This window comes from Saccharopolyspora spinosa NRRL 18395 (assembly GCF_000194155.1).
Classification (GTDB): domain Bacteria; phylum Actinomycetota; class Actinomycetes; order Mycobacteriales; family Pseudonocardiaceae; genus Saccharopolyspora; species Saccharopolyspora spinosa.
In genome coordinates this window covers 712,458-824,506 of the sequence record NZ_GL877878.1, presented here as the reverse complement: position 1 = coordinate 824,506, position 112,049 = coordinate 712,458, and the positions used below count along the sequence as shown (strand labels likewise).

General features: G+C 67.5%; 115 protein-coding genes and 7 pseudogenes (1 of these 122 only partly in view). 61 read left to right on the top strand and 61 right to left on the bottom strand.

From position 1 onward, the window contains the following. Positions 1-411: the 3' portion of a DNA repair protein RecN gene (locus SSPN_RS54280; RefSeq protein ID WP_143539650.1), read on the top strand. It extends 372 nt beyond the left edge of the window; 411 of the gene's 783 nt are visible here — the last part of the coding sequence; its start codon lies off the left edge, out of view; the stop codon is at positions 409-411. Positions 412-608: 197 nt separating this feature from the next. Here SSPN_RS54280 and SSPN_RS59230 read toward each other — a convergent pair whose 3' ends face one another. The 4 genes from SSPN_RS59230 to SSPN_RS0104095 all read right to left on the bottom strand — a co-directional run bounded on the left by SSPN_RS59230 (position 609) and on the right by SSPN_RS0104095 (position 2,776). Then, positions 609-1,049 carry a lipase gene (locus SSPN_RS59230; protein ID WP_010692460.1) on the bottom strand — a complete coding sequence of 147 codons (441 nt, stop codon included), beginning with the start codon at positions 1,047-1,049 and terminating at the stop codon, positions 609-611. A gap of 26 nt (positions 1,050-1,075) precedes the next feature. Continuing rightward, positions 1,076-1,258, bottom strand: coding sequence for a hypothetical protein (locus tag SSPN_RS0104105; RefSeq protein WP_029534954.1), 183 nt, complete (start codon positions 1,256-1,258; stop codon positions 1,076-1,078). 94 nt (positions 1,259-1,352) lie between these two features. Next, a complete protein-coding gene (locus SSPN_RS0104100) occupies positions 1,353-2,006 on the bottom strand; it encodes a hypothetical protein (RefSeq protein WP_029534953.1) in 654 nt (217 codons plus the stop codon). Positions 2,007-2,158: 152 nt separating this feature from the next. Continuing rightward, positions 2,159-2,776, bottom strand: a complete 618-nt coding sequence (locus SSPN_RS0104095) for a hypothetical protein (RefSeq protein ID WP_010692456.1) — start codon at positions 2,774-2,776, stop codon at positions 2,159-2,161. 187 nt (positions 2,777-2,963) lie between these two features. On the opposite strand from SSPN_RS0104095, the pseudogene SSPN_RS61430 reads away from it, so the two are divergent. From SSPN_RS61430 to SSPN_RS0104085, 3 genes and pseudogenes are all read left to right on the top strand, one after another. Further along, positions 2,964-3,074, top strand: a pseudogene (locus SSPN_RS61430) (TetR family transcriptional regulator); the annotation flags it as partial. A 12-nt stretch (positions 3,075-3,086) separates the two neighbouring features. Further along, positions 3,087-3,515, top strand: coding sequence for a TetR/AcrR family transcriptional regulator (locus tag SSPN_RS0104090; RefSeq protein WP_237710661.1), 429 nt, complete (start codon positions 3,087-3,089; stop codon positions 3,513-3,515). A 171-nt stretch (positions 3,516-3,686) separates the two neighbouring features. Continuing rightward, positions 3,687-4,700 (top strand): glycoside hydrolase family 43 protein, encoded by a 1,014-nt coding sequence (locus tag SSPN_RS0104085; protein WP_158309522.1) that lies wholly within the window; start codon positions 3,687-3,689, stop codon positions 4,698-4,700. Positions 4,701-5,096: 396 nt separating this feature from the next. On the opposite strand, the gene SSPN_RS0104080 is transcribed toward SSPN_RS0104085, so the two are convergent. Then, entirely contained in the window at positions 5,097-6,029 is a 933-nt protein-coding gene (locus tag SSPN_RS0104080; protein WP_010692453.1) for an AraC family transcriptional regulator, read from the bottom strand. Between the two features lie 81 nt (positions 6,030-6,110). On the opposite strand from SSPN_RS0104080, the gene SSPN_RS0104075 reads away from it, so the two are divergent. Continuing rightward, positions 6,111-6,968: an NAD(P)H-binding protein gene (locus tag SSPN_RS0104075; RefSeq protein ID WP_010692452.1), complete on the top strand. Its 858-nt coding sequence runs from the start codon at positions 6,111-6,113 to the stop codon at positions 6,966-6,968. Then, positions 6,965-7,393: a pyridoxamine 5'-phosphate oxidase family protein gene (locus tag SSPN_RS0104070; RefSeq protein WP_010692450.1), complete on the top strand. Its 429-nt coding sequence runs from the start codon at positions 6,965-6,967 to the stop codon at positions 7,391-7,393. Before SSPN_RS0104075 ends, SSPN_RS0104070 begins: the two co-directional genes overlap by 4 nt. A 205-nt stretch (positions 7,394-7,598) precedes the next feature. Here the strand turns inward: SSPN_RS0104070 and SSPN_RS42390 are convergent, their stop codons facing one another. The 4 genes from SSPN_RS42390 to SSPN_RS42385 all read right to left on the bottom strand — a co-directional run bounded on the left by SSPN_RS42390 (position 7,599) and on the right by SSPN_RS42385 (position 11,978). Continuing rightward, a complete protein-coding gene (locus SSPN_RS42390) occupies positions 7,599-8,105 on the bottom strand; it encodes an IS110 family transposase (protein ID WP_010692449.1) in 507 nt (168 codons plus the stop codon). Between the two features lie 280 nt (positions 8,106-8,385). Beyond that, complete coding sequence (locus SSPN_RS0104060; RefSeq protein WP_029534951.1) at positions 8,386-8,880, bottom strand: hypothetical protein; 495 nt, start codon at positions 8,878-8,880, stop codon at positions 8,386-8,388. 2 nt (positions 8,881-8,882) lie between these two features. After that, positions 8,883-10,268: a molybdopterin-dependent oxidoreductase gene (locus tag SSPN_RS0104055; protein WP_010692447.1), complete on the bottom strand. Its 1,386-nt coding sequence runs from the start codon at positions 10,266-10,268 to the stop codon at positions 8,883-8,885. Positions 10,269-10,607: 339 nt separating this feature from the next. Continuing rightward, positions 10,608-11,978 carry a glycosyltransferase 87 family protein gene (locus SSPN_RS42385; RefSeq protein WP_010692446.1) on the bottom strand — a complete coding sequence of 457 codons (1,371 nt, stop codon included), beginning with the start codon at positions 11,976-11,978 and terminating at the stop codon, positions 10,608-10,610. Positions 11,979-12,062: 84 nt separating this feature from the next. Between SSPN_RS42385 and SSPN_RS0104045 the strand changes: the two genes are divergently transcribed. The 3 genes from SSPN_RS0104045 (at position 12,063) to SSPN_RS0104035 (ending at position 14,609) form a co-directional block, all read left to right on the top strand. After that, complete coding sequence (locus SSPN_RS0104045; protein WP_010692445.1) at positions 12,063-13,142, top strand: NAD-dependent epimerase/dehydratase family protein; 1,080 nt, start codon at positions 12,063-12,065, stop codon at positions 13,140-13,142. Between the two features lie 112 nt (positions 13,143-13,254). Next, positions 13,255-13,953 carry a glycosyltransferase family 2 protein gene (locus SSPN_RS0104040; protein ID WP_029534949.1) on the top strand — a complete coding sequence of 233 codons (699 nt, stop codon included), beginning with the start codon at positions 13,255-13,257 and terminating at the stop codon, positions 13,951-13,953. Continuing rightward, positions 13,950-14,609 carry a TIGR04282 family arsenosugar biosynthesis glycosyltransferase gene (locus tag SSPN_RS0104035; protein WP_010692443.1) on the top strand — a complete coding sequence of 220 codons (660 nt, stop codon included), beginning with the start codon at positions 13,950-13,952 and terminating at the stop codon, positions 14,607-14,609. The genes SSPN_RS0104040 and SSPN_RS0104035 overlap by 4 nt, the downstream gene beginning before the upstream one ends. Positions 14,610-14,663: 54 nt before the next feature. On the opposite strand, the gene SSPN_RS42380 is transcribed toward SSPN_RS0104035, so the two are convergent. Continuing rightward, positions 14,664-15,083: a hypothetical protein gene (locus tag SSPN_RS42380; protein ID WP_010307322.1), complete on the bottom strand. Its 420-nt coding sequence runs from the start codon at positions 15,081-15,083 to the stop codon at positions 14,664-14,666. Positions 15,084-15,509: 426 nt separating this feature from the next. Between SSPN_RS42380 and SSPN_RS42375 the strand changes: the two genes are divergently transcribed. The 6 genes and pseudogenes from SSPN_RS42375 (at position 15,510) to SSPN_RS62445 (ending at position 19,549) form a co-directional block, all read left to right on the top strand. Continuing rightward, positions 15,510-16,082 carry a 2Fe-2S iron-sulfur cluster-binding protein gene (locus SSPN_RS42375; protein ID WP_010307320.1) on the top strand — a complete coding sequence of 191 codons (573 nt, stop codon included), beginning with the start codon at positions 15,510-15,512 and terminating at the stop codon, positions 16,080-16,082. Further along, complete coding sequence (locus SSPN_RS0104020; RefSeq protein ID WP_010307317.1) at positions 16,079-17,065, top strand: FAD binding domain-containing protein; 987 nt, start codon at positions 16,079-16,081, stop codon at positions 17,063-17,065. Before SSPN_RS42375 ends, SSPN_RS0104020 begins: the two co-directional genes overlap by 4 nt. Continuing rightward, positions 17,065-17,655 carry a hypothetical protein gene (locus SSPN_RS59220; RefSeq protein ID WP_237710447.1) on the top strand — a complete coding sequence of 197 codons (591 nt, stop codon included), beginning with the start codon at positions 17,065-17,067 and terminating at the stop codon, positions 17,653-17,655. The genes SSPN_RS0104020 and SSPN_RS59220 overlap by 1 nt, the downstream gene beginning before the upstream one ends. Further along, positions 17,610-19,289 carry a xanthine dehydrogenase family protein molybdopterin-binding subunit gene (locus tag SSPN_RS42370; RefSeq protein ID WP_237710446.1) on the top strand — a complete coding sequence of 560 codons (1,680 nt, stop codon included), beginning with the start codon at positions 17,610-17,612 and terminating at the stop codon, positions 19,287-19,289. Before SSPN_RS59220 ends, SSPN_RS42370 begins: the two co-directional genes overlap by 46 nt. Before the next feature lie 64 nt (positions 19,290-19,353). Continuing rightward, positions 19,354-19,398, top strand: a pseudogene (locus tag SSPN_RS62450) (hypothetical protein); the annotation flags it as partial. A 19-nt stretch (positions 19,399-19,417) separates the two neighbouring features. After that, positions 19,418-19,549: a hypothetical protein gene (locus SSPN_RS62445; RefSeq protein WP_394378960.1), complete on the top strand. Its 132-nt coding sequence runs from the start codon at positions 19,418-19,420 to the stop codon at positions 19,547-19,549. 289 nt (positions 19,550-19,838) lie between these two features. Here SSPN_RS62445 and SSPN_RS59210 read toward each other — a convergent pair whose 3' ends face one another. Then, a complete protein-coding gene (locus SSPN_RS59210) occupies positions 19,839-20,516 on the bottom strand; it encodes an RraA family protein (protein WP_044572544.1) in 678 nt (225 codons plus the stop codon). Between the two features lie 1,003 nt (positions 20,517-21,519). Here SSPN_RS59210 and SSPN_RS0104000 point away from each other — a divergent pair. Further along, entirely contained in the window at positions 21,520-22,725 is a 1,206-nt protein-coding gene (locus SSPN_RS0104000; protein WP_010307310.1) for a cation:proton antiporter, read from the top strand. Positions 22,726-22,783: 58 nt separating this feature from the next. Here SSPN_RS0104000 and SSPN_RS62440 read toward each other — a convergent pair. Beyond that, positions 22,784-22,972, bottom strand: a pseudogene (locus tag SSPN_RS62440) (class I SAM-dependent methyltransferase); the annotation flags it as partial. 704 nt (positions 22,973-23,676) lie between these two features. Between SSPN_RS62440 and SSPN_RS0103995 the strand changes: the two are divergent. Next, on the top strand, positions 23,677-25,164 hold the full coding sequence (locus SSPN_RS0103995) for an MFS transporter (protein WP_237710445.1): 1,488 nt from the start codon (positions 23,677-23,679) through the stop codon (positions 25,162-25,164). 208 nt (positions 25,165-25,372) lie between these two features. On the opposite strand, the gene SSPN_RS0103990 is transcribed toward SSPN_RS0103995, so the two are convergent. Both SSPN_RS0103990 and SSPN_RS50350 read right to left on the bottom strand, forming a co-directional pair. Beyond that, entirely contained in the window at positions 25,373-26,044 is a 672-nt protein-coding gene (locus tag SSPN_RS0103990; RefSeq protein WP_010307301.1) for a nitroreductase, read from the bottom strand. A 269-nt stretch (positions 26,045-26,313) separates the two neighbouring features. Next, positions 26,314-27,087 (bottom strand): transposase family protein, encoded by a 774-nt coding sequence (locus SSPN_RS50350; protein ID WP_237710444.1) that lies wholly within the window; start codon positions 27,085-27,087, stop codon positions 26,314-26,316. A 239-nt stretch (positions 27,088-27,326) separates the two neighbouring features. Between SSPN_RS50350 and SSPN_RS54265 the strand changes: the two genes are divergently transcribed. Further along, positions 27,327-27,884 (top strand): hypothetical protein, encoded by a 558-nt coding sequence (locus tag SSPN_RS54265; protein ID WP_143539651.1) that lies wholly within the window; start codon positions 27,327-27,329, stop codon positions 27,882-27,884. 58 nt (positions 27,885-27,942) lie between these two features. Then, positions 27,943-29,022, top strand: coding sequence for an integrase core domain-containing protein (locus SSPN_RS0103980; protein WP_202798790.1), 1,080 nt, complete (start codon positions 27,943-27,945; stop codon positions 29,020-29,022). Between the two features lie 327 nt (positions 29,023-29,349). Here the strand turns inward: SSPN_RS0103980 and SSPN_RS42365 are convergent. From SSPN_RS42365 to SSPN_RS42350, 4 genes and pseudogenes are all read right to left on the bottom strand, one after another. Next, positions 29,350-29,691 (bottom strand): annotated as a pseudogene (locus SSPN_RS42365) (transposase); the annotation flags it as partial. A gap of 88 nt (positions 29,692-29,779) precedes the next feature. Further along, positions 29,780-30,865, bottom strand: coding sequence for a reverse transcriptase domain-containing protein (locus tag SSPN_RS42360; RefSeq protein WP_237710443.1), 1,086 nt, complete (start codon positions 30,863-30,865; stop codon positions 29,780-29,782). A 1,456-nt stretch (positions 30,866-32,321) separates the two neighbouring features. Then, positions 32,322-33,287, bottom strand: a complete 966-nt coding sequence (locus SSPN_RS42355; RefSeq protein ID WP_010307271.1) for a C39 family peptidase — start codon at positions 33,285-33,287, stop codon at positions 32,322-32,324. Positions 33,288-33,805: 518 nt separating this feature from the next. Beyond that, positions 33,806-34,792, bottom strand: coding sequence for a LysR family transcriptional regulator (locus tag SSPN_RS42350; protein WP_272941722.1), 987 nt, complete (start codon positions 34,790-34,792; stop codon positions 33,806-33,808). Here SSPN_RS42350 and SSPN_RS0103950 point away from each other — a divergent pair. Further along, a complete protein-coding gene (locus SSPN_RS0103950; protein WP_202798789.1) occupies positions 34,780-35,790 on the top strand; it encodes a DMT family transporter in 1,011 nt (336 codons plus the stop codon). The two genes, SSPN_RS42350 and SSPN_RS0103950, sit on opposite strands and share 13 nt — an antisense overlap. On the opposite strand, the gene pepE is transcribed toward SSPN_RS0103950, so the two are convergent. From pepE to SSPN_RS0103925, 4 genes are all read right to left on the bottom strand, one after another. Continuing rightward, positions 35,705-36,424 (bottom strand): dipeptidase PepE, encoded by a 720-nt coding sequence (gene pepE, locus SSPN_RS0103945; RefSeq protein WP_010307258.1) that lies wholly within the window; start codon positions 36,422-36,424, stop codon positions 35,705-35,707. The two genes, SSPN_RS0103950 and pepE, sit on opposite strands and share 86 nt — an antisense overlap. 380 nt (positions 36,425-36,804) lie before the next feature. Next, the gene (locus SSPN_RS42345) at positions 36,805-37,548 is read right to left on the bottom strand and encodes an ESX secretion-associated protein EspG (protein ID WP_010307247.1); all 744 of its coding nucleotides are present in this window, start codon (positions 37,546-37,548) and stop codon (positions 36,805-36,807) included. Positions 37,549-37,653: 105 nt separating this feature from the next. Further along, complete coding sequence (locus tag SSPN_RS0103930) at positions 37,654-38,043, bottom strand: phage holin family protein (RefSeq protein ID WP_010307243.1); 390 nt, start codon at positions 38,041-38,043, stop codon at positions 37,654-37,656. A 116-nt stretch (positions 38,044-38,159) separates the two neighbouring features. Further along, entirely contained in the window at positions 38,160-39,125 is a 966-nt protein-coding gene (locus SSPN_RS0103925; RefSeq protein ID WP_010307237.1) for a Ppx/GppA phosphatase family protein, read from the bottom strand. Positions 39,126-39,375: 250 nt separating this feature from the next. Here SSPN_RS0103925 and SSPN_RS0103920 point away from each other — a divergent pair, with 250 nt between their 5' ends. The 5 genes from SSPN_RS0103920 to SSPN_RS0103900 all read left to right on the top strand — a co-directional run bounded on the left by SSPN_RS0103920 (position 39,376) and on the right by SSPN_RS0103900 (position 43,686). After that, positions 39,376-40,422: an LLM class F420-dependent oxidoreductase gene (locus SSPN_RS0103920; RefSeq protein ID WP_010307233.1), complete on the top strand. Its 1,047-nt coding sequence runs from the start codon at positions 39,376-39,378 to the stop codon at positions 40,420-40,422. Between the two features lie 141 nt (positions 40,423-40,563). Next, entirely contained in the window at positions 40,564-41,343 is a 780-nt protein-coding gene (locus SSPN_RS0103915) for a cupin domain-containing protein (protein WP_010307228.1), read from the top strand. 308 nt (positions 41,344-41,651) lie between these two features. Next, positions 41,652-41,831 (top strand): hypothetical protein, encoded by a 180-nt coding sequence (locus SSPN_RS59205; protein ID WP_010307224.1) that lies wholly within the window; start codon positions 41,652-41,654, stop codon positions 41,829-41,831. A gap of 283 nt (positions 41,832-42,114) precedes the next feature. Further along, complete coding sequence (locus tag SSPN_RS42340) at positions 42,115-42,588, top strand: hypothetical protein (RefSeq protein ID WP_010307222.1); 474 nt, start codon at positions 42,115-42,117, stop codon at positions 42,586-42,588. A 324-nt stretch (positions 42,589-42,912) separates the two neighbouring features. Continuing rightward, entirely contained in the window at positions 42,913-43,686 is a 774-nt protein-coding gene (locus SSPN_RS0103900) for an HAD-IIA family hydrolase (RefSeq protein ID WP_010307220.1), read from the top strand. 6 nt (positions 43,687-43,692) lie between these two features. Here SSPN_RS0103900 and SSPN_RS0103895 read toward each other — a convergent pair whose 3' ends face one another. Next, entirely contained in the window at positions 43,693-44,148 is a 456-nt protein-coding gene (locus SSPN_RS0103895; protein ID WP_010307217.1) for a nuclear transport factor 2 family protein, read from the bottom strand. Positions 44,149-44,237: 89 nt separating this feature from the next. On the opposite strand from SSPN_RS0103895, the gene SSPN_RS0103890 reads away from it, so the two are divergent. Then, positions 44,238-44,828: a TetR/AcrR family transcriptional regulator gene (locus tag SSPN_RS0103890; protein ID WP_010307216.1), complete on the top strand. Its 591-nt coding sequence runs from the start codon at positions 44,238-44,240 to the stop codon at positions 44,826-44,828. Positions 44,829-44,916: 88 nt separating this feature from the next. After that, positions 44,917-46,404 (top strand): amino acid permease, encoded by a 1,488-nt coding sequence (locus SSPN_RS0103885; protein ID WP_010307215.1) that lies wholly within the window; start codon positions 44,917-44,919, stop codon positions 46,402-46,404. A gap of 6 nt (positions 46,405-46,410) precedes the next feature. Here the strand turns inward: SSPN_RS0103885 and SSPN_RS0103880 are convergent, their stop codons facing one another. Next, complete coding sequence (locus tag SSPN_RS0103880; RefSeq protein WP_010307214.1) at positions 46,411-46,680, bottom strand: UBP-type zinc finger domain-containing protein; 270 nt, start codon at positions 46,678-46,680, stop codon at positions 46,411-46,413. A gap of 103 nt (positions 46,681-46,783) precedes the next feature. On the opposite strand from SSPN_RS0103880, the gene SSPN_RS0103875 reads away from it, so the two are divergent. After that, the gene (locus tag SSPN_RS0103875; RefSeq protein ID WP_010307212.1) at positions 46,784-48,349 is read left to right on the top strand and encodes a Na+/H+ antiporter; all 1,566 of its coding nucleotides are present in this window, start codon (positions 46,784-46,786) and stop codon (positions 48,347-48,349) included. Between the two features lie 70 nt (positions 48,350-48,419). Here the strand turns inward: SSPN_RS0103875 and SSPN_RS0103870 are convergent, their stop codons facing one another. After that, complete coding sequence (locus tag SSPN_RS0103870) at positions 48,420-49,163, bottom strand: IclR family transcriptional regulator (protein WP_010307210.1); 744 nt, start codon at positions 49,161-49,163, stop codon at positions 48,420-48,422. A gap of 219 nt (positions 49,164-49,382) precedes the next feature. On the opposite strand from SSPN_RS0103870, the gene SSPN_RS0103865 reads away from it, so the two are divergent. After that, positions 49,383-50,570: an NAD(P)/FAD-dependent oxidoreductase gene (locus SSPN_RS0103865; protein WP_010307208.1), complete on the top strand. Its 1,188-nt coding sequence runs from the start codon at positions 49,383-49,385 to the stop codon at positions 50,568-50,570. 10 nt (positions 50,571-50,580) lie between these two features. Here SSPN_RS0103865 and SSPN_RS0103860 read toward each other — a convergent pair whose 3' ends face one another. The 6 genes and pseudogenes from SSPN_RS0103860 to SSPN_RS0103840 all read right to left on the bottom strand — a co-directional run bounded on the left by SSPN_RS0103860 (position 50,581) and on the right by SSPN_RS0103840 (position 56,618). Beyond that, positions 50,581-51,408 (bottom strand): alpha/beta fold hydrolase, encoded by an 828-nt coding sequence (locus SSPN_RS0103860; protein ID WP_010307206.1) that lies wholly within the window; start codon positions 51,406-51,408, stop codon positions 50,581-50,583. 167 nt (positions 51,409-51,575) lie between these two features. Then, positions 51,576-52,205 carry a sarcosine oxidase subunit gamma gene (locus SSPN_RS0103855; RefSeq protein ID WP_010307204.1) on the bottom strand — a complete coding sequence of 210 codons (630 nt, stop codon included), beginning with the start codon at positions 52,203-52,205 and terminating at the stop codon, positions 51,576-51,578. Further along, positions 52,192-53,787 (bottom strand): glycine cleavage T C-terminal barrel domain-containing protein, encoded by a 1,596-nt coding sequence (locus SSPN_RS59200; protein ID WP_237710441.1) that lies wholly within the window; start codon positions 53,785-53,787, stop codon positions 52,192-52,194. Before SSPN_RS59200 ends, SSPN_RS0103855 begins: the two co-directional genes overlap by 14 nt. 152 nt (positions 53,788-53,939) lie before the next feature. Further along, positions 53,940-55,001 (bottom strand): annotated as a pseudogene (locus SSPN_RS59195) (2Fe-2S iron-sulfur cluster-binding protein); the annotation flags it as partial. After that, complete coding sequence (locus tag SSPN_RS0103845; RefSeq protein WP_029534948.1) at positions 54,998-55,264, bottom strand: sarcosine oxidase subunit delta; 267 nt, start codon at positions 55,262-55,264, stop codon at positions 54,998-55,000. The pseudogene SSPN_RS59195 and the gene SSPN_RS0103845, both read right to left, overlap by 4 nt. A gap of 130 nt (positions 55,265-55,394) precedes the next feature. Further along, complete coding sequence (locus tag SSPN_RS0103840; protein WP_010307200.1) at positions 55,395-56,618, bottom strand: sarcosine oxidase subunit beta family protein; 1,224 nt, start codon at positions 56,616-56,618, stop codon at positions 55,395-55,397. A gap of 86 nt (positions 56,619-56,704) precedes the next feature. On the opposite strand from SSPN_RS0103840, the gene SSPN_RS0103835 reads away from it, so the two are divergent. The 5 genes from SSPN_RS0103835 to SSPN_RS0103815 all read left to right on the top strand — a co-directional run bounded on the left by SSPN_RS0103835 (position 56,705) and on the right by SSPN_RS0103815 (position 64,148). Beyond that, the gene (locus SSPN_RS0103835; protein ID WP_010307199.1) at positions 56,705-57,361 is read left to right on the top strand and encodes a GntR family transcriptional regulator; all 657 of its coding nucleotides are present in this window, start codon (positions 56,705-56,707) and stop codon (positions 57,359-57,361) included. A 223-nt stretch (positions 57,362-57,584) separates the two neighbouring features. Next, positions 57,585-60,056: a GcvT family protein gene (locus tag SSPN_RS0103830; RefSeq protein WP_010307197.1), complete on the top strand. Its 2,472-nt coding sequence runs from the start codon at positions 57,585-57,587 to the stop codon at positions 60,054-60,056. A 321-nt stretch (positions 60,057-60,377) separates the two neighbouring features. After that, a complete protein-coding gene (locus tag SSPN_RS0103825) occupies positions 60,378-61,574 on the top strand; it encodes a glycine cleavage T C-terminal barrel domain-containing protein (protein WP_010307195.1) in 1,197 nt (398 codons plus the stop codon). Positions 61,575-61,611: 37 nt separating this feature from the next. Further along, the gene (locus tag SSPN_RS0103820) at positions 61,612-62,454 is read left to right on the top strand and encodes a methylenetetrahydrofolate reductase (RefSeq protein ID WP_029534947.1); all 843 of its coding nucleotides are present in this window, start codon (positions 61,612-61,614) and stop codon (positions 62,452-62,454) included. After that, positions 62,451-64,148, top strand: coding sequence for a formate--tetrahydrofolate ligase (locus SSPN_RS0103815; protein ID WP_010307192.1), 1,698 nt, complete (start codon positions 62,451-62,453; stop codon positions 64,146-64,148). Before SSPN_RS0103820 ends, SSPN_RS0103815 begins: the two co-directional genes overlap by 4 nt. Before the next feature lie 60 nt (positions 64,149-64,208). On the opposite strand, the gene SSPN_RS0103810 is transcribed toward SSPN_RS0103815, so the two are convergent. The 3 genes from SSPN_RS0103810 to SSPN_RS0103800 form a co-directional block, all read right to left on the bottom strand. Further along, complete coding sequence (locus SSPN_RS0103810) at positions 64,209-64,406, bottom strand: DUF397 domain-containing protein (RefSeq protein ID WP_049887572.1); 198 nt, start codon at positions 64,404-64,406, stop codon at positions 64,209-64,211. Positions 64,407-64,537: 131 nt separating this feature from the next. Continuing rightward, positions 64,538-64,750, bottom strand: coding sequence for a DUF397 domain-containing protein (locus tag SSPN_RS0103805; RefSeq protein WP_010307186.1), 213 nt, complete (start codon positions 64,748-64,750; stop codon positions 64,538-64,540). After that, entirely contained in the window at positions 64,747-65,604 is an 858-nt protein-coding gene (locus tag SSPN_RS0103800) for a helix-turn-helix domain-containing protein (RefSeq protein ID WP_044572538.1), read from the bottom strand. The genes SSPN_RS0103805 and SSPN_RS0103800 overlap by 4 nt, the downstream gene beginning before the upstream one ends. A gap of 438 nt (positions 65,605-66,042) precedes the next feature. Here SSPN_RS0103800 and SSPN_RS0103795 point away from each other — a divergent pair, with 438 nt between their 5' ends. Both SSPN_RS0103795 and SSPN_RS54250 read left to right on the top strand, forming a co-directional pair. Further along, positions 66,043-66,381: a hypothetical protein gene (locus SSPN_RS0103795; protein WP_010307182.1), complete on the top strand. Its 339-nt coding sequence runs from the start codon at positions 66,043-66,045 to the stop codon at positions 66,379-66,381. A 118-nt stretch (positions 66,382-66,499) separates the two neighbouring features. Beyond that, on the top strand, positions 66,500-66,814 hold the full coding sequence (locus tag SSPN_RS54250; RefSeq protein WP_143539740.1) for a hypothetical protein: 315 nt from the start codon (positions 66,500-66,502) through the stop codon (positions 66,812-66,814). 126 nt (positions 66,815-66,940) lie between these two features. Here the strand turns inward: SSPN_RS54250 and SSPN_RS0103790 are convergent, their stop codons facing one another. The 9 genes from SSPN_RS0103790 to SSPN_RS48615 all read right to left on the bottom strand — a co-directional run bounded on the left by SSPN_RS0103790 (position 66,941) and on the right by SSPN_RS48615 (position 73,550). Beyond that, positions 66,941-67,519, bottom strand: coding sequence for a DUF3558 domain-containing protein (locus tag SSPN_RS0103790; protein ID WP_010307180.1), 579 nt, complete (start codon positions 67,517-67,519; stop codon positions 66,941-66,943). Next, entirely contained in the window at positions 67,516-67,845 is a 330-nt protein-coding gene (locus SSPN_RS0103785) for a hypothetical protein (RefSeq protein ID WP_010307178.1), read from the bottom strand. The genes SSPN_RS0103790 and SSPN_RS0103785 overlap by 4 nt, the downstream gene beginning before the upstream one ends. 220 nt (positions 67,846-68,065) lie before the next feature. Beyond that, positions 68,066-69,346, bottom strand: a complete 1,281-nt coding sequence (locus SSPN_RS0103780) for a PPE domain-containing protein (protein ID WP_010307176.1) — start codon at positions 69,344-69,346, stop codon at positions 68,066-68,068. A gap of 20 nt (positions 69,347-69,366) precedes the next feature. After that, on the bottom strand, positions 69,367-69,942 hold the full coding sequence (locus SSPN_RS50335) for a DUF3558 domain-containing protein (RefSeq protein WP_083821591.1): 576 nt from the start codon (positions 69,940-69,942) through the stop codon (positions 69,367-69,369). Then, positions 69,939-70,181: a hypothetical protein gene (locus tag SSPN_RS42330; RefSeq protein ID WP_237710440.1), complete on the bottom strand. Its 243-nt coding sequence runs from the start codon at positions 70,179-70,181 to the stop codon at positions 69,939-69,941. The genes SSPN_RS50335 and SSPN_RS42330 overlap by 4 nt, the downstream gene beginning before the upstream one ends. 139 nt (positions 70,182-70,320) lie before the next feature. Beyond that, positions 70,321-70,902 carry a DUF3558 domain-containing protein gene (locus SSPN_RS50330; RefSeq protein WP_083821590.1) on the bottom strand — a complete coding sequence of 194 codons (582 nt, stop codon included), beginning with the start codon at positions 70,900-70,902 and terminating at the stop codon, positions 70,321-70,323. After that, on the bottom strand, positions 70,899-71,228 hold the full coding sequence (locus tag SSPN_RS0103760) for a hypothetical protein (RefSeq protein ID WP_010307168.1): 330 nt from the start codon (positions 71,226-71,228) through the stop codon (positions 70,899-70,901). Before SSPN_RS0103760 ends, SSPN_RS50330 begins: the two co-directional genes overlap by 4 nt. Before the next feature lie 85 nt (positions 71,229-71,313). Further along, positions 71,314-72,174 (bottom strand): ESX secretion-associated protein EspG, encoded by an 861-nt coding sequence (locus tag SSPN_RS42325; RefSeq protein ID WP_010307165.1) that lies wholly within the window; start codon positions 72,172-72,174, stop codon positions 71,314-71,316. Between the two features lie 179 nt (positions 72,175-72,353). Further along, entirely contained in the window at positions 72,354-73,550 is a 1,197-nt protein-coding gene (locus SSPN_RS48615; protein WP_101377434.1) for a hypothetical protein, read from the bottom strand. 427 nt (positions 73,551-73,977) lie between these two features. Here SSPN_RS48615 and SSPN_RS54245 point away from each other — a divergent pair, with 427 nt between their 5' ends. The 5 genes from SSPN_RS54245 (at position 73,978) to SSPN_RS0103725 (ending at position 76,296) form a co-directional block, all read left to right on the top strand. Further along, positions 73,978-74,262: a hypothetical protein gene (locus tag SSPN_RS54245; protein ID WP_010307160.1), complete on the top strand. Its 285-nt coding sequence runs from the start codon at positions 73,978-73,980 to the stop codon at positions 74,260-74,262. Beyond that, positions 74,219-74,458, top strand: coding sequence for an EndoU domain-containing protein (locus tag SSPN_RS62435; RefSeq protein ID WP_010307158.1), 240 nt, complete (start codon positions 74,219-74,221; stop codon positions 74,456-74,458). The genes SSPN_RS54245 and SSPN_RS62435 overlap by 44 nt, the downstream gene beginning before the upstream one ends. 26 nt (positions 74,459-74,484) lie before the next feature. Continuing rightward, positions 74,485-75,087 carry a hypothetical protein gene (locus SSPN_RS0103735; protein WP_010307155.1) on the top strand — a complete coding sequence of 201 codons (603 nt, stop codon included), beginning with the start codon at positions 74,485-74,487 and terminating at the stop codon, positions 75,085-75,087. A 321-nt stretch (positions 75,088-75,408) separates the two neighbouring features. Next, positions 75,409-75,744: a YnfA family protein gene (locus tag SSPN_RS0103730; protein WP_010307151.1), complete on the top strand. Its 336-nt coding sequence runs from the start codon at positions 75,409-75,411 to the stop codon at positions 75,742-75,744. 189 nt (positions 75,745-75,933) lie between these two features. Further along, entirely contained in the window at positions 75,934-76,296 is a 363-nt protein-coding gene (locus SSPN_RS0103725; protein WP_010307145.1) for a hypothetical protein, read from the top strand. Between the two features lie 54 nt (positions 76,297-76,350). Here SSPN_RS0103725 and SSPN_RS0103720 read toward each other — a convergent pair whose 3' ends face one another. Beyond that, positions 76,351-76,695 (bottom strand): ArsR/SmtB family transcription factor, encoded by a 345-nt coding sequence (locus tag SSPN_RS0103720; protein ID WP_010307142.1) that lies wholly within the window; start codon positions 76,693-76,695, stop codon positions 76,351-76,353. Positions 76,696-76,793: 98 nt separating this feature from the next. Between SSPN_RS0103720 and SSPN_RS0103715 the strand changes: the two genes are divergently transcribed. The 4 genes from SSPN_RS0103715 (at position 76,794) to SSPN_RS42310 (ending at position 81,289) form a co-directional block, all read left to right on the top strand. After that, a complete protein-coding gene (locus SSPN_RS0103715; protein ID WP_085982090.1) occupies positions 76,794-78,692 on the top strand; it encodes a heavy metal translocating P-type ATPase in 1,899 nt (632 codons plus the stop codon). A 23-nt stretch (positions 78,693-78,715) separates the two neighbouring features. Continuing rightward, positions 78,716-79,327, top strand: coding sequence for a hypothetical protein (locus SSPN_RS42315; protein WP_010307131.1), 612 nt, complete (start codon positions 78,716-78,718; stop codon positions 79,325-79,327). A gap of 7 nt (positions 79,328-79,334) precedes the next feature. Continuing rightward, positions 79,335-80,209 (top strand): IS5 family transposase gene (locus SSPN_RS50320; RefSeq protein WP_187764587.1). Its coding sequence is split into 2 segments (ribosomal slippage): positions 79,335-79,725 and positions 79,725-80,209, totalling 876 coding nucleotides; the frame shifts between segments, so codons are not numbered across the junction. A gap of 75 nt (positions 80,210-80,284) precedes the next feature. Beyond that, complete coding sequence (locus tag SSPN_RS42310) at positions 80,285-81,289, top strand: hypothetical protein (protein WP_010307114.1); 1,005 nt, start codon at positions 80,285-80,287, stop codon at positions 81,287-81,289. Here the strand turns inward: SSPN_RS42310 and SSPN_RS0103690 are convergent. Then, positions 81,284-83,365, bottom strand: coding sequence for a tetratricopeptide repeat protein (locus SSPN_RS0103690; protein ID WP_029534941.1), 2,082 nt, complete (start codon positions 83,363-83,365; stop codon positions 81,284-81,286). The two genes, SSPN_RS42310 and SSPN_RS0103690, sit on opposite strands and share 6 nt — an antisense overlap. A 103-nt stretch (positions 83,366-83,468) precedes the next feature. Between SSPN_RS0103690 and SSPN_RS0103685 the strand changes: the two genes are divergently transcribed. Next, a complete protein-coding gene (locus tag SSPN_RS0103685; RefSeq protein ID WP_010307109.1) occupies positions 83,469-84,329 on the top strand; it encodes an SAM-dependent methyltransferase in 861 nt (286 codons plus the stop codon). Position 84,330: 1 nt separating this feature from the next. Here SSPN_RS0103685 and SSPN_RS0103680 read toward each other — a convergent pair whose 3' ends face one another. From SSPN_RS0103680 to SSPN_RS56395, 4 genes are all read right to left on the bottom strand, one after another. Next, positions 84,331-84,996, bottom strand: a complete 666-nt coding sequence (locus SSPN_RS0103680; protein WP_010307105.1) for a DUF1349 domain-containing protein — start codon at positions 84,994-84,996, stop codon at positions 84,331-84,333. Next, complete coding sequence (locus tag SSPN_RS0103675) at positions 84,965-85,378, bottom strand: universal stress protein (RefSeq protein ID WP_010307100.1); 414 nt, start codon at positions 85,376-85,378, stop codon at positions 84,965-84,967. The genes SSPN_RS0103680 and SSPN_RS0103675 overlap by 32 nt, the downstream gene beginning before the upstream one ends. 100 nt (positions 85,379-85,478) lie before the next feature. Next, positions 85,479-88,007, bottom strand: a complete 2,529-nt coding sequence (locus SSPN_RS0103670) for a DEAD/DEAH box helicase (RefSeq protein ID WP_010307096.1) — start codon at positions 88,005-88,007, stop codon at positions 85,479-85,481. Between the two features lie 60 nt (positions 88,008-88,067). Then, positions 88,068-88,211 carry a hypothetical protein gene (locus SSPN_RS56395; RefSeq protein ID WP_010307092.1) on the bottom strand — a complete coding sequence of 48 codons (144 nt, stop codon included), beginning with the start codon at positions 88,209-88,211 and terminating at the stop codon, positions 88,068-88,070. Positions 88,212-88,247: 36 nt separating this feature from the next. Between SSPN_RS56395 and SSPN_RS0103660 the strand changes: the two genes are divergently transcribed. The 7 genes and pseudogenes from SSPN_RS0103660 (at position 88,248) to SSPN_RS0103630 (ending at position 94,717) form a co-directional block, all read left to right on the top strand. After that, entirely contained in the window at positions 88,248-88,448 is a 201-nt protein-coding gene (locus tag SSPN_RS0103660; protein WP_010307089.1) for a hypothetical protein, read from the top strand. Positions 88,449-88,515: 67 nt separating this feature from the next. Beyond that, complete coding sequence (locus SSPN_RS0103655; protein WP_010307086.1) at positions 88,516-88,776, top strand: type II toxin-antitoxin system Phd/YefM family antitoxin; 261 nt, start codon at positions 88,516-88,518, stop codon at positions 88,774-88,776. Beyond that, complete coding sequence (locus SSPN_RS0103650) at positions 88,773-89,033, top strand: type II toxin-antitoxin system RelE family toxin (RefSeq protein ID WP_010307083.1); 261 nt, start codon at positions 88,773-88,775, stop codon at positions 89,031-89,033. Before SSPN_RS0103655 ends, SSPN_RS0103650 begins: the two co-directional genes overlap by 4 nt. Before the next feature lie 138 nt (positions 89,034-89,171). Continuing rightward, positions 89,172-91,109, top strand: a complete 1,938-nt coding sequence (locus SSPN_RS0103645; protein ID WP_237710439.1) for a methylmalonyl-CoA mutase subunit beta — start codon at positions 89,172-89,174, stop codon at positions 91,107-91,109. After that, positions 91,106-93,347 (top strand): annotated as a pseudogene (scpA, locus tag SSPN_RS42305) (methylmalonyl-CoA mutase). The gene SSPN_RS0103645 and the pseudogene scpA overlap by 4 nt, the downstream one beginning before the upstream one ends. Positions 93,348-93,349: 2 nt before the next feature. After that, positions 93,350-94,336 carry a methylmalonyl Co-A mutase-associated GTPase MeaB gene (gene meaB / locus SSPN_RS0103635; RefSeq protein WP_010307060.1) on the top strand — a complete coding sequence of 329 codons (987 nt, stop codon included), beginning with the start codon at positions 93,350-93,352 and terminating at the stop codon, positions 94,334-94,336. Between the two features lie 24 nt (positions 94,337-94,360). Then, positions 94,361-94,717: a GntR family transcriptional regulator gene (locus tag SSPN_RS0103630; RefSeq protein WP_010307057.1), complete on the top strand. Its 357-nt coding sequence runs from the start codon at positions 94,361-94,363 to the stop codon at positions 94,715-94,717. 281 nt (positions 94,718-94,998) lie between these two features. On the opposite strand, the gene SSPN_RS42300 is transcribed toward SSPN_RS0103630, so the two are convergent. Then, positions 94,999-96,249 (bottom strand): helix-turn-helix transcriptional regulator, encoded by a 1,251-nt coding sequence (locus tag SSPN_RS42300; protein WP_010307054.1) that lies wholly within the window; start codon positions 96,247-96,249, stop codon positions 94,999-95,001. Positions 96,250-96,631: 382 nt separating this feature from the next. On the opposite strand from SSPN_RS42300, the gene SSPN_RS0103620 reads away from it, so the two are divergent. From SSPN_RS0103620 to SSPN_RS0103600, 3 genes are all read left to right on the top strand, one after another. Then, positions 96,632-96,832, top strand: coding sequence for a hypothetical protein (locus SSPN_RS0103620; RefSeq protein WP_010307050.1), 201 nt, complete (start codon positions 96,632-96,634; stop codon positions 96,830-96,832). An 824-nt stretch (positions 96,833-97,656) separates the two neighbouring features. Continuing rightward, complete coding sequence (locus SSPN_RS0103605) at positions 97,657-98,202, top strand: DUF3558 family protein (protein ID WP_029534939.1); 546 nt, start codon at positions 97,657-97,659, stop codon at positions 98,200-98,202. A gap of 1,000 nt (positions 98,203-99,202) precedes the next feature. After that, complete coding sequence (locus tag SSPN_RS0103600; protein ID WP_010307036.1) at positions 99,203-99,505, top strand: hypothetical protein; 303 nt, start codon at positions 99,203-99,205, stop codon at positions 99,503-99,505. Between the two features lie 249 nt (positions 99,506-99,754). Here the strand turns inward: SSPN_RS0103600 and SSPN_RS0103595 are convergent, their stop codons facing one another. Genes SSPN_RS0103595 through SSPN_RS0103585 form a run of 3 tightly spaced genes read right to left on the bottom strand, consistent with a single transcriptional unit; the run spans position 99,755 to position 100,589 of the window. Beyond that, positions 99,755-100,105 carry a hypothetical protein gene (locus SSPN_RS0103595; protein WP_010307032.1) on the bottom strand — a complete coding sequence of 117 codons (351 nt, stop codon included), beginning with the start codon at positions 100,103-100,105 and terminating at the stop codon, positions 99,755-99,757. After that, a complete protein-coding gene (locus SSPN_RS0103590) occupies positions 100,102-100,317 on the bottom strand; it encodes a hypothetical protein (RefSeq protein WP_010307027.1) in 216 nt (71 codons plus the stop codon). The genes SSPN_RS0103595 and SSPN_RS0103590 overlap by 4 nt, the downstream gene beginning before the upstream one ends. Further along, positions 100,314-100,589, bottom strand: a complete 276-nt coding sequence (locus SSPN_RS0103585; protein WP_010307023.1) for an HC3 family zinc finger protein — start codon at positions 100,587-100,589, stop codon at positions 100,314-100,316. The genes SSPN_RS0103590 and SSPN_RS0103585 overlap by 4 nt, the downstream gene beginning before the upstream one ends. A 167-nt stretch (positions 100,590-100,756) precedes the next feature. Here SSPN_RS0103585 and SSPN_RS0103580 point away from each other — a divergent pair, with 167 nt between their 5' ends. The 4 genes from SSPN_RS0103580 to SSPN_RS54235 are packed head-to-tail and all read left to right on the top strand — an operon-like array spanning position 100,757 to position 102,508. Then, complete coding sequence (locus SSPN_RS0103580; protein ID WP_010307018.1) at positions 100,757-100,963, top strand: hypothetical protein; 207 nt, start codon at positions 100,757-100,759, stop codon at positions 100,961-100,963. Beyond that, positions 100,963-101,481, top strand: coding sequence for a DUF6879 family protein (locus SSPN_RS0103575; RefSeq protein ID WP_010307014.1), 519 nt, complete (start codon positions 100,963-100,965; stop codon positions 101,479-101,481). Before SSPN_RS0103580 ends, SSPN_RS0103575 begins: the two co-directional genes overlap by 1 nt. Before the next feature lie 17 nt (positions 101,482-101,498). Beyond that, entirely contained in the window at positions 101,499-102,362 is an 864-nt protein-coding gene (locus SSPN_RS0103570; protein WP_010307008.1) for a helix-turn-helix domain-containing protein, read from the top strand. 2 nt (positions 102,363-102,364) lie between these two features. After that, entirely contained in the window at positions 102,365-102,508 is a 144-nt protein-coding gene (locus SSPN_RS54235) for a DUF397 domain-containing protein (RefSeq protein ID WP_237710438.1), read from the top strand. A 230-nt stretch (positions 102,509-102,738) separates the two neighbouring features. Here the strand turns inward: SSPN_RS54235 and SSPN_RS0103565 are convergent, their stop codons facing one another. From SSPN_RS0103565 to SSPN_RS42290, 7 genes and pseudogenes are all read right to left on the bottom strand, one after another. Further along, entirely contained in the window at positions 102,739-104,898 is a 2,160-nt protein-coding gene (locus SSPN_RS0103565) for a putative bifunctional diguanylate cyclase/phosphodiesterase (protein WP_237710437.1), read from the bottom strand. Positions 104,899-105,019: 121 nt separating this feature from the next. Beyond that, positions 105,020-105,148 (bottom strand): annotated as a pseudogene (locus SSPN_RS50310) (SAM-dependent methyltransferase); the annotation flags it as partial. A 160-nt stretch (positions 105,149-105,308) separates the two neighbouring features. Continuing rightward, positions 105,309-106,211: an oxidoreductase gene (locus SSPN_RS0103555; protein WP_010306999.1), complete on the bottom strand. Its 903-nt coding sequence runs from the start codon at positions 106,209-106,211 to the stop codon at positions 105,309-105,311. 105 nt (positions 106,212-106,316) lie between these two features. Beyond that, positions 106,317-107,024: a M50 family metallopeptidase gene (locus SSPN_RS0103550; protein WP_029534937.1), complete on the bottom strand. Its 708-nt coding sequence runs from the start codon at positions 107,022-107,024 to the stop codon at positions 106,317-106,319. A gap of 206 nt (positions 107,025-107,230) precedes the next feature. Beyond that, positions 107,231-108,553 carry a M20 family metallopeptidase gene (locus tag SSPN_RS0103545; protein ID WP_237710436.1) on the bottom strand — a complete coding sequence of 441 codons (1,323 nt, stop codon included), beginning with the start codon at positions 108,551-108,553 and terminating at the stop codon, positions 107,231-107,233. Between the two features lie 36 nt (positions 108,554-108,589). Beyond that, positions 108,590-109,357 (bottom strand): EI24 domain-containing protein, encoded by a 768-nt coding sequence (locus tag SSPN_RS0103540; protein ID WP_010306989.1) that lies wholly within the window; start codon positions 109,355-109,357, stop codon positions 108,590-108,592. An 80-nt stretch (positions 109,358-109,437) separates the two neighbouring features. Continuing rightward, positions 109,438-109,647: a hypothetical protein gene (locus SSPN_RS42290; protein ID WP_010306987.1), complete on the bottom strand. Its 210-nt coding sequence runs from the start codon at positions 109,645-109,647 to the stop codon at positions 109,438-109,440. Positions 109,648-109,854: 207 nt separating this feature from the next. Here SSPN_RS42290 and SSPN_RS0103530 point away from each other — a divergent pair, with 207 nt between their 5' ends. Further along, positions 109,855-110,892: an iron-siderophore ABC transporter substrate-binding protein gene (locus tag SSPN_RS0103530; protein WP_010306984.1), complete on the top strand. Its 1,038-nt coding sequence runs from the start codon at positions 109,855-109,857 to the stop codon at positions 110,890-110,892. 200 nt (positions 110,893-111,092) lie between these two features. On the opposite strand, the gene SSPN_RS42285 is transcribed toward SSPN_RS0103530, so the two are convergent. Next, positions 111,093-112,049: dihydrolipoamide acetyltransferase family protein (locus SSPN_RS42285; protein WP_010306981.1), on the bottom strand; the 957-nt coding region annotated here is incomplete at its 5' end.

Genomic DNA, 112,049 nt, shown 5'->3' with positions numbered 1-112,049 from the left:
GAAATCATCACTGATGCCATAAAGCAACGCGATCAACAAGTCAAGAATGCGCTCGATCGTTTCGCAGAGATCGATTCCGAATCAGCCGCTGCTCTGCGTGAACTCCTGGATGAACTGGACGAATTCCGTCGACATGGGCCCATCCTAAATGAGGATACTGTCTCGATGCTTCACAGTGCCGCAAGTCAGCTTGGACATCTTCCAGATTCGGCGAACACCCTATCAGAGGCCGCAAGCAAGATTGCAAACCTGGAGGACTCGGCCAACAGCCTAGATGACGCAGCCGACAAGGCTGCCGGGCTCAACGATATAGCAACCGCGCTGAATTCGGCCGCAGACAAAGCAAGCGACCTTAGTTACATTGCGAGCGATCTGAGAGATGCAGCCGCCAGGATGGAAGACTTCCGTTGATCTCCTTTCATCGGAACACTGGGCGGACAGGTGGTCGGACAAAACCGGGTTACGACCCACGAACAGATCACCGCGCACCCCTGTCCTGGTCGAGTATGCGCCCACCCGGTTTTGACCTGGGCGATCGTGACCTCCGATGATCGGCGATCGTGGCTGTTCGTCTGGTCCATCGGCTCTTAGCTCAGGTGCTGTCCTGGCTAGCCCTGTTCGCTCGATCGTCGGCGTCGAAGGACGCAGAGATACTCGCATTGCGACACGAGGTCGCTGTGCTGCGACGGGGCGATCAGCCCGTCGGCCAGCAGGTCGCGGGCGATCACCCAATCCACCTGACCGTCCGTGCCCACATTGAGCTTCATGCCCGTGGTCTGGGGTTCCTCAGCGGGGCCCGCGTCGCCCTGCAGCGGCGGAGGCTTCGGAGCGGACGGGGTGGCCTCCGGCCGGGTACCGGTGTCGGGGCCGACGAAATCGACGTTGATGTGCTGGCTGCTGAACCATTGCCACAGCCGGTAGCGCCAGGTCCAGTCGCCTTCGTAGCCCTGCGACAGGGAGTCGTCGACCACCATGACCTTGAGCGGCTGCTCGGTTCCGCCGACGCCGCAGGCGAGGTGTTTCAGCTTCTCGAGGAGCAGCGGCCACATGGAGTTGACGCGGTCGGACAGGAACGTCAGCGGGTTGCCCCAGGCCCCCAGCCGGGAAGCTGCCCGCCGAAGGCTCCTCCCTCAGCAGCCGCCGCGGACGGCTCCTTCGCCGTCGCGGGGGCGGTCAGTGACGCCGTCAGCGCCAGGCAGAGCACGACGGCCACCACATGGCGGACCGCGACCAGCGCCGACCCTGGCCTCTTCATCACAGCCGTGACATACGCATGCCTTTGGGTGTCCTTAAGTCACAGAGAAAGGTTCATGTAGTCAGAGCGGGGGTTTCCCGACCTTGCCGGGCGAGTGCTAGCCGATGGTGTCAAGGAACCGGTTGTGGCGTAGGCGGAGTGCGCGTTCGATGCTGGCCAGCCCGGCGCCGATGCCGATCACAGAGTTGAGCCACGCAGGAAGGGAGATGGGCGAGACAAAGGTCCCGAAGCTGGGCGCGACTGGCGGCAGTGTGAAGGCAACCTCGATGAGTTGCGGGATGAGCAGGAGCACCGAGATCACGAGCAGGATGACCGACGTGACACTGATTGCGCGGCTCAGCGCGGGGTGCGTGCGGGCGAGGTGAGCACGGCGCCCTTCGGCCGAGGTGTGCTCCGGAATCAGCGGATACTCCTGCCCTCCTGCTGTGACGTAGTGGCAGCGCTTCAGCCCGAACGGGGACTCTGCGACCTCGATCACGCCACCGGAGATGGGAAAAGCGGCGGGGAGCTTGGATTCGGCCTGATGACGGCCGCCGAGGTAGAGGTCGGCTGTGCCTTTGCCGTCGTTGGCGAAGAACCGCCGACGATGAGGTACGTCAACAACGTACACCGCCTGCCGCCCGTCATCGCGACCGAGTACGACTGAGTACAGCGATCGCGAGAACGGCTGCCACCAGCGGAACGGCTTCAATTCCCGCCCGGTACCGGGCTTCACCCGCTTCACCGCGCGACGTCGGCTCCACCCGTGCATAACAGTTTTTCTCCTTGTTCCCCCCGGCCTCGCCGGCGGAGATCGATTCGGTGAGAACGGAAAGCGTCAGGACAAGGGACGGTGGCCGACACTGATCACGGTGCGCCACCCGGCATCACGCGAGTCGTTGCCGGACGGCCGGTGCGCAAGGATCAGGATCCGAGCACCAGTGGCACAAGGAAGTAGATCTCGATGACCTCGTACACCGCGCCGATGACGAAGAGCGCGAGTGCCGGGAGCCAGAGCCAGCCAAGACGGCGCAGACCGCGCCTGTATCCCAGTCGGCGGGTGGAGGCGCCGACCGCCGCGGGCCGGAGCCAGGACCTGCCGAGCAGGTATGCGCCGAACATCACGAGCGCGTAGGCCTGGAACTCGATGAGCATGGTGAGCGAGTGCGGGATGAGCGTCAGCCTCGATGTCGCGTCGACGGGGGCGAGTATGACGCCGAGGTCGATCGTCTTGATCGCGAACACCGCGAGCCCCGCGAAGGGGGCCACGAGCGACGGGAGGGTGATCAGCAGCAGCGCGGTCGGGAACACGTTGACCAGGAAGATGACCGTGCCGAACACCCACCCCTTGCCGATCACCGCCTCGACGAGCGCCCCCTGGCCGCCCCCCAGGAACGAGGCGGTCCGCGCGGCATGCAGGTCCGGGAAGAGCACCCCCAGCGCCATACCGAGGAGCAGCACTCCGTAGACGAGGACGTTGATGAGCAGGTACGCCCGGAGGTCGGCGCGGATGATCTGGAACGGCCTGCGGAGGCGGTTCATGGGGTTTCACATCCCATTTCACGTGTCGGGCGGCCGTATGCCGGCCACGGCGCAACGTCTAGCACACTGTGCTATTACGATCGAAAGCGACAGTATCACAGTGTGCTAGTACAGTGTGTTAGAGGAGGCGCTGATAGTGGAGCGGGAGACGGGTACCAGCAGCCGGGACAGGGTCCTTCAGGCGGCCATGTCGATGTTCGGGGAGGATCCGGGTGCGCGACTCAGTGTGCGGGCGGTCGCGGCGCGGGCCGGGGTGAGCACCGGCTCGCTCCGGTATCACTTCCCGACGCAACGCGCACTGCAGGACGCCGTGCTCGCCGGCATCTACGACGTGATCACCCCCGGCGACAGGATCCACGACCGATCGGCACCGGCACGGGACCGGCTCATCGATTGCCTCAGGCAAGTGCTCACTTTCGCTGGCGTGGGCGAACAAGCACGAGCGGCTTGGAGCGAGATCTTCACGACCTTCATCGAGCCTGAACCGACCGACGAGAATCGCGCAGCGTATCTCGCTCTCGAGCGGGAAGCGCAACGCCGTGTCGAGTACTGGCTGACCGTCCTGAGCAACGAAGGCGCTCTCGCCGAGGGGGACAACAGCCGACGTGCCAGATTCCTCACGACCGTCCTCAACGGACTCTCGATCGCTAGAGCCCTCCCGTCCGAGGAATCGATCCTGACCACCGAAACCGAGACGCTGCACGCAGCCGTCGACCACGTCCTCAATTCCCGATTCTGACGCGATCCGGTTCGAGCACCCACCGGCCCCGGCGACAGCCACCTCTACGCGATCGTTGATGGCGAGGTCGTACCCGAGTACGAGACCAGAAGTTGCCGACGTCGCGACCGACAAGGCCCCTACACTGCGGGCAACGACGTAGATCCATTCCGTGCGAGGAGAAACATGCGTATGTCAGCAGTAGCTCGTCGCCATCGGCGCGCTCACAGCGCAGTCCCCGCACTTGCCGCGGTGTTGTTCACCGTGGTGGCAGTCGGCTCCGCGGACGCCGTCGCCCCAGCGGCCATCGCACCACGCAAGGTGACCGACTTCGACCATGCCGACCCCGCGGCCATCGAGTACGGCGGCAAGATCTACTCCTACGCCACCGACGGGTCCAACGACACCCGCCGGATCCGCGTCATCCGGGCGGACTCCCCGGCCGGCCCGTACACCCAGCTCGGCAAAGCACTCGACCAGGTGCCGTGGGCAAAAGATGACACGGCGGTGATGGGCCCGCACGTGGTGCACCGCGGCGGCGACCGGTTCCTGATGTACTTCACCACCAACCCCAGAAACGGTACGGAAAAGTGCGTCGGCGCGGCCGTGTCGACCACAGGACCCGCGGGACCGTTCACACCGCGGGCCAAGCCGTTGATTTGTGACGAGGCGCAGCACGGCGCGATCGCGCCGTCGTACTTCCACGACCCCCGCACCGGCAAGCACTACCTGCTGTACAAGACCAACGGTCCGAACGCGATCCGCCGCATCTACCTCCAGGGCCTGACGGCCGACGGGTTGTCGATCAGCGGCAACCGCACACTGCTCGGCGAGCGCGACTTCAACTACGAGAACCCGCAAGTCGTGTACCGGAAGGGCAGGTACTTCCTCTTCATGTCGCGCAACGACTTCCGCAGCGCCGACTACAAGACCACCGTGAACTGGGCGGACAACGTCACCGGCCCGTACCCGGCTGACCGCGCCCACAATCTCATCACCAAGGAGAACACCAGCATCGCCGGCCCCGCGAGCGCCGAGCTGGTGACGCTCGCCGACGGCCGGACCGTGGCGTTCTTCCACGGCTGGCGGCAGGACGGCGGCCCATGCGGCTCGCCGCGCTACCTCTACGTCGCCACGATCACCTGGGGCCGCGCAGGCGACCACCCGCGACTTGAGGAGCCCCGCCCCGGCGACGCGCACTGCTGAACAGACGCGGGACGACCCGCGTACCTAATTAGGCCGTGTTTCAGGTGTCCGATCGCGATAGCCGGGCCGGATGCGGTCCCGGACGCCGCTGCCGCAAAGCCAGGAGACAACGTAGCTGTTCAGCTACCTCTGAATGGATTTCATGCTGTCGCCGTTGCCAGTCTGACCGGCCGCGTCCCCCGCGTTGCGCCATCTCGCACCTCTTATGGTCAACATCGATCGATCACTCCAACCGGATTGGACCAAGACCATGTCGTGCGGAAGACGGATGATGCCAAGAGCTCAGGTGCCGAGTCCGACGGTGCCACGCCCAACTGGCAATTCGGGGGTGCGATGTGCGGTAAGTCGTTGCGGAGTAAGAAGTTTTTGGCCTCGCGAGGGTCGTGGAGTCCTTCATCACGGCTCCGCTGCCACGGTTAGCCGGAACGCCCGCGGGCTGGTACCCCGCACCCGTTTGAACGCGGCACTGAACCCGAAGGCGTCCGCGTAGCCCACGGTTTGGGCGACCTGGGCGACGCTCATCGATGGCTCGTCTACGAGCAGGTCGGCTGCCATTGCCATCCGCCAGCGGGTGAGGTAAGCCGCAGGTGGTTCGTCCATCAGCTCGGTGAAGCGTTTGGACAACGTCGCCCGGGATACTCCGGCCCGCTCAGCCAGCGACGACACCGTCCAGCCGGCGGCCGGGTCGCTGTGCAGCAGGCGTAGGGCACAACCCACCACCGGGTCACGCTGGGCGGCCCACCAGGCGGGTGGTGTCCCGCCCGGCCGGTCGAACCAGGTTCGCAAGGTGCACACCAGCACCCAGTCCAGCAGCCGGTCGAGCACAACTTGCTGGCCTGGGGCGTCCACGGCGATCTCGGCGGCGAGGTGGTCGACCACGGCGTCCCCGGTGCCGCCGGCGCCGACCCACAGCGCGGTGGGCAGGGCGTCGGTCAATCTGCGGCTGATCTCTCCGTGTACCGGGTACGCCCCGGTGATCAGTGTGGTGGCCCCGTCGACGCGCGGATCGTGCCAGCCCAGCCGGTGGCGGGTGCCGCCCAGTTCGGGGACCGCGCAGTCCTGCCCGCAGGCGATGGGCTCGATCCGCGTGTCCGGGGCGTCGACGACGGTGAACGTGCCCGGACCCCGCACGATGATCGTCTCGTAGGGGTGCAGCCGTAGGGGCTCCGCGTGCTCGGGCACGACCCAGCCCGATCCACCCAAGATGGTGCACAGCGTGAGTGGGGCGCCGTCGATGAACTGCAGTGCCCAGGGCGGTTTGAGCGTCGTGCTGCCGAACAGCGACCCCTGGGCCCGGACTCCGCGGAACAGATCACCGAACGCGTCCACCCCGTCAGACTAGACGAAGACACAGGTAATCCGGCCGTTTACCTATGGCATCGTCCAAGTCGTCACGGTTCACTCAGGTTCATGGATTCCGACACAGTGCTCATCCTCGGCGCTTCCGGGAAGACCGGGCGCCGCGTCGCCGCCCTGCTGCGGCTGCGCGGCGTGCCGGTCCGGGCGGCGTCACGGTCCAGCTCCACCCGATTCGACTGGGGTGATCCCTCGGGCTGGGACGCGGCCCTGAAGGGCGTGGCCGCTGTCTATGTCGTGGCTCCGACCACACCCGGTCCGGTGAGCGAGTTCGTGGCCCGCGCCAAGGCCGCCGGGGTGTCACGCCTGGTCCTGCTGTCCGGACGGGGCGCCGACAAATGGGGTGACTCCAGGTTCGGGCGGGACATGCTCGACGCCGAGGCCGCCGTCCGCGGCTCCACTCTGGAGTGGACCGTGTTGCGCCCAACAAACTTCTTCCAGAACTTCACCGACCCGCAGGCCCACTGCGACACCATCGCCGCGGGTGAGCTGGCGCTGCCCGTCGGCCCTCTTACCGAGGCGATGATCGACGTGGACAACGTCGCGGACGTCATAGCGACGGTCCTGACCGAACCCGGCCGCCACGCCGGCCAGGTCTACGAGCTGAGTGGCCCCCGCGCCCTGACCTACCGCGAGGCGGTCGAACTGATCTCGCTCGCGACCGATCGGCCGATCAGCTACTCCGAGATCGACGTCGATGACTACGCGGCGACCCTGATCAGGCAGGGACTGGACGAGCACTACGCCTACTGCGTCTCCGACATGTACGTGATCATCGCGCGCGGCACGCTGGCCACACCGACCGATGGCGTCCGGACCCTGCTTGGCCGAGAACCGCGTGCCTTCGAGGATTTCGTCGTGCGAGCCGCCGCAGGCGGTAGCTGGCTCGCTGAACAGAGGGGACCACAATGAGCACGCCTTCCGACGCGCTGACCGACGAGGACCGGCAGCTCCTGGCACGCCCCCTGCTCGGCTTTCTCACCGTTGCGGGCGGCCCGGACCCGGCCCAACCCCGGCCGGTGTGGTTCGAGGCCACCGAAAAGGACACCATCCAACTGTTCACCAGCCCCGACACCGTCAAGATCCGCCGCCTGCGCACCGACCCCCGCGCCTCGATCATCGTCGCCACCCCAGTCGGGGAACAAGAACGGTGGGTCTCGATCACCGGCCGGGTCACCCTACACACCGACGGCGCCAATGACCTGTTGCAGCGACTGTTCACCCGCTACTGGGGTGAGGCCACTGCGGAGCGGGCCGACGAACTCGCGGGCATGATGGCACAGGAATGGGTGCGGATCGTGATCCACCCGGAGCGGGTGCGACGAGTGGTGAACTGATCGACGAGTCCGCGAGACTCCCGCGCACGCCGGCGATGTCGGTCAGACGGCTGTCGGAGTCCTTGATCGCTTCTTCCATGCGTTGTTTGTTCGCTTTCAGCCGGCGATCCAGCGCGCGGATGTCAGTGATCAGCTCCCGGACCAGGTCCTTGCGGGCTCGTTCCACCGACGATTGCGGTCGGATTCCGGCCACAGCGGCGGCGGCCTAGTCGGTAATGAGGTCGGTGGACACACCGCCGGGAAGCAAGTCACGCAGCAGGGCGTGTAACTGGTTGACCGTGCGGGTGCGCTGCTGGGTCCGGTTGAGGCGACGCTCGTCCAACAGCCCCAGCACGGTCGAGGCTCCCTCGGAAGTCACCAGCATCGCATCGCCCTGCAGGGCGGCCACGCTGGCGGCTGCCGCGGCATCCAGAGCGTCGTTCTTGCGGCGACCGCCTCGGGAAAGCTCCCGGACCCTGGCGGTGGCCGTCGGCGGCACGTCCACCACGGTCTCGCCCCGTGCGATCAACCATTGCGTGAGGTGGCGGCCGGGTCCTCGCGCGTTCTCCACCGCCCACCGGCGCTCGGAGAACTGTCGCGCCCATGTCAGCAACCGGCGGTATTCCGGTAGCGCCGCATCGATCCGAACCGTCTCTAGTGGACGATGTGTCTGCGGCTCCAACGCTGTAGACGTGTGACTGAACTTATGCGGATCGACCCCGATGACGACCATCAACCGCGTTCCTTTCCATGCGAGATAAGGGAAACCGCGGTTGACATTCCGACTTTCAGCCTGTGACGCTCACACCTCTGTTGAGTCAGACTGCAGTCGGTGTCGGGTCAGGCCACACACCCCCGGCGAGCCAGCCCATCCGTGCGGCAGGAACCTCACGAGCGAGCCCAACCCGACACCTCCGGCAGACTACGGCCAGTGATCACCCAACCTGTCCAACCGGTAGCTACATACAAGTCGGAACCTCAGTCCGAGGTGAAGCACGTTCCTTGGCCGGTGGTCATGGTGGGGCGTCCTCGCCTGGCGCGGTGTGTTTCTGTTTGAGGCGGGTGGCGCGGCGGAGCTTGATGGCGAAGGCCAGTGCGGAGGCGCCGAAGAGCACTGCCGTGATGGCCAGCCATCGGCCGAGGTAGACGTTTTCTGGCAGCCGGGCGGCGCTGGGGTAGGGCTCGGAGAGATCGAGGATGAGGGGGAACCAGACGATCAGGAGCACACCGGAGAGGCAGGTGGGAACACGCAGGTAGTTGATCCACGGGACCCGTAGTGGGCGAGCTGGGTGATGCCGCAGAACGGCGCGGGCCGACAGGTCTGCCAGCGAGTACACCGGAAGCAGGATGAGGTCGTGGAGGATCGCTGCGCCAACGAACCAGATCGCTACGTCAAGCGGGCGGATGGCGAACAGCCGTACCAGGGCGTAGGCGGCGAGGGCGAACGAGCAGATCAGGACGAGAAGGTGCAAGGGACCGGAACCGTACCAGCGCAGGAAGCGTGTCATGATCATGCTCTGAAGGTGAGTCGGCGCACCCATTTGGTGTTGTTCACGCCGGGATTGGCGGGGACGATGATGCGGGCCGGGAAACCGTGGTCAACGGAGAGGTCTGCGCCGTTAACGTGCAGGGCCAGCAACGAGCGGGGGTCCGCAACCTGATTGCCCCGCAGCGCCACCGTACTAAAAGGGCCGGAGGATTGGACGGATTCCACCAGAACGCTTCCGGCGCGTGGCAGTCCGGACATGGCGGCGAGGTCGGCCAGCCGAAGTCCGCTCCAGTGCTGATTTCCGGTGGACCATCCTTCCACGCATGCGATGGGCAGGTCGGCGGCGTGCTGGCGCATGACCAGGAGCTGTTCGCGGGTGAAGGTCAGCGGCGGCCCGTGGCCATGAATTTCAAGTCGCCAGTTCGGGCCGATAAGCGCCGGGGTGACGCCGACAGAGGCCGCGGTCTTGTTGATTTGGAAGCCGTTTGGGCCGTCGCCTGGAAGAGCGGTGTTGCGTAGCCAGCCGCCGATGCTTTGTCCCGCGGTGACCATGAGCAGCAGCATTGATCCCGCTCCAACCAGTCCCAGCGCGCCGCGACGGGTCATTGTCGGCGCCGCTGGGCCGGTGGGCACCAGGTGGTCGGGGTCGGGTGGCTCGGAGCGGGTGTGGGCGAGGTCGGTGCGCAGTTCAGCGGCAAGGCGGCGGGAGCGCAGGGCCCGCGTCATCCGGCCGAATCGGAGGCAGACGTGGAGGACGAAGGCGGCGATGAACACCCAGGCGCCGTAGAAGTGCAGGGTGTAGAAGGAGCCCGGGAAGACGTAGTAGATCTGGATGTTGAGGATGCCTGTGACGAATTGGAAGATGGCCCCGCCGACCAACATCAGCAGAGACAGCCGTTCCAGGGCATGGGCGAGGCTGCGAGCCGGCAGCCACTCGAACAGTTTCGGGATCACCGACCACAGCTTGCCCAGCAGGACGGGCACGAGGACCACGCCGAGCGTGACGTGCACGCCCTGGGTAAGCCGGTAAAGCCAGTACGGACGTGTGGGCCAGTCAAAGAGGTAGAAACCCAGCACGCCCTTGTCCGGAGTCTGGTCGTTGACCGGGTCGAGTCCAGGGTTGTAGGCGGCGTAGGACAGCGCCCCGGTGACGAACAACAGCGGGATACCGATCAACAGAACCAGGCCGAATACCGAGGTCAGCCACGGTCCGCGGATCGGACTGCGCCAGAATCCTGGACGAAACGGGCCCGGAGGCGGGGGCATCTGCCCGATCCGCCGCGCCACGACCCGGGCACGAGCGGCAGCCCCTGTCGCGAGAACCGCCACGATGGCGGTCACGCGTACCGTGACGGCGCGAATGTGCGCGGCAGTTCGGGCCGCCGGAAGCCCGATCGCGGCGCCCACGCGCTTGAGGCTGCCTCGGTCGCGTCCGTTTTCCGAGCTCGGGCTTTTCGAGCCGCTGGATGACATCAGCTCCCCCGTCTCCCGGGTGCTTCACCGGGGGGATCCCCCAGAGCATGATCAGGGAGTGGCATGTGGACGCCTCGAATTTGGCACAGATCCCATCGGCTGTCCGTATCCGGCGCGCATCCAGGTGGCCCTCGCCAGCCGAAAGCGTGAGCTGGTGCTTGCCGCGGCCGGGTGTGTACGCGCAGTGCCCTTGCGCCATGTGATGCTCTGGCACACCGCGACGCGGCACTCCACCGATTGGCTTCTAGCGCGGCATCCGGCGGTGATCGTGGCTCACGTGTTCTCGGCAATGTCCGGCTCATGCACTCGGTTGCGGGCGCGGATGACCGCTGCGGCGCAGACCACGACGGCGGCCAGCCCGTATGCGAGGGCCTGGACGGTATGCCAGTGCAGCGCGTCCCCGATGTAGAGCGCTGTGCCCGCGGCGGTGACGGCAAGCCATTCACATCGGCCACCCATTCCCACCAGGGCGACGACCAGGAGTGCATACCAGTAGTAGGCGGGCGAGATCAGCAGTAGTGCGGTGCCGGTGACCAGTAGCGCTGCGTGCCATGGACGATGCGGGTCGCCTCTCCACAGGACGTAGAGGGCGCTGAGTGCGATGAGGACCGCGGCGGTCGGGCCGGCCCAGGTGTCCGGCAGGACCAGCCGCAGGAGCGCGAACCGGTGGACATCGCCTTGCTCATAGCCCTCCTCCTGCAGATAGCCCGGGAGATAACCCAGGACCGCGGCCCCGGAGGCGAACACGTAGGGCAGATATGCCAGCGCCACGACTGCCACAGCCGCCAGCAGCACGCGCGCCGCCTGCCGCAGCCGGTCGCGTATGGGGGGCCCGGGTGCCAGCACCCCGGACAGCGCCCCGGGAAGGGCAAGCACGGGCAGCAACTTGGTGACGATCGCGGCCCCGAGCAGCGCTCCGCGCCGTGCTCCCGAGGCGGTGCTGAGCGCAGCCACCGTCAGCAGCACCCCGAGCGTGTCCACGTGGGCGTCGTTGACCGCGGCCAATGACACCGCCGGACACCATGCCCACAGCGCCACACGCCGCGGATCACCACCCGCCCGCCGCTGATGCAACAGCAACCCTCCCGTGGTGGCGAGGGCGAGCGCCGCGGCAGAGAGCTGCCATGTCTTGTCACGCGCGCTTGCCGGGGAGACGCTGTGCACCAGCAGGAACCACGCCTCTGCCACGGGTGGGTAAATCGTGTGCACCGACGGTCTGTTGATGTGCGTGCACACCCCTGCCCCAGGGTGCAGGTCCCATCCCTGACAGCCAGTCGAAGCGGGAAAAAGCCACGGGTCGCGCAAACGAGCCAGCTGCGGCGCATCCGGCGGGTAAAGGTACGGAGAGATCCCAGCGGCCTGCACACGGCCGTCCCAGGCGTAGCGGTAGAAGTCGTCGCTAGTGCGCGGTGGAGCCGACAGTCCCGCTGCGCACAGCGCAAGGCCGCCCGCGAGGATCAGCGGCACCGCGATACGTACCGTCACGCGCCGCACCGCCCACGCGGCGGCCGCGAACAGCACCCACGCAGCGGCGTACCAATACAGCAGCGCACCTGGATGTCCGAGATCACCGCCGATGTGGACGGTCGCGACGACGACGGCCACCAGGGCCGCCAGCAGTGCCGTGGTGCCGAGCGTGCGCACTCCCACACCGCCACGGTGACAGCTACGAGCCGCGGCCACGATTTCGCGGCGCCGGGTGTCCGGATACCGCCTAGCCTCGGATGTGTGCTGGTGCTCGTCACAGGAGGAGCCGGGTTTATCGGCACGCACCTCGCCCGAATGCTCCTAGAAGCCGGGCACGGGGTGCGTGTGCTGGACGCGCTGCTGGACGCCGCGCACGGCGCGTCGGCCCCTGCCCCACCGACTGCCGGTGTGGAGTTCGTTCACGGCGATGTCCGGGATCCGGCGACGGTGGAAGCCGCGCTGCGCGGTGTGGACGCCGTCTGCCACCAGGCGGCCATGGTCGGTGCCGGCAAGGATTTCGGCGATGCCCCCGACTACGTGGAATGCAATGATCTGGGCAGTGCTGTCCTGCTCAGCGCGATGGCCCGCCAGAGGGTGCGTACCCTCGTTTTGGCCGGGTCGATGGTGGTCTACGGCGAGGGGCGCTATGCCTGCGCCCGGCATGGCACCGTCCGCCCCGGCCCCCGGCAGATCGAGGATCTGACCGCAGGGCGCTTCGAACCCGCCTGCCCACGCTGCGCGTCGGCGCTCACACCCGAACTGGTGTCTGAGGATGCACCGCCGGACCCGCGCACCGTCTACGCGGCGACGAAAATCGCCCAGGAGTACCTAGCCGCCTGTTGGGCACGGGACAGCGGCGGCCGCGTGATCGCCCTGCGCTACCACAACGTCTACGGCCCGGGCATGCCGTGTGACACCCCGTACGCCGGGGTGGCCTCGCTGTTCCGTTCAGCACTCGCCCGCGGCGAGCCCCCGCGTGTCTTCGAAGACGGCGGCCAGCGTCGGGACTTCATCCACGTCCAGGACATCGCCGCCGCCAACCTCGCCGCCCTCACGGGTCTGGACGGCCTACTCCCGCCCGGGACGCTGCGCGCCTACAACGTCGGCAGCGGCACCCCGCACACGGTCGGGGAGATGGCCACCGCACTGGCCTCGTCCGGCGGGCCACAGCCCACAATCACCGGCGAGTACCGTCTCGGCGACGTCCGCCACATCACCGCCTGCTCGGCGCGGCTGCGCGCGGAACTCGGCTGGCTACCGCAGGTGTCATTCGCCGAAGGCATGCGGGAATTCGCCGACGCCCCGCTGCGCGAAAGTACCGCCCGGATGCCAGCCGAATGACGCCGCCACTGCCTCGCACAAGGTAGCCATCGTCGCCGCAGATCACACCTAGGCCCCAACCTCGGGCTGATCCACAACACGAAATGTTGTTTGTCTGCTTAGCCTGTAGGACATGTCGGATAGTCCTTCGCCCTCTGCTGAGCTGGTGCTTCCGTGTTTGAACGAGGCGCCCGCCCTGCCCTGGGTGCTGGGGCAGATCCCTCCTGGCTGGCGTGCCGTGGTCGTAGACAACGGCTCCACCGATGGATCCGCCGAACTCGCCGCCTCGCTCGGCGCGCATGTCGTCGTTGAACCGCTGCGCGGGTTCGGTGCCGCCTGCGCGGCCGGGCTGCACGCCGCTACCGCACCCCTGGTCGGCTTCTGCGACTGCGACGCCTCCCTCGACCCCGGGCTGATGCCATTGCTGGCTGCACCCGTCCTCGAGGGCCGCGTGGATCTCATGCTGGGCCGCCGCAGACCCACGGGTCCCAGCTCCTGGCCAGTGCACGCCCGCCTCGCCAACCACGCGCTGGCTCGCCTGATCCGCCGCCGGACTGGCCTGCACCTGTCCGACCTCGGACCGATGCGGGTGGCCCGTCGGCAGGCCCTGCTCGCACTGACTTTGACCGACCGCAGATCGGGCTACCCCCTGCAGATGGTCGTCCACGCCGCCGACGCCGGATGGCGCGTGCACGAGATCGACGTCCCATACCACCCGCGCGCGGGGCGATCCAAGGTCACCGGCACTTTGCGTGGCACCTGGCACGCCGTCCGTGACATGCGCGCCGTGCTCGACGAGCCACCGCACCAGCACGCGGGAACCGCCCGATGATGACCGAAGCCAGGCCGCCGACCACGCTGCTGGTCATCGCCAAGCAGCCACGGCCCGGGTTCGTCAAGACTCGGCTGACCCCGCCGTTTACCCCCGACCAGGCCGCCGCGCTGGCCGAGGCCGCGCTTGTCGACACCCTGCAGGCCATACGCCGCTGCCCAGCCCACCGCCGGGTACTCGTGCTGGACGGCAAACCTGGACGCTGGCTGCCTTCCGGCATCGAGGTGATACCGCAGGCCGCCGGCGGCCTAGACGAACGCCTGGCCGAGGCCTTCAGCGCCGTCGCGGACGGCCCCGCGTTGGTAGTCGGCTCGGACACCCCGCAGCTGACCCCCCAATTGCTCGCCCCCGCGCTGGTATCCAGCGCGTGGCACGAATGCGACGCGTGGTTCGGCCCAGCGACCGACGGCGGATTTTGGGCGCTCGGCCTTGCTGCCCCCGACCCGACGCTCCTGCGCGGAGTCCCGATGTCCACACCGCACACAGGCGCCGCCCAGCGCCGCCGACTCACCACAGCTGGCCTGCACGTGCGCGACCTGCCACCACTGCGCGACGTCGACACAGCACCAGACGCCATCGCTGTAGCGGCGGCCGCCCCGCGATCACGCTTCGCCACCCTGCTAGAAAACTACTTACCCGCAACCAGGCCCCTTTGATCCGAGATCATGGCCAAGCAGCAGCGCCGGTTGCTGCGCAACAGCTTCCGCCGTTCATCCAAAAAGGACCCGCGTCGTGCTCTGCCGTCCGGGCGCGGATGGGATACCGTGCTCGCGGAGGATCTCCCAGACGGTGAAGGCGGCGACCGTGATGCCAAGTGCTGCGAGTTCACCGCGGATTCTGCGGTAGACCCACGAGCTGTTCTCGCGCGCCAGACGTAGCACCAGGGCGCGAATCGAGCGGATGATCGGCGGGCGCCCGCGACGCTTCGGCACGCAGGTCGCAGCGTGGCGCCACTTGAGCAGATCGCGGTGCCAGCTCAAGATCGTGTCCGGGCGTACGAGCAGCAGGAAGTGCCGCAGCTTCTCTCTCGGCAGGTGGTAGAGCAGGCCAGCGAGGACAGCGCCCGGTGTCGCTGAACGCGGGCTTGCCGATCTGGCGCTGTAGACCGAGCAGTTGCTAGCGCAGGGCAAGGATCTCGATTTCTTTGTCTCAGGGATCGCGGCTCATCCGGCTCCCCTCACCCCGTTGTCAGGATGTGCACCAAGCTGCAAGTGAGCGAGCAAGCGCGGGATCTGCGGAAGACCCTGCCAACCATCTCATCGCGCGAGGCAAGACTTCGCCGCCGCGGAACCACCGGGCAGTGACGATGTGAGCCGTAGCGCGTCGAGTGGCTGTCCGCGTCGCGCTGGCTGCTTGATGATCGACCCGCGTGCCGCCACTTTGTTCGAACCGGTCGCGCGGACCCGACCATTCAGCTGTGCCCTGTATCCCATGACCTAATTCCCTATTTTGACCGCTGACACCACCTCCAGCCTGTTGCTGGGCGACGGGCCCAGTGCCTCCGGCGACAAGCGATGTCATGGTCCGGCACGTTCAACGCGAGAAGGAGGACCGTCATGGGCGAGTCAGGCACCGACACGCACTGGTCGTCCGCAGTGGAGCGGACATCCCAGCTCTCGACGGTCACGTTGAACGTCAACGGCCGTGCGCAGCGCCTGGAGGTGGATCCGCGCACGTCGCTCCTAGACGCGCTGCGCGAGCATCTGCGCTTGTCGGGGACCAAGAAAGGGTGCGACCACGGGCAGTGCGGCGCCTGCACCGTGCTGATCAACGGTCTGCGCATCAACTCCTGCCTGACGCTTGCGGTCATGCACGACGGCGACGAGATCGTGACGATTGAAGGTCTGGGCTCACCCGAAGCCCTGCATCCCATCCAAGCCGCATTCGTCGAGTACGACGGCTTCCAATGCGGCTATTGCACGCCCGGCCAGATCTGTTCGGCTGTCGGGATGCTCGCCGAAGCGAAGGCGGGTTGGCCCAGCCACGTCACCGCCGACGTGGCGTCCCGGCAGATCGCGTTGACCGATGAGGAGATCCGTGAGCGCATGAGCGGCAATATCTGCCGGTGCGCCGCCTACCCGAACATCGTCGCCGCTCTCCGCGGCGTTGCCGAGGGAGGTCCGGTATGAGGCCGTTCACCTACGAGCGAGCGACCGACGCTCGGGCCGCGATCCTCGCAGGGGCCCGTCCAGGCGCGAAGTTCATCAGCGGCGGCACAAATCTGCTCGACCTGATGAAGCTCGATGTCGAACAACCGAGCCATCTGGTCGACATCAGCCGCCTGCCCTTGACGGACATCGAGGAGTTGCCCAACGGCGGACTGCGTATCGGTGCCCAGGCGTCGAATTCGGACGTTGCCGCCGACTATCGGGTGCGCGACAGATACCCGATTCTGTGCCAGGCATTGGTCGCTGGCGCTTCGGGGCAGTTGCGCAACAAGGCGTCCGTCGGCGGCAACCTCGTGCAACGCACTCGGTGTCCGTACTTCTACGACACGGCGGCAGGGTGCAACAAGCGGGATCCCGGCTCCGGCTGCTCGGCGATCGGTGGTTACAACCGCATACACGCGATCCTCGGCGCCAGCGACGCCTGCATCGCCACGCACCCTTCTGATATGGCCGTCGCGATGGCGGTGTTGGAGGCGCAGATCGAGCTGCTCGCCGACGACCGGTCCGAACGCTGCGTCGCCATCACCGACTTCCACCGCCTACCGGGCGATACGCCGCACATCGAGACCGTCCTGCGGCCGGGCGAAATGATCACCGGCGTTTCCCTGCCCCCACCTCCGCCGGGCCAGCAGCTTTACCGGAAGGTGCGTGACCGGGCGTCCTACGAGTTCGCGTTGGTGTCCGTGGCGACCATTGTCTCGGCCTGGCGGGGAACGATCAGCGGGGCTCGTGTCGCGTTCGGCGCCGTGGCGCACAAGCCTTGGCGATCCTTCGATGCGGAGGCCGCATTGATCGGCAATCCCGCCACGATGGCCACGTATCGCGCCGCCGCCGACGCGGCTATGCGGGAAGCCGTGGGCCGTGGCGACAACGACTTCAAGATCGAGCTCGCCAAACGCACGTTCTGCTGCACGCTGGCGCAGGCGATCGGGGCGGAGGCGTGATGATCGGGCGATCTCTCAACCGCGTCGATGGCCCGTTGAAGGTCACGGGCGGAGCGCCTTACGCCTATGAGCAGTGGGATGGTGGCCAACCGCTCTACGGCTTCATCGTCGGCGCGACGATAGGCAAAGGCCGCATCACGCGAATCGACCCCTCGCCGGCCGAGCGCGCGCCGGGCGTTCGGCTGGTGCTGACCCACCTCAACACCCCGGTTCAAGGCACCCGTGATGAGTCCATCCCCTTCGAGTACTGGCGTGCCTATCCGACGCTGAGCCGTCCCGAGGTCCGCCATTATGGCGAAGCCGTGGCGCTCGTCGTCGCCACGACATTCGAGCAGGCACGCGCTGCGGCCGCGCTCGTCGATGTTGAATACGCAGCAGAGGCTGGACATTTCGACTTCGCCGCCCATCAGGATCAGGAGTACGCGCCGAAACATCTGATCGTGGGTTTGCGCACCGACACCGCGGTGGGCGATTTCGGAGACGGATTCGACGCCGCGGCGATCAAAGTCGACCAGCCACGACGCCGTACGAGTTTTCCCAGGCGTTGGAACCACACGCATGTCTCGCGGTACCGCACGGCGAAGATCTGACGGTCTACGCCGCTACGCAGATCGTCGACGCGGCTCACGCCTCGATCGCTGCCACGCTCCGGCTCACCGGAGAACGGATCCACATCGTCACCCCGTACGTCGGCGGCGGATTCGGCTCCAAACTGCGCATTCACGCCGAAGCGATCCTCGCGGTCTTCGCCGCGCGCGCGTTGCGCCAGCCGGTCAAGGTCGCGCTGACCCGGCAGCAGATCTTCCACCTCGTCGGCTTGCGCCCCACATCGAGCCAGCGGGTTCGGCTGGGTGCCGGACCGGACGGACGGCTGGTCGCGCTCGGCCACGAGGTCACCATGCACACGAACCGGCACATCGAGTACGGCGAGCCGACCGCCACCTCGACTCGCAGCCTCTACGCCGCGCCCCACCGGTTTACGCGCACCCGGCTGGTGCCGCTGGATCTGCCGCAGGGTGAAGACGTCCGCGCGCCGGGCGACGCGCCGGGCCTGCTGGCGGTCGAGTCAGCGATGGACGAACTGGCCGACGCGGTCGGGATGGATCCGGTTGAGCTGCGGATCCGCAACGAGCCGGAGCGAGACCCGGAGCGCGGCGTGCCCTTCAGCGACCGTCAGCTGGTCGACTGCCTGCGCGAAGGAGCCCGCCGGTTCGGTTGGGAGCGCCGCCCCGACAAGCCAGCGACTCTTCGGGACGGGCCGTGGCTGGTCGGCTACGGTGTCTCCGCCGCCATCCGCGGGCATTTCCAGGGAGCGGCGACGGCGCGCGTCCGATTGGACGCGGACGGCACCGCCGTAGTCCAGTCGGACATGACCGACATCGGCACGGGCACCTATACGATCCTCAGCCAGGTCGCTGCTGAGGCGCTCGGACTGCCGGTCGAACGCGTCCGCGTGGAACTCGGGCGTTCCGAGCTTCCCGTCAGCGTGGGCTCCGGCGGCTCATGGGGCGCCGGCAACTCGAGCACCGCCGTATACCGCGCATGCGAATCCCTTCGCGAGAAGCTGCTGATCACGGCGACCGGCGACGCGCGCTCCTCACTGCATGGCCTGGATCCGGCAGGCGCGGTGTTCTCGGACGGCAGCGTGCACATCGGTGGCCGATCCGACGCGCTGAGTGAGATCATCGCGCGCACCCAGCCCGAAGGTGTCGAGGCAGAAGGCTCAACGGTCTGGATGATGGAGGAGCCGAATTACGCCGCCTACTCGATCCACACCTATGGGGCGCACTTCGTGGAAGTCGGCGTTGACGCCTACACCGCCGAGATCCGTCTCCGGCGGATGCTCGGCGTGTTCTCGGCGGGTCGCGTCCTCAACGCCAAGACGGCGCGCTCGCAGTTGATCGGCGGCATGATCTGGGGAGTGGGCGCAGCGTTGGAAGAAGAGGGCGTCGTCGACACGCGGACCGGCGCCTTCGTCACCCGGGATCTCGCGAACTACCTGGTGCCCGTCCACGCCGATATCCCCGAGATCGATGCCGTCGTGCTTGACGGGTTCGACGACAAAGCCAACGTCCTCGGCGCGAAAGGACTCGGTGAACTAGGCATCTGCGGAGCCGGCGCAGCGGTGGCCAACGCGGTGTTCAACGCCACCGGAATACGCGTGCGAGATTTTCCCATCACGCTCGACAAGCTGCTGCCCGAACTACCGCCAGCGGACATCTGAGGCTGCAACCTGCCGCAAAGCACGCATCGGAAGATTGCCATGCCTGTCGCGTACCGTCCGCCGCGTGGTGGACAAGCTCCCGCACGCGCCGACGGTCCGGGTCAAGCAACTCGCGTCGGTGCGGGGCGGTGCCGACTACGCCGACGCGCTCCAAGAGCTCTTCGAACTCGATCCGCGAACAACTTGCGGTAATCGGCGTGCCGCAGGCCGACAAGCCCGCTGTGGACGCCTCGGTGGGCCGCCTCCAGGTCCGCAGTTGACGGCCACGCTCCAGATTCGCTCTTGGACAGGCCTTCTGCACTTGCCCCAGCGGGCACCGCTTTCGCGACCAGCCAGCGGTTCTTCCGAACCTCGGACTGACAGGATTTGAACCTGCGCCCCTTCCCGTCCACAAGAGACAGTTACCGGCGATAGGCCACGGCTCGGACAGGGCGGGCGCGCCGTCGGCCCAGTCCTTCGCCGAGACCCCGATGCCCAGCGGACGCGCTCGACGGCAGGGCCCGGTGCCGGGCAACGTGACACCGTCGTGCGAAATCCGGTCGCGTCGCGTTACGGCTCAGCAACGAAGCGTCTTCCTGCCCGTAGTGCCGAAGGGTCCTCGTTGCGGATCTGAGCCCGGAAATCCTCGTCCTCGGCTTGGATGTGGTGCGCTTCGGCCAACACGCCCCGCACGCTGTCCGCCGGGATGACGACGGCGCCGGCGCGGTCCGCGTAGATGTAGTCACCGGGTGTGATGCACACGCCGCCGACTTCGACGGGGATGTTGGCCGCGCACGGCATCACGGTGTCGCCGCCCGCTCGGGTGGCCTCGCCCCTGCACCAGGTGGCGAAGCGGTACCGGGCCAGTTCATCGAAGTCGCGGAGCCGGCCATCGCAGAGCAGCCCGGCGAGCTTGTGGTTGTGCAGGCGGGACATTTTGGTGCCACCGCCGTGCGAGACGTCCGGGTAGCCGCCGCTGGAGAGCACAAGGACTGTTCCTGCAGGGGTATCTCCTACCGCTCGGTAGAACCAGCCGGCGAATCCCGCAGTCGCGGTATCGGTCACGTCGTCGCGGTAAGGTAGATAGGCGATGGTCACGGCGGGGCCGAACATCGGGCGCTGCGGGGTGGGACTGACCAGGCTCAGCACATGCGCGCGGTGCTGGTGAGCACGCCCCATGGCATCCACGATGGCAGCGCAATCCAGTCCGGTGACCATCCCTACCAGATCCGTGTTCTGTCCAGTCATCGTGGACTCTCCCTGGGGCGTATCCGTCAGCGGTAGTCCGGGTTGTCGAAACCGAAGTGACAGCCCGCAGCCCATTCGGAACAATGGTTGCCGTAGGTAGGCACGCCTCCAGCGTGCCGGAGCACGGCGGCGAGCAAGTGGGCCGAACGCCTCTGGCAGTTCTCGCGGACGGGGTATTAATTTAGCTCGGGATTTCACCGGGCGCGGCGCGCCTGCCCGGGGGCGAGCGGGAAGCCGGAGCTCAGGAGCGCACCACATGCAGATGCGGCCGCTCGACTTCGCAGCCCAGTCCACGCGAATCGGCAGCAAATGACTATGGCAACGGCGGAAGCTGGCAGCGGTACAGGATCCTCCGCTAAACGGCGGAGGGCTGGTCATGGCCAGGATCTTGCTGTTGTGGATCTTGGAGTTGAATGCCACGCGTGCAGGTGGAGTTCTTGGCCGATGAGCAGGTGGCCCGGTTCGGGCTGTTCGCTGAGGAACCGCCTTCGCAGGCGGAGCTGGAGCAGTTCATCGGGCGTGGGACGGCACACTGTTCTTTGACGACCTTTTGCACGTCAGCGGGGTCAGCCGGTGGGTGGCTGTACACGGTGGGCGATTGCAACGGACGTGCTGCCGCAGTGATCCTTGGCAGCGCTGGAGGCAGCCGGTGTGGTTTCACCGGTCACGTTCACCGATCCCGCAGGTGTGCGTAGTGGCTGACAGACCAGCCAGGGACGTTCGACGAGGGTGAGGTCCGGACGTCGCAATACGGCGTCGGAGATGCCCCGCATAGGGTATGGGTATCACTTGTACGAGCAAGCCTGTCGTCGTGGAGCGCGACGTGCTTCTGGGGCACGTTCACGGGTCCGAGCGTGCAGGGGCTCCTGCATTGCGCCACGATCGCGATCGTAGGCGTCGTGCTGCTGAACCAACTCGTGCACGCGGTGCCTACGTTTCTCGCAGCCAGCGAGGTATGGCTGCACCTGCTTGAGGTGGACCAGCGGTTGAGCGGGGGCTAGCGATGCCGAGCTTCGGGAATCTCCTGATCCTGACGATCATTGCCTTTCTGGCGCCGTTGTTTCTCGGGCTGGCACCGCGGCTGCGGATCCCGTCGGTGGTCCTGGAGATCGTGGCCGGCGTCATCGTGGGGCCATCCGTGCTGGGACTGGTGAGGATGGATCAGGCGGTGCAGATCGTCGCCTTGCTGGGACTGGCGTTTCTCCTGTTTCTCGCAGGGCTGGAAGTTGACCTCCATCGACTGCGCGGGCCGCTGCTGCGGGTGGCCTTGCTCGGCTACGTGGTGAGCTTGGCGATCGCCGTGACGGCTGGCTTCTCATTCGGCGCGGCAGGCTGGGTGCATGATCCGATGCTGATCGCGGTGGCCTTGTCCGCGACGTCGCTGGGTCTGGTCGTCCCCGTGCTCAAGGACGCTGGGCGTGCGGACCAGGCGATGGGGCAAATGACGATCACAGCGTCCTCCGTGGCCGACTTCGCCGCGGTGGTTCTGCTGTCACTGCTCTTTTCCACGTCCGGCGGCAGCACCGGAGGCCGGCTCGTGTCGCTGATCGTCTTCGTCGCCTTCGTGGCCGCCATTGGGATGGCGGTGGCTTTGGCAGGGCGGTCGATGCGTCTGGGAGATCTATTCCTGCGGTTGCAGGACACCACCGCGGAGATCCGGGTTCGTGCGGCGGTCGTGCTGCTCGTGGCCTTCGTCGTGCTCGCCGAGGGATTCGGCCTCGAGAGCATCCTGGGCGCGTTCCTGGCTGGTGCGGTCGTGGGCTTCGTCGATCGTGACTCGGCTACGCATCCGCATTTCCGGACGAAGCTGGAAGCGATCGGGTACGGGTTCCTGATTCCGGTGTTCTTCGTCGCCAGCGGTGTGCAGCTCGACCTCGGAGGATTGATCGCGACTCCGTCCGCGTTGCTGCGAGTGCCACTATTCCTCCTCGCGCTGCTGCTCGTGCGCGGCGCTCCAGCACTGCTCTACCAGCGCTCGCTTGGCACACGCTCCTCGGTCGCGGCCGGGCTGCTGCAGGCGACGTCGCTGCCGTTCTTGGTTGCCGCAACGCAGATCGGCGTCGCGCTCGGCCTGATGACTCCGGTGACTGCGGCGGCGCTGATCTGCGCGGGCCTCTTGTCGGTTCTCCTGTTCCCAGCGGCCGCCCTCGCCTTGCTTCGCAAGCCGGCCTCAAACGAGCGCCGCGGAGGCACTGCGGAAACCACGTAGCGCCGGCGAGGTGGCCGGATGATCGATCGGCAGGCCACGCCCCGGGGTCGACCCGCCACACGCGAGGGTCCAGTCCGGCGCCCAGGTGCAGCACGGTGGCTTGTTGATGCGCCGCAAGGAATTCCGCGGTCCAGGTGTCGAAGTACTTCGCGCGGGCCGCGACGCTGGCCCATGTTCTTCGGTGACACAGTGGCGTGTTCAGTCGGGTGAAGTCGTAGTCGACCTTCTGGAACGCCTGCGCGGCCATCGTGTCACCGAGATTCGTCGGCTCGGCCCGGGCGTCCACGGCCAGCCCGTACAGCATGATCAGCGAGGTTTCCATAGCGCCCGTAAACTGAACCTTGACCTGCGCCCTGGCATCTGCCCCTTTGTATCTCGCTGATCGTAACCCTCGGATGTCTTCTCCGGGCAGCGCATCGGCCAGTTCCGCCGCCCGCTGCTCGCGCAGATCGGTGAGTTCGTTTGCCGCATCCCGCAGCGTCCGCGGCGGCGGCTCGGCCACGGGTTCGAAAGCCCAGCGCACCCTGCGCCAAATAGCGTGCCGTCATTCCGATCTTTCCTGCAGCGAACTGCGCCCTGGCCTCGCTCGCCGTCATGAGTTCACCCTGGACGTCATAGTCGCGAGCGGCAAACGCCCTGGACAGAGGTCGGCGAATGATCTGCAGGAACGACCAACGTATCGACCGGTGCAATCGGACCTCGGCTAAATCGGCTTTCACCAGCGTACGGGCTGACTCGCGGGTGGGAACGCTGCCGAAGAGTTCCCTCTCACTCGGCGAGTACAGATACACAGTGCCCTTGCCGACGCCCGCCAAACGCGCGACATCGTCCACGGTCCCGTGCGGGCCTGGTCCAGCGTGTTTAGCGTGATGGGATGAGGAAGATGTCCGCGCTCGGCGTCGTGGGACCATCGGTATGTCACCGACGCGCGTGAACCTCCAGACCGCGACGTTGGCGCTGCTGGCGTTCGCGATGCTGATCGTCTCGCTCGACCAGTACATCGTGGTGGTGGCCCTTCCCGAGATCGGGCGCGAACTGGGGTACTCGCCGCAGTCGCTGCAGGCAGTGATCAGCGCGTATGCGGTGGCCTCTGCCGGGTTCCTGTTGCTGGGTGGTCGGGCCGCCGACCTTGTCGGGCGCCGCAGGGTCTTCCTGTTCGGGCTGGTGTTGTACGGCGGTGCTTCGCTGGCCGGGGGGCTGGCGCCGACGCCAGAGGTCTTGCTCGTTGCCAGGGCGGTGCAAGGTTTCGGGGGCGCGTTCGTCTATCCGGCCACTTTGGCTCTGGTCAACGTCACGTTCGCTGAAGGCCGCGAACGCAACCGCGCTCTGGCTGTGTGGGGCAGCGCAGGCGCCGCAGGCCTGGTAATCGGTGTTCTGCTCGGTGGCCTCTTGACCTATGCGCTCGGGTGGGAGGCAGTGTTCTTCGTCAACGTGCCTCTGGCCGGTACCGCCGTGCTCCTGACACTGTGGCTCATTCCGCCCGATTCGCACCGGGAGACCCACGGCAAGTTCGACTTGCCGGGAGCGCTCAGCGCCACCCTCGGCGTCACGCTGGTGGTGTTCGCACTCATCCAAGGTCCGAACTTCGGCTGGGGCTCGCCGGTCATCCTCATCAGCGCCGCCGCGGGGCTGGTCCTGCTCGGAGCGCTCGTGATCATCGAGCGGCGCAGTCGCTACCCGCTCGTGCCGCCGCGGCTGCTCACTAACCGCAGCCTCGACACCGCAGCCGCGATCGCGTTCCTGTTCATGGCGACCTTCGGCTCGGTGCTCTACTTCCTCTCCCTCTACCTTCAGGACGTCCACGGCTACGACGCCCTGGAAACAGGTGTCGGCTTCCTGCTCCCGACCGGGATCGTGGTCGCCGGTTCGGCCCTCGCCGGCCGGGTGACAACACGATTCGGCGTCCGGCCCACCCTGGTTGCGGCACTGTCGATCGGGGCAATCGGTGCCTTGGCCCTGGGACTGACGATGTCGCACGACAGCACCTACGTCACACTGATCCCCGGGCTGATCGCGCTGAGCATCGGCGATGGCATCGTGTTCACCACGATGTTCATCGCCGCAGGCACCGGTGTAGCCGACCGCGACCAAGGCATCGCGTCAGGTATTGCTTCCACCGGCGCCGGGATCGGCGCCGCCGTGGGACTCGCGGTTCTCGTCTTGGTTGCCAACGCCGGCACCGAGGGCCTTGGTGGAGAGGCGCTGCGGATCGCCAGGGCGGATGGCCTGAGCACGGCCGTGCTCGTCGTCGCAGAGCACGGCCGTGCTCGTCGTCGCAGCAGGAATCGCACTTACCGTACTCGTCACCCTGCCCCTCGCCGTCGGCCGCAGCTCACCCACCAAGATCCCCTGCCCACGTCGACTGGCCGCGCCCACATCGCAAAAGCCAGACGGAGGCTGATCACGAGTGCCGTCGAGTGCCCTTCTCAGCGGCACTAACGACACGCTGAGTTACTTGTCACTTCGCGGCCGCTTCGGGAGATTCGCGGCAGCATCGGGAGAACAGGGCTTATTACTTTGATTAGGCCCAGACACACCCACCAGGGCACACGCAATCAGGCAGGTTCTGATCCTGATGGACGAGCCCCAGGCGGCCCACAACGTGCCACAACCCGAACCCTCGGCATTTTGGACAGGTCGCAGCTAGCTAACTCTCGACGAACGTGACCGTCTCGTTGAGCGGCGCCCGGCCCGTACGGGCGTGACTCACCGTACCCGTGACGTCCTCGAACCCGATCGACATGCCACAGAAGAGGATGAGCCCGTCCGGGGGTGACAGGACCTCCGCGACCGTCTCGCGAACCTGCGACCACGCCATCTGCGGGCAACTGTGCAGCCCTTCGGCGCGCAGTAGCACCATGACGCTCTGCAGATACATACCGAGGTCGGCCCACTGGGGCCGGCCAAGGTCGCGGTCGATGTAGCAGAACAAGGCCGCGGGCGCGCCGAAACAGTTCCAGTTGGCAATGGCCGCCCGCTGGCGCGCCTCCCAGTCCTCGCGCTCAATGCCGAGTGCGCTGTAGCGCTCCCTGCCGAAGGCGGATCGGCGGTCGCCGTACGGGGACTTCAGCGCGGGCGGGTACATCTCGAACTCCCGCTCGTCCCAGGGGTCACCGTGGGCCACGCGCTCGACGGCGCGCGTCTTGAGCTCGACCAGCAGCGCGCCGGTCAGCACGTAGATGTTCCACGGCTGGATGTTCGATCCGGACGGCGACCAAGCCGCGGCCGACAGCACACGCTCCAGCACCTCCCTCGACACAGGCTCGTCGGTGAATCCGCGCACCGCCCGTCGGCTTGTTACCGCTTCATAGACATCCAAGATCGTTTACCTCCCCAGTCGGCTGGCTCCGGCCCGCGCTCCGCGCCGGCAACCGCAAACCCGAACGACTCCTGGACCTACTACCCTCGCAGGACATCGCGGATCAGGACCGTTGCCACAACTCAGGAGGCTGTTGCGGTTTTGGTTTGGGTGCGCATCGACCGAACACGATTCTTCCACGCCCGATTCAAGCCGTCATTTAAATGGCAACCGCCCGCATGCGTGAGATCTGCGAGCAGTAAGGACACTGTGAGCGTTATTCACGTGAGTTACCAGCCGAGTCGATAGAATTCGAGCGCCGTGACGATGCGGATGATGTTGGAGAGTTCAGCGAGCCGCCCTCGGTACCCGGTGGCAAGTATCTTCCAATTCTTTAAATGTGCGAGGCATCGCTCGACGGCAGATCGTAGCGATGAGATCGTTTTGTTGTTTTTCTTATCTGCCGCCGAGAGTTCGCCGCCTTTCGGCTTCTTGCGAGGCGTAATCGCGCGAGTTCCCTGATAGGCAGGGTCTCCGATGAATGAGGTCTCGACTAGAAGATCTTCCCAGCCGGACTCGGTGAACGCCTTTCGGTCGTGCATGGATCCGCATAGAGGCGTCGATATTCCCAGCAGACCTCCCTCCGTATCGGCGGCGACCTGGATGTTCAGCCCAGCACGGCGACGTTTGCCGGAGTAGTTGTCCTCGTGACCAGCACGGTTACCGGTCGGCACATCGGTGCCATCGACCAGGACGAGCCGGCCACGAATGGCCTCCTCGAGGTCTGGCACATGCAGACACAACGCCTCTCCGATCAGCGGCAGTATGCCTCGATAGACCCGCGATACGGTCGGCTGACTGACGCCGAACAGATCACCCACGGCCGCCTGGTTTAAATTCTGTCGGACATACACCAGGGTGAGCGTGACCGCGCGATACAGCCCCACCGTCGGAGGCCACACTTGTTCTTTACGGCACTGGACGATCTGCCAGATCCGGGCAACAAACTCCTCAATCTGGTCAGCAACAAGCCCCGTAGTAGACTGGTAACGCAACGGCTCCACCTGTAAGTCGTGTTCTGTGAGAAGAAAACGATCTTACTCGATTGGGGCCGTTGCCCTATTTTTAGGTGATCAAGTCGCTAGAATAGCGCTCTTAAGATGAGTGCTCAATATCACAGCGAACGATCGATCTTCAAAGCACAAAGATGCGACATTCGAGCTAAAAAAAACAGAACGAAGCCCTCAAATGGTCGCAGCGGGCTGCTAGCGTCCTCCTCGCGTGATCACCAAGGGAGGTATTCGTGCGTCCAATACGCAAGCGCGCGTTTGCTTTGACATGCGGGACTCTGGCACTAATTTCGCTTTGCGCGCCAGCAGCGGCAGCCTCTGGGAAACAAACTGAGCAACAATCGTTCTACATCATCCACGGCGTTCCAATTACGCCCAAGAACGAAAAAGCGCGACTCGATGGAAATCTAGTTGACATACAGTCGTTTGTTTCTCCTACCACCACCGAACCACCCCGTAGGACCACTAAGTCAGAAGAAGAGCTAGCTGAAATACGCCGCCCCGGGAAATACACGTATACGGCAGATTCCCGTCAGTATTCGAATGATATTGCAAAACCTTTTGCTGACGTCGATGACGATGTGACGAGCACCGAGTGCGAACAGGCATACCTCGGTGGATACACGGGAAATTACTGGTTCAAGAACCGGTACTCAGCCTGTCGTGGCGAATTCCTTATCATCGAACGTTATGTTTACGATTCGAATGGCAACAAGGTGATAGTTGGCCAGGGTACGGCGCGAACCACCTTGACGATCAATATGAATCGCGATGCTGTGGGGCTCGTTTAGTCATCGCTGCAGGTGAAAACAACAACTCGGCATTCACTGGGATCATTCCCGAGTGATCGTGTCGTTGCTGTACAAGGTGACCCGGAAGTTGCTGTCCGTCCCGGCCGTGCTCCTGCGTCGTGATACGGCCAAGGATGCCGAGCTGCTCGTCCTGCGGCACGAGAACTCGGTGCTGCGCCGACAGATCCAAGGGTCCGTCCGGTACGAGCCGGCAGACCGGCTCTGGTTTGCGGCGCTGTCCACACTCATACCGCGGCGCCGCTGGGCTCATGTCTTCCCCATCACCCCAGCAACCCTGCTCGGCTGGCACCGCAGGTTCGTCGCCGCCAAGTGGGACTACAGCGCCCAACGCAAGCGAACCGGCCGCCCGCCCACCGAGGCGACACTCAAAAAGCTCGTCGTCCGCCTGGCCCGGGAGAACCCGCGATGGGGCCACAGGAGAGTCCAAGGCGAACTGGCTCGGCTCGGACACCCGATCGCCGCCTCGACAGTGTGGAAGATCTTGCGCGCCGCTGGGGTCGACCCAGCCCCACGCCGATCCGGACCGACCTGGCGCGAATTCCTCACTGCCCAAGCCCACACCATCATCGCCTGCGACTTCCTCCACTTGGACACCGCGCTCGGCCAGGGGCTATACGCGCTGGCCTTCCTTGAGCACGGCACACGCCGCCTGCACATCGCCGGCGTCACCGCGCACCCGACCCGAGAGTGGACCGTGCAACAGGCGCGGAATCTCGCCGTCAACCTGGGCACGCGCGTCGAGTCGCTGCGCTTCCTCCTACGAGACCGCGACGACAAGTACTCCCCGTCCTTCGACACCGTCCTCAAGGCCGAGGACATAGAAGTGATCAAAAGCGCTCCACAGGCGCCGCGGATGAACGCGCACTGCGAGCGGATCATTAGAACCTTGCGCGACGAGATCCTCGACCAAATCCTCATCTTGAACGAGACCCACGCGCGAAAAGTCCTCGCCGAGTACCAGCGGCACTACAACGAGCACCGACCCCACAGGGCCCGCAACCAGCTACCACCGAACGCACACCAGCAGCCCGCCCCCATGCCCGACATCAACGCCCGCAAAGTCCTCCGCACGCGGGTCCTCGGCGGCATCATCAACGAATACCGATACGCCGCTTAACCTGCGGCGATGACTTTCCGAGCCCCACAGGTTCGCCTTCCTCACCGACCAACTCCTGCGCCGCGGCGTCCACAAAAGCGTTGTGGCACTGGAAAAAGACGTCCGCGAGTGGATCACAAACTGGAACGCCGACCCCAAACCCTTCGCCTGGACCAAGACCGCAGACGAGATCCTCAACTGCCTGCACAAATATATCTCACGAATTTCCGGCGCAGGACACTAGTAGGGCTTTGTTAGATCGTCATGGTGGTTTTTGGTGGCAGGTGGGGCATCGGCCTGTCCAGGTGGCCAGGAGTACCTGGAGTGTTTGGAGGATCTTGTAGAGGGTCAGGCCGCCCCAGATGCTTTTGGGCTTGTCAAACGGAGTTCGGTGAGGAAGAGGTGTGCTGCGGAGACGAGGGTGACGTGGCGGTGCCAGCCGGTGAAGGAACGGCCTTCGAAATGGGTGAGGCCGAAGCCGGTTTTGAGTTCGCGGTAGTCGTGTTCGATGCGCCAGCGGATCTTGGCCAGGCGCACCAACGTCTTGATGGGCGTGTCGGCGGGCAGGTTGGAGATCCAGTAGTCGGTGGGTTCGGGCTCGTGAGGTGGCCATTCGGCTACCAGCCAGCATTCCGGCAGGCTGCCGTCGGCATCTTTGGGGATGTCGCGGTTGGCGGGCCGCACCCGCACTAGTCGGGTCGCCCGGAGGAATCGCACCTCCGGGCTCCCACAGATCCCGGCGTGAATCTCTCGATTCACCGGGCTCCTACCATCTTGGTCACCAGACACGCGGAACCCAGGAAACCCAGGCCCAATGTGCAAGAAAGCGGGGTCGCTGCGCGACCATCCGCTGCCAACACTGTAGGGCCTTTTTCTTGCTCCGCAGTCGTTTGTATTTCTTCCGTAGCCAGCGCACCAAGTAGGCGTTGATGCGTGTCAACAATGGATACATCGCGGAGCGATAGAACACCCCGTAGTACTGCATCCAGCCTCGCACCTTGGGGTTGATCCGCCGCGCGAGCTCGGTGTCCGTCGACCCGGTGCAACGGTGCAGCCGCCAGGACCGCACCTCTGCGCTGAGCTTGGCCGTGGCCTGTTTGCTGATCGCGGTCAGGAACCCTGAGAAACTCTTTCCGTTCCTGTTTCGCGCCCGACGGGCCCGGAACTCAAAGCCCAGAAAGACAAACGACGTGTGCTCATACTGGCCGCGTCGTTTGCCGTCCTGGCAGTAAACAATCCGGGTCTTGTCGGGATGCAGCCGCAGGCCCACCTGATGCATGCGTTCGTCGATGGCGGCCAGCACCAGCCGGGCCTGAGCCTGGTTGGTGCAGTGCACAATCACATCGTCGGCGAAGCGCTCGAAGGGAATAGCCGGGAATTCCCGGACCATCCAGACATCGAATGCATAATGCATAAACAGGTTCGCCAACACGGGTGATATCGCAGCCTGGCTGGTGCAGTGCACAATCACATCGTCGGCGAAGCGCTCGAAGGGAATAGCCGGGAATTCCCGGACCATCCAGACATCGAATGCATAATGCATAAACAGGTTCGCCAACACGGGTGATATCGCCGATCCTTGTGGCGTCCCGCGATCTCGTTGAACCACCGCGCCATCCGGATGCTGGATCGGCGCAGCCAGCCACCGCTTGACATACAGCAGGACCCACGGCAGATCCGTGTGATGCTGCACCGCTTTCACGATCAGCTCCCACGGGACGGTGTCGAAGAATTTCTGGACGTCTAGGTCGATCGCCCAGTCATACTTCCAACATCGCTTGCGGCAGGTCCCCACCGCATCCCGCGGCGACCGACCCGGCCGATACCCGTATGAGTCCGGATGAAACACCGGCTCTACTAACACTCCTTCATCTCCTACGCAGCAACACATCAAGAAGCCCTGCCTACACCAGCTCCTCTCCGCGCTAAGGACACACACAAAGCCCTACTAGGGGTGGAAACCGAATGAATCCGAGCTGAACCCGCTCGGTTCATGCCTCCGTCGTCGTGGAACCCTCACCATGAACGTGGGAGGACACCTCCGCAAAGCATCTAACAGCTCAGCGGATTGTTCCCCCGCGCCTTGGGTGTCCCAAATGGAAGACGTATTTGAAAAGGAGACGATCATGGCACAAGCTCCGGCTATACACGTGGGTTCCGATACAAGGGCCAAGTCACAAGAAGAGGCTCTGAGAGACGCGAAATTCGCCATCGAGGAGACAGGCCTACAAGTCACCTTCACGTCCGGTCCTCACATCGGGGGTGCTGGTACGCTCGACGGATCAGGGGTTGCGGTGCTGGTCACCTGTCTATCCTTGGATTCAAGGACTTTCATTGAGGTCGTCGGCTCGAGCGACGATAGCAATGCAGCGGGACAGGCCCGCAATAGGGTTCGCACAATTACCATGGGACCGGCGAGCTAGTGCGACACAATTCTGCTGTAGCACTAGGCGATCTCGGGGATACCTGAGACCGCATAGCAGCCACGTTCAGAAAGCCTGGCGGCGGGCTCCGCGTTTTAGCAGAGCGTCCTTGATCCACAAGCAGAAACGCCGCGCCAGCGCCGGCCCTGCGGAGCCGCGGTTGCGCCGGCTCTCGACCGGCAGTCACACCACGCGGGCCACGGTGCTAGCCGACTATCGCTATGAGGACGTAGATGGAAACGCGATTCCTGGGGTCCCCCTAAAAGGCCCTAACGGGGCCACGACCTCTGCGGCTATCCAGTCCGCTGCGAGTGCACCACATTGTTTCTATCGAGAGGTATAGGCGCCTTACGTCTTACGATGCCCACTTTTAGCTTTGTAATACCTGCCTCAGTGCACATCCTTGACGCGCGAGCTGCACCGTGCCATATAAACCGCAACAGGATGTCCTCGCCGGACGGGCAGGCCAACAGGGCAAGGGGTCACGCTCGAACGGCCGTCGTAGCCGTCGAACCACCGCACGAAGTTGCGGCGCGCTTCTTCGGTTCCCGTGAACCGGGGGAACGACATCGTAATAAACGATGCCTCCGAGAATTCTGACCGCAACCTCAACAATCCGGCGGCGCAGCCTCCTGGAATGTGATCCGCGCCTCGAGGCGGGTGTCGAATTCGACGACCTCGCCGGCGTTGAGGACGAAGTCCTGGTCACCGAGTATCAGCCGCAGCCGCCTGGACTGGGCCGTGCCGCATGAGGTTCCGGTCAGCCCCGGCCAAACCGGCTGGGCTGTCAGCGGACGGTCGGCGATAGCTTGATCGCTGCCGGTGGGCCCGCGCACCGAGAAGTGAAGGCCCGCCGGATGGGCGGGCCTTCACTTCTTACGCGGTATGCGTTGTTCGTCAGGCGGCGTAGCCCTTGGGCTGGATCAGCGAGGCGATCTGGTCGAGGCTCAGCCAGTAGTCCTCGATTCCGCTGAACCGGGCGGGGTCGGAGATGTGCACCGTCTTGTCCGCCGCGTTGTAGCCGACGATCGCCACGTAGTGGTAGATCGTCTCGCTCGACGGGTAGCCGGGTGGCTGGTTGCCGGGCTTCGCGACGATGTTGGCAACCATCGCCTTGCCGGCGTCGATGTTGCGGACCGTGTCCGACCACAGCTGCTGGGTCATCTCCGGAATCAGCGGGCGGTCGCCCCAGTCGCGGGTGACGTAGTGGATGCCGGTTCCTTCCAGCTCCCTGTTGAGTCCGTCGACGACCTGGCCGATGTGGTCCGTGCCGTTCTCGGTGGTGCCGAGATCGGTCGCTATCGAACCCTGGTCCGGCAGCTTGTCGGTAATGCTGGACAGCGCGATCCGGGTCGCCGTGGGGCCGCACCAGTAGCTGGTCTGCTGCGCCTGGTAGTCGACTGGGACGGACTTGGAGACGGCCTGGGGAACGACCTCTGGAGCCCTCGGTGCCGCCGGGGCGGGAGGAGCCGCCGGGGCCGGAGAAGCTGCCGGGGCTAGTGGAGCCTCCGGGGCCGGTGGAGCCTCCGGAGCCGGAGGAACCGCCGGAGCCGGAGCCGCAGCAGGTGCCGCCGGAGCCGCAGGTGCTGCCTGATCGAGAGGCGCTGCCGGGGCCTGCACCGCGGCGTCGGCGGCGTTGACGTGGGCGGCACGGACGTGGGCGGGCGCTGGAACTGGAGCTGCGCCCGCTACCAGCGGATGGCCGACCGCCATGATCGCGCCACCGACGACGACCGCCGAAAGGACCTTGCCGGACACCTTGCAAGACGGAGCGCCACCGCCCGATTTCGGGTGGAACCTGTCAACGAGTGCGCGGATCGCGGCCTTCGGGGTGTGACCGCCCGCGTTGCGATGCTTGTGCACGTATGCCTTTCCATGTCGGGGAAGATCCGGTCGCCACCGCCGGGGGTGCGGTGTCCTCTCGCGGTCGAAACCTCGTGACCGGATCGCGATGCACTACAGCCGACCGTAACTAAGCGTTATGGATGCTTCAACACATCACCCGATCGGATCTGAGATTACTTTTTGATCAACTCCTCTCCGTAGCAACGCCGCTGATCAAGGGGAATCGCCGAACGGGAGCCGAGCAGGCCCCAGAGCAAGCGCGCCAGATCCGGGCACCGAGCCTTTCGCCGCTACGGATCCGGGCGGCATTTGCGCTGTTAGAGGGCGTGCACGCGACATGGGGACAATCAAGGCGCACCGGGCGAAACCGGCACCCCAGCAACGATCGGCGCAGCTGCCCCAGGCCATCCGGGCCCAGATCGATTTCGCGGTCACCCGTACGCAAAGATCGGCTAAAACGCGGCCGTGAGGCTCGGCACAAGTATCCCGAGCAGCTAATTGATGATATTCAGAGCCCCCTGCAGCCGATCTCGCCTTCAGATCGCGCAGGCTGTTTCTCGGAGCTCTCTCGTGAAGGCTCGGGCTTGGGGCGTTTCGTCGGCCTTCTTCGTCGCCGCCAGGATGTCTCTCGTTGCACCTGGTTCGCAAGGGAGCAGCGTTACGCCTGGTGGGGTTGGGGTCGCGACCATCTCCGGGATCAGGGCTACCGCCAGGCTCGCCGCCACCAGTCGCAGCTGAGTGGCACCGTCCGCCACGTGATAGCGGATGTCGATCTCGTGGTGGTCGTTCGTCCGCAGTAGTTGGACCAGGGCCTCGTAGGTGTCCGTGCCTGGTGGGCACGTGGCCCACAGCTGGTCTTGCAGGTCCGCCAGCTTCGCCGACTTCAGGTTGGCGTGCGGGTGGTCTGCTGGGACCGCTAGAAGCGCGCGCTCGTGCAGCACCCTTTTGACTTGGACTCCCTTCGGGATCGGCGTCGGGCAGTGGGTCCAGCTCTCCAGGACCACAACGTCAAGTTCTCCGTTGCACAGCGCGGGAAGCATCTGCACCGCTTCTCCGTCGTGCACCTCCGGGGCGAGCCTCGGGTGCCGGGTGGTCAGCGCCTTCAGCGCCTGTGGCACCAGGGAACGCAGGGCTGAGGCGACTGCTCCGATGCGCAGCGGGCCGGCGACCAGGCCGTCCAGGTCCGCGAGATCCGTTTCCGCTCGGGCTGCGGCCGCCACCATTTCCCGCGCGGACACCGCGAGCAGGCGGCCAGCGTGGGTCAGGCGGATACCTCTGCCGTTCGGCTCCACCAGGCGGCTGGCGACCTCCCGCTCCAGCTTTCGCAGGTGCTGCGACACCGCCGGGCCCGTTATGTGCAGCGACTCCGCTGCCGCGTGGACGGAGCCGTGCTCCGCGACCGCCGCGAACACCCGGAGCCGATCCCAGGAAAACACGTAAGCAAGACTAATGCTTTTTCGGTAAAAACAGTGAGTAGTGCCTTTCGATCGTCGCTGGCATCTTTGGCCTGGTGAGGACCGCATCGGCAGATCCCGCCCGCACTCGGCGGACCGGACCGGATCCCGCTGCCGCAGTGCTGGTGATCAGCGGCGCTGCTTGCCTGTCCGCGTCGGCCGTGTTCGTCAAGCTCGCCGACATCGATGCCGGGACGGCCGCGTTCCTGCGCTGCGCCATCGCATTGGTGCCGCTCGTGCCGATGCTGCTGTTCGAGGCACGCCGCAACCGGGCCCTGCCGTGGCGGTTGCAGGCCTGGTCCGCGCTCGCCGGCGTCTTCCTGGGCATCGACTACGTGATGTGGACCGTCAGCATCCTGGACGTCGGCGCCGCCATCTCGACCGTGCTGATCAACGTCCAGGTGCTGGCTTTCCCCTTGCTGGCACGCATTTTCAGCGGGACGCAGATTCCGCGCCGCTTCCTGCACCTGAGCCCGCTGATGCTCGGCGGGCTCGCGATGGCAGGCGGCGCGCTCAGCGGGAGCCAGCAGGCCGTCAACCCGGTGCGGGGCACCGTGCTGGGCATCGCCGCCGGGGTGGCGTACGCGGTCTACCTGTACCTGACCCGGCTGGCCGGGGAGCGTTCGCCGCACCACTTCGTCACCCCGGTGTGCGTGTCGACCGCGTCTGCGGCCGTCACCTCGGGCGCGATCGGGCTGCTGGTCACTGGCCTGCCGTTGGACATCCCCGCCGCTTCGTGGGGCTGGATCGCCGCATTGGCGCTGTTGGGGCAGGTCGTCGCGTGGCTGCTGATCGGCAGGGGCACCTCTCGGCTCGCGCCGAACGCCTCGGCCGCACTGCTGTTGTTGCAGCCCGTCATGGCCATCGGGCTCGGCATGCTGGTGCTGCGCGAGACCCCTACAGCCAGTCAGCTAACCGGTTGCGCGCTGGTGGTCGGGGCGATCTGGTTCGCCAACCGGACCCGCGCTCGGCTGCCGCGCGTCAGGAGTCGTAGTGCGGCTCGGTGTGCAAGAGGAACGTGGCGTCATCGCCGGGCTCGAGCTCCCGGGGTTCGGCACCTCGGGTGAACAGTCTCGCCCCGCTGCTGCCCCCGAGTTCGGCGTGCTCGCCTCGAACCCGCAGCCAGGCCCCTTCCCGGATGCCCAGCACCGGAACGTCGTTGTCCTCGAGGAATTCCTCGATCCGCTGCTCCCGGGTCTCGCCCATGTGCGTGCTGCCCGGGTCGGGGTCCTGGTAGTGCGGGTTGATCTGGAACGGCACGAGCCCGATCGCCTCGAACGACGGCGGCTCAACGATCGGCATGTCGTTGCTGGTGCGCAGGCTGGGACAGGCCATGTTGGTGCCCGCGCTCGCGCCCATGTACGGCGTGCCGCCGCGGACGGCTTCGCGCAACGCGGTGACCAGGGCGAGGCGGTGCAACGTGGAAAGCAGGCGGAAGGTGTTACCGCCGCCGATGAACACCGCTTGGGCCTCGCGCACCGCCACCACCGGGTCATCCGCTTGGTGGATGCCGTCGACGGTGATCCCGAGCGGCGCGACCGCGGACTGCACGGTGGCCGTGTAGCCGTCGTGGTCGCGCTTGGCGAACGGGACAAACAGCAGCCGCTCGCGCCCCGCCAGCAGTTCGGCCACCGCCGGCATGGCGTGTTCGAGGAAACCCGTGCCGTGCTTCATCGAACTCGACAGCAGCAGCAGTTCCACGTTTGCCCTCTTTCCCCGTCGCAGCTGGTCAGGCCCCAGGCTATCGCCCCAGAGCGCACCTCCTGTTCGCGTGCCGGGTGAACGACACGCCGATTGGCCTACTTTGCCAACACCTCGAAATCGCTGGTCACCGGCGAGAAGACCGAGGTGATCGCGATGCTGCGGATATCGTGCGCGGCCAGGTCGGCGGCCAACGCGGCAGCTCGTCGACGTCCAGCGCGCTGATCAGCCGCCCGTCGAACTCGGGCCCGCCGTGGCAGCGGTACTGGCGACCGCGAATCGCTTGCACCAGGTCGGCGGGCCAGCCCGCCATCGGGGCAGCGCCGCGGTCGCGGGCAGCCCGAGCCGCACAGCCGCCGGAGGGGAGTTCCGGGCGGGCCTCAGCGCGGCAGCGGTTGGGTGTGGTCGCTGGTGTTCACCCACAGGCTCTCGACGTACTCCTGGAGCGTCCGGCCGAGCAGGTAGGCACCGGCCGGGGCGACCACGGTGAAGGTGTCGTCCGGTGACTCCGGGATCAACGCGGCCCGCCCGGTCGGCGCGTGGTGCACCTCGATCTCGAACGGCCCGCTGCGCACCGCGCCGGCCGCCACGCGCAAGCCCACGGAAAGCTTGGCGGTCATCCCATCCGCCCGCCGCATCAGGTCCCCCACGGCCTGCGCGTCCTCCGGGGGAACCTGGCGGCGCTTGAGCTCGTAGGCGAGCCAGTCCACCTGGCGGTCCTCGCGCTTCGCGGCCTCGGCGCGCGCCTCGGCCAGCACCCGGGTGGGCACGGTGACCTCGCAGCCCCCGGCCGGTTCGCGGTCCGGCAGGCAGCCCACCAGCGCGGGCCACGGCGCATCGGGGCGAACCTGCTGCGTGGTCACCGACTCACCCCGCACCAGCACCCGCGCCGCGTGGTGGTTGCCGACCGCCACGACGGCCCGCAAATCCGCTTCGCCGGGGTTGCTGACCTGCGCGAATCCGAACACCGATGCGCGGGCCAGGTTCGCTGCCAGTTCGGCCCACCGCTCGCCCCGCGGCCCTGCGGAGGCCGCCTGCGGTTCCGCGATCAGGAACGCCGCGATCTCCGGCCCGACCTCGCTGTCACGCAGCAGGCCGTCGAACTCCCGAAGGCTGCATAGCATCGCCGACTCCGTGGTTCACCGAGATCCCCTGTGGACGGACTTGATCAGCAGGATATCCGGCGCGCCAGCCGTTTCGCGGCGTTTTGGGAGGGGACCACTCGAACGTCAGCGCTCCTCCACCCGCGGCCTGGCGCGGCGCACGATGCCCGCCAACGCGCTGCTGACGATCGTGACTATCAACGCGCCCCAGAACGCCGGCCAGAAGCCGTCGACGTGGAACGGCAGGCGGAGCTCCCCGGCCAGGTAGCTGGTCAGCCAGAACAGCAGCGCGTTGACCACCAGGCCGAACAGCCCGAGGGTCAGCAGGTAGAGCAGGCAGCCCAGCGTCTTGGCGATCGGCTTGAGCACCACGTTGACGATGCCGAAGATCACCGATACCGCCAGCAGCGTGAGGATCTTCGCCGTGGTGTCCTCGCCTTCCAGGGTGATCCCGGGCAGCGCGGTGGTGATCCACACCGCCACCATTGTGATCAGGATGTGCAGCAGAAGTGCCACTACGCGCCCCCTCCCTGCGGGTGTCCGCCACGAACATCGACGACGCTACCGGCGTCCAGTGGTGCTCCGCTCGCAGCGCGGTGCGATCTCCGGGTGATCCCGGGGTGATCTCAGGGTCAGCTGAAGAGCGTGGCCATCAGCTGGAGGGCGTCGCCGTCGGTGTCGTCGTGCGCTTCGGCGAACCGGAAGACCAGGCCTTCGCGCAGCCCCCACGGGCAGATCTCCAGCTCGTCCACGCCGATGGTGCGCAGGATCAGCTCGGCGACGATGGCGCCGGCCAGGATGCGGCGGGCGCGGCTGCGCGACACGCCTGGCAGCGCCGCCCGCTGCTTCTGGTCCAGCTCGGCAAGCTTCGGAATCCAGGGGCGGAGCTTCGCGCGGGACAGCCGGTCGGGGTGGCGGGCCACCTTGCCCGGCGAGCTCTCGGTGAGCACCGCGAGCTGGCGCAGCACCTTGGACAGCGCCACCGGGTGCCCGAGGTCGCGGTCGGCGAAGGTGCGCAGCGAGGACGGGATGGTGCCGCGGACCGCCGCGACGAGCTTGTCGACCTGCTTCGACCGCGGCGGGTCGTCCGGCAGGTACTGCCTGGTCAGCCGGGCCGCGCCGAACGGCAGCGAGACCACGTCGGAGGGCTCGCCGCCGATGCCGGTGGCCACGTCGATGGTGCCGCCGCCGATGTCCACTGTGGTCAGCGTCGGGCCGGAACGGCCGTGCCAGCGCCGGGCGGCGTGGTAGGTGACGGCTGCTTCGTCGCGCGGGCTGAGCACGCCGATCCGCTCCCCGGCCGCATCGCTGAGCCGCTGCCGCAGTTCCGCGCCGTTGGCCGCGTCCCGCACCGCCGAGGTGCCGTAAGCGACCAGCGCGTCGGGGCACTGATCCGCGGCCGCGCGCACGCAGTGCTGCACCGCCCGCACCGCGAGCTCGACGCCTGACTCGGTGACAAGTCCGTCCGCCCCGGTGTGCTCGGCGAGCCTGGTCCGGGCCTTCACGCTCCAGTCGGCGCGGGGCATGCGGGACCGGTCGAGGTCGACCACCTCGAGGCGCGCAGCGGTCGACCCGATGTCCAGCAGAGCCAATTTCATGCCGCGACCACCCGCGCACCGCGCGGCTCGTGGCGCAGCGCAGTGGACTCAATGGACGGCATGTCCCCATTGTCGGGGTCATTTCGGCCGAAAATCCAGCCACCCCAAGGTTTTCTTGAGATGTGCGTCACAACCCGCGGTCCTGGTAGGACCCCCGGCGACGTTTACCCGGCGGTAGCCTCGGGACAGCCTCGGCGGCGCGGCCGGCGCCCCGGCATCACCGCTGCCACAGACCGGAAAGGTTCGGCCCATGCGCATCGGGATGCCGCTGAACTACAGCGGCGGTTTCAAGGAGACCGTCGACGACCTGGCCACCTACGAGAAGGCCGGGCTGGACATCGTGTACGTCCCGGAGGCCTACTCGTTCGACGCGGTGAGCCAGATGGGCTTCATCGCCGCCCGCACCGAACGCCTGGAGATCGCCTCCGGCATCCTGCAGATCTACACCCGCACGCCGACGCTGACCGCGATGACCGCCGCGGGCATGGACTTCGTCTCCGACGGCCGCTTCACGCTCGGCATCGGCGCGTCCGGACCGCAGGTCATCGAGGGCTTCCACGGGTTGCCTTACCACGCGCCGCTGGGCCGCACCCGCGAGATCGTCGACATCTGCCGGCAGGTCTGGCGCCGCGAGAAGGTGCAGCACGAGGGCAAGCACTACAGCATCCCGCTGCCCGCCGACCAGGGCACGGGGCTGGGCAAGCCGCTGAAGCTCATCAACCACCCGGTGCGCGACCGGATCCCGATCATGATCGCCGCGATCGGCCCGAAGAACGTCGAGCTGGTCGCCGAGATCGCCGAGGCCTGGGAGCCGATCTTCTACCTGCCGGAGCGGGCGGCCGAGGTGTGGGGCGAGCCGCTGGCGGCTGGCAAGGCTAAGCGCGACGCGACGCTGCCGCCGCTGGACGTGGTCGCCCAGGCACCGCTGGCCATCGGCGAAGGCCTCGACGACCTGCTGGATTTCGCGCGGCCGCACCTGGCGCTCTACGTCGGCGGGATGGGTGCGAAGGGCAAGAACTTCTACAACAACCTGGCCCGCCGTTATGGCTTCGAGGCGGAGGCCGAGCTGATCCAGGACCTCTACCTCAGCGGCAAGAAGGACGAGGCCGCCGCGGCGGTTCCCCGCGAGCTGTTGGAGAAGACGTCGCTCGTCGGCCCGGTGGGCCACGTCAAGGAGCGGCTGGCGGCGCTGAAGGAGTCCGGGGTCACGACCCTCAACGTCACACCGCTGGCGGGCGACGCGGCCGGTCGCGCCAAGCTCATCGAGCAGGTCAGGCAGCTCGCCGCCGACGTGTGATCGACTCGAAGGCGCTTCCGTCTGGAATCGCCGGGGCTTCGGCCACCGCTTCACGGGTGTGTTGCGGCACCGCCGGGCGGCCCTTGGAGCCACGCGGGTGGTAGATCGCGTCGGCCGTACCGATCAGGAGAGACTGTCGGGGTGACTGGATCGACGCTGCTGCACCTGCTGCCGCTGAACACCTTCCACGCCGACCGCGACTCCCCGATCCGCGCCGCGAGCCTCGACACCGACGGGTTCGTGCACTGCTCCCCGGACGTGCGCACAACGCTCGCCGTGGCGAACACCCTCTACCGCGACGAGACCGAACCGATGATCGCACTGGAGCTGGACCCGGCGAAGCTGTCCGCGCCGGTGCGGTGGGAAGCGGCGAACCCGACGCCTCCCGAAGGCGTGCCGGCGGACGTGTTGTTCCCGCACGTGTACGGGCCGCTGGAGCGGGAGTCGGTGATCGGCGTCCGCTACGCGCGGCGCGATGTCTCGGGCCGGTTCCTGAGCTTGGAGACACGCAGCCGCACCGCCGAGGAGTTCGACCTGCTGCCGCATCCGGAGGGCGGCTGGTACCGGCGGACCTGGGCCAGCCCGGCCGGGATCGAGCACAACGGCGGCCTGCGGCCGACCGCCACGATGATCTACTTCCTGCTCCCGCCCGGACAGCAATCCGCATGGCACACCGTCGCTTCCGACGAGTTGTGGTTGTGGCACCGGGGCGGGCCACTGACGCTTTCGCTAGGCGGGGACGGGCCGAACCCGGTCGCCGAACCCGAGCAGGCGGTGCTCGGCGCTGGTGCCGGTCAGGCGCCGCAGGCGGTCGTCCCGGCCGGCACCTGGCAGCGCGCCTCCGCGGCGGCGACCGTGGAAGCGCTGGTCAGCTGCGTGGTCTCGCCCGGTTTCGACTTCGCCGACTTCCGCGTCTTGTAGGCCGGTCGAACGAGCGCCGGGGTCCGGGGCGGCGCATCGCGCCCGGGCCACCGGCCGCCGCCATGCGCCGGGTCGGCATCCGCACCGCGTTTCCGGGGGAGCAGAGGGCGAGCAACGCCGCGACCACGGTGAAGAGCACAGGAACGTTGCGCCGGATTCTCGGGCGCGCACCGAGAACGGCGCGCTGCTGCCGGTATTCGGCAACGAGCCTACTGGTTTCGCGATGTCTGCCGCGTGCGGATTCGCGGCGCAGCCCGCCGGAACCTAGCATCCTCCGCTCCACCCAGGACATCGCGATCAACGATCCGATGATCGCCCCGATGCCGACCGTGGCCGCCAATGCGAACCCAGCCAGTGAATTGATCACCGGCACCACCCCCCGCAACGCAGCGGACCACCACTTCCGCGCGACTGTTTCTGTCGGCGCGAACCGGCACCGCACCAATGCCGGTTCCGCTGTGGCCCTGGGGATTCACCGTAATTCGTGACGCTCATGACCGCCGGGCGCGAACGGCGCTGCTCGCCCGAACAGGTGAAAAGTGATCAGATCAGGTTGCGCCGTGCTGTGATCGGGCGTACTGGTCTTGATCGGGCAAACCGCGCTGATCCACAGCTACCATCGGATTCGGTCCGACCACTTCCGGCACGCAACCGCGTGACCCGGCGCACGCCCGGGCAACCCGCCGCGAACGGCGCGCGTGTTCCGCAGAGGTCCGGTGTTCGCAACCGGAATCGTCGACGGACCGCGATTTCAGGGGAGGTTGTCGCGTCGTGAGGGCTTACGCCGTCCATCTGCTGTTCCACCTGCTGGCGATCGCAGCCGGCGCCGGCTGCGGGGTCGCGGGCTGGCTGTGGTGGTTCGGCGGTGACCCGAACAGCCTGTGGCTGGCGATCGGCGCGCTGGTCGTCGGGATCATCGTGCTGGTCCTGGAAGCCCTCTACATCCGCGCCGAGCAGCCGCCCGCGCCACCGCGCTCCCAACCGCGACCGCAACAGCCGCCACCCCGCTCCCAACCGCGACCGCAACAGCCGTCATCGCGCTCCCGACCGAAGCCGCAACAGCCGCAACGGCCTCGCGAACGCACCCGACCCGATCTCAAGCCCGTGGCGGCACCGTCGTCGGACACGTTGCTCCAGCCGTCCCCGAACGCCAGCAAGGCCATCGACCAGGAGACCAAGACCTCGGCGCTCGACGCACTCGGCGAGCTCGGGAGGAGAACCAACCCGCCGGGCCGCCAGAACTGATCGGTCCGCGCAACCTCATCGCACTCCGGTACGTCTAACAGACGCGAGATCCACAACCAGGAGTGCCACCAGATGCCTACGCAGGACCAAGCAGTCCTCGCCAGGGTTGACCACCCGCGTGTACCTGGAGCCTGATCTCCGGTACGTGCGATATCGCAGGTACCGCTCAGCGCCCCATCCATCGAGGACGGCGCTTGTCGGCGAAGGCACGCGGACCCTCCAGCGCGTCTTCGGATCGCAGCATCGCGTGGTAGTTCGGCAGGCCGCTGCGCAGCAGCTCGGCTGACCCGCACGGCTCCCGCCGGACGGTCGTACCGTGCTGGGATGGTGGAAATCCGGGCTGCGCTGATCGACATCGACGGTGTTCTGACCGTGTCCTGGCGACCGTTGCCGGGCGCGGCCGACGCGCTCCGGGGCCTCCGGGCCGACGGGATCGGCGTCCTGCTGGTCACCAACACCACCGGCCGGACGCGGGCGTCGATCGCGGAAACCCTCGCCGGGGCCGGGTTCGAAGTCGGCGTCGACGAAATCCTGACCGCGCCGGCGGCCGCCGCCGAACACCTCGCGCGACACCACCCCGGCGCCCGATGCCTGCTGGTGAACAGCGGGGACATCGGCGAAGACCTCGGCGATGTGGAACTGGTCGACGACGACGCGGACGTGGTCGTCCTCGGCGGCGCCGGACCGGAGTTCGACTACCGCACGCTCAACCTGGTCTTCTCCCACCTGCAGCGCGGCGTGCCGCTGGTGGCGATGCACCGCAGCCTCTGCTGGCGCACCAGCGGGGGGCTGCAGCTGGACTCCGGTGCGTTCCTGATCGGCCTGGAGCGGGCCGCGAACCGGGAGGCGACCGTGGTCGGCAAGCCGTCGGCCGAGTTCTTCGCCGCCGCGCTGGGCAAGATCGACGCCGAACCCGGCAATGCCTTGATGATCGGCGACGACGTCGAGTCCGACGTGCTCGCCGCGCAACGCCACGGCATCACCGGAATCCTGGTGCGCACCGGCAAGTTCACGCCGGGAGCGCTCTCGGCCGCCGCCGGCACCCCGGACCACGTGTTGGACTCCTTCGCCGAACTTCCGGGCTTCCTGCGCCGGTGAAGGCACTCAGCGGATCGGCAGCAGCACGCCCCGCTCGGATTCCGGGCGGGGCCCGAGAATCCGGCGTTCGGCGGCGGCGATCGGGACGTCGTTGATGCTGGCCTCGCGGCGGCTCATCAGCCCGTCCTCGGTGAACTCCCAGAGCTCGTTGCCGTAGCTGCGCCAGCACTGCCCGGCGGCGTCGAGGCATTCGTACTGGAAGCGAACCGCGATGCGGTTGCCGCGGAAGCTCCAGAGCTCCTTGCGCAGCGCGTAATCCAGTTCGCGCGCCCACTTCTCGCGCAGGAAGGCAACGATCTCGTCCCGGCCGGTGATGAACCGATCCCGGTTTCGCCACGCGGAGTTCGCCGTGTACGCCAGCGCGACGCGTTCGGGATCGCGGGTGTTCCAGGCATCTTCGGCCGCCTGCACCTTCTGGGCGGCGGTCTGCTCGTCGAACGGCGGGAAGTGCGGACGCGACATCTCATTTGCTCCCAACCGGAGAACGGTCATTCTCCGCGACGTCCGCTAGGATAGAGAACGATCGTTCTCCTCACAACCGGAGTGCTCCCGTGCAGCGTCACGAGGCCGAGTCGAAGCTGTTGGACACCGCCGAAGCCCTGTTCTACGAACGCGGCATCCAGGCCGTCGGCATGGCCGAGCTGCGCACCGCCTCCGGGGTGTCGCTCAAGCGCCTCTACCAGTGCTTCGCATCCAAGGACGAGCTGATCGAGGCCTACCTGCGCCGCCGCGACGCGCGCTGGCGCGCCTCGCTGTCCACCTACGTCGCGCACGGCGACCGCAACCCCGAGCAGGCCGTGCTCGCGGTCTTCGACTGGCTGCACGACTGGTTCGACGAACCCGGATTCCGGGGCTGCGCGTTCCTCAACTCCTTCGGCGAACTGGGCGGCAGCTCCCCCGCAGTCGCCGCGGCGGCGCGGGAACACAAGAACGAACTGCGCCACTACCTGCGAAAACTGGTCGGCGAGCTCGACGCCGCCGACCCCGACGAGCTCACCGAGCAGCTGCTCGTCCTGATCGACGGCGCGACCACCACAGCAGCCGTCGGCGGCAACCCCGGACCGGCCCGCAGCGCCCGCGCCGCCGCCGCGGTGCTGATCACCGCCGCCGCTCGATGCACCGCGCCGTCTTGCTCAGAGTGACTTGAGACACAATCCTGTCCTCAGGTGTGCGGAAGCGGCGCGAGCGGGCCAAACGGCCTGCCGTGGCACCCGGGTGAGGAGGCCACCCATGTCAATCATGCGTGTCAAATCGGTCGAACAGTCCATCCGCGATGCCGAGGCCCCGGAATTCCGCCTGCGCCGCGTGCTGCGCGCGGTGGACCTGCTGGGCATCGGCATCGGCGCGATCATCGGCACCGGCATTTTCGTGCTCACCGGCGTGGCCGCGGCCACCGACGCCGGGCCGGGCATCGCGATCTCGTTCGTCTTCTCCGGCATCGCCTGCGGTCTGGCGGCGCTCTGCTATGCCGAGTTCGCCTCGGTCGTGCCGGTGGCTGGCTCGGCGTACACGTTCTCCTACGCGTCGATGGGCGAGTTCCTGGCCTGGATCATCGGCTGGGACCTGATGCTGGAGTTCATCGTCGGCGCTTCCACGGTGTCGGTGGGCTGGTCGCGGTACTTCGTCGCGGCGCTCAACTCGATCGGACTGGGGTTGCCCGAGGCGTTCACCGCCGCCCCGGGAGCCGGTGGCGTGGTGAACCTCCCCGCCGCGATCATCGCGCTGATCCTGACCGGGGTCCTGGTCGTCGGCATCCGGCTCAGCGCCTCGGTGACCAACGTGGTCGTGGCGATCAAGCTCGTCGTGGTGCTGTTCTTCATCATCTTCGGCGCGTTCTTCATCAAGGCCGCCAACTGGAGCCCGTTCATCCCACCGCACCAGCCCGCACCGCCCGGTGCCGCCGGGGCAGCGCTGGAGGAACCGCTGGTCAACGCGATCTTCGGGCAGACCGGCTCGTTCGGGCTCAGCGGCCTGGTGGCGGGTGCCGCGCTGGTGTTCTTCGCCTACATCGGCTTCGACATCGTCGCCAGCGGCGCGGAGGAGACCCGCCGGCCGCAGCGCGACATGCCGATCGGCATCCTCGGCTCGCTGGCCATCTGCTCCATCCTGTACGTGCTGGTTTCGCTGGTGATGACCGGCATCGTCAAGTACGACCAGCTGGACACCGCGGCGCCGATGGCCACCGCGTTCCAGGCGATCGGCGCGTCATGGGCGGCCGGGCTGGTCTCGCTGGGCGCGATCGCCGGGCTGACCACGGTGATCCTCATCCTGATGCTGGGTCAGGCCCGGGTCGGCTTCGCGATGAGCCGGGACGGCCTGCTGCCGGTGTGGTTCGCCAAGGTGCACTCGAAGTTCCGCACGCCCTACCGGATCACGGTGATCACCGGGATCGTCGTGGCGGCCGTCGCCTCGCTGACCCCGATCAACGTGCTCGCCGAGATGACCAACATCGGCACCCTGTTCGCGTTCGTCCTGGTGTCCATCGGCGTGCTGGTGCTGCGCCGCGCCCGGCCGGACCTGCCGCGGTCCTTCCGGGTGCCGTGGGTGCCGGTGATCCCGATCCTGGCCGCAGCCGCCTGCCTGTACCTGATGCTCAACCTCGTCGGCTGGACGTGGATCCGGTTCGGCGTCTGGATGCTGATCGGCTTGGTCGTCTACTTCGTGTACAGCAGGAAGAACAGCAGGCTCGGCAAGAGCGCGACCGCCGACGAGGCCTGACCCGGCTCACCCGAGCTGTTCGTCCAGGTAGCACCAGCTCCAGGACTCCCCCGGTTCGAAGGAGCGGATCACCGGGTGGGCGGTCTGACGGAAGTGGGCCGTGGCGTGCCGGTTCGGGCTGGAGTCGCAGCACCCCACGTGCCCGCACTTCGTGCAGATCCGTAGGTGCGCCCACACGTGCAGCCCGGCCGCGAGGCAGTCCTCGCAGCCGTCCTCTCGGCCGGGCGCAGGTTCGCGGCTGGCCGCCTCCTGCAGGTGCGCACAACTGCCGGACATTCGGAACCTCCAGGTGGTGAGCGCGCGGTCGGCGGCTCGAACGACAATGTGCTTCCGAACGTAACCATCGGCTGCCGCATCCGCAGGCGTTGACGGAGAGAGCATGTACGACCTACCCGCCTTGATGGCCCTGCTCGCCGGGGCGCTCGCCGTCACCGCCCTCGCCCGCCGAGTCGGGTTCTCCGCGCCGCTGGTGCTCGTCGTGGTGGGCCTGGCCGTGTCGTCCATACCCGGCGTGCCGGATTACACCCTCGATCCGAACGTGGTGCTGCTGCTGATCTTGCCGCCGCTGCTGTACTCGGCCGCGCTGAACAGCTCCACCATCGGGATTCGCGCCAACCTGCGGCCGATCGGGCTGCTCGCGTTCGGGTTGGTGCTGTTCAGCACGGCGGTCGCCGGGGGGATCGCCTGGTGGCTGGTGCCGGGAATGCCGCTGAGCGTGGCGCTGGTGCTCGGCGCGGTCATCGCGCCGCCGGACGCGGTCGCGGCCACCTCGATCGGCCGCCGGCTGGGGCTGCCGCGCAAGATCATGACGGTGCTCAGCGGCGAGAGCCTGGTCAACGACGCCACCGCGCTGACCGCCTACCGGGTGGCCGTGGCCGCCGCGATCGGCACCGGCTATTCCCTGCTGGCCGGGGTCGGCATGTTCCTGCTGGCCGCGGTCGGCGGCGTGGTGATCGGCTACGTCATCGGCTGGGTGGTGCATCGGGTCCGGCGGCTGCTGCGCGACGACATGCTGGAAAGCGCGGTAGGGCTGATCGTGCCGTTCTTCGCCTACCTGCTCGCCGAGGAGGTGCACGCCTCCGGGGTGCTGGCTGTCGTGGTGGCCGGGCTGTACCTGGGGCATCGCTCGCCGGCCGGCAGCGCCGCGACGCGGCTGCAGGACCGGGCGGTGTGGAACGCGGCGGACACGCTGCTCGAAGCGGTCGTGTTCGCGTTGATCGGCCTACAGCTGCGCAGCGTCGTAGAGAGCGTGTCGACCGACTTCGGGCCGCTCGTCGTCACCGGGCTCGTGCTCATCGCCGGCGTGGTGCTCGCGCGCGGCGCGTGGGTTTTCCTCGTGATGTACCTGCCGGAACTGCTCCGCCGCCGCAGCCCGAACTGGCGGCTCAAGGTGATCGTGTCGTGGGCGGGGATGCGGGGCGTGGTGTCGTTGGCCGCCGCCTCCGCGATCCCCACCGTGACGCTGACCGGTGCGCCGTTCCCGCACCGCGACGAGGTCCTGTTCCTGACGTTCTTCGTGACGCTGGCGACGCTGCTACTGCACGGCACGACGCTGTCCTGGCTCATCGGCTTCTTCGGGGTGCGGGGCACCGAGGACTACACCGACGCTCTCGCCGAGGCCGAAGCCCAGCACAACGCGGCCCGCGCCGCGCGGGAACGGCTCGACGAACTCACCGCGGAAGCCGAGCCACCCGGCGACGTCGCGGAGCGCTTGCACCGAGCTGCGCAGCAGCGCAGCAACCAGGCGTGGGAGCGGCTGGGCCGGTCGGCCGACGAAGTCGGCGAGAGCCCGACTGCGGCGTACCGCCGCCTGCGGGGCGAGATGCTGGCTGCGGAGCGGGCGGTCTTCGTCCAGTTCCGCGACAACCGCCGCATCGACGACGAGGTCCTGCGCCGCGTCATGCACCAGCTCGACCTGGAAGAACTCTGGCTCTCCCGCGACTGAAAAGAATATCCGGCTCATTTTGCGTGGCGGCGCGGGTAGCGGAACTTCAGCGGCCCCTCGACTGCGGGCGCTAGGCCAGGAAGCCGAGTTGGGACGAGAGTTCCTTGGCGGCGATGCGCATCGCGCCCACTACTTCGCGCATGCGCTTGCGGGAGAAGCGGTAGGACGGGCCCGAGGCGCTGAGCGCGGCGATCACATCGCCCTCGTGGTTGTAGACCGCGACCGCCGCGGCGTTGAGGCCGAGCTCCAGCTCCTCGTAGCTCGTCGCGTAGCCGTCGCGGGCGATCATCTCGAAGTCCTTGCGCAACTCGCCGGCATTGGTGACAGTTCGCGTTGTGTACCGCTCCAGCGGCCTGACGAGAAGTTCCTCCTGGTCCACCTGCGGCGCGTACGCCAGCAGCACCTTGCCGCTGGACGTCGCGTGCAGCGGGGTGCGTTGCCCGACCCAGTTGTGCGCCGTCACAGCCGCGGTCCCGCGGGCCTGGCTAATGTTGATGGCGACATCATTGTCCCGGATCGCGATGTTGACCGTCTCGCCCAGGTCCGCGGCGAGCGACTCGCAGAACGGACGGCCCAGCCTCGGCAGGTCCATCCGCTCGGTCGCCGCCCCGGCCAGCCGCACGATGCCGAAGCCGATCGCGTACTTGCCGCGCTCCCCCAACTGCTCCACCAAGCCGCGTGCTTCCAGCACACTCACCAGCCGGGAGGCCGTCGACTTGTGCACTCCCAGCTCCCCGGCGATCTCGGTGATGCCGGCTTCTCCGTTGCGCGCCAGCAGTTCCAAGACGGTCACAGCCCGATCGACGGACTGCACCAGAGCGCCAGAACTCCTTCCGCGTGACTCAGCTGCGCTACCCACCGGTCAACCGTATCCGTTCGAGGTGCACATATCGGAACCATCCGTTGTCCCTCTTGACGTTGTCGCAACAAAAGGGTCAGATTTGTTGCACATACTACGCGGTGTTCCTCATTGTGCAACGGAGGTCGGCTTGTTGTCATTCATCGGGGCCACCGCACCGGCCGCGGTCGAAGCATGAACACGGTCGCAGTCGTCGGCTCGTCGGTGGCCGGCTGGCGTGCCGCGCAGGAGCTGCGCGAACAGGGCTTCGACGGGCGGCTGGTGATCATCGGGGCGGAAGCGCACCGCCCGTACGACAGGCCGCCGCTGTCCAAGGAGTTCCTGGCCGGGCAGTTGCAGCCGGAGGAGCTCTCGCTGGGCAGCGAGCAGGAGGAAGCCGACCTCGCCGCCGAGTGGCGGTTGGGGGTTCCGGCGGCGCGGCTGGACACCAAGCGCGGCGCGGTGGTGCTCGCCGACGGCAGCGAGGTCCTCGCCGACGGCGTCGTGCTGGCCACCGGGTCGGCCCGGCTGAACCTGCCGGGCACCGCGGAAGCCCCCGGCTGCCACCGGCTGCGGACCGTCGACGACGCGTTGGCGCTGCGCGGCGATATCCGCGCCGGGGCGCGGGTTGTGGTCGTCGGTGGCGGGCTCATCGGCACCGAGATCGCCTCGACCTGCCGGTCCCTGGGCGCCGAGGTGACGCTGGTCGACGCCCAGCACCTGCCGCTGGCGCGCACCCTGGGCATCGAGCTGGCGCCGCTTTGCTTCGCGCAGCACGAGGATTACGGGGTGCGGGTGCGGTGCGGGACGCCCGCAACGCGCGTTCTCGCGGACGACCGGGTCACCGGCGTGGAGCTCGCCGACGGTCGGGTTATCCCGGCCGATACGGTGGTCGTCGAGGTCGGCGCCGAGCCCGCCACCCGTTGGCTGCGCGGCTCCGGGCTGAAGCTCCGCGACGGCGTCGTGACCGACTCCGGGTGCGCGACCTCGCTGCCGAACGTGGTGGCAGTGGGCGACATCGCCCGGTACCAGCCGGTGCACTGGTCGCGCACCGTCCGCAGCGACCACTGGTCGACGGCGATGAACCAGCCGCCGGTCGCGGTGCGCAACCTGCTGGCCGGGCAGACCGTCGCCACCTACGCGGGAGTGCCGCATTTCTGGTCGCGGCAGTACGGTTCGACGCTGCAGTTCGCCGGCTACGCCGGGGCGAAGGACCGGATCACGGTGGTGGACGGCTCGTTGAAGACCCGCCGCTTCGTCGCGACCTACCAGCGCGGCGGCCGGACGATCGCGGTGTTCGCGATGAACAGCCCCAAGCAGTTCGCGGTCCACCGCCGCCGTCTCATCACGTCCCTGGCGGCGCCGGCCCTGTCGCGCCGCTGATCCGCCGCGGTCAGCTCTTGAGGAACTGCAGGAGATCACCGTTGAACTTCTCCTTGTCCCCGGGGACCATCGCGATGCCGTGCGAGCCGCCCTCGTAGACCTTCAGGGTCGCGTTCGGGATGAGTTCGGCGGTTTTGCGGCCCGTGGCGTCGATGGGCACGACCTGGTCGTCCTCGCCGTGGACGACCAGCGTCGGGATGTCGAACTTCTGCAGGTCCTCGGTGAAGTCCGTGCGCGCGAAGGCGTCCACGCACTTCACCCCCGCTTCGATGGACTCCTGCATGGCCATGAACCAGAAGGCGTCCCGATTGCCCTGGGTGACCTTGTTGCCGGACCGGTTGGCGCCGAAGAACCCAACGGATGTGTCCTTCCAGAACTGGGAGCGCTCGGCGAGGATGCCGTTCTTGATCTCCTCGAACACCTCGGCGGGCACGCCCTCGGGGTTGCCCTCGGTCTTGATCATCAGCGGTGGGATCGCGGAGAGCAGCACGGCTTTGCTGACCCGCCCGGTGCCGTAGCGGCCGATGTAGCGGGCGAGTTCGCCGCCGCCCATCGAGTGCGCGACCAGCGTGATGTCACGCAGATCCAGCGAGTTGATCAGGTCGTCGAGGTCGTCCGCGAAGGTGTCGAAGTCGTAGCCGCCCCAGGGCTGGCTGGAGCGGCCGTGGCCGCGGCGATCGTGGGCGATGCCGCGGAAGCCGTGGTCGGCCACCAGTTTCATCTGGTCTTCCCAGGCATCCGCGTTCAGCGGCCAGCCGTGGCAGAACACCACCGGGAGTCCGCTTCCCCAGTCCTTGTAGTAGATCTCGACACCGTCGCGCGTGGTGGCAGTCGGCATGCGTCCCCCTCGGTCGGCAGCTCGAATGCCGTTGCTCCGAGCAGCCAGCCACCATTGAGGCACAGGGGCACGACGGTCGCCCGACGATCTCGTGCTCGCGGGCTCGCGGGAGCGAACGGACCGTTTGCGCCGCCTATCGAGGCGAACAGGCCGTTCGCAGCGACCAATCAGGGCGCGGTGAACTCCCGCATGGCGTCGAGAAGCAAGTCCGCCAGGTAGTCGGCGAAGGAACTGCGGACGAGGATCCGGTAGTTGGGTTCCGGGCCGAGTTGCCAGAGGACCGCTTGGGTTCGGCCGAGGAGGGTTTGGGCGCAGCGGCCCGGGGTGAAGGCGCGCGGGTGCAGGTCCAGCGAGCAGATCTTCTCCAGGACCTCGCGGGACGCCGGGCCGGAGAGGCGCAACGTCGTCCGGTTCGCCGACACGTCCACTGTGGACCCCAAGGAGTCCGACAGGGCGCTTCGGACCGAGCCGACCAGTCGGTCCGCGTGGCCGTCCGGGGCGACCAGGAGCCATTCGTCCGGGCCGAGCCACAGCGCCGCGCCGTTCTCGTCGCCCGAGACCAGGTTCGGTTCCTGGTGCGGGAGCGCAAGGTCCAGGGCGTGCTCGATGCGCGCCACCGCCGGGCTGCCCGGGTGCACCCGCAGGTTCACCTGGGTCAGGAACGGTTCTTCGGCCAGCCGAACACCGCGCGGACCGTCGGCGCCGTGCGCGGCGAGCTCCGCCGCGCGGTCGGCCAGCGGGCTGCGGCGCAGGGACAGGGCACCGACCCGGGAGTGAGCGGGGCTAGCGACCGTCACGGCGGGCTCCTTCCACGTCGTAGAACACCGGTTGGGTCACCTCGACCGGGATCGACCGGCCGTGGACCGGCACGTGCAGCACCTCGCCGATGCGCTGCTGTCCGTCGCGCACCAACGCCATCGCGAACGTCCGGTCCAGGATCGCGCTGCGGTAGCTGGAGGTGACGTGCCCGAGCATCGGCACCGGCGGCTCCAGCGGGGTGCCGGGCTCCACCAGGTGCGCGCCCTCCGGCAGCAGCTCCGCTGGGTCCATCGGCAACAGCCCGACCAGCTGCTTGCGGTCGGCGCGCGCGGTGTCGGGGCGGGCGAACGAGCGCTTGCCGACGAAGTCCTTGCGCTTCGACACCACCCAGTCCATGCCCAGGTCGTGCGGCGTCACCGTGCCGTCGGTGTCCTGCCCGACGATCACGAACCCCTTTTCGGCCCGCAGCACGTGCATGGTCTCGGTGCCGTAGGGCGTGATGCCGAAGTCCTGGCCGGCCTCGTGCACCGCCTCCCACACCGCCATGCCGTACCAGGCGGCCGCATTGATCTCGAAGGCCAGCTCGCCGGAGAACGAGATGCGGGAGATCCGGGCCGGAATCCCGTTGCCCAGCACGGTTTCCCGGAACTCCATGAACGGGAAGGCCGCGGCCGAGACGTCCAGGTCCGGTGCCACGCGGCCCACCACTTCCCGGGAGTCCGGCCCGACCACCGCCACCGCGGCCCACTGCTCGGTCACCGAGGTGCAGTGCACCGCCAGGTGCGGCCACTCCGTTTGCAGCCACTCCTCCAGCCACTCCAGCACCGCCGCCGCGTTGCCGGTCGTGGTGCTCATCAGGTAGCGGTCCTCGGCCAGCCGCATCGACACACCGTCGTCGAAGACCATCCCGTCGGCCTTGCACATGACGCCGTAGCGGGCCTTGCCGACCGGGAGCTTGGCGAAGGCGTTGGTGTAGATCCGGTTCAGGAACTCCGGTGCGTCCGGGCCGACGATCTCGATCTTGCCGAGCGTGGTGGCGTCCTGCATCGCCACCCCGGTGCGCGCCGCCAGGCATTCGCGGCGCACCGCAGCGGCCATGTCCTCGCCCGGGCGCGGGTAGTACCAGGGCCGCTTCCACTGGCCGACGTTCTCGAACTCCGCGCCGTGCGCGACATGCCAGGAATGCATCGGCGTGGTCCGCACCGGGTCGTGCAACCGGCCCCGGTCGCGTCCGGCCAGCAACGCGAACGACACCGGCGTGTAGGGCGGCCGGAACGTCGTGGTGTCAACCGCACCCGGCGATTCGGCCAGCAGCGCGTCGGCGATGACGCCGATGGCGTTGACCGCGGAGGTCTTGCCCTGGTCGCTGCCGGTGCTGATGGTGGTGTAGCGCTTGACGTGCTCGACCGAGCGCATCCCCGCGCCGATCGCGCGCCACACGTCGGCGACCGTGGAATCCCTTTGCAGGTCGACGAAGTGATCTGTCCACTGTGCCGGGTCACCGGACTCCGCCGGGACCAGCCACAGCGGACGCGGCTGGGCGACCGGCCGGGCGCGGCGACCCGGAAGCCGCTCGCGGTCGCCGCCTCGGCCCCGGCCGCCAAGCCCTGGGCGAGGCATCCGGCGAGGTCGTAGGTGCCACGCCCGGCACCGATCACCTTGGGCAGCCCCGTTTTCTGCACCGGCACGAACGCGGACACCAGATGGTCCCAGCGCACCTCGCCGCCGGCCTGGCTGAACAGGTGCACGGCGGGGCTCCAGCCGCCGCAGACCGCCAGCAGGTCGCAGTCGACGTCCACCGGCGTGCCGGCGAGCAGGCCCTCGTCGTCGATCTGGGCGATTCGCACGGACGACACCCGCCGGTCCCCCGCCGTGCCGATGACGGCCGAGCCGGTGAACACCTGCGCGCCCAGCGAGCGGGCTTGCTCGACCAGCCGCTGCGGCGGTTCCGGCCGGGTGTCGACGACGGCGCGGACGTGCCCACCTGCGGCGGCCAGGTCGAGCGCGGTCAGATAGGCGCTGTCGGAGGTGGTGACGACAACGGCCTCCCGGCCCGGCAGCACGGCGAAACGCTTGAGGTAGCTGCGAACGGCCGAGGCGAGCATGATGCCGGGCCGATCGTTGTCGGCGAAGACCATCGGCCGCTCGTGCGCGCCGGTGGCCAGCACGACCCGCTGGGCACGCACGTGCCACAGCCGCTTGCGGTCGCCCCGGTTTTCGGCGACGAGCAGGTAGTTGTGGTCGTAGTGGCCCACGGCGGTGGCGCGGGTCAGCACCCGCACCTCCGGTGAGTCGACGAATTCCCTTGCTGCGCGCGAGATCCACTCGCTGGCAGGGCGACCGTCGATGAGCTCGCCACCGTCGAGCAGCGACCCGCCAAGCTCGCGGCCCTGCTCGACCAGCACCACCCGCGCGCCGCTGCGCCCGGCGGCCAGCGCGGCGGCGAGCCCGGCGGGCCCGGCACCGACCACGACGACGTCGGCGTGCACGTACTTTTTGTCGTGGACCGTGGAATCCGGCGCGTCGCTGAGCCAGCCGACGCCGGAGAGGCTCGCGACCTGCAAGCCGTCGTAGAGCTCCAGCTGCGTGGCGGGCACCAGCGGTTCCGGCCTGCCGCCCAGCACCTGCACGAGCGCGTTCGGTTCGGCGCAGTCGGCCGTGACGATGCCGCGCGGCCGTGCCCGGTAGATCGACGGACCGACCTCGATCCGGCCGCTGGCCAGCAGCGCGGAGGCGAGCGTGTCGCCGGGGTGCCCGGCGAGTTCGATGCCGTCGAAGGTGAACCGCAGCGTTCGGGTCCGGTCGATGCGACCGCCCGTGCCAAGGCGTGTCATGGCGCCACCTTTCCGGCGGTCTCGGGGTGCATCTCGTTGGTGGCGGTGTCGCGCACGACGTTGAACCAGCGCCGGCAGCCAGCGGTGTGCGACCAGCGCTCGTGGAACAAACCGCGCGGGTTGTCGCGCATGAACAGGTATCCGGCCCAGTCGGCGTCCCCCATGTCGTTCGGGTTGTCCGGGTAGTCGACGTGGGCCTGACCGCCGTAGTGGAACTCGGTCTCATCCCGATCCCCGCACCACGGGCAATGGATCAGCAGCATCAGGGACTCCAAACCAGATCAAGATCTTGGGGGTCCGCAATTTCCATTGAAATCGGATCTTCGATTTCCATTGAAATCGGATCTTCGATTTCAATGGAAATTGCGGAGGACTGGAGACCAGGCGACCTCCTCAGTGGGCGACGGCGGCTGCGCCGTGTTCGTCGATCAGGGCTCCGGTGGTGAACCGGTCGAGTCCGTAGGGCTCGTTGAGCGGGTGCGGGCGACCGGTGGCGATGGTGTGCGCGTACACCCAGCCCACGCCGGGCGTCGCCTTGAAACCGCCGGTCCCCCAGCCGCAGTTGATGAAGAGGTTCTCGTACGGGGTCGGCCCGATGATCGGCGACGCGTCCGGCGTGACGTCCACCGTGCCCGCCCAGGTCCGGATCACGTGCGCCTGCGCGAAGATCGGGAACAGCTCCAGCGCCGCGGCCATCTGGCGTTCGATCACGTGCACCGAGCCGCGTTGGCCGTAGCCGTTGTAGGTGTCGATGCCCGCGCCCAGCACCAGTTCGCCCTTGTGCGCCTGACTGCAGTAGACGTGCACGTGGTTGGACATCACCACGCACGGGTGGATCGGCTCCAGCAGCTCCGACACCAAGGCCTGCAACGGGTGACTCTGCAACGGCAACCGCAGGCCGAGCCCATCGGTCAGCAGCGTCGTCCGCCCCGCCGCCGCGAGCGCCACTCGCCCCGCGCCGATGGGTCCGAGCGAGGTCTGCACCCCGGTCACCCGGTCGCCGTCGGTCTCGAATCCCGTTACCTCGCAGCCCTGGACGAGGTCCACGCCCACCTCGTCGGCCTTGCGCGCGAACGCCCACGCCACGTGGTCGTGCTTGGCGATCCCGCCGCGCCGTTGCAGCGTCGCGCCCAGCACCGGGTACCGGATGTCGTCGGAGAGGTTCAGGATCGGGCAGAGCTCCGCGATCTCGGCCGGTTCCACCCATTCCGCGTCGACCCCGTTGAGCTGGTTGGCGAACACCCGCCGCCGCGAGTCCCGGACCTCCTGCTCGGTGTGCGCGAGGTTGAGCACGCCCCGCTGGCTGAACAGGAAGTCGTACTCCAGCTCGGCGGGCAACTGCTCCCACAGGTCCAGCGCGTGGTTGTAGAGCGCCGCACTCTCGTCGAAGAGGTAGTTGGAGCGGATGATCGTGGTGTTGCGGGCCATGTTGCCACCGGCCAGCCAGCCGCGTTCGAGCACCGCGACGTCGCGGATGCCGTGGTTGCGCGCCAGGTAGTAGGCCGTCGCCAGACCGTGGCCGCCGGAGCCGACGATCACCACCTCGTAGTGCCGCTTTGGTTCCGGACTGCGCCACAGCCGCGGCGGCGGCTGCGGCAGGACGGGATGTGGGGCCATGTCAGCCTCCGGGACGACCAGGGAACACCTAGCGGCAGAAGTTCGCCGACAACTGGTATATCAGTCTTTCGGGTAGGCTACGAGACGTGTCCGCAGCCGTCAATTCCCGATCCGGCGACAGCCCGTCGCAGGCTGAGCGCGCGTACCTGACCCTGCGCGACCTGATCCTGACGCTGGAGCTGCCGCCCGGCGCACCGGTGCAGGAGGAGCCGCTGATCACCGAACTCGGCATCGGCCGCACCCCCTTCCGGGAGGCCGTCAAGCGACTGGAGGCCGAGTCGCTGGTGGCGATCTACCCGCGCCGCGGCAGCTTCGTCACCGAGGTCAACATCACCGATCACGCCCTGATCGCCGATGTGCGGCACCGCCTGGAGGGCCACGCCGCCCGCCGCGCCGCGGAGCACGCCACGGACGCCGAGCGGGCCGAGCTCGACGAGCTGCGGGCACTGGTCGAGGACCTCGGCGGCGAGCAGGCGGCGATCATGGACGTCGACTCGCGGGTGCACCGCACGATCTACCGCTGCACCCACAACCGCTACCTCGAAGGCACCCTCAACCAGTACTACAACCTGGCGCTGCGGATCTGGCACCTGTTCTTCGACCGGCTGCCGAAGGTCTCCGATCACGTCGGGGAACACGCCGAGCTGCTCAAGGCGCTCATCGCCGCCGACGCCGACCGGGCCGACCGCATTGCGGTCGCGCACGTCGACCACTTCGAGCGGGCCATCCGCCAGTTGATCTGAGCCGAACTCCCTTTGCCCACAACGGGATCCGGTTGATCCTTTCGGGACCGCGCTCTCCTGGAGACCTCTTTGGCAAACACGCTGCGTCGCTAATCGACCACTCCGTGCCACAGTCGGCCCAATGTCGAAATTGACTCGCACATGTCCTTGACGCGGCCCCGGGTCGAAGCGCAATGTTGCGTTTAACGCAGAGAGTTGTCGTAGGCGCAACAAGGCGGCAGCGATGGACCTGAGCGTGCAAGTTCTCGTCGTCGGGGCAGGCATCGTGGGATGCAGCACCGCGTACCACCTCGCGCGCCTCGGGATCACCGACGTCCTGGTCGTCGAGCAGGGCCCGCTGTTCGCCACCGGAGGCTCCAGTTCCCATGCGCCGGGCCTGGTTTTCCAGACCAACCCGTCGGAGACGATGAGCCGCCTGGCCGCCAGCACGGTCCAGTGCTACTCCGGGCTCGAGCTCGACGGGCAGCCCTGCTTCCACCAGGTCGGCGGGATCGAGGTCGCCGCGACGCCGCAACGCTGGGGCGACCTCAAGCGCAAGCTCGGGTTGGCCACCGCGTGGGGAATCCGCGGCGAGCTGCTCGACCCGCAGCAGGTGCACGACCGCATCCCGCAGGTCGACCCGTCGCGCATCCACGGCGGCCTGCACGTGCCCACCGACGGGATCGCCAAGCCGGTCCGTGCGGCGGAAGCCATGACCCGCGAAGCGAAGCGGCTCGGCGTGCGGTTCGCCGGTAACACCGAGGTGATCGGCTTCGACGTCCAAGGTGGAAAGGTCCGCGCCGTTCGCACCTCGCGGGGCGACGTGCCGGTGCAGACCGTGCTGTGCTGCGCGGGTATCTGGGGCCCGAAGATCGGCCGGCTGGCCGGGGTGTCGATCCCGGTGCAACCGCTGGCGCACCAGTACGCCGTGACCAGCCCGGTGCCGGGCCTGGAACCGGGCGCCGACGAGGTCCGGCAGCCGATCCTGCGGCACCAGGACAGCTCCATGTACTTCCGGCAGGTCCACGACCGCTACGGCATCGGCTCCTACCAGCACCGCGCGATTCCGGTGCACAGCAACGACCTGCTGCCCACCGCCGCGCCGGGTGCGGGCGCCGAGGCGCCGTCGGAGGGCGGTGGTTGGAAGGGCATGGCGTCCGTGCAGCCGTTCACCCCCGAAGACTTCGCCGGGCCGTGGGCGGACGCCCGCGAGCTGCTGCCCGCGCTGAAGCGCACCGAGATCGCCGAGGGCATGAACGGCCTGTTCCTGTTCACCGCCGACGGGATGCCGGTGCTGGGGCCGTCCAACGAGATCGACAACTTCTGGGTCGCCGAGGCCGTCTGGATCACTCACGCCGCCGGGGTCGGCCGCGCGATGGCGCAATGGCTGGCCGGCGAGGTGCCCGACGTCGACCTCCGGCAGGCCGATCTCCGCCGCTTTGAGGACTTCGCGCACAGTCCGTCCTATGTGGGCGAGCGCGGTGCGCAGAGCTTCCGCGAGGTCTACGACATCATCCACCCGCAGCAGCCGCCGGAGCACCCGCGCCCGCTGCGCACCAGCCCGTTCCACGACCGCCAGCGCGAGCTCGGCGCGGTGTTCCTGGAAGCCGCCGGCTGGGAGCGACCGCACTGGTACGAGAGCAACAAGCCCCTGGTCGACGGCCGGGAAATCGTCGAGCCCGGGCCGTGGGCGGGACGCTACTGGTCCCCGATCGTCGGTGCCGAACACCAGGCCACCCGTGAGCGAGTCGCGATGTACGACATGACTTCGCTTCCCCGAGCGGAAGTCCGCGGTCGCGGCGCGCTGGACCTGCTGCAGCGGCTGACCACCAACCAGCTCGACCGCCCGCCCGGCTACGTCACCTACACGCTGATGCTGGAACCGAACGCGGGCATCCGGGCCGACATCACGGTCGCCCGGCTGGGGCGCGACGCTTTCCAGGTCGGCTGCAACGGTCCGCGCGACATCGCCTGGCTGCGCCGGCACGCCGACGAGACCGTGCAGGTCCGCGACATCACCGGCGGAACCTGCTGCATCGGCCTGTGGGGCCCGCGGGCCCGGGACGTGCTCGCCGAGCTGGCCGACCGGGACGTCTCGCACGAGGCCTTCCGGTTCTTCCGCGCGAAGCGGTTGTACGTCGGCGAAGTTCCGGTGCTCGCACTGCGACTGTCCTATGTGGGCGAACTCGGCTGGGAGCTGTACTGCTCGGCGGAGTTCGGCCGGCGGCTGTGGGACCTGCTGGCCGCCGCCGGTGCCGAGCACGGCATCTTCCCCGGCGGTCGCGGCGCGTTCAACGGACTGCGCCTGGAAAAGGGATATCGAGCCTGGGGGGCGGACATGTGGAGCTTGCACGACCCCGATGAAGCCGGTCTGGCCTTCGCCGTGAAGGCCGACAAAGGCGAGTTCATCGGACGAGAGGCGCTGCTGCGGCGCCGGGAAAGCGGTCCGCGGCGGCGGCTGTGCTGTCTGACGATCGACGACGGCACCGTGTTGATGGGATCCGAGCCGGTGTTCGCCGACGGCACCCCCGTCGGTTTCACCACGAGCGCCGGTTATGGGCACAGCGTCGGAGCGAGCCTCGCCTACGCGTGGCTGCCGGCGGACCTGTCCGGTCCGGGCACCCCCGTGCGGGTGTCCTACTTCGACCAGCGACATCCGGCAACGGTCGTCGCTGACCCCGTGTTCGACCCCGAGATGAGCAGAATGCGCCGCTGATCGGCGCATTCCACCCCGCCAGACCTGCAGAACGCCCGGCCGAGGCGATCGGCCAGCGGTGTGGGTGCCGCCTACCTACCGGCACCCCGGACTTGAAGGAGCTCGCCGTTGAAATCGATGTCTTTGGAGCGGCGAAGCCGCTTAGCCCACCCTCGCACCCGGCACCGCCGCGGGTTCTCAGGTGGTGTCTCGCGAGGACAGCCCCGACGTGGCGTATTGGACATACACGAGTCGGGGATCCCACAGCGAGACGCCGCCTGAGGTTCCGCCACCCGCACCGCCAAGCAAACCGACCACGAACCAGTCAGGGAGGAACCAGCCATGAGCATCAACCCGAACCCCGGCGTCCTGCTCTACCCGCGCCTGCGCAAGTCGCCGTTCTTCTACGCGTCGCGGCGGCACGGCGTCGGCCTCTACAGCGTGTACAACCACACCTACCACGCCCGCCACTACGGCGACCCGATCGGCGAATACTGGGCGCTGCTGGAAGGCGTGACGTTGTGGGACGTCGGCGTGGAGCGCCAAGTGGAGATCACCGGACCCGACGCGTTCGAGTTCACCAACATGCTGGTGCCCCGCGACCTGACCAAATGCAAGGTCGGGCAGTGCAAGTACGTGTTCGTCACGGCGGAGGACGGCGGCATCATCAACGACCCGGTGCTGCTGCGGCTCGGCGAAAACCACTTCTGGCTTTCGCTGGCCGACAGCGACGTGCTGCTGTGGGCGAAGGGCCTGGCGCACAACCTCGGGATGGACGTGCAGATCCGGGAGCCGGACGTCGGCCCCGTGCAGGTCCAGGGGCCGAAGTCGCGGGACGTGATGGTCGACCTGTTCGGCGAGTCCATCCTGGACGTGCCCTACTACTACGCCGTCGACCGCGAGCTGGACGGCATGCAGGTGGTGGTGTCGCGCACCGGCTACACCGCCGAACTCGGCTACGAGATCTACCTGCACAACGCCAGCCGCGACGGCGTGAAGCTGTGGGACACCATCTGGGAGGCGGGGAAACCGCACGACCTCAAGGTGATCGGGCCCTGCCACATCCGGCGCATCGAGGCCGGCATCCTGTCCTGGGGCTGCGACATCACCTACGACACCAACCCGTTCGAGGTGGGCTACGGCTTCGAGACGACCTGGATGGTCGACCTGGACCAGGAGGCCGACTTCATCGGCAAGGCGGCCCTGCGGCGGATCAAGAGCGAGGGCATCAGCCGCAAGCTGGTCGGCGTGGAGATCGGCGGCCCGAGCGTGGGCTCGTTCAACGACGGCGAGATGATCGACACCTTCGCCGTGCACGACCCGCACGGCCTGCGCATCGGCGAGGTCACCTCGGCCTGCTACTCGCCGCGGCTGGAGCGCAACATCGGCTACGCGATGGTGCCGATCGCCTACCACGAGCTGGGCACGGAACTGGTGGTGGACACCCAGCACGGCCCGCAGGAAGCGGTGGTCGTGGAGAAGCCGTTCCTGGACCCCACCAAGGACATCCCAAAACGACTGATCCGCGCGACGGCGTGACGGACTGATCAGGCACGGACGAGAGGTGGTGATCGCGATGAACGCCAACGCCGAGCAACTGGAGCAGTACCTGATGAACGCAAGGTTCGAGGTGCTGCCGCTGCGCGGCGCGGTCGAGCAGGCCGAACAGCTGCCGCCGGGGACTACCGTGACCATCACGGCGTCCCCGTCCAAGGGCACCGAAGCGACGCTGGACGTCGCGGCCCAGCTGCTGGGCCGCGGCCTGCACGCGGTGCCGCACCTGGCCGCCCGGCTGATCGCCGACACCGCGCACCTGACGGCCCTGCTGGATCGCGTGGACGCGTTGGGGTTGTCCGAGGTCTTCGTGGTGGCCGGGGATCCTCCCCAGCCCCGTGGCGAATTCCCGGACGCGTTGGCGCTGCTTCGCGCGATGGACGAGCTGGGGCGGCGGCCCGCACGGGTGGGCATCACCGGTTATCCCGAGCGGCACGCGTTCATCTCCGACGCGTCGACCATCCGCGCGATGACCGAAAAGTCGCGCTACGCCGACTACGTCGTCTCGCAGATCTGCTACGACCCGCACACCGTGGCGTCCTGGGTGAAGGACGTGCGCGCCCGCGGCCTGGCACTGCCGATCTACATCGGGGTGCCGGGCGTGGTGGACGCCCACAAGCTGCTGCGGATCTCGCTGAAGATCGGGCTGGGCGACTCGATGCGCTTCCTGCGCAAGCAGCACGGCGTGGTGTCGAAGCTGCTCACCCGCTACACGCCGGAGGAGCTGTTCGACGGGCTGTCCCCCTACCTCGTCGACACCACCTGCGGCATCGCGGGCTGGCACTTCTTCACCTTCAACGAGATCGCGAAGACGGTGCAATGGCGCCACGACCTGGTCGCCAGACTCCGGGAGGTCCCAGCATGAGCATTCCGTCCGATTTGGACATCTCGCGCGCCACCGCGCTCCTGCCGCTGGAGGACGTCGCAGCGCAGTTGGGCATTGGCGCGCACCTGCTCGAACCCTACGGGCGCAGCGCCGCGAAGATCTCGCTCGAAGCGCTCGACGAGCTGCCCGTGCAACCGACCGCCCGCTACGTCGTGGTCTCGGCGATCACACCCACCCCGCTGGGCGAAGGCAAGACGACCACGACAGTAGGGCTGGGCCAAGCCCTGCGGCACCTCGGCAAACGGTCCGCGGTGGCGATCCGGCAGCCGTCGATGGGCCCGACGTTCGGCATCAAGGGCGGCGCCGCCGGCGGCGGGTACAGCCAGGTGGTGCCGATGGAGGCGCTGAACCTGCACCTCACCGGCGACATGCACGCGGTCACGGCGGCACACAACCTGCTGGCCGCGATGCTGGAAAACCACCTGCACCGGGGGAATTCGCTGGGCATCGACCCGCACCGGATCACCTGGCGGCGGGTGCTGGACGTCAACGACCGGGACCTGCGCAACATCGTCACCGGCCTCGGCGGTCAACTCGACGGCACGCCGCGGCAGACCGGTTTCGACATCACCGCGGCCAGCGAGGTGATGGCGGTGCTGGCACTTTCCACATCGCTGCAGGACATGCGGCGGCGGCTGGGCCGGATCGTGGTGGGCTACACCCGCGACGGCGAGCCGGTCAGCGCCGAGCAGCTGCGGGCGGCCGGGGCGATGGCGGTGATCATGCGCGAGGCGATCAAACCGAACCTGATGCAGACCACCGAGAACACACCGGTGCTGGTGCACGCGGGACCGTTCGGCAATATCGCGCACGGCAACTCGTCGGTGGTGGCCGACCGCATCGCCAGCCGGTGCGCGGACTACGTGGTCACCGAGGCCGGGTTCGGGGCCGACATGGGCGCGGAGCGGTTCTTCAACATCAAGTGCCGCACCTCCGGCCTGCGCCCGGACGCGGCGGTGCTGGTGGCAACGGTGCGCGCGCTGAAGGCGCACTCCGGCCGGTACAAGGTGGTGGCGGGCAAGCCGCTGCCTGCGGCGATGCTGGCCGAGAACCCCGACGACGTGCTGGCCGGGGCGGCGAACCTGCGCAAGCAGATCGACAACATCCGGCTGCACGGGGTGTCGCCGGTGGTCGCGATCAACGCGTTCCCGACCGACTACTCCAGCGAGCACGAGGCGATCCGCCAGGTCGCCGAGGCAGAAGGCGCGCGCGTCGCGACCAGCAACCACTTCCTGGAGGGCGGCAAGGGCGCGCTGGAGCTGGCCGAAGCGGTGGTCGCGGCGGCTGAGGAACCGACCGCGTTCCAGCTGCTCTACCCGGATTCGGCGGACCTGCGGGCGAAGATCGAAACCATCGCGACCAAGGTATACGGCGCGGCAGGGGTGTCGTACCTTCCTGCGGCGGCCCGCGCCCTGGACAGCTACGAGGCCAACGGCTTCGGGAACCTCCCGGTGTGCATCGCCAAGACCCACCTGTCGCTGAGCTCGGACCCGACCCTGCTCGGTGCCCCGACGGGCTGGACCCTCCCGGTCCGGGAGGTCCGGGCCTCGGTGGGAGCGGGCTTCATCTACCCGATCTGCGGGGAGATGCGGACGATGCCGGGCCTGGGCTCCCATCCGGCGGCGGAATCGATCGACATCGACGACCACGGCCAGATCACCGGCCTCAGCTAAGCGGTCAGGGCTCGTGAGTGACTGTTCCGGTCCTTACTGGCACAACCACTCACGAGCACTTCAGCCGTCCAAGCGACCGGACTTGATGCTGCAGATGAACCCCGCGAACACCTTTCGAGACAAGACCATGATCGGAGACGAATCGCCGAGCTTGCTGTCACGGACCAGGGCGGTATCCATCATGTTCGTGGCGACCTCAACGCAGTTGCCTGCCTGAGCACTGCGGCTGGATTTGCGCCATAAGGGTGTCGGGCTCACGTCTCTCACTCCTTCGAACCGGTGTGCGCATCCGCGATGCTACCCAGCAGACGCCTCGACTCCTTGGCCGAAAGAGCTTGCGCTTGGAGAGTGCCGAACAACCGCGAAAGCTCTGCCACCACGACCCCACGTCAGCCGTCCAAGCGACCCGACTTGACCGAACGGATCATCGCGGTGAACGCGGCTGGCGGGAACAGCAACGCGGGCCCCGTCGGGTTCTTCGAGTCTCGGACAGCGGCGAACTCCGCAGTGGCACCGACCTCAACGCACTGCGACCCTTGCTGACTGCGGCTGCTCTTGCGCCACCGAATCGGTAAGTCGGATGCCCTCTCAACGTGGCTCACGTCAACTCCCTCTGTACCTTGCGGATGAACGCCAGCGACTTTATCGGCTCCAGCGCGGCGCTGGTCAGATGATGGAAGTTCGTCTTCATCCTGCGTACCTGCGCCGACTTCTCGGGATAGACGTTACCCGCAGCGCAGTCCACGTAGCCGATCTCGGGATCGGTGGGCTCGGAGAACTCGACAAGCGTGAACGAACCGCTCGCGGCAACATGCTCGCCTGCGATGAAGGGCAAGATCTGAATCGTTACGTTGGTGCTTTCGCACAACGTGAGCAGGTGTTTGAGTTGTTCGCGCATGACCTCTGGGCCACCCACACGCCTGCGGAACACCGCTTCGTCAAGCACGGCCCAAACCGTGAGTGGATCATCTTTTCGCGTCAGCGCTTGTCGTCGTGCCATCCGCAAGCCGACGAGCCGCTCCAACTCACCGTTGGGTCTGCCGGGATCCTCTGCGCGAAGCCAGGCTCGGGCGTAGTTCTCCGTCTGGAGCAACCCGTGCATGATCGAAGTTTCGAAGACGAGGAGGGATGCGGCTGCCTCTTCAACGCTGAGGTACAGGTCGAAGTCCGTTGGTAGGACGTCGTCGAACTGCTGCCACCACCCGCTTTGCTCCGCCGCCTGAGCGAGTTGCAGAACCTTGCTCCGTGTCTTGCCGTCGGCGTTGTAGGCGTCCAGCAGCGCGCGAACATCCTTCAGGAGCACCACGTTGTGGCCGGTTTCAAGCCGCGAGAGCTTCGCGGTAGACATGCTTGCGCGCTGCCTGGCCTGCTCGTTGCTGAGTCCAGCACCGAGGCGCAACGTCTTCAGCACGCCGCCCAATCGGCGTCGTCCCATCGTCGGGGCTACCCCGGCCATGACACCTCCTGCGTTGTGTGACGGCGACCAGTCTCCCCGGTGATCGATCAACTGCCAACTAGCGACACAACCCTATCGATGGACTTACACCAGGATTGTTTCAGTGTAACTTACACTTTGTCGATCACGTGATCATCAGTTTCGAAGTTGCACCCCGTAAGGGAACATGCTGAAAGCCGAGGCAGGCGCGATGACCACTAAGCACGCCATGAACCGCCACTACTGGCTGCCGACCCCAAAAGCAGGCGATATCGGCGGAACACGCCACGCCTTCCGCGGGGCGCGCTGGGAAGGACAGCCTTCCGAAACGACCGTTTGCGGACAGGAAGTGGCGATGGCCAAACCCTCCGAAATGGACTGGTGCGTCTTTCCAACATGCCTTCGCTGCAACGAAATTCTCCGCGCAGAGCAGTGCACTGAACCAGGAAGGCGTGAACCTTGAGCGCGTCGAGCGTCGCATCCGTTCTCACCGTCGTTCCGGTCGCCATCTGGTACATCTGCCACTACTGGGCGTATCGCCCGCAGCATGCTGGCGGCGGCGAAGGGGCGCTGACGGTTCGGTACCTGACCATGCGCGTCGAGGCCGAGACCAGCAGCGGCGGCCGACATCGACTACGCGAACCTTTGCGGCCGCGCGGCGAGATGGCCGACGACTTCGCCGACGCCAAAACCAGAGTGCTGCCGATGATCGAGCGTGAACTACCGGTCGATCACGAGGACTTCGCGCCGCATCCGGTAACACTACGGCGAATCCTCGCCGGACCGCTGCGCATGTAGACCCGGCGGGGGCACCGCGCATCGTTTCCCCCTCCCAGGCCGGTGTCCTCGCCGATCCCGCGTGCCCGAACCCCGCCCCTTCCCCAAGCGGCGCTCGGGCACCCTGGATGGCCGGGCGGTGTATCACCTCCCCGATGTCCCCCGGCATTGCCCGGCCATCCACCCCAACCGGTCCACGAACAACCTCGAGGAAGAGGAAACCTTGCCAGGCGTTGATATTCCGCCGGGATACTGGGCAGCGTTCGGCTACCACAACCACGTCCTGCCAGCCCGACCGCGATACCGCGAAGACGGCAAGCTGACCGCACTGTGCGGCGTGCTCACGCTGCCCAGTGAGGCGCCCAAAAAGGATAACCGGCCGGCGTGTTCATGGTGCTCCGAAGAAGTACAAACTGGACAGATAAGGATCGTGCCCAAGCCGGATGCGGGGTGAAAGGGGGCTGGCCGCGGCTTCCCGAGGGGGATGGGAAGCCGCGGCCAGCATGTGGTGTCTTCGGCAAGAAGAGTTCCACGCCGAACAACCAACCGAAAAGCTCCATGTCCCCCACCGACTCCCATCTCACGCCGAAGGAACGTTCTCCAGCACCAAACCCGCGATCCTGTCGGCCATCGCACACGGGTCCGCATACTCCGGATTCCCACGCCCCTCGGAACCCGCCGTGAAATGAACCGTCAGGGTCTGGGTGTCCGACACGCCGACCGTCGCGCTACAGCGAATGTCGTTAATACCACCATGAACCAGCTGGTAACCGTTTACAGCCCCAGTGGGTTTCCCCTCTCCGTCACCCCAGATCTTTGCCGTGTACTTCAGCCCCTGCCCCTGCTCTGTGTCCGGGGCAACTGTCATGGAGAACTGCTGGTTGCGCCATTCACAGGATGGCTGGCCCCATTCGGACTCTCCGTGCTTGACATCACCTGCGCGGAGAAGCTGCACCTGCGCGGATGTCAACAGCTCGCACGGATCGGAGACCGCGGCTAGGTTCCTGGGCCGCTCGATGTAGAACGGATCCGTCGCAGCGGAGGTGGTCTTCAGGCTGGGAGTCGGGGTCTGCGGTGGAGATTCGGAGCAACCGGCTAGCCCAAAGACGAGCAGGCCGGCCGCAGTGATCAGGGTGGTGCGTGGCGTGTGCACGGTCATGCCATCCAGGTCTCGTTGTCGATGCGCTTGTGCTCGTCGATTGCCTTCTGCACAGCGGCCTTGAAGCCGTCGATCCAGTCGATCATTCCCTGAGCCGTGTCGAACAGGCTTCGCTCACCGCCCTGAGCACGCTCACCGAGTTGCCTGAAGACCTCAACGGTCACATCGTCTCCAAACGGCGGCATGATCCGAGAAAGTTCATACGCGACATCCTGCGCTGCCTCGTACTTCTCCCGCACGCCGTCGAGCTCGGCTAGGAGTTCGGGTGCGCGGTCGAGGTCGACGTAGAGAGCCTGGTGACCGCTGACGCTTACCGACTCGCTCACTGGCTCATCCTTCCTAAGAGCGACTGTGTGGCGTGCTCACGCTGCCCAGTGAAGCGTCCAAAAAGGATAACCGGCTGCGTGTTCATGGTGCGCTGAAGAAGTCCAAACTGGACGGACGAAGATCGTGCCCAAACCGGATGCGGGGTGAAAGGTGGCTGGCCGCGGCTTCCCGAGGAGGATGGGAGGCCGCGGCCAGCTTGTGGCGAAAGGTGACCTGCGATCACGGGGCGCCCTTCTCCGGAGGGCGAGGGGGTTTGCCCTCCGGATTCTGGGCGGCCCAGTCACCAAACACGGGCGGGGCCGTCTTCGGCAAGCCCAGCTCCTCCCACGCATCATCGGTGGGGGCCAAGTACTTGTTCACATGCTCTTTGTCCTCGTCCTCACGCTTGCCGCGCCCAGTACCCGCGCCACCAGCAGCAGCACCGGCACCGCCTCGCGTGGTCACGTTGTCACCGGCAGCGGCGCCACCCGGCGTCGAGCCGCCCCCGCCGGACGAGCCACCGGGGCTCAGCACACTGCCACCCAAACCGCCGACTCCTCGGCCAGGTCCGGTGCCACCGCCGACTCGGCCAGCGACGCCCGGGCCGCTGGTGCTGGCCCTTGAGATCACCGCATCACCAACGAACCCTCCCCCACCAACGCCAGGAGATGTCGGCACACCAGTACCGGGCAGCGGCGGGGTGGTGCCCGCTGCGGGAGGCATGGCCCACACCGAACCGGATTCTGCTGGCGATTGCGGAACCGGGGACATCGACTGTCCATTCGGGACGATCGGTTGACCTGGCGTACGTGACGGCACTTCGGTGGGCGAACCGGTACGATCGCTCGACGGCTGCCCGGTGCTCGCAGGGGTTGTGGTGGTCGCGCCGGTGTAACCCGGGTTCGGGTCGACCTTGTGCACCGGCGCGGTGTCCGCAGGGGCGACGTCGGCGGTGAACGTCGGCGGCGGATCGAACCGCTGCACCGTGTTCGCCCGGTCGTTGCTGGCCTGGGTGTAGGTCTCGTACTGCTGCCGCGCCTGCGCCTCGACCTGGTCATGGTGTTCCTCGTGCGCAGCACGCACCTCGGTCTTGAACCCGTAGGCGATCGGGTTGACGTAGTCGGTCCACCCGATGTTGTCCGGCGGCACCTGATACGGCGGCGGGAAGGCGTACTTGAAGTCCGCCGAACCCTGGGCCTGCTGCTCCACCGCCGCCCCGACCTGCGCGGCTACCTCGATGGATTGCCGGGTGGCCTGCGACAACGGTGTCACCGCGTCCTTGGCCTGCTCGCCGGCGGCACCCTGCATGACGACGTCGAACTTCTTCAGCGCCCGATCCAGATCCCCGTCGGCCGCACCGAACGCGGCGCTGACCCGATCCCGCCAGTTCGCCGCCGCCCGCGACGCCGCAGCCACCCCCGGCCCGGACTCAACCTCGCCGTAGACCTTCGGATGATCGAACTCCGCCTGCGCCTGCCCCGGAATCTCCCGGGTGCCGAACAACCAACCGAAAAGCTCCATGTCCCCCACCGACTCCCATCTCACGCCGAAGGAACGTTCTCCAGCACCAAACCCGCGATCTTGTCGGCCATCGAACACGGATCCGCATACTCCGGATTCCAACGCCCATCGGAACCGGTTTGGAAATTCACTAGGAGCAGCTCTTTGTCCGATGTTCCGACGAAGGTGCCACATGAGCCGCCGGACACGCCATAGTGCACCGCAGGGTAGCCGCTGACATTCGCGTTCGGATTCCCATTGTCGCCGGCGGTTTTCGCCATCCAACGAAGCCCTTGGCCCTGCACAGTGTCGGGCGAGATCTTGACTTCGAACAGCTGATTACGCCACTTACAGGCTCCTTGCCCCCACTCCGACTGGCCCGGCTCAGCACTGCCTGCCCTAAGCTGCTGCACTTGCGTGGACGTCAGGAACTGACATGGGTCGGACACGGCAGCGAGGTTCTTGGGCTGCTCGATGTGGAGCGGATCCTCGACAGCTGAGCTGGTCTGCGGGCTAGGAACTGGCTTTTCCAATGCAGGTGCGGTGCAGCCGACCAGTCCGAGGGTGAACAAGCTTGCTACTGCTAGGAGAGTGGTGCGTTTGGTATGCACGGTCATGCCATCCAGGTCTCGTTGTCGATGCGTTTGTGCTCGTCGATCGCTTTCTGCACGGCGGCCTTGAAACCGTCAATCCAGTCGATCATTCCCTGCGCGGTGCCGTAGAGACATCCCTCACCGCCCTGAGCGCGTTCCCCGAGCTTCTGGAAGACCGCAATCGTCACGTCATCCCCAAATGGCGGCATGATGGTCGCCAGCTCAGTCGCCATATCCCGTGTCGTCGTGTACTTCTCCCGCATGCCGTCGAGCTCAGCCAGGAGTTCGGGTGCGCGGTCGAGGTCGACTTCGGATGATCGAACTCCGCCTGCGCCTGCCCCGGAATCTCCCGGGTGCCGAACAACCAACCGAAAAGCTCCATGTCCCCCACCTACCCCCATCTCACACCGAAGGAATGTTCTCCAGCACCAAACCCGCGATCCTGTCGGCCATCGCACACGGATCCGCATACTCCGGATTGCCCTTGCCCTCACTGCCTGTCTGGAAGTTCACCAGGAACAGTTCCTTGTCGGATGTCCCGACGTAGGTTCCACAAGACCCAGAACTGATGCCGTAATGGACCGCTGGATACCCGTTGACCTCGGCGTTCGGGTTGCCGTTCCCATCTCCAGCGGTCTTCGCCATCCAGCGCAGCCCTTGGCCTTGGACAGTGTCTGGAGCGATGTTGATCCGCAGTTGCTGGTTCCGCCATGTGCACTCCGCTTGCCCCCACTGGGACTGTCCCGACTCCGGAGTTCCCGCGTTGAGGTGCTGCAATTGTGCAGGCGTCAGAAGCTGACAAGGGTCCGCAATCGCTCGAAGGCTTTTCGGTTTGTCGATGTGCAGCGGATCCCTCGCAGCGGAAGTCGCCTCGCCGTTGGCGGTTGGTTCAGGGGTACCGGGTGGCGCGGCGCAACCCGCCAAGCCAACCGTCAGAAGACTCGCTGTCACCGCAAGGGTGGCGCGCGTGGTGTGCACGGTCATCCCATCCGATTCTCTTCGTCGATGCGCTTGTGCTCATCAATTGCTTTTTGCACAGCGGCCTGAAAATCGATGATCCACTGGATCATGCCTTGGGCCGTGTCATAAAGGCTGCCTTCGCCACCTTGAGCACGTTCGCCAAGCTTCCTGAAGACCTCGACGGTCACGTCGTCAACGAACGGCGGCGTGATATTCGCCAGCTGCGTGGCTATGTCACGCGCTACCTCGTACTTCTCCCGCACGCCGTCGAGCTCGGCTAGGAGTTCGGGTGCGCGGTCGAGGTCGACGTAGAACGCCTGGTGACCGCTGACGCTTACCGGCTCGCTCACAGGCTCGTCCTTCCCAAGACCGATCCTGCGTCCGCGCGTGATCGTGTCATAGCTCACTGTGACGGTGGGCAAAACCAGCAGAGAACTACCCGGATCGCCGAGGCCGCCGAGCGTCGCGGACCTGCTGGTGCAGCTCGTCGCGGTAGGTGCGCAGCGCCACGGCCAGCGTCCTGTTGCTCGCTGGGGTGACCAGGATTTGCTCTCCGCGAGGCGGCTGCGGGATCTGCGCGACTCGCCCCGACGGGCTGTGGTGCACCGTGATCGCCCACGGAGCCAGCCGAGGCGTGCCATCGGATTCGTGGATGCCGACGTTGAACTGCCCGGTCGCGCGATCCGCGAGCTTCGAAAGCCTGCCGACCGCCGTGGCGTCCTCCGTCGAGACGCCGGCCTGCCCAAGCTCGTAGGCGATCCAATCCCCTTGGTCCGCCTTGTGATTCTCCGCCTCCAACCCGGCCGCATGCAGTACCGCCGTCGGTAACCGCACCTCCCGCCCGGACGCAGGAACGACCTCCGGCAGGCTGGCCACGAGCGCCTGCTCAGCGGAATCCGGCCGCACCTCGTCGATCCACACCCGATCACCCCGAAGCAGCAGCCGAAACGCCAACCCCTCGCTGACCGTCACGATCACCCGTGTCTCCGCCTCATCAGGCGAAGCGAGATACAGATAACCGAACGACTGACCGTGGACCAGCGCGGAAACGATCTCATACCACCGATCGTTCAACCGCCCGCCAGGCTCAATCCACCCCCTGGAACGCACCCGGTCCTCGGCTGCCAGCACAGTCGCCCGGGGATCCTCAGGCTGGTTGAGCCCGCTCCCCTGAGCGAACACGAACACTGGCACGTCGAACTTCCGCCGAGCCTCCGCCACCGACACCGAACCGGCCTCGTGACGTGCCTTCTCGTGCCGCACAATCGCGCCGAATTCCCAAAAGCTGCACTCCACCCCAGAACCCCCACGGCGACACTTCTTGACGATCTCGCGGACCGTCGAGGAAGATACTCGACTGCCACGCGAGACCCGAGCCACAACAGGGTTCTATCACCCGATTAGCCGGGCTACAGAACACGATCGGCGAAATGTTCCCGCAGCACAGCGACGGCCGCCCAGCGAACTCCGCGTCGCTACCTGGTCTTGCCGAGAAGTTCGGCGAGGCGGTCGCCGACGGTGGTGATGCTGGGGGTCGGCTCTTGGTCAAAGTAGGACTTCTTGTGGCGGCGCAGGAGTTTCTCGCCATCACGCGGCCAGGAGAATCCGGGTTTGCTTAGCAAGGCACGGAAAACCGGGTCGGCACCGTCGGGATGGCGTTGCACCAGGCGGCGGATTGCCAGCGGGGACACCGACTCGTCGTGCAGGTACTCGCGCAAATGGGCAATGCGGGTACGGTCGCTGGCAAGCGAGGGATCGGCGAACAGGGCGTCCAGTCGGCCGAAATCACGGTAGAAGTTGAGTCCTTCAACCTCGTCGTAGATCAGCGCGACGCTCTCGGCTTCGAGTAGGTCCTCGGGCCAGCGTGTCAACTCGTCAAGCGTGACACCGGTGGTCGGCTTGGCGAACTTACCCGCAGGCTTTGCTGTGGCCTCGCGTATCCGGCGGTAGTGCTCACGCAAGGTCGCCTGGGCTTGCGCTGGGGGCAACACCAAAACGTCGGAGCCGACCAGATCGACGAAATTCGCGCGCTGCTCGGCCTGGATCTCCCAGGACCGCCGCAGCAGGGCAGGGTTGCGGCGAAGCGCCCCCGGACGGGTGATCAGCTTCTGCGCAGCGGACTGGGCAATCTGCCGACGCGCTGACTTTGGGAAACAGACGAAGTGCCCGCTGACCAGCCAGGCGTCGCAGGAAGGGTGGACCGGCACGATCCGGCCGACGACGAACATCCCCTTGCGCAGCTTCGCGAACACACCGCGCCCCATGTTGGAGTAGACCCGGTAGACCAGGTCGTCAAAGAGGTTGTGCAGCAGGACGGCGTCCCCGTCGAACTGGCGGACCTCGAAAAACGCCTCGATGACGTCGCGCCAGCCAAGCACCATTTCTTGCTCGACGTCGGACAGCCGCGGTCGCCGCTGCGCGATAAATCGCTCGGGGAGGGTACGACCGCCTGCCAGCCGGTCCTGCAGTGCGAAATGGTCGATGACCCACACGGCCGTTTCCTCGCTCAGGTAACCATGTCCATCAGCGGCTTCGGCAAACCGCGCGTCCAACTGCCTGGCGAAGCGACGGCTTTGAGCGAACTTGACCAGTTCGCCTTTGAGATCTGCGGAACGAGCAACCAGATCGTCGATCGAAATGGGCTCGGTGGACAAAGAGGTCTCCGTGGTCATCATTAAGACCTTATCGGATCGCGTCAATCGCGGATGCCGGGACAACGACTCGGCCAGGGCGGCTCCGACCTGCGGACAGCGACGACGCCATCGGGCTGCCGGCCGGTTCCACCGCGTTCGGCCTGTTCATGATCGCGACCGCGGCCTTCGGCGCGCATCGGTCGCGGTAGCGTTCCGCCGCGACGCCAGCTGAGTGATCTCCTCGGAGTGAGGGGCACCTTTCACCTCGAACGCACTCGTCACGTTTCGCCGCTGGTCAGGGCCGACGTGGATGATCTTGTCGCGTAGCTTGCTACACGTTGTGCGACTTGGGATCGACAACGGCCCGGCCGGCACTTGGCGTGCGCCGTGCGCTGTGCTCATGAGTTGAGAGAGCATGCTCATGGGCTATGGCCGTGCCCTGCGTACTCCTGGCCGGTGGGTTGCGATGTACCGCGACCCCGATACCCGTAAGTGCGCACGCGTCCCGGAAGGGCTGGACTACTACCCGACCAAGCATGCGGCCAAGCTTGCCGGGGATGTCTACGAACGTCGCCTGCGCAGCCTGTACAGCGGGCTGGGGGTTGAGGTGGCCGTGGAGCGCAGTGTGCCGACGCTGGCGTCGTACGGGCCGGATGCCATCCGCCGGATGCCGAATATCAAGGCGCGCACGATGACTACGTACCTCAGTGCGGTGCGGATGGGACGAGGACAAGATCATCAATACCATTGAGGAGGTAGCCAAGAACCCGGACCGCCCGCCAGTCATGTCGGATCAGAGTGGGAACTACAAGTTCAGCGGAACCAGGGACGGCGTGGAGATCGAGGGTTATGTAACCCCGGATGGACAGATCCAAACCGGCTACCCAGTGCGTGGCAAGGGCGTCGTTCAGAACGATGAGTTCGGCAACCCGCACCCAGTACCCTGAAGCGAGTGAGTGGAGACAGAACGACAATGGATGCTGTCAAGCTGAACGAGGCGGTACGCGAGCTGCTGGAGAAACTCGCCGATCGCCTCCCGCAGCGTCGATTGGTCTCGTACCGCGCTCTGGGCGAAGCCGGCGAGTCGGCGTCGTTGCTCAACGAAATCTGCAAGATGCTGGTCAATCGCCACACCGAAGTGACACCGGCAGAGAAGGAGACGCTGACCCGACTGCTTGATGTGGTCCCCACCGACACCGGCGACTACGACTACATCCGCAACCGTGACCAGACGCTGGCTGCGATCCAGGTCGCCGATCAGCCGCGGGTCGTCACCCATGACGACCTGCGCAAACTCAGCGCGGATTCACATGCCCTTCTGGAACGGCTGGCCGATCGCCTCCCGCCTGACCGGTTGGAGGAGTACCGCACGCTGAGCCGCGTTGGTGAATGGGGAATGTTGGTCAACTTGTTGTCTGCGAGCCTAGTCACCCGGCAGATCCCGGTGAATCCTCCTGAACGGGATGCACTGGCCGCTCTGCTGAACTGGTTCCGCCCGGCCACGGTTGCTGACCTCGAATACATCCGCGACCGTGAGAACACGCTTGCCTCGCTGAACCTCACCGACCAGCCTTGAGCCCGTTCGGCGTTCGCCCATGTCATTGTCCTCCGCAGCGAGAACCCCCGGCGCGCCTCTGCGCCGGGGGTTCTCGCTGAACGGGGCGTCCATGTTTGTGATCTTGTGTGTAGCAGCCGTGTAGCAGGAACTCAGGGGCAAAGCCCTTACCAGCACAATAGATACCTATCAACCACCGACCGAGTGCTGGACTAAGCAGAGTCTACAGATCCCCTGTGACCAGCACAAAAAGCGTTTGCGCAGCGTACGCCGGCGCGTTTTAAAGTGAGGGGCACCTCTCTCCGCACCGGGGCGCTTGGGGCTCGGTTTACCGTGGAGCTCATGTCCTTGTTGCGTTCCGTGGTTTTGTTCGTGCTGGCCGCCGTTGCCGAGATCGGTGGGGCTTGGCTCGTTTGGCAGGGGGTTCGGGAGCAGCGCGGCCTGCTGTGGATCGGCGCCGGCGTTATCGCGCTCGGCATTTACGGATTCGTCGCCACCTTCCAGCCCGATGCTCACTTCGGGCGGATCCTCGCCGCATACGGCGGGGTGTTCGTAGCCGGGTCGCTGCTCTGGGGCGTTTTCGTCGACGGGTTCCGGCCCGATCGTTGGGACATCATCGGGGCGCTGATCTGCCTGGTCGGCGTCGCCGTGATCATGTACGCACCTCGTTCGGCTTGACCGGTCCGCTCGCAGCCGAACTGTCCAAACACGACCGCCCCGCGCCACGCGGACCCGACCTACGACCTGCGCACCGTGCTCGACCGCCATGCCTCATAACTCACACGAGTGGGGCCGTTTGTTTCCAAGCTTGCTCACTCGCACGAGGCATCATGGTGGCGATGCCTCGACACGCAGAAAAGGGACGGCATGAGTACCCCGGAGCACCCGCTCGAAACCCTCTACCAGGCCCGCGAAGCGCTCCAGGCCGCAGTCAGCGCAGTCGAGAAGCAGACGCCGGCACAGGTCAGCGACGACCTGGGCTGCTATGGCGTGGTGAATCACTCGATCCTCTACGAATGCCGGTCACTGGTCCACGCTCTGGCCGAGAAGGTCCACGACGTGAGCCGCCCGCCGGTGCGCGAGGCCTACGGCGAGCTGTGCGAGGCAATCGCCGTGTTCGACCAGCTAATCGCGATCGCCCAGAGCAACGAGTCGACCATCAACGACCTGCGCCACGACGCGCGGAATAGCCGGCAACCCGCCGTGCCACGTCAGCCAGGCACGGCGTGAGCTGGTTGCCCCTGCCCGTTGTGACTGGGGCGGTTTTCCCGTCGATCGAGCGTGTCAGTCGGAGATGCCGAGACGCAGGTGCTCGATGTGGTAGACGGCTTCGTCGAGGAGTTGGGCGACGTGGTTGTCGTACAGCGAGTAGACCACGCTGCGGCCGGAGCGGTTGCCGACGACCAGCCCAAGCGAGCGCAGCAGCCGCAACTGGTGCGAGACCGCGGACTGCTCCATGCCGACGGCCTCCGCCAGTTCGCCCACCGCCATCGCGCGCTGGCGCAGTTCGCTGAGTATCAGCAGCCTCGACGGCGTGGCCAGGGCCTGCAGCGTCTCGGCGACCGAGGCCGCCGACGCCGCGTCCAGCCGCGCGGCGGGCGTGACCTCGCGATTGACTACGTGACCCATGCCCGGCATTCTAACTACCGGGACATATGAATAACTGATCACACATTCATGTATCGTGCTCGCCCGGACCGCTAACCGACGCCGGAAGGGTGCTCGCGATGACCACCGCCACAGACCGCACGACCCCGCCGATACCCGCGCCGCCGAAGACCCGGCGCGGCCTGTTCGCGCTGCCGGAGGCACGCTGGGCCGCCGCTGCGCTGGTGGCGTTCCTGCTCGGCCTCGCCGTGCAGCTGACCGGCGGCCCGGCCGGGCTCTACTGGGCGCTCTACCTGGCCTGCTACGCGACCGGCGGCTGGGAACCGTGCCTGGCCGGACTGCAGGCGCTGCGCGAGAAGACCCTGGACGTCGACCTGCTGATGATCGTCGCGGCCATCGGCGCCGCCGCGATCGGGCAGATCACCGACGGCGCGCTGCTGATCGTCATCTTCGCCACCTCGGGTGCCCTGGAGGCCTACGCCACCGCCCGCACCGAGGACTCCGTGCGCAGCCTGCTCGACCTCGCTCCGGAGACCGCAGTGCGGGTGCGCGATGGCGTCGAGGAGACCGTCGACACGGCGAAGCTGCAGGTCGGCAACGTTATCGTGGTTCGCCCCGGCGAGCGGATCGGCGCCGACGGCGAGGTCCTCGACGGCGCGAGCGACGTCGACCAGGCGACCATCACCGGCGAGCCGCTGCCGGTGGCGAAGCAGCCGGGCGACGAGGTGTTCGCGGGCACCCTCAACGGCACCGGCGCGCTGCGGGTGCGCGTCGCGAAGGACGCCTCGGAATCGGTGATCGCGCGCATCGTGGCACTGGTCGCCGAGGCAGGCGAGACGAAGGCGCCGACGCAGCTGTTCATCGAGAAGGTCGAGCAGCGGTACTCGATCGGCGTCGTGGTGGCGACGCTCGCGGTCTTCGCGATCCCCCTGCTGCTCGGCGACGACCTGCAGAGCGCCCTGCTGCGCGCGATGACGTTCATGATCGTCGCCTCGCCGTGCGCCGTGGTGCTGGCCACGATGCCGCCCCTGCTGTCCGCGATCGCCAACGCCGGGCGGCACGGCGTGCTGGTGAAGTCGGCCGTGGTGATGGAACGGCTCGGCGAGGTCGAGCGGGTCGCGCTGGACAAGACCGGCACCCTCACCGAAGGCACGCCGCGCGTGGTGCGGATCGACGCACCCGAGGGCTGGGCGACCGACGAGCTCCTCGCGCTGGCCGCAGGCGCTGAGCACCTCAGCGAGCACCCGCTGGCACGCGCGATCGTGGCCGCCGCGCACGAGAGGGAACTCACCATTGCACACGCCGTGGACTTCCACGCCACCCCGGGGCACGGCGTTTCGGCCACTGTGGACGGACGCGCGGTGGAGGTAACCAGCCCGCGCGACTCCGATTTCGCCGCCGGCCTGGAGGCTGCGGGCCACACCGCGGTGCTCGTGACCGTCGACGGCGTGCCCGCCGGAGTCCTCGGGATCGCCGACCGGCTGCGCCCGGATGCCGCCGAAGCGGTGCGGGCGCTGCGGGAACTTACCGGTTCGGAACCGGTGCTGCTCACCGGTGACAACAAGCGGGCGGCCGCGCAGGTCGCCGCCGAAGTCGGCATCGACGACGTGCGCGCCGCACTCCTGCCTGCGGACAAGGTTGCGGCGGTGCGGGAATCCGGGCAGCGGACGATGGTGCTGGGCGACGGCGTCAACGACGCGCCCGCGCTGGCCGCCGCGCACTGCGGGGTGGCGATGGGTCGCACCGGCTCCGACCTGACGCTGCAAACGGCGGACGTGGTGATCGTCCGCGACGAACTGGCCGCCGTGCCGAAGGTCGTGGACCTGTCCCGCCGCGCCCGCCGCCTGGTCAAGCAGAACCTGGTCATCGCGGGCACCTTCATCACCGTCCTCGTGGTGTGGGACCTGGTCGGACACCTGCCGCTGCCGCTGGGCGTGGCGGGCCACGAGGGTTCGACGATCATCGTGGGCCTCAACGGCCTGCGCCTGCTCGGCGAACACGCCTGGCGACGCCGCTGACCGGTCGCGGCTATCGTTGCCGCATGGCGACTTCCTGGGGCGACGGCGAACGCTCGCGCTTCGAAAGCGTCCGGCTCCAGCGACGCGTGCTGGTCGTCGTGGACAACGTCGTGGCGATGACGCGGCTGCTCGACGTGGTGGACCTGTTCGAAGGGGACTTCCGGGTCGCACTCGACTTCGTCTGGAACACCGACGATCCGCAGTCGAACGGGCTGGCGGAGCTGTTCGCCGCCAAAGGGGTCTTCCCCGTAAAGGCGGGCTTGTCCCGGGAGTACGAGCTCGCCATCACGGCAGGCCACAGTGGACTCCTCGATGTGAGACCGCCGATTCTTTCGCTGCCACACGGAATTCGGTACACTAAGATCGTTCCGGAAGCCCGGAAGCCCGGAAGCCCGGAAGCCTTCGGCCTGTCGCCTGAGCTGCTGCTCGCCGACGGCCGTCCGATCCCGTCGGCGATCGTGCTCACGCACGACGAGCAGCTCGCGCGGCTGCGCGCCTCGGCACCGCAGGCCGCCGAGGTAGCGGTCGTCACCGGCGATCCCTGCTACGACCGGCTCCGCGCCAGCATCCCGTGGCGGCTGCGCTACCGCCTGGCGCTAGGGCCTGTTTCAGAAGTTGATCTGGGTTTGAGATGATCTTCGTGTGGGTCGAGGTGATCTGACGAACGAGCAGTGGGCGAAGATGGAACCGTTGCTGCCCAAGGGTAAGAAGTCGGGCCGCCCGCCCAAGCATCCGAAACGGCAGCTGATCAACGGTATCCGGTTCCGGGTGCGCACGGGTGTGCAGTGGCGTGACCTGCCGGAGCGATACGGCCCGTGGCAGACCGTGTATGGGCTGTTCCGGCGCTGGCAGCGCGACGGGACCTGGAAGCGAATCCTGACGCGGCTGCAAGCCCAGGCCGACGCCGAAGGCCTGATCACCTGGGATGTCAGCGTGGATTCCACTGTCGCTCGCGCGCACCAGCACGCCGCCGGTGCGCGAAAAAAGGGGCTGAACAGCGGGAACCGCCGGGCGGGGTTGACACCGAACCGGATGATCACGGAATCGGCCGGTCGCGGGGCGGGCTGACCACCAAGCTGCATATGGCCACTGAGCAGGGTCAGAAGCCGTTGTCGCTGGTGGTCACGGCGGGGCAGCGGGGTGACTCGCCGCAGTTCCAGCCGGTCTTGGAGCGGATCAGCGTGCCCCGCACTGGTCGGGGCCGGGCGCGGACACGTCCGGACCGGGTGCTGGGCGACAAGGCGTACGGTTCGCGCGCCAATCGCTCGTACCTGCGGCGACGGGGCATTCGGTGCACCATTCCCGAGAAAGCGGACCAGATCCGTCACCGCAAGAACCGAGGTTCGCGCGGTGGTCGCCGGCCGGCGTTCGACACGGAGATCTACAAGCAGCGTCATGCCGTGGAATGCGGAATCAACCGGCTCAAGCGGAACCGGGCCGTGGCCACCCGGTACGACAAACTCGCTGTCCGTTACGAGGCCACGGTGGTCATCGCGTCTATCAACGAGTGGCTCTGACATCTGAAACAGACCCTAGGTGCGGACGGCGACCAGACCGTCATCGCCGTCAGCTCGACGCATCGGAGGAATTCGTTGTTCGGCGAGGTTTCCGAGCTGTACGAGCGGTTGCTGGCCGAACTGCCGGTCGACGACTTCCGCGTGGTGGCGATCCTGCACCCGCACATCTGGTACGAGCACGGCCCGCACCAGGTGCACCGCTGGCTGGCGCCGCACCAGCGTTCCGGCCTGATGGCCGTGCCTCCGGAGCACGGTTGGCGCGCCGCACTGGTCGCCGCCGATCTGCTCATCGGCGACCACGGCTCGGTGACCGCGTACGGCGCGGCGCTGGGTCTGCCCACGTCGCTGGCGGCGTTCCCGGAATCCGCGGTCGCCCCCGGCTCGGCGGTCGCGCTGCTCGGATCGCATGCGCCCCGGCTGGACCTGACCCAGCCGATCCTGCCGCAGCTGCGGAAAACCGTGGCCGAGCACACCCCGGAGAGGTCCGCCGCCCTGCATCAGATGATCACCTCACACCCGGGCGAGGCGGCGGAGCACCTGCGGACGTTGTGCTATTCGATGCTCGGCTTGGCGGAACCGCGCACCGAACCAAGCGTGCCACCCGACACGGCGCGAGGACTCCCGGACGGAGACTGGCCGTGGCGGCCAACTGCCATGCACGTCACCGGAAAGGTCCACGGCGGATGCGAGATCTCGTTGGACCGGCATCCCGCGGAAATGATTCCGGCCGGGCGAATTCCGGAGCGGAGCCACCTGGTGGTGGCAGCGGACCACCCCGGTCGACGACTTCGCGCCGTCGCCGACGTGCTCGTGCTGACCGACGCCGAGCGCTTGGGGCGCCACGCCGAAACCTGGCTCGGGGAAGCCATTTCGTCCCATCGGGGCCTGCAACTCGCCGCTGCGGTGTGCGGCGACTCGTGCATCGTCCGGACCCGAAGCGGCGACCAAGCACGCCTCAGCGGAACCGACGACCCGGCGCTCTACGCCTCCGCGGTGTTCGAGTGGCTGGCGACCGGACGCGTGCTCGCCGATCTCTCCGCTGGCCTCACCGTCAACGGCCGACCGGTCGCGGTGTCATGACTCGCGCGCCAGCAGCGCCTGAGCACGCCGATTGCCCAGCACGGTGAGGATTTCCGCCGCCTCTCGGCGCTGATCCGCCGCCGCCTGCACGTCCCCGCTGCGGGCGCTGAGCTCGGCCAACAGCTCCAGTGCCTCGGCCTGGTCGGCCGCCATCCGCGCCGCGCGGCACAGTTCGAGGGCCTTGCGACCCCACCGCAGTGCCGCCGCCAGGTCGTTGCGCTGCAAGTGGGCTTCGGCCAGCGACAGCGCCACCTTCGCGCTGTTGGCCTGCTCCCCGAGCCCGACGAAGAAATCGAACGCCTCCGCCAACCGCGGCAGCGCCTCCGGTGCCCGCCCGGCGCGGGTCAACACCCGCCCCGAGTGCATGAGGTAGAGCGCCAGCGGGCGGGGCCGCCGGTCTGTTGCGAAGTGCTTCTCCACGATGCCACGGGACCGTTCGAAGCAGCGCAAGGCCTCGTCGAACTCGGCGCGCCGTTCGTGGATGAGACCGAGCCATTCGATAGCGCTCTGCTGCCCCCAATCGTCGCCGTTCGCCTCGGCGATGTCGTACGAGAGCTCGAATTGTTCTTGTGCCGCGCGGTATTCCCGCACCGCGTAGTACGCCGAACCGGAGTGCGAATGCATGCGCACCAGCGCCCGGGGATCGCCCAGACGCTCGGCCGCCGCGATACCGAGCGGAAGGATCTCGATCAGATCGACGAAGTAGTTGCGATCGGTGTAGTAGCTGAACAGGCTCTCGCACAGCTGCCAGGCGCGGTCAGCCAGCCCGACTTCGACCGCGATGCCCACCAACGCCGACAGCGTCTCGCGTTCCGCCTCCAGCTCGTCCAACGCCCGCTCCGACGCGCGCTCCCCCTCATGCGCCGGAAAGACCTTCTCGTACCGCGCACTGAGCCGCCGCCGCTTCGACAGCACGACATCCCGCGCCATCACGAAGTCGTGATAGTGCTCGACGGTCCGGCGCAACGCCGACCGCGAATCGTCGCCCGCGGACAGCTTGGCCTTCGCATGCTGCCGCACCAGCGCATGGATGCTGTACCGACCGAGACCGACCGGAACCACGAGGTGGGCGCGGGACAGGGCCCGCAGCAGATCCTCGGTGTCGGCGACCGAATGGCCGAGCAGCGCGGCAGCAGCGTCCAGGGAGAACTCCGTCGCGGGATGGCATCCCAGCATCCGGTAGGCGTGCTGCTGATCCGCCGACAACGCCTGGTAACCGAACTCGAAGGCACCGTCGAAGGGCCGTTCCCCGTCCACCTCCAGGCGGCGCAGCAGATCCGGCGCAATTCTGTCCACATAGGACGATATCGACGACCGGCCGGGCAGCTGCGCGGCCGCCACCTGCAACGCCATCGGATGCCGGCCGCACGCACTGCTCAGCTTCCGCAGCGCGGCCTCTTCCGCCTCCGCACCGTCGCCGAGCGAACCCGCCAGCAGCGCGATCGCCGCATCCTCCTCGAACGGCGCCAGCCGCATCGGTACGACGCCGCCGCCCAGGAACGTGAGCTCGCGGCGGCTGGTGACGAGCACCGCGCTGGTCGGTGACGACGGCAGCAACGCCCGGACCTGCGCGGCACTCGCGGCGTCGTCGAGGATCACCAGGATCCGGCGGTGCGCGGTGATCTCGCAGAACGCATCGCCGCGCTCCTCCTCCGTCGCTGGCAGCGCCGCGCCGGTCAGCCCGAGCCGCCCGAGGAACCTGCCCAGCACCTCGCCCGGGGACCGAGTCTCGGCGGGGTTGGATCCGTGCAGCTCACCGAAGAAAATCCCGCCCGAGAACTCGTCGCGCATCCGGTGCGCCCAGCGCAGCGCCGTCAACGACTTGCCGATGCCCATCATGCCGCTGAGGACCACGACCAGTGGGTTTCCGGCGCGCTCCGCGTTGCGCCACAGCCGATCCAGTTCGGCGAGTTCCGCGGTCCGGTTGGTGAAGCCGAAGTGGGTGGGGTCCTTTCTGAGCATGTCTGGGCACACCGGCTCCGAGTGGCCGCCCAGGTTCATCACGACGTGCTCGGCGCGTCCGACCTGAAGCAGGTTTCCCACCGGAGCGTTGTTGGCGTTGTGCCACTCGTCCATCCCGACCCCCACCGGCGCTGTCGATCACTCCCGCGCGACGATACCGGGTGGACCATCAGAGCGTGACAGCTTCGGCACTCGCTGCCAACGGAGAGGGGACACCGTGCCGGCCAACGAGGAGTGGGACATTTCGTCGGGTGTCGGGATCACCGCGTTGATGGTCGCCGCCACCCGAGCACTGGAAACCGAACGCGCCGACCGGCTGATCGACGACCCGTACGCGGCGGTGCTGGCGAGGGCCGCCGGGCCCGCGGTGCCCACGAAGGCCACGGACTTCGCCGCTGCCTGGCAGGACACGATCGACTACATCGGCCTGCGCTCCCGCCTTTTCGACGAGTGGTTCGAGCAGTCCTGCGCCGCAGGCGTGCGACAAGGAGTCATCCTGGCCGCGGGCCTGGACACCAGGGCGTTCCGGCTGCCGTGGCCGCCCGGGTTCCGGCTGTTCGAGATCGACCAGCCGAAGGTGTTGGCCTACAAGGACGAAGTCCTCGCCGACCACGGCGCCCGGCCCGGCTGCGATCGCCACGCGGTCGCGGTGGACCTGCGCGACGACTGGCCCCGCGCGCTCCGGGAAACCGGTTTCGACCCGAGCCGCCCCACGTCCTGGCTGGCGGAGGGACTCCTGCCCTACCTGCCCGCGGCGGTGGACATGCGCCTACTGGAGGCCGTCCACGAGCTGTCCGTGCCGGGTAGCCGGGTCGCGATCGAGAACCTCACCGCGAAGCGGACGGTGCTGCTGGACGACGACTTCTCGCAGGGGTCGGAGAAATGGGGCGTCGACCTGAACGCGCTGTTCAGCCCCGAAGCCCGGCCGGATCCGGAGGACCGGCTCGCCGGGTTCGGCTGGCGCGTTCGGCGCGAATCGATCGGCGACGCATCAGCCCGGCTGGGCCGCGAACTCACCGCCGCCAGCCGAGGCCTCACCCGGGCCGGAAACCTCCTCACCGCCGAACTGCCGAGCTGACTCAGCCCTCCACGAGGGACAGTTCGGCGAAGCGGATCGGGAACCCCGCCCCGTCCGGGGAGGCGCACATCGGCCCGGCCTCGGCCGGGACCTCCGGCGGGAAGTACGCCACCCGAAGCAGCGTCTTGGGCTCGTCGCCGTCGGCGGCGTAGCGGATCGTGGCGGTGTCGCCGGCCCGCTCCAGTTGGAGGGTGATCGACTCGACCGGGCCGCACACCGCCTCCAGCGGCACCACGTTCCAGTCCGAGACCTCGCGGGTCACCACCGCGCTGAGCAGCTGCTCGCCGTCGACGAGCTCGATGCCCGCCTTGATCCAGTTCTGCTCGTCCAGCCGCAGCAGCAGCCCGGCCTGGTCGTACTGCTCCCGGTAGTCGCCGAAGAACCGGGTCGTCAACGTGAACCGCGGCCCCACCGGGCGCAGCAGCGCATGCCCGCTGTCGCGCACGAAGCCGTAGTGGGTCGTCCGCCAGAAATCCGTGCCGGAGTCGGCGGTCATCGTCAATCCCCCGTAGGACAACCAGTTCACCGGTTGGTTGAGCCACCGCCAACCGTCGAGCCCGAACAGCGTGATGTCCTCGGCCTGCTGCATGCCCACCTGTTTCCACTTGTCCGGCGTGCCCGCCGGTCCGGCTTCGTCAGCGGACGACGACGACCGGGCAGGCCGCATGGTGCACCAGCTTCAGCGCCACCGACCCGACCAGCATGCCGGTGAAGGCGCCGTGCCCCTTGTTGCCCACCACCAGCAGATCGGCCTGCTTGGACAGCCCGACCAACTCGTCGACCACGTGCCCCCGGATGAGCCGGGATCGCAGGTCCACGGCGGGAAAATCCGCCTTGACCGCCGTCATGGCGGCTTCCAGCGCCTCGCGCGCCCGCTGCTCCAGCTCGCTGTCCGGGGTCGGCAGACGATATCCGAACTGGACCGGCTGGTGCCAGACCATGATCGCGTGCGCGATGCCGCCGACCTCGCTGATCTGGTTCGCCGCCCAGCGCAGCGCCCGCACCGACTCCTTCGACCCGTCCACCCCGACTGCGATGGTTTGCGGCATGCCCGGCTCCCTACGGCGACGTTTGGGTGATCTCGCCGGGGATGCTAGGGCAGCGCCATCCGCGTCGCCACCGCCGGAACGGTCGCTTCGCGGAGGCCCGTCAGAGCTGGTTGACGTCGGTGATCCGGATGACCACGGTGCCCGCCTCGTCGGAGGCGGCGAGGTCGACCTCGGCGCTGATGCCCCAGTCGCGGTCCTCGGCCGGGTCGGCGAAGATCTGCCGGACCAGCCAGCGCTCCGGCTCCTCGGTGATCATCAGCAGCGCCGGGCCGCGCGCGTCCGGGCCGGTGCCGATCTCCTCGTGCTGCTCGAAGTACTCCTCCAGCGCATCCTCCCACGCGTCGGCGTCCCAGCCGCCTTCCGCGTCCAGCGCGCCGAGCTCGTCGTAGCGCCGCCGCGCCGCCAGCTCCACGCGGCGGAACAACGCGTTGCGCACCTGCACCCGGAAGGCCCGCTTGTTCAGCGTGATCCGCTCCGGGCCCTCGTCCACCGCCACGGCCGTCGGCTCCGCGCCCGGGTGGCGCAGCTTCTCCCATTCGTCGAGCAGGCTGGAGTCGACCTGCCGGACCAGTTCGCCGAGCCACTCGATGATGTCGGTGAGCTCCTCGGTCTTGGCGTCGTCGGGCACCGTGTGCCGCAGCGCCTTGTAGACGTCGGCCAGGTAGCGCAGCACCAGCCCCTCGGAGCGGGCCAGCCCGTAGAAGTTGACGAACTCGACGAAGTTCATCGCCCGCTCGAACATGTCGCGGGCCACCGACTTCGGCGACAGCTCGTGCTCGCCGACCCACGGATGCCCCTTGCGGTAGGTCTCGTAGGCGGCATCCAGCAGTTCGGCCAGTGGCTTGGGGTGGGTGATCTCCTCCAGCAGCTCCATCCGCTGGTCGTACTCGATGCCGTCGGCCTTCATCTGCGAGACGGCCTCGCCACGGGCCTTGAACTGCTGCTGCGACAGCACCTGCCGCGGATCGTCCAAAATGGACTCGATGACGGACAGCACGTCCAGCGGGTAACTCGGCGACCCGGAATCCAGCAGCTCGATGGCGGCCAGCGCGAACGGCGAGAGCGGTTGGTTGAGCGCGAAGTCGAACTGCAGGTCCACGGTCAGCCGCACCCGGCGGCCCTGCTCGCCGGGCTCGTCGAGCTGCTCGACCACCCCGGCGGCCAGCAGCGCGCGGTAGATCGCGATGGCGCGCAGGATGTGACGGCGCTGCGTCGGCCGGTCCTCGTGGTTGTCGGTGAGCAGGTGGCGCATCGCGGAGAACGCATCGCCGTGCCGACCGTTGGCGGACCGGTTGATGACGTTGAGCAGCATCGCGTGGTTGACGGTGAAGCTGGACCGCAGCGGCTCCGGCTCGGCGGACTCCAGCTTCTCGAAGGTCTTCTCGCTCCAGGACACGAAGCCCTCGGGCGCCTTCTTGCGCACCAGCTTGCGCTTCTTCTTCGGGTCGTCGCCGGCCTTGGCCAGCGCCCGCTCGTTCTCGATCTCGTGCTCGGGCGCCTGCACCACCACGTAACCTGCGGTGTCGTACCCGGCGCGGCCGGCGCGACCGGCGATCTGGTGGAACTCCCGCGCCTTCAGGTGCCGGGTGCGAACACCGTCGTACTTGGTCAGCCCGGTGATCAGCACGGTGCGGATCGGCACGTTGATGCCCACCCCGAGGGTGTCGGTGCCGCAGATGACCTTGAGCAGCCCGGCCTGCGCGAGCTGCTCCACCAGCCGCCGGTACTTCGGCAGCATCCCGGCGTGGTGCACCCCGATGCCGTGCCGCACCAGCCGCGACAGGGTCTTGCCGAACCCGGCGGTGAAGCGGAAGTCGCCGATCGCCTCGGCGATCTCGTCACGCTGCTCGCGGGTGGCGACCTTGACGCTCATCAACGCCTGCGCCTGCTCCAGCGCCGAAGCCTGGTTGAAGTACACGACGTACACCGGGGCCTGCTGGCCGGCCAGCAGCTCCTCGATCGTCTCGTGCAGCGGCGTCTTGGCGTAGCGGAAGGTCAGCGGGATCGGCCGCTCCGCCGAGGTGACCACGGCAGTCTCCCGGCCAGTGCGCCGGGCCAGGTCCTCCTGGAAGAACTTGACGTCGCCGAGCGTCGCCGACATCAGCACGAACTGGGTGCGCGGCAGCTCCAGCAGCGGCACCTGCCACGCCCAGCCGCGGTCGGGCTCGGAGTAGAAGTGGAACTCGTCCATCACGACCTGGTCCACGTCGGCGCGGTCCCCGTCGCGCAGCGCGATGTTGGCCAGGATCTCCGCCGTGCAGCAGATGATCGGGGCGTCGCCGTTGACGCTGCTGTCGCCGGTCATCATGCCGACGTTCTCGGCACCGAAGGTTTCCACCAGCGAGAAGAACTTCTCCGACACGAGCGCCTTGATCGGTGCGGTGTAGAAGCTGCGCTTGCCAGCGGCCAGCGCGGTGAAGTGCGCCCCAGTGGCCACCAGGCTCTTGCCGGAGCCGGTCGGCGTGCTCAGGATCAGGTTCGCCCCGGTCACGACCTCCATCAGCGCTTCTTCCTGCGCCGGGTAGAGCTCGATGCCCTGGTCGGTGGTCCAGGACACGAACGCGTCGAGCACCGCGTCGGAGTCCGGGGAGTCGGTCGAGAGGGCTGGGAGCTGGTCGGTGAGCTTCATCGTGCCCCCATCGTCCCTGCTCAACTCCGGCCGAATGGACCCGGGGTGGCCGATGCTGGGTCAGGTGGTGAAGGCACACACCTGGATCACCGCCCGATCCGGATCGGAGCGGTAGACCGCGATCTCGCACAGCGGCAAGAACGCGAACATCGGCCACGTCTTCGTGGGCACGCCGAGTTGCACGCTGGTGTTGGGCGCCGTCAATCGGGGACCATGTGCACGTGCGGGAGGAGGGATGTCATGACGAGCCGGAACGTGCGCTTCGTCGGCGGGCCGCTGGACGGCCGGATCCAGGATCTCCGCGACTCCGAGGCGGTCGCGGGACGACTGCTGAGGCACATCCACCTGCACGACGGCCCGAAGATCGAGACCCACTACGAGCTCCGCTACACCCCGGAATCCGGCTGGGTCTACCACCTCTGCGGCCGCTCGCAGCAATAACAGACGGTGATCGATCGACCACTTGTACAGACTGTACAATTCGTGCATTTGCGTCGAAGCTGTACACATGGACGACAGCGCCGCCATTGAAGTCAATGTCTCGTCTGCCCGCGCCAACCTGCCGAAATACATCGAGCTGGCGAGCGAGGGCCAGTACGTCTACCTGACCCATCGAGGCAAGCGGGTTGCCGCACTCGTAGCAGCGGACGTCGCCGGGCACTGGGAAGCCGAAGAAGACGCGCACTGGGCGCGTCGCGTCGCCCAAGCAGAGGAGTCCGGCACGGTTGCCTGGGAAGCTGCGATCGTCGCGTTGGAGCGGGATCGGTGACCTACCAAATCGAGATCACCCGCGACGCCCTGAAAACCCTGGCCAAACTTGACAAGCCGATTCGGCGACGGCTGCAGATCGCGATCGATCAGCTCGCCGGCGATCCACGCCCCGCCGGAGCCATCGCACTCAAGGGAGTCGCCGGCTATCTGCGGATCCGAGTCGCCGACTACCGGGTGATCTACCGCGCCGAAGACGGACGTCTCGTCGTCGCGGTAGTCGCGGTCGGCCACGGCCGCGAGATTAACGAGCGCTGACAACCGCCCCTCGCACCGGCGTTGCGCAAGGGCCAGGTGACCGGCGAAGAGCTCACCGAACCGGCAGAGTCCCACCGCAGAGCGGGGCTAAGTGAATCGCCGCTAGGTCGATCAAGCGTTGTGAGTTCCAGATCACAGATGGTTCCAGAACTGGCCACTCGGCTTACCATCACGTTCATGGTGGCGCACTCGACGAGCGGCGGCGGGCCGGACCTTTCCGCGGCCGGGCCCGTGGACCGCGAGCAGTGGCGGGCTCAGGTCAAGAAAGTGCTGCAGCGGTCCGGACTGATCGGCGAGCAGGGCCCCGCCGGACCGGTGGAGGACGTACTGGCCTCGACGACCTACGACGGCATAGTCGTGCACCCGCTGTACACCGAAGGCCCGCTGGAGGCGGGCGCGCCGGGGCTGGTGCCGTTCGTGCGCGGCAGCCGCCCGCAGGGCAGCGTCGCCGAAGGCTGGGACGTGCGGCAGCGGCACGAGAACCCGGACCCCGCCGAGACGAACCGCGAGATCCTGGCGGACCTCTACAACGGGGTGTCGTCGCTGTGGCTGCGGCTCGGAACCGGCGGGCTGGCGGTCGACGACCTCGCCGACGCGCTCACCGGCGTGCACCTGGACATGATCGGCATGACCCTCGACGCGGGCGCTGATTTCGGTGCAGCGGCGGACGCCTTCCTGGCGTTGGCAGCCGAGCAGGACCTGCCCGGCGCCGCGCTGCGCGGCAACCTAGGCGCCGACCCGCTGGGCGTGCAGGCCAGGACCGGCCGCCCCGGCGACCGGGAGGCCGCGGTGTCGCTCGCCCGCCGCTGCGCTGCGGAGTTCACGGAGCTGAAGGCGCTGGTCGTGGACGGGTTGCCGTACCACGACGCGGGCGGTTCCGACGCGCAGGAGCTCGGCTGCTCGCTCGCGGTCGCCACGACCTACCTGCGTTGGCTGACCGAGGCCGGGATTGACGTCGACACCGCCGCCGGGCTGCTGGAGTTCCGCTTCGCCACCACCGCCGACCAGTTCCTGAGCATCGCCAAGCTGCGCGCCGCGCGGCGCCTGTGGGAACAGGTGACCCGGTCCAGCGGCGCGTCGGAGCCGGCGCGGGCACAGGTGCAGCACGCCGTGACGTCGGCGGCCATGCTGACCAGGCGCGACCCGTGGGTGAACATGCTGCGCACCACGATCGCCACGTTCGCCGCCGGGGTAGGCGGCGCGCAGGCGGTGACCGCGCTGCCGTTCGACGCCGCGATCGGCCTGCCGGACGACTTCGCCCGCCGCATCGCGCGCAACACCCAGGCGCTGCTGCTGGAGGAGTCGCACCTGGCGCAGGTGATCGACCCGGCGGGCGGGTCCTGGTACGTCGAGTCGCTGACCGAGGAGCTGGCGCAGGTCGCCTGGCGGTGGTTCCAGGAGATCGAAGCGGCAGGCGGGCTGCCCGCCGCGCTGGAGTCCGGCCTGGTCGCCGACCGGCTCGCGGCCACCTGGGAAGAGCGCCGCGCCGCGATCACGCACCGCGAGGACGCGATCACCGGCGTCAGCGAATTCCCGAACCTGGACGAGCCGCCGCTGGAGCGGGAACCCACGCCGGAACAGCCTTCCGGCGGCCTTCCGGTGCACCACTACGCAGAAGACTTCGAGCGGCTGCGCGACGCCGCCGACGCGCATCTGGAAGCCACCGGCCAACGCCCTGCGGTGTTCCTCGCAACGCTCGGCTCGCTCGCCGCGCACAACGCGCGAGCCTCGTTCGCGCGGAACCTGTTCGCAGCGGGCGGTATCGAATGCACGGACGCCGGTGCGACCGAATCCGCAGAGGACGTTCTCAAGGCCTACACCGGAGCGCCGGTGGTGTGCCTCTGCGCCAGCGACAAGGTTTACGCCGAACGCGCCGCGGACACCGCTGCGGCGCTCAAGCAGGCCGGGGCGAAGCACGTGCTGCTGGCCGGAAAGCCGAGCGATCCGGCACCGGAAGGCGTCGACGGGTTCGCCTTCGCCGGATGCGATGCGCTGGCCGTCCTGACCGGCGTCCAGAAGCTGTTGCACATCAGGCCCGATACGCCCATCAGGCCCGATACGGGAGTGGGACGATGACGCAGATCCCGAACTTCGCCGACATCCCGCTGGACAGCGCCGATGTCCACGGGCCGCCCGCCGCCGCCCCCGAGCGGTGGCAGCAGGAGCTGCTGTCCGCCACCGGCAAGGACTCCGACGCCCTGGTCTGGGAAGCACCGGAGGGCATCGGGATCAAGCCGCTCTACACCTCGGCCGACGTCGCGGGGCTCGACTTCCCGCACACCTACCCGGGTTTGGCACCGTTCCTGCGCGGACCGTACCCGACGATGTACGTCAACCAGCCGTGGACGGTGCGGCAGTACGCCGGGTTCTCCACCGCCGAGGAGTCCAACGCCTTCTACCGCCGCAACCTGGCCGCCGGCCAGAAGGGCCTGTCGGTGGCGTTCGACCTCGCCACCCACCGCGGCTACGACTCCGACCACCCGCGCGTGGCCGGTGACGTCGGCATGGCCGGGGTGGCCATCGACTCGATCTTCGACATGCGGCAGCTCTTCGACGGCATCCCGCTGGACAAGATGAGCGTGTCGATGACCATGAACGGCGCGGTGCTCCCGGTGATGGCGCTCTACATCGTCGCCGCCGAGGAGCAGGGTGTCGCGCCGGAGAAGCTGACGGGGACCATCCAGAACGACATCCTCAAGGAGTTCATGGTCCGCAACACCTACATCTACCCGCCGCAGCCGTCGATGCGGATCATCTCCGACATCTTCGCCTACACCTCGCAGCGGATGCCGAAGTTCAACTCCATCTCGATCTCCGGCTACCACATCCAGGAGGCCGGGGCGACCGCCGACCTGGAGCTGGCCTACACCCTGGCCGACGGCGTCGAATACCTGCGCGCCGGGCGGCAGGCCGGGCTGGACATCGACGCCTTCGCGCCCCGGCTGTCCTTCTTCTGGGGCATCGGGATGAACTTCGCGATGGAGGTCGCAAAACTGCGCGCGGCCCGGCTGCTGTGGTCGAAGCTGGTGGCGACCTTCGAGCCGCAGAACCCGAAATCGCTGTCGCTGCGCACCCATTCGCAAACCTCCGGCTGGTCGCTGACCGCCCAGGACGTCTACAACAACGTGGTGCGTACCTGCGTCGAGGCGATGGCCGCCACCCAGGGGCACACGCAGTCGCTGCACACCAACGCGCTCGACGAAGCTCTGGCGCTGCCCACCGACTTCTCCGCGCGCATCGCCCGCAACACGCAGCTGGTGCTGCAGCAGGAATCCGGCACCACCGCAGCAGGAATCCGGCACCACGCGGGTGATCGACCCGTGGGGCGGCAGCTACTACCTGGAGCGCCTCACCGCGGACCTCGCCGAACGCGCCTGGGCGCACATCACCGAGGTCGAGGACGCCGGGGGCATGGCCCAGGCCATCGACGCCGGAATCCCCAAGCTGCGCATCGAGGAGGCCGCGGCCCGCACCCAGGCCCGCATCGACTCCGGCCGGCAGCCGCTGATCGGCGTCAACAAGTACCGCTACGACGGCGACGAGCAGATCGACGTGCTGAAGGTCGACAACGCCGGGGTCCGCGCGCAGCAGCTCGAGAAACTGCGGCGGCTGCGGGAAGAACGCGACAGCGAGTCCTGCGGGGACGCGCTGCGCCGGCTCACCGCCGCGGCCGAGGCGTCGATGTCGGACCAGCGGCCCGACGACCTGGCGCACAACATGCTGGCGCTGGCCGTGGACGCGGCGCGGGAGAAGGCGACCGTCGGGGAGATCTCCGATGCGTTGGAGAAGGTGTTCGGCCGCCACTCCGGGCAGATCCGTACGATCACGGGCGTGTACCGGGACGAGTCGGGGCCGTCGGAGCAGCTGGAGGCGGCCCGCCAGCAGGTGGCGGACTTCGCCGAGGCGGAGGGCCGCCGCCCGCGCATCCTGGTCGCGAAGATGGGGCAGGACGGCCACGACCGCGGTCAGAAGGTGATCGCGACCGCGTTCGCCGACCTCGGCTTCGACGTGGACGTGGGCCCGCTGTTCCAGACCCCGGCCGAGGTGGCCCGCCAGGCCGCCGAGTCCGACGTGCACATCGTCGGCGTCTCCAGCCTCGCCGCCGGGCACCTCACCCTGGTGCCCGCGCTACGCGAAGAGCTGCGGGAACTGGGCCGCGACGACATCATGATCGTCGTCGGCGGGGTCATCCCGCCAGCCGACTTCGACGCCCTCCGGCAGGCCGGTGCCAGCGCGATCTTCCCGCCGGGCACGGTGATCGCCGACGCCGCGCTGGGCCTGCTCGCCGAACTCCGCACCCAACTCGAACACTGATCATGCCGCGAACGATCGACGTCCAAGACTACGCCAAGGGCGTGCTCGCCGGTTCCCGCACCAAGCTGGCGCAGGCGATCACGCTGGTCGAGTCGACCCGCAAGGACCACCGGGCGCTGGCCCAGGAGCTGCTCGTCGAGCTGCTGCCGCACAGCGGCGGCGCGCACCGGGTCGGCATCACCGGCGTGCCCGGCGTCGGCAAGTCGACGTTCATCGAGTCGCTGGGCTCGATGCTGACCGCGGCGGGACACCGCGTCGCGGTGCTGGCGGTCGACCCGTCCTCGACGCGAAGCGGCGGCAGCATCCTCGGCGACAAGACCCGGATGGGCCGGCTGGCCAGCGACCCGGCGGCGTTCGTGCGGCCGTCGCCGTCTGCGGGCACGCTCGGCGGCGTCGCCCGCGCGACGCGCGAAACGATCGTGCTGATGGAGGCGGCCGGTTACGACGTCGTACTGGTCGAAACGGTCGGCGTCGGCCAGTCCGAGGTGACCGTGGCGGGCATGGTGGACTGCTTCCTGCTGCTCACCCTGGCCCGCACCGGCGACCAGCTGCAGGGCATCAAGAAGGGCGTGCTGGAGCTGGCGGACGTCATCGCCGTCAACAAAGCCGACGGCGATCACGCCGCCGAAGCCCGCAAGGCCGCCCGCGAACTCCGCAGCGCCCTGCGGCTGCTCACCCCGGTCAGCGCGACCTGGACGCCGCCGGTGCTGACCTGCAGCGGCCTGCAGGGGCTCGGCCTGGACACGTTGTGGGAGCAGATCGAGCAGCACCGGGCGGCGCTGGCCGAGACCGGCGAGCTCGCGGAGAAGCGCAGCCGCCAGCAGGTCGAGTGGACCTGGGCGCTGGTCCGCGACCAGCTGATGTCGGAACTCACCCACCACCCCGGGGTGCGCGCGATCGTCGGCGAGGTGGAAACCCAGGTGCGGGCGGGGGAACTCACCGCCAGCCTCGCGGCGGAACGGCTGCTCGACGCCTTCCGGAAATCCTGAACGCAACCTCGACCCAGGAGAGTCATGCGGATCAGCGTTGACCCGAACTCCGACGTGCCGCCCTTCGAACAGGTGCGGTCGACCCTCGCCGAGCAGATCAACAGCGGCGAACTGCCGGTGGGCAGCAAACTCCCGACGGTCCGGGCGCTGGCGGCGGACCTGGGCATCGCGGCGAACACGGCGGCGAAGGCCTACCGGGAGCTGGAACAGGCGGGTTTGCTCGAAACCCGCGGCCGCGCAGGCACTTTCGTCAGCGACGCGGGAAATCAAGCAGCGGCCCGAGCAGCCGAAGCAGCAGCGACCTACGCCCAGATCACCCACGCCCTAGGCATCCCGGCCGACGAAGCCCTAGCGATCGTCCGGGCCGCCCTGAAAGCGTGATCTTTGACGAGCAAAGGGCACCTTTGGGAGCGTATGCGTCGCGCAGGGTGAAGCCGGGATCTTTGTGACCCAGGTACTCGCGAGCTCCACGCTAAAAGCGTCTACACTAGACAACCACTAAAAATCGACTAAACAGCCAAGATGCAACCGCTTAAAGGATGAATCCGGCACCGCGGACCGACAAATGCGAACGGCCGGTCGGGAGCGTTTGCCCACCGACCGGCCGTTCAGAACAACGCCCAGCAAACATGCCGCCAGATCTTGAGTGCCCCGGTTGCCAATCAGGGTTCCAGGGCGAGTGGTGCCCGCACAGTGGTTAGTGCGTCTTGCCACCGCGTCACGATTGGCTCATGGCGGTGTGGCCGCAGCTCGGTGTCTAGATCAGCGGCCACCGTCAGCAGCGACGGAAGACACTTGCGAGGGTCACCAAACGCATCCAAACCGCGACTGACTGCGGCGTCGAGTTCGCCATTACGGGCCGCGACTGTGCCGAGCGTCAACAGCGCCTCACTTCGCCGCATTGGGGAGCGAATCGTGCCGTCCGGACGTTCGCAGTAGTCGATCACTCGGTCGGCGTACTCGGTGGCCGCCTCCCGCATGTCCAACATGCGGTACACATCGACGGCGTAGAAGTCCGCTTTGGCAGGGTCGACCACGAAGTGGTGTTCAGGATCCGCAGGGCTAGGCAAGTGCGTCAGAGTTGCCCGGCCCCGTGCCATTGCAGCTTCGGCACCGGCGCGATCTCCCATTAACGCGAGGGCGCGCGCTTGCTGAGCAGCAAGTTGGACGCTCACGCACGAAGTTCTGTCGATTTCCTGTCCTGCTGCCGCGTAGTCGGCAGCATCGGCCGGTCGACTAGAAGTCAGCGCCATCCACGCCGCGATCTCGTATGACCAACCAATCAGTTCGGCATGACCGGTCTCCCGCCCAAGCTCCGCCGTTGCCTCGCGCCAGGTCTCAGCCCCGAACGAGTCGCCAATGTCGTAGGTAAGACACGCGACCAGCGCTGACAACCATCCAGCCTGCACGAGTGTTTCGCGGTGCTGAGTCAGTGTGAGGCGACGTTCAGTCATGGCGAGTGTCCGGTCTAGCCAGCGGCGAGACTCGGCGAGCAAGTCACCAGCGCTACGCACCGGATAGTCCCGACACAGCCGATCCACCCTCCGAGCAAGCATCGTCAGCGTCGCGTCGGACGCATCCGAACGGGTGAGCCGGACAACCAATTCGAACGCATCGACAACGTCCGATTCCCCAATGTCAGAGCCATTTGTGAGATTTAACCCGCTCGCGGCGATCAATCCTGGCGTCGGCGTGGAAAACCCCAACTCGTCGGGAGTGGTCTCAAAAACTACCGCCAGGACTCGCTGCGCAGGCGGCGACGGATCGTCGCCCCCTTCCCAACGGCTCACCGTGCGCTCGGTGACGCTCAGGGTCTCGTTCAATACTCGCCGGGACAGCAGCTCGACCTGGTCGGCGAGGTCCCGCTGACGCCAGCGGCGCGCTGTGCGGAACTCGCGGAGTCTGTTTCCCACGTGCCCAGTCTCCCCACGTCCACTCGGCGTGTCACCCCACTGACGCCAGACGCCGCCCGGACATCTGCCAGACGACCACAGACCGCTAGCCGGTGACCTTTTGTAATCAGCCGATTACAGGAGATCGTTCGATCATGTCGTCATTCATTCCCAGCTTCGGGCCGGCGGTTAAGCGCTATGGCCACCCCGGTTTCGACGTGGGTCGACTGGACGGGAGTACGCCACGCCCGTTCACACTCCGACGCCTACACCACGCGCTGCGGACGCATGATCGCCATTCCCGACGCCGGTACCACGACCGCCGGGAACTGCTGGCAGTGCTGGCCACCCTCCGAACTCGCCTTCCCGCCGACACCAACCCAACCGCGATTGTGAGGCCACAATGCCGCGCCGAACTTTCACGCCCGAGCACATCACCGAATGGCGATGCTCCGCCGAACGCTGCCTATACACCGACCCGGACGCCAAAGTCGTCGGCCAGCACGAACGTGATGCCCACGGCCCGACCTGGCTGGCCGCAGACGAAAACCCGGACCAGGAGGCTACCGACCAGGAGACCGCCCAGGCGGTGACCGCCCAGTGAGCAACGACGAATACAGCCACGTCTACGGCCTCGACGAATCCGGAAAGCGAAGCGCGCTCTGCGGAACCGGACCGGGACCCGCCGCAAAATACCGGGAGCTGGTCAGCCTCAACAGCGTCAGCCACTGGATCCAAAGCGGAGCAACCAAGGCACTCTGCGGCGTTCCCTTGACCAGCCTCCACCCACGGGATCCAAGCCGCCAGGAGCCCTCGCCCTGTTCGTTCTGCCCAGGCGAACTCGCCCGACAACTCAGAAACGCATCCGCCCGATGACCACGACCACGACCACACGCGCCGGACTCCGCAAACCCACACCCGGCAGACACCGCATCCCGCAGGCAACCTCCCCCGTCGCATTGTTCACCGACACCACCGAAACCCGTTCAGGCAGCGGCCATGCCGACACATCGACCGATGACCACGGCGTCACACACGAACGCCACCAGCACAGCAAGAACCGGACAGCCGGTGGCCGCCTGATCACCACAAGCAGCGCCACCAAGTGCCGCCGCATCTTCGCTGTCGGCTGTCACAACTGCGCCACCAACCGAGCACTCCACCCCTAAGACCTGGTGCGGGTGCCGCAGTTTCACGCCCCCCGACCGGCACCCGCACCGGAACCACCACCCCCGTCCCTCAACTTCACCGACTGTCCACAACGAACCCCTTTGAAGACAAGGCGAATGCGCCCGGTGCCGGCGCGATCGAGCTGATCCGCATGATGCAGAAAGAACTCCAGGCGCAGGCGGATGCGTTCCGGGCTGCGGCGAAGGACTACCGTTCGACCGACGATCAGATCGCCCAGGACTTGCAGCGAGGTATCCAGTGACCCGACTTTCCCGCTCGTTGATCTCGGCCGTCGCAGGCGTGGCACTGCTCGGCCTTGCCGCCTGCTCTGCTGGCGGGACTCCGCATAACGGCAACGCAAGTCAGGAAGCCCCCACGACTCAGGCTGAGGCATCCGGCTTGAAAAACTTCGACCCGTGTGCGTTCCTCACTCCGCAGGACTTGAGCGGAGCCGGTGTCAGCGGGCCTGGCGAGAAGGTCGAGGAAATCAAGTCTGAACCAGGCTGTTCTTACGAGGGCGAGAAGATCCTTCTCACCCTGTACAAAAGCCCGGAGCACACCGTCGACAAGTACGAAACCAGTGGCCATTGGGACAGGTACGATAAGTTCAACATCAACGGCCGGAATGCTGCGCGTGGTGTCGAAGCAGGTGCCAGCAACCAGGGCGGTTGCTCAGTAGTGGTTGACGCAGGTGGCGGCGTCGTTCTTTTCACGGTGACGGGAATCATGGCGGATTCGGTCGCAGATCCGTGCGGTGAGGCTGAGAAGGCGGCGAGCAAGGTCGAATCGCGGCTCCCCAAGTAAGGGCTTCCGTACGGAGTGCACCTTCGCGCTCGAGATCTCAGCAACGCATGAACGAGCCCGTCTCGCTTCCTAGGGACGGGCCTGTTTCGTGTTGCTCTCAAACAAAGAAGGACTCATGCCGGCTGGAACCGACCCGGACTCTCCAGCTCGAAGCCCGCGATCCGCCGGTAGCCCTTGCTCGACCCGCCCCCACTGGTAGGCGGGTTTGGTCGCGGTGTTCTTCCAGGCAAGTTCGACTCCCGCGAGAGTTCGACGACCGGTTGGAAAACCCATTCCCCGAACTGGATCTAGGAAAGCACATGGGCTTTCCGTGCTACGGTGGGGAATTTGTTCACCGACGAGAACGGCGTGACCTCGCTTCGAACGTCCGGCTAGCAAGCACGAGGTTAATGAGCGTTTAGTGAAGCACTAGCGGTGATCATTATGGTCCTGTGACATGTTCACACGGATTCATCGTGCCGCACTGGCCGCCGGAGTCGGGCTGCTGGTGTCCAGTGGGATTTCGACAGCAGACCAGGACCCCACCACGTACGTGCTACGAAACTACGACGCAGATGGTCACCTGGTCTCTGTCGTCGGCGACACCGGCGGAGCGGCCGATGTCGCGTGCAGCAGCGGAGTCGAATACCCGCACTACTCCCCGCCGCCTCGGGCGGGGAGTGTGCTGTTCAAGGTTCGGGTCAAGTGCGACGGACAAGGAGCTCCGCCGGACATTCACGTCAACGGTGTCCTCGGATTCGTGCCTGGAGACCCGGCCGGGCCGCCACCTCCGCCTGCGCCAGTTGAACCGCGCTCGGTGTCCAGTCAGACCCAGCGCGTTCCAGTCCCCGGGGAGGCGACCTATTACACGCCCGCGCAAGGGCAACCGCCTGTGTTGGGGTCTCACTGGTACACAGGTGGATACGAAGCTGGTTTCGTGGCGCCGATTCAGGGCCCGATCGGCAATGGGGACACTCCGTTGGTTCCTGTGACCACGCCGTAGCTTAAGGAGGTTGCGATCATGGAGGTCAACCCCGTCGATGAGCGGGACGTGACAATCGAGGATGACCACCCTGTTTTCCGGGTGTACATGTGGTCGCAGCCCTTCCCGAACGTCCACGTTCCTCCAGAACGGGTTGGGTGGTGGAACTACGCCTACGAGCTCAAAGAGTGCGACGTGCACCAAGCCATCGCGTGGGCACAAGACAACCTTGCCGAAGGCGGCCGGTACACGTTGTACGTGTGCTATCGGCGGGAGGACGGCCGTCTGACGGCAGTCCGGATCGCAGGCACGGAGCCGACACGGATCGACCGTTCTCGATAGTAGTTCGATAAAGGGTTCCCCGGCGCGGTCGTGGCCGGTTGCGGCGCACTGCCGCCGTCGGCCGCGATACGGCCGCCGAGACGGGGCCATGCCGCACCGGAGTTCGGGGGAATGGCCTGACGGCGTCGGGGGGCTTCCACCGCCCGACCATTCGATGTGCCCGGCCACCGCTGGGGGGTCGGTGCCGATGGGGCAAGTGGTGACGGTGCGGATGCCGGTCGGGGGAAGGCGGCGGCGTCCCCACCGGGATCAGGTAGCGAGGTCGCGCAGCGCGGCATAAAGACGCCGCACCATGCCGGGATGCCGGGCCATCGCCTCAGGATCATCGACTGGCAGACCGGAATCGATCGGCGGCAGCATCCTGGTTTCCTCGGTGGCGAGCTCGTCACCGTCGGCGAGGTCGCCGCGGATCACCAGCGGTTCACGCAACCGATGCCGCCCGCCGCCACGGGTTTCAGCTTCGACGCTCGCGACCAAGTAGGCGACCGTCAACGCGCCTTCGCCGCTACCGGCGTGGCGCGCCGGGGCGTAGTAGAACGTCGCCCACAGGGCGAGCCCCCCGACGCCGAGCAGACTCGTCGCGATCAACACGGCAGTCATCGGCCTGCCCTCTCGCCGTCGATCACGCGCGGCGGAACATAGGTCGCGTTCTGGTCCCGCAGCAGCTCGGCAATCTCAGCAAGAAACTCGGCGGTCTCTGCAAACTGCCCGTCATGGACGGTCCGCTCGCGCACGTCGTCGGTGAGGTCCTCCAACACCGCCGACGCGCGCACCAACAACTCGTGCAACTGCGGTTGTGCCTGCGCCCTCATCGCGCACCCACCACCGGCGACAGTCCTGCGCGCACCCGCGCCGCCGCGTTGCAGTCCGGGCACGTCTCCCACAGCCAGGCCGTGTCGCCGGTCGCCGCCTTGACAGTGCGCTCGCACAGCGTCGTGACCTTGGTGCCAGCCGGATAGATCGACGCGCCTGGCGGGTGCTCGTCAGCGCTAGCGTGCCGCTGCCCGGCGGCTGGAACCCAGTGGAAGGGGTGCGGCCGGTACGTCGCGCCAATGCTGGTCATGGCGATCACTGTGACGTCCATCCGAGCAACAAATCAAGCAATTCAAGAAATTTTAGAGCAACTACGCTCGTCTGGGGTAGCTGCGCTACGCCGAGCCGGGTAAAGCCCAGTAACGACACCCGGCTGTGCATTGACGATTGCTGAAGTTTCTTGCAGGATGCTCGGTGTTTCGACAATCTGGAGGGGTTATGAAGCTCACGTTCTTGGGGACTACCAGCATCAACGGCTCGTGCCCGAACCTGTACGCCACCGACCGGGGCACCTACGTCGTGCAGGGCTACAAGATCAACGATGTGGAAGCTCTTGCGGCACTTCACGCCCGGGGGATGCCGGAGACGGAAACCGCGGTCGAGATTCCCGCCGGACTGCTGTCGTTCGCGCCAAAGGACACGTGATGACCCGGCTCGTACGCGGCGAGGACTTCGGGCAACTGTTCGAGACCTTCACGCGCTCGGCCTGGCGCTGGGAATGCCAGGCCGAGTACCGGGAACCGCACGAAGCCGAGGCTTTCCGGCAGTTCCTCACGGGCGAAACGCCCGACATGTCATTCACCACGGAATGGCTGGCCAACGTCCGGCAGGCAACCGCAGCGGGACGGCGCTTCAAACGAGTGCGGGTGCTCACCGCGCCTTTGACGGACTACCTGCGGTTCGAGATGTTCGCGGCACCGGGCAACGCCGCGGCGGGTGAAGTCATCCGCGTCATGTCGACCGCCGCTGCCGTCGAACACAACCTGCCCGATCACGACTTCTGGTTGTTTGACGACGATTTGGTCGCGATCATGCACTTCGACGACCACGGCATGATCGCCGCCGAACTCGTCGACGACGCCGACACCGTAGCCAAGCACAGGAGGTGGCGCGAGATCGCATGGAGTCATGCGGCACCCTTTGAAACGGTCCTGACACCCTGACCCGACGAGATGAACCTGTGAGCACACCCGAACGGCACAAGCTCGAATTCGGCGATCGACTCCGCGAACTCCGGGAGAGCGCCGGCTACTCCGGCAGGGAGTTCGCCAGCGCCGCCGGTTGGCAACCGTCCAAGATCTCCAAGATCGAGAACGGCAAACAACTCGCGACCGACGCCGACCTGCTGACCTGGGTGCGCCTCGGCAAGGTTCCGGAACCCGCGGCTACCGAACTCCGCGACGAGCTGCGGACGATCCGGCTGGAGTCCTCCAGCTGGAAACGGCAGCTGCGGACCGGGCACCGGCGACGGCAAGAGCACAGCCGCGGAATCGAGGCCGAAGCAAGCACGATCCGCGCGTTCGAACTCGTCGTCGTGCCCGGCCTCGTCCAGACCGCGGACTACGCCCGCCACGTATTCAGCTCGGCCGCCGCCCTGCAGCAGGTGCCGCACGACATCGACGCCGCCGTGCAGGTTCGCCTGGAACGGCAGCACGCGCTCTACGACTCGGCCAAACACGTCGAACTGCTCATCGCTGAGTCTGCCCTGCGGTACTTCGCCTGCCCGCCGCAAACGATGGTGGCGCAGATCGACCGCTTGATCGCGCTGTGCGGGCTGGCGACCGTCCGATTCGGCATCATCCCGCTCAACACCCGGTTGCCGCACATCCCGGCAAGCGGTTTTTGGATCATCGGCGACACCGCGTTTGTCGAGACCGTCAACACCGAGATCAACACCGACGACACTGACGATGTCGCCCTTTACAACCGACTCGCTGACAGCCTGTGGCAGGCCGCGGTCGAAGGCGACGACGCTCGGCGGTTGCTCGTGCAGATCTCCACCGAAATCGCCCAGCTACGCGATTCTCCGATGACGAAGGACTGACCGTGTTCACCAACTGGCGCAAGTCCGCCAAGAGCCTGCACAACCCCGAACAGTGCGTTGAAGTCGGCACCGCACCCGGCCAGACCGGCGTGCGCGATACCAAAGACCGCAGCCCTTGGTTTCGAACGCGCCGTCGCTGGCCTTGACGGTGGCAGTGGCCGGACCCTGCACGATGTTGTTGATGACGATTGTGCCGAGATCGCCGGTGGTGTCCTTCAGCCGCGCGTGGTAGCTGCCGAACGAGTTATCCCCGGCCGAGGTCTTAGGATCACCAGCGGCCACGTAATGACGGCGATGATCGGCACCAGGGCCAGCACGGCACCGGTGATGCTGAGCACCAACGCGGTTGTGCCGAAACCGTTGCGGGGCGCCGGAACTAGTGAGGCTGGACGCCGTGGAGGAAGTCGGGGACGTCGAAGGACAGCAGCGGGTCTCCGAACAGCGCTCCCGCGCCGACTTCGCAGTTCATGCCGCGCCAGATCCGGGCCTGCTCCTCGGTGTCGACGCCGCGGACCCACAGGCGCGCTCCGCAGGCGTGGACCAGCGGGACCAGGCCGTGGATCGCCTGCACCTCCGGCAGGTTCGCGGAGTCCGCGGCGTGCACGAGGTCGACCAGTTCGTCCGCCAGGCGCACCGCGTCGATCGGCAGCTCCCGCAGCAGGCGCAGTTCGTCCGGGGAGCCGTGGAAGCTGTGCAGCGAGGTCTTGATGCCGCGACTGTTGAGGTAGCGGACGTTGTCGCGGGCTTCCTCGTTGTCACCACGGACGGCCGCCAGCGGCATGCAAAGCCGCAGCCAGGTCGCGTCGACCTCGCACGCGTCCAGCACCTGGTGGATCACCGCCGCCAGGTCCGGGTCCTGGCCCTGGTTCGGGCTCAGCGCCAGCTTCAGCTGCACCCGGTGCCCGTCCGCGTGCCATTCGCACAGCTGCTGCCACGCCGTTTCCAGCATCCAGTCCCGCAGCGACAGGGTGACCCCGGAGCGTTCGGCCAGACGCAGGCACTCGTCGTGCTCGAGGGTGCCGTATTCGCTGGTCTCCCAACGGAGTTCGGCTTCCAGCACGACCAGCTCGCCGGTGTCCATGTACACCAGCGGCCGGTAGACGACGTCGAACTCGCCCATTTCCAGGCCGCCGGGCATCACCGCGGCCAGCTTCGACTCGATCCGCTCCTCCGGCGCCTTATCCGGGTCGAACAGCGCCCACTGCCGTTTGCCGGCGGCCTCCGCGCGGCGCAGCGCGACGTCGGCGGCCCACAGCATGTTCGACGCGTCGGCGTCGGTCAACGCCCGCTGCACCACGCCGATCCCGGCCGATGCAGCGATGCCGTGGCCGTCGACGTGGACCGGTTCGGCGAGCAGCTCGTTTATCTGCTGGGTCAAGGTGGTCACCGGTGGGGTCTTCTCCTGCTCCAAGAGCAGGATCGCGAACTCGGTGCCGCCGAAGCGTGCGACGATCGCTTCCTCGTCCTCGAACAGCTGCTCCAGCCGCCGGGCCACCGCCTTGATCACCTGGTCGCCGACCTCGTAACCGAGACCATCGTTGATCAGCTCGAAGCCGTCCAAGCCCAGGTGGTAGAGCGACAGCTGGGCGTGGCCGGGCAGGCTCGCCAGCATCGCCTCCAGCCGGGTGCGGAAGAACTGCCGGTTCGGCAACCCGGTCAGCGCGTCGTGCAGGGCCTGGTACTGGAGACGGTCCTGCAGCAGGTGCAGCTCAGTGATGTCCTCGACCGTGGTCACGAAGTGGCGCGGCGCCCCGTCCGAGCCCCGCAGCACCGACACCGCCAGGTAGGCCCACGCCTCCTCACCGTTGGCGCGCAGCAGCCGCTTGCGGTCGCCGAGCCGCTTCGAACTGCCACCATCGGCCAGCTCTCGGTAGGCGGCCGCCAGGTACTCCGCGTCGTCGGAGTGGAACAGGTCGTGGATCGTCATCGACGCCAGGTCCTGCGCCTGGTAGCCGAGGGTGACCTCGAACGCCGGATTGACCTGGGCGAACTTTCCCTCGATGTCGCAGATCGCGATCCCGATCTGTGTAGTGGCGAACACCTCGCAGAATCTCGCCTCGCTGGCCGCGAGCTCGCGGTCGGCCTTCAGCTTCGAGCGCAGCAGATCCTTCTTCAGCGTCTCCTGCTGGACGAACGTGTTCTCCCGGTCGGCGGCGGCGTAGCCGGCCGCGATGGCGGTGACCAGCGCGAGGATCCGGCGCACCTCGTCGTTGCCGGGCCGGACCAGCTCGTCGCGGAGCAGGTTGAGGCTCAGCGGCAGGCTGTCCTCGCCGGTGGCGTGGATCTCCGCCAGCCGACTGCCGACGGCGCGCCCCGCTTCGTCCACTGTCGACGGATCGTCGAGCGCGCCGATGGCGCGGTCGACGAGTTCCAGCAGCGTCTGCTCGACGACCTCGCGGGCGAGCGGGATGTCGGCCGCAGTGCTGAGCCGCGCCGCCCAGCGGCGTGCGACCGCCACCCGCCAGTCGGCGTCGTACCGCTGCGGGATCAGCACATCCGGCATCCCCTGCGGGGCGTCCGGAGTTCCCTCTCTCATCTCACCCGTCCGTCAACGTTCGCCGGCAGATCGCCCTGGTGCAAACCTTCCTGGCATCGTCGAGATCCAGCGCCACGCCCCCCGCGACGTGTCACCGTTTGCGTCCCACTCCCGCGTAGATCTGGGCGATCTCGTGAACGTTGCCCACGGTCGGGATGCCGGAGCCGACGTCGAGGAACTGCCGGACTCCCTGGTACGCCAGGAAAACCACGGAGCAGCGCTGGGGTACCCGTGTCGCCTGTCCGGTCAAGGTTCACCTCGCTCCTCGCGCCGTTGCGTGTCGGCAAGACTACTGGGTGACACCAGACGGGCCGTAAAACTAACCCCGCCGCGCCCGTCCGTATCGATCGAGACGGCTTTTCGTCGCACTTCGGGCATTCCGGGTGCGAGCGAGGTGCGGCGAACCCCCGTCAGTGGGCTTCTTCGAGGGTTTCTCCCTCGGCGACCAGGGCGTTCAGTTCGGCGATGTCCTCGGCGGTGAGCGCCACCCCGGCGGCCGCGGTGTTCTCCTCGAGGTGCTCCGGCGACGACGTGCCCGGGATCAGCAGGATGTTCGGCGAGCGCTGCAGCAGCCAGGCCAGCGACACCTGCGCCTGGGTCGCGCCGCGCCGCTGGGCCACCGCGTGCAGCACGCCGTCCTCGCGGGCGCGGCTGTCCGCGAATCCGGAGCCCAACGGGAAGAACGGGACGAAAGCCGCGCCGTCGTCCGCGGTCGCGCGGAGCAGTTCAGCCGACGTGCGGTTCACCACGTTGTAGAGGTTCTGCACGGCCGCGATCTCGGTGTGCTGCCGCGCCTCGGCGTACTGCTCGACGGACACATTGGACAGGCCGATGTTGCGCACCAGGCCCTGCTCCCGGAGCTCGGCCAGGGCACCGAGCTGGTCGGCCAGCGAGATGCCCGTGTCGGCGACGTGCCGCAAGTAGACCAGGTCCAGCGCGTCGAGCCGCAGGCGGCGCAAGTTGTCGTGCGCCTGCGCGCGCAGCGCGTCGGGGTGGTTCAGCGGCAGCCACGCCGCCTGGTGGTCGCGGTAGGCGCCGATCTTGGTGGCCAGCACGAGGTTGTCGCCGTAGGGCCGTAGCGCCTCCGCGATCAGCTCGTTGACCACCCACGGCCCGTAGAAGTCGCTGGTGTCGATGTGGTCGATGCCCAGTTCCACGGCGCGCCGCAGCACCCGGATCGCCCGCTCGTGGTCGGCGAGCGGACCGTAAACGCCGGGGCCGGCCAACTGCATCGCGCCGAAACCGAGCCGGTTCACCGTCAGGTCCGCGCCCAGCTGAAACTCGCCACCAAGGGCGGTCGAAGCACTCGTCACGCCGCGATGCTGCTAGAAAACCGCCCCGACAGCAACAAGCCCTTCCTCACATCCTCGCCTTCAAAGCGGCGCAACCGCCAGGCAAGGTGGGCCCACGATCAAAGATCACACCTGAGGCATCAGCAGGAGCCAGCGCGCGCCGAAGAGGAGGGCGGCCAGGCCGATGAGGAACCAGCAGGCCAGCCACAGCGCGGCGGGCAGCCCCGTGAGCCTCGCGAGCTGGTCGGCGTCGGAGCTGGGTGCGCGGCCGCCGGCGCGCTTGCGGCGCAGCTCGGCGATCGGGCGCAGGCCGCCGAACAGCAGGAACCAGCTGAACAGCGCGCAGCACAGCGCCTGCCACGCCGGAGTCGCGAACCAGGACACGGCGAAGATCGCGCCACCGGTGACCACGATCGAAAGCACGCCGTAGGCGTTGCGGATCGCCAGCAGCATCGCGGCGAGCAGCGCGACGCACACCCAGAGCATCACGTGGGCCAGGTCCGCGGTGACCAGCCACGCGCCGCCGAGCCCGAGCAGCGACACCGCCGGATAGCCGGCCACCAGGGTGAACACCATTCCCGGCCCGGTCGGCTTGCCGGTCGAGACGGTCAGCCCCGAAGTGTCGGAGTGCAGGCGGATGCCGTTCAGCTTGCGCCCGCTGAGCAGCGCGACAACCGCGTGGCCGCCCTCGTGGGCGATCGTCACGACGTTGCGCAGCAGCAGCCAGGTGTTCCGGCCGAGCACCAGCACCAGCGAGATCACGCCGGCGATCAGCGCGGCGACGTTGCCGGAATCCAGCAGCTGCGAGGTCCACTCCCGCACTAAATCGTCCACAATAGACACCCGGGGCTTCGGGGACAGGCCGCCGCCAGCCTAGCCGGAGGTGCGCACCACGGTTTCGGGGCGATGGCGATCCGCCTGGGCGCGGTCTCGCCCCCGGAGACGTGCTGGAGTCGCCGAGCAACTGCCCGTCGTGCAGCTGGTTCTTTACCGACTCGACGAGCGTGGAGAAGGGGTTGCCGACATCCCGGCGGCAGTTGTCAGTCGAAGTAGGTTGCGACGTCCAGGGCGCCGCCCGCGGCCTGGAACTCGGCCCGGACCGCTTGGCGGAGGTCCACGTCGACCAGGTAGTCCGCTGTCGTCAGTGCCAGGCCGATGGCGCCGTCGAGGACCGCTCGGTCGCCCGCCGGAGAGCCCGCCGCGGCGGCGAATTCCTCGGTGTGCAGCGAAAGGTTCGGGTCGCCGAGACCGATCATCGGGTGGATGGCCGGGAGCCGGTAGCTGAGGTTGCCGAGGTCCGTCGAGCCGGTGAGGTACTCCGGGACGACCCCGCGCGGCAAGGACGTCCGACCCCGGCGGGCCTGGTGCTCGGCCCAGCGTGCCGCCAGCACGTCGTTGTGCCGAATGGGCAGGTAGGCGGGGTTGTTGTCCCAGCGCAGCCCGACACCGCAGCCCGTCATCGAGGCCGCGCCGTGCGCGATCGCTTCGATCCGGGCGGCCAGGTCCCGTAACGAGCCCGGCTCGGCGGAACGCACGTAGAACAGCGCCGCGGCGCGGTCGGGCACGACGTTGGGGCGCTTGCCTCCGTCGGTGATGATCCCGTGCACGCGGTCCGTTGACGGCATGTGCTGCCGCATCGCCGCAACGCCCTGGTAGGTCGCCACGACCGCGTCGAGCGCGTTGCGGCCCATGAACGGCTGTGCGGCGGCATGCGCGGCCACGCCGTGGAAGATCACCTCGACCTGGCGCCGCCCCAGGAACGGGTGGGCGGCGATGTCGTGCGAGAACGGGTGCAGCATCACGACCGCGTCGACGTCGTCGAAAAGCCCAGCCCTGGCGAGGTGCTCCTTGCCGCCGCCGCCCTCCTCTGCTGGGGTGCCGAACAGGCTCACCCGGCCGCCGGTGGCCGACACCGCGGTGGCCGCGGCGAGGAACCCGCCGACCGCCGCCGAGCAGATGATGTTGTGCCCGCAGCCGTGCCCGATGCCCGGCAGCGCGTCGTACTCCGCCAGCACCGCGACGTGCGGGCCGTTGCCACCGCTCTCGGCGCGCAATGCGGTGTCCAGCCCGCCGACGCCCACCTCGACGTCGTGCCCGTGGTGCCGCAGCAGCTCGGCGGCCTGAGCTGCGGAGCGGTGCTCGGCGAACGCCTCCTCCGGGTGCGCGTGCAGATCCCGGCTCAGCGCAACGAGGTCCTCGGCATGGCCGTCCACCCACCGCTCCACTTCGGCGCGCAACGCCTCGTCGGCGCCGGCGAAATCGGAGCGGATCGGCTCGGCCTCGGCCACCGCCCGCTCAGTGGTCGCGGAGACGGCACGCAGGTAGGAGCCATCGGGCTGCACTGGCTGAGTCGGCTGTGTCACAACCCCGACTCTAGGCCGAACGAGTTAACCCGCGGATCACCGCTGCGTAACGCCGTCCTGCCGGGGAACCGGCCCCAACACCCGGTGCGCGAGCAGCGTGCCGCCGACGACCGCCGCCGGGATCACCACGAGCTGCGCGATCGGGACCAGGCACAGCAGGTAGGTCGGCAGCCCGAACCCGAACACCACGGCCCGGTGCCGCCGCAACGCCCTGCGCCGGTCGGCGAGGCGCAGGCCGCGCCGCTGGAACACCAGCCCGACCATCTCCAAGGTGACCAGCCACGACCCGAACAGCGCGCCCAGCACCAGAGCCGCGATCTGCCCGACCACCGGGATGAATCCGATGGCGAACAGCACGATCGCGCCGACCAGCGCGACGCCTACCAGCTTCAGCGAATCCCGCAGGCCGCGGCCGAGCTGGCGGGTGAAACCGGCGCCGTCGCCGGAGGTGTCCAACCCGAGCCGCTGCTCCGCCTGCTCGGCGATGTGCTCGTAGAACGGGCCACCGATGAGCAACGTGACTGCGATGAACGACACCGAAGCCAGCAGCCCGGCGGCGGCGACCAGCGCCACGCCCACCAGGATGCGCAGCGCCTGGCGGGCGGCATCGCCCCAGCCGTCGGCGAACGGCGTCATCCAGGTGACCAGGTCCGGGCTGAAATAGATCAGCGCGCCCAGGCCGCCCAGCAGCAACACGGCGCTGATCAGCGCCGGCAGCGCGCCGAGGAACAGCAGCTTCGGGCGGCGCAGGATGATGCCGAAACCGGTGCCGAGCGTGCGGACTCCGGCGAAGAACGAACTCATCAGGATTGGTCTCCCGTGCGGTGGCGATCAACGCCCACCGTATCGGCCGCAGCCCCACCACCGGGCGGGAAACCGGCGGATCAGCGCACCACCCGGTGCCGGTTGCGCCGCGGATGCGGCACCGACCTGGGTGTCCGCCCGCCGGACGGCCCGCCGTTGCCCTGGCGGTTCGCGTGCAGTTCCAGCAGCAGGACGTCCGGGCTCTCCCCGGCGTGGCTGCGCCAGAGCATCCTCAACAGCTCGTCCTCGACGAGCAGCCAGCGACGGCCGAACACGTCATCGTCACTCATCGCGACTCCAGCATCCCGGCGATTTGATCACGCATGGTGACTGTGCGATCTCTCCCGATTCACCATACGCCGCGAGCCACCCCCGGTGATCCGCCTCACGAGGCGCTCGACGTCGTTTGCGCACCTGAAGCCGAAAAACTTAGGTTAGCCTTTCTTGTGAAGATCTTCGGGTGGCGAGCCCGAACCGGACGACGAAGGACTCGGTCGATGACTCCTCCTCCCCCAGCCGCTGGTGCCCGCAACAGGTTCGGCCGTCGGGGCTTCCTGGTCGGCGCGACCGGCGTGCTCGCCACCGGACTGGCTGCCGGGCTGGCGGCCTGCGGCAACGCCGGCGGGCCGGACGCGACCGGCAACGCCCAGGCCGGGCCGGGGTTCCCGACGAGCATCCCGAACCGCTACGGCGCGGCGGAGCTTAAGGCCGCGCCGCAGCGCCTCGTCACACTGGGCATCACCGACCACGACGTGCTGCTGCCGCTGGGCTTGATCCCGGCCGGGCTGACCAAGTGGGGACCGTGGGACAGCGGCGTCGGACCGTGGGTCGAGCCGCTGCTCGGCGGCCAGCGACCCAAGGTTTTCGGCAGCGAGGTCGACGCGGAGGGCGTCATCGCGCTGGCCCCGGACGTCACGATCGCGCTGCAGAGCGCCCTGACGCAGGAGCAGTACAACCGGCTCAGCAGCTTCGGCCCGGTGGTGGCGCAGCCGCCGAACTCCATCGACTACGGGGTGAACTGGCGGGTGCAGGCCGAGACCATCGGCCAGGCGCTGGGCAAGCAGGCCGAGGTCGCCAAGCTGCTCGCCGGCACCCAGGCGCGCATCGACCAGACCCGCCGCGACAACCCGGTCTTCGACGGCAAGACGCACGTCACGGTCCGCACCGACTCGGCGGGCACCTACGCCGCCTACACCAAGCAGGACGCGCGTACGGCGCTGCTGGAGCAGCTCGGTCTGCGGCTGTCCCCGGCCATCGAGAACCTCGACAGCGGCGGCAAGTTCAACGTCAAGGTCAGCAAGGAGCAGGTGTCGCTGCTGGACGCCGACGTCGTGATCGTCACGACCGCCAAGGCGACCGATGTGGACGCGGTCCGCAAGGATCCGCTGCTGAACAACCTGCCTGCCGCCAAGCGCGGCGCGCTGGTGCTGCTGGACGACTACGACCTGACTATGGCGCTCGGCTCGGCCACGGTCTCCAGCATCCCGTTCGCGCTGGAGCGGCTGACCCCGAAGCTGGTCGACGCCGTGAGCTGAAGCCGATCCACAGTGGACGGGCGCCGACCAGGAGGGCACCGCTGGATCCCTGAGGCGGGGGGACTTCCGTCCGACGCGGCGGGGCGGCGATCCGCTCCCGTTTTCCCAGATCTCTTCGCAGCCACACACGATCGGGGCATGAAGAGGGCCCCTCCCGCGAGAGTCGAGGTCGTCGCGGAAGGGGCCCGAGTCGTCGGTCGTCAGGCGATGATGCGAATCGGGTCCTCCAGGAGCCCGGTCAGCAGCTGCAGGAACGCCGCGCCGACCGCGCCGTCCACAGCCCGGTGGTCCGCCGACAGCGTCGCCCGCAGGATCTTGCGCGCCACGAACTCGCCGTCGCGCACCTGCACCTCGTCGCGGGCCGCGCCGACCGCCAAGATCGCCGCCTCCGGCGGGTTGATCACCGCGCTGAACTGCTCGATGCCGAACATGCCCAGGTTGGAGATCGAGAAGGTGCCGCCGGACATCTCGTCCAGCTTCAGCTTGCCCTCGCGGGCCCGTCCGGCCAGCTCCCGGCTCTCCGCGGCGATCTCCGAGACGCTCTTGCGGTCGGCGTCCTTGATCACCGGCACGACCAGGCCGTTGTCGATGGCCACCGCGACGCCGAGGTTGATGCGCTTGTGCTGCAGCATCTTGTCGCCGGCGAAAGAGACGTTCACCGCCGGGTTGGCGCGCAGGGCCGTGGCCACCGCCTTGACGATCAGGTCGTTGACGCTGACCTTCGGGCCGCCCGCGGCCTGCAGGCGCTCGTTGAGGGTCGCCCGGAAGGCCATCAGGTCGGTGACGTCGATGGCGCTGGTCAGGTAGAAGTGCGGGGCCTGCTGCTTGCTCTCCGTGAGGCGCTTCGCGGTCAACTTCCGGATGTTGCTGAGCGGGATCTCCTCGACGTCCTCGCTGGACACCGCCACCGGGGCGGCGGCAGGAGCGGCGGCAGCCGGCGCAGCAGCGGCCGGTGCGGCGGCCTCGATGTCGGCGCGGATGATCCGCCCGCCGGGCCCGGTGCCCTGCACCGTCGACAGGTCGACGCCCTTCTCCTTGGCGACCGCCTTGGCCAGCGGCGACGCCTTCGGCTTCGCACCCGGCTCGGCGGGCGCGGCCGCGGCCGCAGGTGCGGGCGCCGGAGCAGCGGGCTCGGCCGGGGCCGGAGGCTCGGGGGG

What these genes read in the sequence shown, in the direction of transcription:
- SSPN_RS59230 (WP_010692460.1), bottom strand. Translation starts at nt 1,049, where the DNA reads ATGTGGCCGCTGCTCCTCGAGAAGCTGAAACACCTCGCCTGCGGCGTC.
- SSPN_RS0103830 (WP_010307197.1), top strand. Translation starts at nt 57,585, where the DNA reads ATGGACCTGAGCGTGCAAGTTCTCGTCGTCGGGGCAGGCATCGTGGGA.
- SSPN_RS0104070 (WP_010692450.1), top strand. Translation starts at nt 6,965, where the DNA reads ATGAGCACGCCTTCCGACGCGCTGACCGACGAGGACCGGCAGCTCCTG.
- SSPN_RS59205 (WP_010307224.1), top strand. Translation starts at nt 41,652, where the DNA reads ATGATCGCCCCGATGCCGACCGTGGCCGCCAATGCGAACCCAGCCAGT.
- SSPN_RS0103585 (WP_010307023.1), bottom strand. Translation starts at nt 100,589, where the DNA reads ATGGACGTCACAGTGATCGCCATGACCAGCATTGGCGCGACGTACCGG.
- SSPN_RS0103780 (WP_010307176.1), bottom strand. Translation starts at nt 69,346, where the DNA reads ATGGAGCTTTTCGGTTGGTTGTTCGGCACCCGGGAGATTCCGGGGCAG.
- SSPN_RS0103895 (WP_010307217.1), bottom strand. Translation starts at nt 44,148, where the DNA reads ATGTCGCGTCCGCACTTCCCGCCGTTCGACGAGCAGACCGCCGCCCAG.
- SSPN_RS0103675 (WP_010307100.1), bottom strand. Translation starts at nt 85,378, where the DNA reads ATGCCGCAAACCATCGCAGTCGGGGTGGACGGGTCGAAGGAGTCGGTG.
- SSPN_RS0103730 (WP_010307151.1), top strand. Translation starts at nt 75,409, where the DNA reads ATGTCCTTGTTGCGTTCCGTGGTTTTGTTCGTGCTGGCCGCCGTTGCC.
- SSPN_RS54245 (WP_010307160.1), top strand. Translation starts at nt 73,978, where the DNA reads ATGTACCGCGACCCCGATACCCGTAAGTGCGCACGCGTCCCGGAAGGG.
- SSPN_RS0103600 (WP_010307036.1), top strand. Translation starts at nt 99,203, where the DNA reads ATGGAGGTCAACCCCGTCGATGAGCGGGACGTGACAATCGAGGATGAC.
- SSPN_RS0104020 (WP_010307317.1), top strand. Translation starts at nt 16,079, where the DNA reads ATGAGGCCGTTCACCTACGAGCGAGCGACCGACGCTCGGGCCGCGATC.
- SSPN_RS42375 (WP_010307320.1), top strand. Translation starts at nt 15,510, where the DNA reads ATGGGCGAGTCAGGCACCGACACGCACTGGTCGTCCGCAGTGGAGCGG.
- SSPN_RS0103720 (WP_010307142.1), bottom strand. Translation starts at nt 76,695, where the DNA reads ATGGGTCACGTAGTCAATCGCGAGGTCACGCCCGCCGCGCGGCTGGAC.
- SSPN_RS0103715 (WP_085982090.1), top strand. Translation starts at nt 76,794, where the DNA reads ATGACCACCGCCACAGACCGCACGACCCCGCCGATACCCGCGCCGCCG.
- SSPN_RS0104060 (WP_029534951.1), bottom strand. Translation starts at nt 8,880, where the DNA reads ATGACACGCTTCCTGCGCTGGTACGGTTCCGGTCCCTTGCACCTTCTC.
- SSPN_RS0103660 (WP_010307089.1), top strand. Translation starts at nt 88,248, where the DNA reads ATGACGAGCCGGAACGTGCGCTTCGTCGGCGGGCCGCTGGACGGCCGG.
- SSPN_RS59200 (WP_237710441.1), bottom strand. Translation starts at nt 53,787, where the DNA reads ATGCCTCGCCCAGGGCTTGGCGGCCGGGGCCGAGGCGGCGACCGCGAG.
- SSPN_RS0103580 (WP_010307018.1), top strand. Translation starts at nt 100,757, where the DNA reads ATGAAGCTCACGTTCTTGGGGACTACCAGCATCAACGGCTCGTGCCCG.
- SSPN_RS42390 (WP_010692449.1), bottom strand. Translation starts at nt 8,105, where the DNA reads ATGGTCGTCATCGGGGTCGATCCGCATAAGTTCAGTCACACGTCTACA.
- SSPN_RS50330 (WP_083821590.1), bottom strand. Translation starts at nt 70,902, where the DNA reads ATGACCGTGCACACCACGCGCGCCACCCTTGCGGTGACAGCGAGTCTT.
- SSPN_RS0103900 (WP_010307220.1), top strand. Translation starts at nt 42,913, where the DNA reads ATGGTGGAAATCCGGGCTGCGCTGATCGACATCGACGGTGTTCTGACC.
- SSPN_RS0103800 (WP_044572538.1), bottom strand. Translation starts at nt 65,604, where the DNA reads ATGGCCGGGGTAGCCCCGACGATGGGACGACGCCGATTGGGCGGCGTG.
- SSPN_RS0103595 (WP_010307032.1), bottom strand. Translation starts at nt 100,105, where the DNA reads ATGACTGCCGTGTTGATCGCGACGAGTCTGCTCGGCGTCGGGGGGCTC.
- SSPN_RS0103815 (WP_010307192.1), top strand. Translation starts at nt 62,451, where the DNA reads ATGAGCATTCCGTCCGATTTGGACATCTCGCGCGCCACCGCGCTCCTG.
- SSPN_RS48615 (WP_101377434.1), bottom strand. Translation starts at nt 73,550, where the DNA reads ATGACCACGGAGACCTCTTTGTCCACCGAGCCCATTTCGATCGACGAT.
- SSPN_RS0103860 (WP_010307206.1), bottom strand. Translation starts at nt 51,408, where the DNA reads ATGCCGACTGCCACCACGCGCGACGGTGTCGAGATCTACTACAAGGAC.
- SSPN_RS42345 (WP_010307247.1), bottom strand. Translation starts at nt 37,548, where the DNA reads ATGCTATGCAGCCTTCGGGAGTTCGACGGCCTGCTGCGTGACAGCGAG.
- SSPN_RS0103620 (WP_010307050.1), top strand. Translation starts at nt 96,632, where the DNA reads ATGCCGCGCCGAACTTTCACGCCCGAGCACATCACCGAATGGCGATGC.
- SSPN_RS0104100 (WP_029534953.1), bottom strand. Translation starts at nt 2,006, where the DNA reads ATGCACGGGTGGAGCCGACGTCGCGCGGTGAAGCGGGTGAAGCCCGGT.
- SSPN_RS0103840 (WP_010307200.1), bottom strand. Translation starts at nt 56,618, where the DNA reads ATGGCCCCACATCCCGTCCTGCCGCAGCCGCCGCCGCGGCTGTGGCGC.
- SSPN_RS0104035 (WP_010692443.1), top strand. Translation starts at nt 13,950, where the DNA reads ATGATGACCGAAGCCAGGCCGCCGACCACGCTGCTGGTCATCGCCAAG.
- SSPN_RS0103565 (WP_237710437.1), bottom strand. Translation starts at nt 104,898, where the DNA reads ATGAGAGAGGGAACTCCGGACGCCCCGCAGGGGATGCCGGATGTGCTG.
- SSPN_RS0103540 (WP_010306989.1), bottom strand. Translation starts at nt 109,357, where the DNA reads ATGAGTTCGTTCTTCGCCGGAGTCCGCACGCTCGGCACCGGTTTCGGC.
- SSPN_RS0103735 (WP_010307155.1), top strand. Translation starts at nt 74,485, where the DNA reads ATGGATGCTGTCAAGCTGAACGAGGCGGTACGCGAGCTGCTGGAGAAA.
- SSPN_RS0103590 (WP_010307027.1), bottom strand. Translation starts at nt 100,317, where the DNA reads ATGAGGGCGCAGGCACAACCGCAGTTGCACGAGTTGTTGGTGCGCGCG.
- SSPN_RS0104040 (WP_029534949.1), top strand. Translation starts at nt 13,255, where the DNA reads ATGTCGGATAGTCCTTCGCCCTCTGCTGAGCTGGTGCTTCCGTGTTTG.
- SSPN_RS0103725 (WP_010307145.1), top strand. Translation starts at nt 75,934, where the DNA reads ATGAGTACCCCGGAGCACCCGCTCGAAACCCTCTACCAGGCCCGCGAA.
- SSPN_RS0103880 (WP_010307214.1), bottom strand. Translation starts at nt 46,680, where the DNA reads ATGTCCGGCAGTTGTGCGCACCTGCAGGAGGCGGCCAGCCGCGAACCT.
- SSPN_RS0103530 (WP_010306984.1), top strand. Translation starts at nt 109,855, where the DNA reads ATGACTCCTCCTCCCCCAGCCGCTGGTGCCCGCAACAGGTTCGGCCGT.
- SSPN_RS0103575 (WP_010307014.1), top strand. Translation starts at nt 100,963, where the DNA reads ATGACCCGGCTCGTACGCGGCGAGGACTTCGGGCAACTGTTCGAGACC.
- SSPN_RS0103865 (WP_010307208.1), top strand. Translation starts at nt 49,383, where the DNA reads ATGAACACGGTCGCAGTCGTCGGCTCGTCGGTGGCCGGCTGGCGTGCC.
- SSPN_RS0103790 (WP_010307180.1), bottom strand. Translation starts at nt 67,519, where the DNA reads ATGACCGTGCACACGCCACGCACCACCCTGATCACTGCGGCCGGCCTG.
- SSPN_RS0103925 (WP_010307237.1), bottom strand. Translation starts at nt 39,125, where the DNA reads ATGAAATTGGCTCTGCTGGACATCGGGTCGACCGCTGCGCGCCTCGAG.
- SSPN_RS0104000 (WP_010307310.1), top strand. Translation starts at nt 21,520, where the DNA reads ATGCCGAGCTTCGGGAATCTCCTGATCCTGACGATCATTGCCTTTCTG.
- SSPN_RS0103645 (WP_237710439.1), top strand. Translation starts at nt 89,172, where the DNA reads ATGGTTCCAGAACTGGCCACTCGGCTTACCATCACGTTCATGGTGGCG.
- SSPN_RS42290 (WP_010306987.1), bottom strand. Translation starts at nt 109,647, where the DNA reads ATGAGTGACGATGACGTGTTCGGCCGTCGCTGGCTGCTCGTCGAGGAC.
- SSPN_RS0103630 (WP_010307057.1), top strand. Translation starts at nt 94,361, where the DNA reads ATGCGGATCAGCGTTGACCCGAACTCCGACGTGCCGCCCTTCGAACAG.
- SSPN_RS42350 (WP_272941722.1), bottom strand. Translation starts at nt 34,792, where the DNA reads ATGCGGTCCTCACCAGGCCAAAGATGCCAGCGACGATCGAAAGGCACT.
- SSPN_RS42315 (WP_010307131.1), top strand. Translation starts at nt 78,716, where the DNA reads ATGGCGACTTCCTGGGGCGACGGCGAACGCTCGCGCTTCGAAAGCGTC.
- SSPN_RS0103820 (WP_029534947.1), top strand. Translation starts at nt 61,612, where the DNA reads ATGAACGCCAACGCCGAGCAACTGGAGCAGTACCTGATGAACGCAAGG.
- SSPN_RS0103825 (WP_010307195.1), top strand. Translation starts at nt 60,378, where the DNA reads ATGAGCATCAACCCGAACCCCGGCGTCCTGCTCTACCCGCGCCTGCGC.
- SSPN_RS0103885 (WP_010307215.1), top strand. Translation starts at nt 44,917, where the DNA reads ATGTCAATCATGCGTGTCAAATCGGTCGAACAGTCCATCCGCGATGCC.
- SSPN_RS0103845 (WP_029534948.1), bottom strand. Translation starts at nt 55,264, where the DNA reads ATGCTGCTGATCCATTGCCCGTGGTGCGGGGATCGGGATGAGACCGAG.
- meaB (WP_010307060.1), top strand. Translation starts at nt 93,350, where the DNA reads ATGCCGCGAACGATCGACGTCCAAGACTACGCCAAGGGCGTGCTCGCC.
- SSPN_RS0103655 (WP_010307086.1), top strand. Translation starts at nt 88,516, where the DNA reads ATGGACGACAGCGCCGCCATTGAAGTCAATGTCTCGTCTGCCCGCGCC.
- SSPN_RS59210 (WP_044572544.1), bottom strand. Translation starts at nt 20,516, where the DNA reads ATGACTGGACAGAACACGGATCTGGTAGGGATGGTCACCGGACTGGAT.
- SSPN_RS0104085 (WP_158309522.1), top strand. Translation starts at nt 3,687, where the DNA reads ATGTCAGCAGTAGCTCGTCGCCATCGGCGCGCTCACAGCGCAGTCCCC.
- SSPN_RS0103920 (WP_010307233.1), top strand. Translation starts at nt 39,376, where the DNA reads ATGCGCATCGGGATGCCGCTGAACTACAGCGGCGGTTTCAAGGAGACC.
- SSPN_RS0104095 (WP_010692456.1), bottom strand. Translation starts at nt 2,776, where the DNA reads ATGAACCGCCTCCGCAGGCCGTTCCAGATCATCCGCGCCGACCTCCGG.
- SSPN_RS0103690 (WP_029534941.1), bottom strand. Translation starts at nt 83,365, where the DNA reads ATGGACGAGTGGCACAACGCCAACAACGCTCCGGTGGGAAACCTGCTT.
- SSPN_RS42330 (WP_237710440.1), bottom strand. Translation starts at nt 70,181, where the DNA reads ATGCGGGAGAAGTACACGACGACACGGGATATGGCGACTGAGCTGGCG.
- SSPN_RS0103680 (WP_010307105.1), bottom strand. Translation starts at nt 84,996, where the DNA reads ATGCGGCCTGCCCGGTCGTCGTCGTCCGCTGACGAAGCCGGACCGGCG.
- SSPN_RS59220 (WP_237710447.1), top strand. Translation starts at nt 17,065, where the DNA reads ATGATCGGGCGATCTCTCAACCGCGTCGATGGCCCGTTGAAGGTCACG.
- SSPN_RS0103670 (WP_010307096.1), bottom strand. Translation starts at nt 88,007, where the DNA reads ATGAAGCTCACCGACCAGCTCCCAGCCCTCTCGACCGACTCCCCGGAC.
- SSPN_RS0104075 (WP_010692452.1), top strand. Translation starts at nt 6,111, where the DNA reads ATGGATTCCGACACAGTGCTCATCCTCGGCGCTTCCGGGAAGACCGGG.
- SSPN_RS50335 (WP_083821591.1), bottom strand. Translation starts at nt 69,942, where the DNA reads ATGACCGTGCATACCAAACGCACCACTCTCCTAGCAGTAGCAAGCTTG.
- SSPN_RS0103875 (WP_010307212.1), top strand. Translation starts at nt 46,784, where the DNA reads ATGTACGACCTACCCGCCTTGATGGCCCTGCTCGCCGGGGCGCTCGCC.